Source organism: Bifidobacterium sp. LH_512, from assembly GCF_056356435.1.
Genome location: NZ_JBKEUE010000001.1, coordinates 57672 through 173014, shown reverse-complemented (window position 1 = coordinate 173014; position 115343 = coordinate 57672). Strand labels below are relative to the sequence as shown.

General features: G+C 58.6%; 85 protein-coding genes, 4 tRNA genes and 5 pseudogenes (2 of these 94 cut by a window edge). 28 read left to right on the top strand and 66 right to left on the bottom strand.

Going from position 1 to position 115343, the window contains the following annotated elements; translation table 11 throughout:
• From AC1AWD_RS00690 to AC1AWD_RS00590, 21 genes are all read right to left on the bottom strand, one after another.
• Window positions 1-2918, bottom strand: the 5' portion of a protein-coding gene (locus AC1AWD_RS00690) for a fibronectin type III domain-containing protein (protein ID WP_476563173.1). 2251 nt of this gene lie to the left of the window's left edge; 2918 of the gene's 5169 nt are visible here — the first part of the coding sequence; its start codon is at window positions 2916-2918; its stop codon lies off the left edge, out of view.
• A 432-nt stretch (window positions 2919-3350) separates the two neighbouring features.
• Window positions 3351-4733 carry an NCS2 family permease gene (locus AC1AWD_RS00685; protein WP_476563172.1) on the bottom strand — a complete coding sequence of 461 codons (1383 nt, stop codon included), beginning with the start codon at window positions 4731-4733 and terminating at the stop codon, window positions 3351-3353.
• 261 nt (window positions 4734-4994) lie between these two features.
• Window positions 4995-5774, bottom strand: coding sequence for a phosphate ABC transporter ATP-binding protein PstB (gene pstB / locus AC1AWD_RS00680; protein WP_476563171.1), 780 nt, complete (start codon window positions 5772-5774; stop codon window positions 4995-4997).
• Window positions 5775-5815: 41 nt separating this feature from the next.
• Entirely contained in the window at window positions 5816-6808 is a 993-nt protein-coding gene (gene pstA / locus AC1AWD_RS00675; protein ID WP_476563170.1) for a phosphate ABC transporter permease PstA, read from the bottom strand.
• Window positions 6805-7758 carry a phosphate ABC transporter permease subunit PstC gene (gene pstC / locus AC1AWD_RS00670; RefSeq protein WP_476563169.1) on the bottom strand — a complete coding sequence of 318 codons (954 nt, stop codon included), beginning with the start codon at window positions 7756-7758 and terminating at the stop codon, window positions 6805-6807. Before pstC ends, pstA begins: the two co-directional genes overlap by 4 nt.
• 160 nt (window positions 7759-7918) lie before the next feature.
• A complete protein-coding gene (gene pstS, locus AC1AWD_RS00665) occupies window positions 7919-9037 on the bottom strand; it encodes a phosphate ABC transporter substrate-binding protein PstS (RefSeq protein ID WP_476563168.1) in 1119 nt (372 codons plus the stop codon).
• A gap of 429 nt (window positions 9038-9466) precedes the next feature.
• On the bottom strand, window positions 9467-10174 hold the full coding sequence (locus AC1AWD_RS00660) for a response regulator transcription factor (protein ID WP_476563167.1): 708 nt from the start codon (window positions 10172-10174) through the stop codon (window positions 9467-9469).
• Window positions 10175-10365: 191 nt separating this feature from the next.
• A complete protein-coding gene (locus AC1AWD_RS00655) occupies window positions 10366-11766 on the bottom strand; it encodes a sensor histidine kinase (protein ID WP_476563166.1) in 1401 nt (466 codons plus the stop codon).
• Window positions 11767-12037: 271 nt separating this feature from the next.
• Entirely contained in the window at window positions 12038-12730 is a 693-nt protein-coding gene (mtnN, locus tag AC1AWD_RS00650) for a 5'-methylthioadenosine/S-adenosylhomocysteine nucleosidase (RefSeq protein WP_476563165.1), read from the bottom strand.
• Between the two features lie 239 nt (window positions 12731-12969).
• A complete protein-coding gene (locus AC1AWD_RS00645) occupies window positions 12970-14325 on the bottom strand; it encodes an MFS transporter (protein WP_476563164.1) in 1356 nt (451 codons plus the stop codon).
• A 12-nt stretch (window positions 14326-14337) separates the two neighbouring features.
• On the bottom strand, window positions 14338-15102 hold the full coding sequence (locus AC1AWD_RS00640; protein WP_476563163.1) for a PadR family transcriptional regulator: 765 nt from the start codon (window positions 15100-15102) through the stop codon (window positions 14338-14340).
• Window positions 15099-16160, bottom strand: coding sequence for a DUF4097 family beta strand repeat-containing protein (locus AC1AWD_RS00635; RefSeq protein ID WP_476563162.1), 1062 nt, complete (start codon window positions 16158-16160; stop codon window positions 15099-15101). The genes AC1AWD_RS00640 and AC1AWD_RS00635 overlap by 4 nt, the downstream gene beginning before the upstream one ends.
• Window positions 16161-16374: 214 nt before the next feature.
• On the bottom strand, window positions 16375-17592 hold the full coding sequence (locus AC1AWD_RS00630; RefSeq protein WP_476563161.1) for a 3-deoxy-7-phosphoheptulonate synthase: 1218 nt from the start codon (window positions 17590-17592) through the stop codon (window positions 16375-16377).
• Window positions 17593-17723: 131 nt separating this feature from the next.
• Window positions 17724-18854 (bottom strand): 3-deoxy-7-phosphoheptulonate synthase, encoded by a 1131-nt coding sequence (locus tag AC1AWD_RS00625; protein ID WP_476563160.1) that lies wholly within the window; start codon window positions 18852-18854, stop codon window positions 17724-17726.
• Window positions 18855-19086: 232 nt separating this feature from the next.
• Window positions 19087-20424, bottom strand: coding sequence for a C1 family peptidase (locus AC1AWD_RS00620; RefSeq protein ID WP_476563159.1), 1338 nt, complete (start codon window positions 20422-20424; stop codon window positions 19087-19089).
• A 141-nt stretch (window positions 20425-20565) separates the two neighbouring features.
• Window positions 20566-22248: a DivIVA domain-containing protein gene (locus tag AC1AWD_RS00615; RefSeq protein WP_476563158.1), complete on the bottom strand. Its 1683-nt coding sequence runs from the start codon at window positions 22246-22248 to the stop codon at window positions 20566-20568.
• A gap of 316 nt (window positions 22249-22564) precedes the next feature.
• Window positions 22565-23257, bottom strand: a complete 693-nt coding sequence (locus tag AC1AWD_RS00610) for a pyroglutamyl-peptidase I (RefSeq protein WP_476563157.1) — start codon at window positions 23255-23257, stop codon at window positions 22565-22567.
• 184 nt (window positions 23258-23441) lie between these two features.
• Window positions 23442-24314: an IspD/TarI family cytidylyltransferase gene (locus AC1AWD_RS00605; protein WP_476563156.1), complete on the bottom strand. Its 873-nt coding sequence runs from the start codon at window positions 24312-24314 to the stop codon at window positions 23442-23444.
• Between the two features lie 216 nt (window positions 24315-24530).
• Window positions 24531-25562, bottom strand: a complete 1032-nt coding sequence (locus AC1AWD_RS00600; RefSeq protein WP_476563155.1) for a purine nucleoside phosphorylase YfiH/LACC1 family protein — start codon at window positions 25560-25562, stop codon at window positions 24531-24533.
• A gap of 142 nt (window positions 25563-25704) precedes the next feature.
• Complete coding sequence (locus AC1AWD_RS00595) at window positions 25705-27327, bottom strand: peptidase U32 family protein (RefSeq protein WP_476564502.1); 1623 nt, start codon at window positions 27325-27327, stop codon at window positions 25705-25707.
• A gap of 207 nt (window positions 27328-27534) precedes the next feature.
• Window positions 27535-28188: a LysE/ArgO family amino acid transporter gene (locus AC1AWD_RS00590; RefSeq protein WP_476563154.1), complete on the bottom strand. Its 654-nt coding sequence runs from the start codon at window positions 28186-28188 to the stop codon at window positions 27535-27537.
• A 618-nt stretch (window positions 28189-28806) separates the two neighbouring features.
• Here AC1AWD_RS00590 and AC1AWD_RS00585 point away from each other — a divergent pair.
• Window positions 28807-30519 (top strand): aminotransferase-like domain-containing protein, encoded by a 1713-nt coding sequence (locus AC1AWD_RS00585; RefSeq protein WP_476563153.1) that lies wholly within the window; start codon window positions 28807-28809, stop codon window positions 30517-30519.
• 218 nt (window positions 30520-30737) lie between these two features.
• On the opposite strand, the gene AC1AWD_RS00580 is transcribed toward AC1AWD_RS00585, so the two are convergent.
• The 10 genes and pseudogenes from AC1AWD_RS00580 to AC1AWD_RS00535 form a co-directional block, all read right to left on the bottom strand.
• A complete protein-coding gene (locus AC1AWD_RS00580; protein ID WP_476563152.1) occupies window positions 30738-31601 on the bottom strand; it encodes an aldo/keto reductase in 864 nt (287 codons plus the stop codon).
• Window positions 31602-32015: 414 nt separating this feature from the next.
• Window positions 32016-34721 carry a polyribonucleotide nucleotidyltransferase gene (locus AC1AWD_RS00575; protein WP_476563151.1) on the bottom strand — a complete coding sequence of 902 codons (2706 nt, stop codon included), beginning with the start codon at window positions 34719-34721 and terminating at the stop codon, window positions 32016-32018.
• Window positions 34722-34956: 235 nt separating this feature from the next.
• Window positions 34957-35226 carry a 30S ribosomal protein S15 gene (gene rpsO / locus AC1AWD_RS00570; RefSeq protein WP_476563150.1) on the bottom strand — a complete coding sequence of 90 codons (270 nt, stop codon included), beginning with the start codon at window positions 35224-35226 and terminating at the stop codon, window positions 34957-34959.
• 112 nt (window positions 35227-35338) lie between these two features.
• Entirely contained in the window at window positions 35339-36040 is a 702-nt protein-coding gene (locus tag AC1AWD_RS00565; RefSeq protein ID WP_476563149.1) for a teichoic acid transporter, read from the bottom strand.
• A gap of 217 nt (window positions 36041-36257) precedes the next feature.
• Window positions 36258-36331, bottom strand: a tRNA-Gly gene (locus AC1AWD_RS00560).
• A 133-nt stretch (window positions 36332-36464) separates the two neighbouring features.
• Window positions 36465-37004, bottom strand: coding sequence for a holo-ACP synthase (locus AC1AWD_RS00555; RefSeq protein ID WP_476563148.1), 540 nt, complete (start codon window positions 37002-37004; stop codon window positions 36465-36467).
• Window positions 37005-37369: 365 nt separating this feature from the next.
• Window positions 37370-41365, bottom strand: a pseudogene (locus AC1AWD_RS00550) (beta-ketoacyl synthase N-terminal-like domain-containing protein); the annotation flags it as partial.
• 20 nt (window positions 41366-41385) lie between these two features.
• Window positions 41386-46702 (bottom strand): annotated as a pseudogene (locus AC1AWD_RS00545) (fatty acid synthase subunit beta domain-containing protein); the annotation flags it as partial.
• Window positions 46703-46751: 49 nt separating this feature from the next.
• Window positions 46752-48365, bottom strand: coding sequence for an acyl-CoA carboxylase subunit beta (locus tag AC1AWD_RS00540; RefSeq protein WP_476563146.1), 1614 nt, complete (start codon window positions 48363-48365; stop codon window positions 46752-46754).
• A gap of 2 nt (window positions 48366-48367) precedes the next feature.
• On the bottom strand, window positions 48368-50212 hold the full coding sequence (locus tag AC1AWD_RS00535; protein ID WP_476563145.1) for an acetyl/propionyl/methylcrotonyl-CoA carboxylase subunit alpha: 1845 nt from the start codon (window positions 50210-50212) through the stop codon (window positions 48368-48370).
• A 163-nt stretch (window positions 50213-50375) separates the two neighbouring features.
• On the opposite strand from AC1AWD_RS00535, the gene AC1AWD_RS00530 reads away from it, so the two are divergent.
• Window positions 50376-50990: a biotin transporter BioY gene (locus tag AC1AWD_RS00530; RefSeq protein ID WP_476563143.1), complete on the top strand. Its 615-nt coding sequence runs from the start codon at window positions 50376-50378 to the stop codon at window positions 50988-50990.
• A gap of 148 nt (window positions 50991-51138) precedes the next feature.
• On the opposite strand, the gene AC1AWD_RS00525 is transcribed toward AC1AWD_RS00530, so the two are convergent.
• Window positions 51139-52017, bottom strand: a complete 879-nt coding sequence (locus tag AC1AWD_RS00525; RefSeq protein ID WP_476563141.1) for a biotin--[acetyl-CoA-carboxylase] ligase — start codon at window positions 52015-52017, stop codon at window positions 51139-51141.
• 217 nt (window positions 52018-52234) lie between these two features.
• Entirely contained in the window at window positions 52235-53122 is an 888-nt protein-coding gene (locus AC1AWD_RS00520; protein WP_476563140.1) for a biotin--[acetyl-CoA-carboxylase] ligase, read from the bottom strand.
• Between the two features lie 112 nt (window positions 53123-53234).
• Here AC1AWD_RS00520 and AC1AWD_RS00515 point away from each other — a divergent pair, with 112 nt between their 5' ends.
• Window positions 53235-55265, top strand: a complete 2031-nt coding sequence (locus AC1AWD_RS00515; protein ID WP_476563139.1) for a DUF6020 family protein — start codon at window positions 53235-53237, stop codon at window positions 55263-55265.
• Window positions 55266-55304: 39 nt separating this feature from the next.
• Window positions 55305-56099 carry a PucR family transcriptional regulator gene (locus tag AC1AWD_RS00510; RefSeq protein WP_476563138.1) on the top strand — a complete coding sequence of 265 codons (795 nt, stop codon included), beginning with the start codon at window positions 55305-55307 and terminating at the stop codon, window positions 56097-56099.
• 160 nt (window positions 56100-56259) lie between these two features.
• Here the strand turns inward: AC1AWD_RS00510 and rplA are convergent, their stop codons facing one another.
• The 12 genes from rplA to dapE all read right to left on the bottom strand — a co-directional run bounded on the left by rplA (window position 56260) and on the right by dapE (window position 68854).
• Window positions 56260-56952: a 50S ribosomal protein L1 gene (gene rplA / locus AC1AWD_RS00505; RefSeq protein ID WP_476563137.1), complete on the bottom strand. Its 693-nt coding sequence runs from the start codon at window positions 56950-56952 to the stop codon at window positions 56260-56262.
• A gap of 16 nt (window positions 56953-56968) precedes the next feature.
• Window positions 56969-57400 carry a 50S ribosomal protein L11 gene (gene rplK, locus AC1AWD_RS00500; RefSeq protein WP_476508744.1) on the bottom strand — a complete coding sequence of 144 codons (432 nt, stop codon included), beginning with the start codon at window positions 57398-57400 and terminating at the stop codon, window positions 56969-56971.
• A 404-nt stretch (window positions 57401-57804) separates the two neighbouring features.
• The gene (gene nusG / locus AC1AWD_RS00495; RefSeq protein WP_476563136.1) at window positions 57805-58641 is read right to left on the bottom strand and encodes a transcription termination/antitermination protein NusG; all 837 of its coding nucleotides are present in this window, start codon (window positions 58639-58641) and stop codon (window positions 57805-57807) included.
• Between the two features lie 24 nt (window positions 58642-58665).
• Window positions 58666-58893, bottom strand: coding sequence for a preprotein translocase subunit SecE (gene secE, locus AC1AWD_RS00490; protein ID WP_476563135.1), 228 nt, complete (start codon window positions 58891-58893; stop codon window positions 58666-58668).
• A 37-nt stretch (window positions 58894-58930) separates the two neighbouring features.
• Window positions 58931-59006 (bottom strand) — tRNA-Trp (locus tag AC1AWD_RS00485).
• Between the two features lie 261 nt (window positions 59007-59267).
• Window positions 59268-60473 carry a pyridoxal phosphate-dependent aminotransferase gene (locus AC1AWD_RS00480; RefSeq protein ID WP_476564500.1) on the bottom strand — a complete coding sequence of 402 codons (1206 nt, stop codon included), beginning with the start codon at window positions 60471-60473 and terminating at the stop codon, window positions 59268-59270.
• 285 nt (window positions 60474-60758) lie between these two features.
• Window positions 60759-61892, bottom strand: coding sequence for a glutamate 5-kinase (gene proB / locus AC1AWD_RS00475; protein WP_476563134.1), 1134 nt, complete (start codon window positions 61890-61892; stop codon window positions 60759-60761).
• 163 nt (window positions 61893-62055) lie between these two features.
• Window positions 62056-63717 carry a GTPase ObgE gene (gene obgE, locus AC1AWD_RS00470; protein ID WP_476563132.1) on the bottom strand — a complete coding sequence of 554 codons (1662 nt, stop codon included), beginning with the start codon at window positions 63715-63717 and terminating at the stop codon, window positions 62056-62058.
• A 106-nt stretch (window positions 63718-63823) separates the two neighbouring features.
• Window positions 63824-64075: a 50S ribosomal protein L27 gene (rpmA, locus tag AC1AWD_RS00465; RefSeq protein WP_476563131.1), complete on the bottom strand. Its 252-nt coding sequence runs from the start codon at window positions 64073-64075 to the stop codon at window positions 63824-63826.
• A gap of 39 nt (window positions 64076-64114) precedes the next feature.
• On the bottom strand, window positions 64115-64423 hold the full coding sequence (gene rplU, locus AC1AWD_RS00460; RefSeq protein ID WP_476563130.1) for a 50S ribosomal protein L21: 309 nt from the start codon (window positions 64421-64423) through the stop codon (window positions 64115-64117).
• Window positions 64424-64575: 152 nt separating this feature from the next.
• Window positions 64576-67272 (bottom strand): Rne/Rng family ribonuclease, encoded by a 2697-nt coding sequence (locus AC1AWD_RS00455; protein ID WP_476563129.1) that lies wholly within the window; start codon window positions 67270-67272, stop codon window positions 64576-64578.
• A 424-nt stretch (window positions 67273-67696) separates the two neighbouring features.
• Entirely contained in the window at window positions 67697-68854 is a 1158-nt protein-coding gene (gene dapE, locus AC1AWD_RS00450; protein WP_476564498.1) for a succinyl-diaminopimelate desuccinylase, read from the bottom strand.
• A 293-nt stretch (window positions 68855-69147) separates the two neighbouring features.
• Here dapE and AC1AWD_RS00445 point away from each other — a divergent pair, with 293 nt between their 5' ends.
• On the top strand, window positions 69148-70092 hold the full coding sequence (locus tag AC1AWD_RS00445) for an AEC family transporter (RefSeq protein ID WP_476563128.1): 945 nt from the start codon (window positions 69148-69150) through the stop codon (window positions 70090-70092).
• Between the two features lie 117 nt (window positions 70093-70209).
• Here AC1AWD_RS00445 and AC1AWD_RS00440 read toward each other — a convergent pair whose 3' ends face one another.
• The 9 genes from AC1AWD_RS00440 to AC1AWD_RS00400 all read right to left on the bottom strand — a co-directional run bounded on the left by AC1AWD_RS00440 (window position 70210) and on the right by AC1AWD_RS00400 (window position 78929).
• Window positions 70210-71661, bottom strand: coding sequence for an FtsX-like permease family protein (locus AC1AWD_RS00440; RefSeq protein ID WP_476563127.1), 1452 nt, complete (start codon window positions 71659-71661; stop codon window positions 70210-70212).
• Entirely contained in the window at window positions 71658-72503 is an 846-nt protein-coding gene (locus tag AC1AWD_RS00435) for an ABC transporter ATP-binding protein (protein WP_476563126.1), read from the bottom strand. The genes AC1AWD_RS00440 and AC1AWD_RS00435 overlap by 4 nt, the downstream gene beginning before the upstream one ends.
• Window positions 72504-72681: 178 nt before the next feature.
• Complete coding sequence (locus AC1AWD_RS00430) at window positions 72682-73383, bottom strand: ribonuclease HII (RefSeq protein ID WP_476563125.1); 702 nt, start codon at window positions 73381-73383, stop codon at window positions 72682-72684.
• Between the two features lie 58 nt (window positions 73384-73441).
• Window positions 73442-74206: a signal peptidase I gene (gene lepB / locus AC1AWD_RS00425; protein WP_476563123.1), complete on the bottom strand. Its 765-nt coding sequence runs from the start codon at window positions 74204-74206 to the stop codon at window positions 73442-73444.
• 136 nt (window positions 74207-74342) lie between these two features.
• The gene (rplS, locus tag AC1AWD_RS00420) at window positions 74343-74708 is read right to left on the bottom strand and encodes a 50S ribosomal protein L19 (RefSeq protein WP_476563122.1); all 366 of its coding nucleotides are present in this window, start codon (window positions 74706-74708) and stop codon (window positions 74343-74345) included.
• 12 nt (window positions 74709-74720) lie between these two features.
• The gene (locus tag AC1AWD_RS00415) at window positions 74721-74888 is read right to left on the bottom strand and encodes a hypothetical protein (protein ID WP_476563121.1); all 168 of its coding nucleotides are present in this window, start codon (window positions 74886-74888) and stop codon (window positions 74721-74723) included.
• A 177-nt stretch (window positions 74889-75065) separates the two neighbouring features.
• Window positions 75066-75518, bottom strand: a complete 453-nt coding sequence (locus AC1AWD_RS00410; RefSeq protein ID WP_476563120.1) for a DUF1893 domain-containing protein — start codon at window positions 75516-75518, stop codon at window positions 75066-75068.
• Window positions 75519-75593: 75 nt separating this feature from the next.
• Window positions 75594-77291: a glucose-6-phosphate isomerase gene (gene pgi / locus AC1AWD_RS00405; protein WP_476563119.1), complete on the bottom strand. Its 1698-nt coding sequence runs from the start codon at window positions 77289-77291 to the stop codon at window positions 75594-75596.
• 201 nt (window positions 77292-77492) lie between these two features.
• Window positions 77493-78929, bottom strand: a complete 1437-nt coding sequence (locus tag AC1AWD_RS00400) for an acyltransferase family protein (protein ID WP_476563118.1) — start codon at window positions 78927-78929, stop codon at window positions 77493-77495.
• A gap of 146 nt (window positions 78930-79075) precedes the next feature.
• Between AC1AWD_RS00400 and AC1AWD_RS00395 the strand changes: the two genes are divergently transcribed.
• From AC1AWD_RS00395 to AC1AWD_RS00385, 3 genes are all read left to right on the top strand, one after another.
• Window positions 79076-79148 (top strand) — tRNA-Thr (locus AC1AWD_RS00395).
• 106 nt (window positions 79149-79254) lie between these two features.
• Window positions 79255-79335, top strand: a tRNA-Leu gene (locus AC1AWD_RS00390).
• A gap of 148 nt (window positions 79336-79483) precedes the next feature.
• Complete coding sequence (locus AC1AWD_RS00385) at window positions 79484-80482, top strand: AEC family transporter (RefSeq protein ID WP_476563117.1); 999 nt, start codon at window positions 79484-79486, stop codon at window positions 80480-80482.
• On the opposite strand, the gene AC1AWD_RS00380 is transcribed toward AC1AWD_RS00385, so the two are convergent.
• The 4 genes from AC1AWD_RS00380 to rph form a co-directional block, all read right to left on the bottom strand.
• Entirely contained in the window at window positions 80479-81747 is a 1269-nt protein-coding gene (locus tag AC1AWD_RS00380) for an aminoacyltransferase (RefSeq protein ID WP_476563116.1), read from the bottom strand. The genes AC1AWD_RS00385 and AC1AWD_RS00380 overlap by 4 nt on opposite strands.
• Before the next feature lie 81 nt (window positions 81748-81828).
• Complete coding sequence (locus AC1AWD_RS00375; RefSeq protein WP_476563115.1) at window positions 81829-83094, bottom strand: aminoacyltransferase; 1266 nt, start codon at window positions 83092-83094, stop codon at window positions 81829-81831.
• A gap of 60 nt (window positions 83095-83154) precedes the next feature.
• Window positions 83155-83877 carry a non-canonical purine NTP pyrophosphatase gene (locus AC1AWD_RS00370; RefSeq protein ID WP_476563114.1) on the bottom strand — a complete coding sequence of 241 codons (723 nt, stop codon included), beginning with the start codon at window positions 83875-83877 and terminating at the stop codon, window positions 83155-83157.
• Between the two features lie 29 nt (window positions 83878-83906).
• The gene (rph, locus tag AC1AWD_RS00365; RefSeq protein WP_476563113.1) at window positions 83907-84671 is read right to left on the bottom strand and encodes a ribonuclease PH; all 765 of its coding nucleotides are present in this window, start codon (window positions 84669-84671) and stop codon (window positions 83907-83909) included.
• Between the two features lie 272 nt (window positions 84672-84943).
• Between rph and AC1AWD_RS00360 the strand changes: the two genes are divergently transcribed.
• A complete protein-coding gene (locus AC1AWD_RS00360) occupies window positions 84944-86266 on the top strand; it encodes a nicotinate phosphoribosyltransferase (RefSeq protein ID WP_476564496.1) in 1323 nt (440 codons plus the stop codon).
• A 249-nt stretch (window positions 86267-86515) separates the two neighbouring features.
• Here the strand turns inward: AC1AWD_RS00360 and AC1AWD_RS00355 are convergent, their stop codons facing one another.
• Window positions 86516-87526, bottom strand: a complete 1011-nt coding sequence (locus AC1AWD_RS00355; RefSeq protein WP_476563112.1) for an aldo/keto reductase — start codon at window positions 87524-87526, stop codon at window positions 86516-86518.
• A 134-nt stretch (window positions 87527-87660) separates the two neighbouring features.
• Between AC1AWD_RS00355 and AC1AWD_RS00350 the strand changes: the two genes are divergently transcribed.
• Complete coding sequence (locus AC1AWD_RS00350; RefSeq protein ID WP_476563111.1) at window positions 87661-88116, top strand: MerR family transcriptional regulator; 456 nt, start codon at window positions 87661-87663, stop codon at window positions 88114-88116.
• 215 nt (window positions 88117-88331) lie between these two features.
• Here AC1AWD_RS00350 and AC1AWD_RS00345 read toward each other — a convergent pair whose 3' ends face one another.
• The gene (locus AC1AWD_RS00345) at window positions 88332-88589 is read right to left on the bottom strand and encodes a DUF3039 domain-containing protein (protein WP_476564494.1); all 258 of its coding nucleotides are present in this window, start codon (window positions 88587-88589) and stop codon (window positions 88332-88334) included.
• Between the two features lie 378 nt (window positions 88590-88967).
• On the opposite strand from AC1AWD_RS00345, the gene coaD reads away from it, so the two are divergent.
• From coaD to ilvN, 7 genes are all read left to right on the top strand, one after another.
• Window positions 88968-89498: a pantetheine-phosphate adenylyltransferase gene (coaD, locus tag AC1AWD_RS00340; protein WP_476564492.1), complete on the top strand. Its 531-nt coding sequence runs from the start codon at window positions 88968-88970 to the stop codon at window positions 89496-89498.
• Complete coding sequence (locus AC1AWD_RS00335) at window positions 89498-90247, top strand: ATP synthase subunit B family protein (RefSeq protein WP_476563110.1); 750 nt, start codon at window positions 89498-89500, stop codon at window positions 90245-90247. The genes coaD and AC1AWD_RS00335 overlap by 1 nt, the downstream gene beginning before the upstream one ends.
• Before the next feature lie 4 nt (window positions 90248-90251).
• The gene (locus tag AC1AWD_RS00330) at window positions 90252-90848 is read left to right on the top strand and encodes a YceD family protein (RefSeq protein ID WP_476563109.1); all 597 of its coding nucleotides are present in this window, start codon (window positions 90252-90254) and stop codon (window positions 90846-90848) included.
• Window positions 90849-91025: 177 nt separating this feature from the next.
• Window positions 91026-91220, top strand: coding sequence for a 50S ribosomal protein L32 (gene rpmF / locus AC1AWD_RS00325; protein WP_476563107.1), 195 nt, complete (start codon window positions 91026-91028; stop codon window positions 91218-91220).
• Between the two features lie 91 nt (window positions 91221-91311).
• The gene (gene rnc, locus AC1AWD_RS00320) at window positions 91312-92055 is read left to right on the top strand and encodes a ribonuclease III (protein ID WP_476563106.1); all 744 of its coding nucleotides are present in this window, start codon (window positions 91312-91314) and stop codon (window positions 92053-92055) included.
• Between the two features lie 209 nt (window positions 92056-92264).
• Window positions 92265-94142, top strand: a complete 1878-nt coding sequence (locus AC1AWD_RS00315; RefSeq protein ID WP_476563105.1) for an acetolactate synthase large subunit — start codon at window positions 92265-92267, stop codon at window positions 94140-94142.
• A 24-nt stretch (window positions 94143-94166) separates the two neighbouring features.
• Window positions 94167-94721: an acetolactate synthase small subunit gene (gene ilvN / locus AC1AWD_RS00310; RefSeq protein WP_476563103.1), complete on the top strand. Its 555-nt coding sequence runs from the start codon at window positions 94167-94169 to the stop codon at window positions 94719-94721.
• 139 nt (window positions 94722-94860) lie between these two features.
• On the opposite strand, the pseudogene AC1AWD_RS00305 reads toward ilvN, so the two are convergent.
• From AC1AWD_RS00305 to AC1AWD_RS00295, 3 genes and pseudogenes are all read right to left on the bottom strand, one after another.
• Window positions 94861-95970 (bottom strand): annotated as a pseudogene (locus AC1AWD_RS00305) (ATP-binding cassette domain-containing protein); the annotation flags it as partial.
• Between the two features lie 56 nt (window positions 95971-96026).
• Window positions 96027-97086: pseudogene (locus AC1AWD_RS00300) on the bottom strand (ABC-F family ATP-binding cassette domain-containing protein); the annotation flags it as partial.
• A gap of 80 nt (window positions 97087-97166) precedes the next feature.
• Complete coding sequence (locus AC1AWD_RS00295; protein ID WP_476563101.1) at window positions 97167-97895, bottom strand: type 1 glutamine amidotransferase; 729 nt, start codon at window positions 97893-97895, stop codon at window positions 97167-97169.
• A 213-nt stretch (window positions 97896-98108) separates the two neighbouring features.
• Between AC1AWD_RS00295 and cysS the strand changes: the two genes are divergently transcribed.
• A complete protein-coding gene (cysS, locus tag AC1AWD_RS00290; RefSeq protein WP_476563100.1) occupies window positions 98109-99746 on the top strand; it encodes a cysteine--tRNA ligase in 1638 nt (545 codons plus the stop codon).
• A gap of 108 nt (window positions 99747-99854) precedes the next feature.
• On the opposite strand, the gene AC1AWD_RS00285 is transcribed toward cysS, so the two are convergent.
• Window positions 99855-100760: a cation efflux transmembrane domain-containing protein gene (locus AC1AWD_RS00285; RefSeq protein ID WP_476563098.1), complete on the bottom strand. Its 906-nt coding sequence runs from the start codon at window positions 100758-100760 to the stop codon at window positions 99855-99857.
• Window positions 100761-101111: 351 nt separating this feature from the next.
• On the opposite strand from AC1AWD_RS00285, the gene ffh reads away from it, so the two are divergent.
• The 3 genes from ffh (at window position 101112) to AC1AWD_RS00270 (ending at window position 105673) form a co-directional block, all read left to right on the top strand.
• Window positions 101112-102764 (top strand): signal recognition particle protein, encoded by a 1653-nt coding sequence (gene ffh / locus AC1AWD_RS00280; protein WP_476563096.1) that lies wholly within the window; start codon window positions 101112-101114, stop codon window positions 102762-102764.
• A gap of 242 nt (window positions 102765-103006) precedes the next feature.
• Window positions 103007-104599, top strand: a complete 1593-nt coding sequence (locus tag AC1AWD_RS00275) for a right-handed parallel beta-helix repeat-containing protein (RefSeq protein ID WP_476563095.1) — start codon at window positions 103007-103009, stop codon at window positions 104597-104599.
• A gap of 123 nt (window positions 104600-104722) precedes the next feature.
• Window positions 104723-105673 carry an endonuclease/exonuclease/phosphatase family protein gene (locus AC1AWD_RS00270; protein WP_476563094.1) on the top strand — a complete coding sequence of 317 codons (951 nt, stop codon included), beginning with the start codon at window positions 104723-104725 and terminating at the stop codon, window positions 105671-105673.
• Between the two features lie 246 nt (window positions 105674-105919).
• Here AC1AWD_RS00270 and AC1AWD_RS00265 read toward each other — a convergent pair whose 3' ends face one another.
• Entirely contained in the window at window positions 105920-109312 is a 3393-nt protein-coding gene (locus AC1AWD_RS00265) for a glycoside hydrolase family 2 TIM barrel-domain containing protein (protein WP_476563093.1), read from the bottom strand.
• A 317-nt stretch (window positions 109313-109629) separates the two neighbouring features.
• Between AC1AWD_RS00265 and rpsP the strand changes: the two genes are divergently transcribed.
• The 4 genes from rpsP to trmD all read left to right on the top strand — a co-directional run bounded on the left by rpsP (window position 109630) and on the right by trmD (window position 112076).
• Window positions 109630-110088: a 30S ribosomal protein S16 gene (gene rpsP, locus AC1AWD_RS00260; protein ID WP_476563092.1), complete on the top strand. Its 459-nt coding sequence runs from the start codon at window positions 109630-109632 to the stop codon at window positions 110086-110088.
• Between the two features lie 2 nt (window positions 110089-110090).
• Entirely contained in the window at window positions 110091-110324 is a 234-nt protein-coding gene (locus AC1AWD_RS00255; protein WP_476564490.1) for an RNA-binding protein, read from the top strand.
• Between the two features lie 21 nt (window positions 110325-110345).
• Window positions 110346-110933, top strand: a complete 588-nt coding sequence (gene rimM, locus AC1AWD_RS00250; RefSeq protein WP_476564488.1) for a ribosome maturation factor RimM — start codon at window positions 110346-110348, stop codon at window positions 110931-110933.
• Between the two features lie 177 nt (window positions 110934-111110).
• Window positions 111111-112076 carry a tRNA (guanosine(37)-N1)-methyltransferase TrmD gene (gene trmD, locus AC1AWD_RS00245; RefSeq protein WP_476563091.1) on the top strand — a complete coding sequence of 322 codons (966 nt, stop codon included), beginning with the start codon at window positions 111111-111113 and terminating at the stop codon, window positions 112074-112076.
• 153 nt (window positions 112077-112229) lie between these two features.
• On the opposite strand, the gene rsmD is transcribed toward trmD, so the two are convergent.
• Window positions 112230-112805, bottom strand: a complete 576-nt coding sequence (rsmD, locus tag AC1AWD_RS00240) for a 16S rRNA (guanine(966)-N(2))-methyltransferase RsmD (RefSeq protein WP_476563090.1) — start codon at window positions 112803-112805, stop codon at window positions 112230-112232.
• Between the two features lie 405 nt (window positions 112806-113210).
• Between rsmD and AC1AWD_RS00235 the strand changes: the two genes are divergently transcribed.
• The 3 genes and pseudogenes from AC1AWD_RS00235 to AC1AWD_RS00225 form a co-directional block, all read left to right on the top strand.
• Window positions 113211-113510, top strand: a complete 300-nt coding sequence (locus AC1AWD_RS00235; protein ID WP_476563089.1) for a hypothetical protein — start codon at window positions 113211-113213, stop codon at window positions 113508-113510.
• A gap of 424 nt (window positions 113511-113934) precedes the next feature.
• Window positions 113935-114492, top strand: a pseudogene (locus AC1AWD_RS00230) (hypothetical protein); the annotation flags it as partial.
• Window positions 114493-114595: 103 nt separating this feature from the next.
• Window positions 114596-115343, top strand: partial view of an MFS transporter gene (locus tag AC1AWD_RS00225; RefSeq protein ID WP_476563088.1) — the 5' portion only. The gene runs 41 nt beyond the window's last position; the window shows 748 of its 789 coding nt (coding positions 1-748); it begins with the start codon at window positions 114596-114598; the stop codon falls past the right edge of the window.

The window sequence follows — 115343 nt, the reverse complement described above, 5'->3', positions numbered from 1 at the left end:
TCGGCATCATCAGCGGCGTCGTGCAGATCAAGCACAGGCACGTCGGTGCCGCCAACCACGCGGACCGCGTACTGCTGATTGGCGTTGCCGCCCTTGTATTCCACATACAGCGCGCCGCCGCGCTCGACGTCAAGCGAGGTCAGCTGCGGAATCGTCACTTCGTTCGCGCCGACCTTGAGCGTCTCCACCACGGTCTTGCTCCACGACGAGGATTCGGCATGATACTGCGTGGCGATCAGACGCAGGTCTGAATCGTTTCCGGCTGTTTTGCCGGAGCCACCGACATACACCTTCAGCTGTTCGCCGGCGCGGGCGACGACACCCAGCGGCTGCCAGGCGTTCAGGCCTTGCGAACCGACATGGGAATCGTAGGCGGAAGATACCGCGGTGTCGACCTCCAGCTGCGCACGCAGGCCCTGCTGGTTCAACACCTTTTCGGCATTGTCGAGTTCGGCGAGCAGCAACGAGCTTTTCGGCGTGATTTCACCCGAGATTGCTTCCGGCGTGTTCACCGCCGTACGCAAATCGTTGATATCGCTCTGCTTCACGCCGTCAGCCAGTGTGACATGCATGTCGTCAGTCCACAGCGCTTCAACGTCGTCTTCCAACGGATCATGCTCGTAGAAGGCGAGTTCGGAAATGCTGACGGTGTCGGAGTAGTAGCGGGCGAAGGTGACCTTGATCTTCTTGACCTTGGTCGCTTCGAATGTGGCCTTGAACGTATTGGTTGCTCCGGAAACGTTGGCAACGTTGGCTGTGCCGGCACGTGAATCGAAGAAGCGTTCGGCGCCTTCAGCATCCCATGTGGTGATCTGCACGCCGGACCGGCTGGACCAGCCGTCGCCCAAATACGTGGTGATGGCTACGCCGTCCATCAGATATTCCTGATCGAATTCCACGGCGGCTCCGCGGAACTGGGCCTGCGATGCGGAACGCCACACCGTGTTGTAGTCACCGTCCACAACCCACCACGGATCCATAACGCCATCCGGGTATGCACTGGTCTGCCAATTATCAACGGAAACGTTGACGATATGGGATTCAAAATTCTTGGATTGCGCCTTGGCCTGCACCGTACGGTTGATCAGCTTGTACCACGGCACTTTCACGTCCTTCGTAACGGTAGTGCCCTGATACACCACAGAATTCGGCGAAGTGCCGACTTCGTTGGTGCCGGTCAGGTAGACGTCGTACGTGACGGCATCCTGCAGATCTTCCAGAGTGTACGATGTGCCGGTGATCTTCGCGTCAACTTTTTGGAATTCCTTTTCACCCTGCATGCGATAGTGCAGCGTGTAGAAATCGGTGTCTTCCATCTTCTTCCAGCTGATGGCCAGCGCACGATACTTACCGGAAACGGTCACATTTTCCGGTGCCGCCGGAGCCTTAGTGGCCTTCGGGGTTACCGTGATTGTTTCGCTGTACGGACTGGACCATTCGCCATTGACAGAACGCACCGACACGGTGTAATCAGTGCCATTCACCAACTTCTTGTCATTGAATGTGGAGACAGCAAGTGTCGGCAACAAGGAAGCGACCACCTGTTCAGAGGAGCCGCTGGCAATGCGCACCTCATATCCGGTGACATTCGTCTGAGCTTTCCACTTCACCGTGAATTCCTTATCGCCCGCAACAGCGGAAAGATTCTCCGGCACATTGAGTTCAGGCTCCGGAATACGGTCGCCCATATTATTCAGGAACTTCACCGAAGCGATATCGGCAAGCTTATTGGATTCCGTGCCTGTCACACGAATCACAATCTTCTTTACTGCAATCTGGCCGCCGAAATCGACCTTCACCGTACCGTCGGCTTTAATCGTGGCATATGCGTTATTCAATGTGCGCGCTTTACGGGATTCCTTATTCGAAAATGGAATCGTCTGCATACTTCCGTCGGACAATTCAATTTCGATTTCGCCGGAAGTCAGCTTATTTGGGGAGTTGGCAGGCACCGCGATCACCATGTCGCTGAGTTCCACGGCGGCACCGTCCGCACTGGTATCGATGCTGATTTCCACAGGCGTCTCTTCGGAGATCGTATCCGACGACAACGGCTTCAAGGTGACGATCTCGCCGTTCTCCAGCATGCCTTCGACAGATCCACCGTCAAGGCCGGTGCCGTCCGACAACGAAGCCAGCATATCGGAAGTCGCCACCGGCAACACGACATCCACCTTCGCTTTCACACGTTCGGCAGCAGCCGTCGTCGCAAACAGCTGCACATCGTACGCGTCAACGACACCATCAGAATGCATGTCATATAGAGCACGCCCATCATCAGCAACGCCCTCTTCAGACAGAGCCCTCGCCAGCTCCGCCGCGTCATCGTCATCCATCACCTTGTTGCCGTTGAAATCGCCATACGGCATCAAACCATTGACGCCGCCCGCCGGAGCGCCGGAAGCGGCGTCAGCCAAGCGAATTGTCGCCGACGAAGACGCCGGCAGGCTCAACGACTGCGTATACGTTTCATAATGCTTGCCTGACACGGTGATCGTACGACGGTCACGGTCAGCCACATACTGCGATGTGACAACGGCCTGCCACGTGCGGCCGTCATCTTCCGACGTCATAGCCACCGGCTCCTCACCGTCCAGCAAGACGGACAAGTCGGCGTTGTTCGACCGCGCGGCGGTCGTCGTCAGTTTCACAGTGACGCTGATATCGCCGGAATCGACAGTGTCCTTGGCGTCGTCGTCGGCATCGCCTTCATCCGCATCGCCTTCATCCGCAGCATCACCGCCGTCAGCGGTTTCATCTTCACTGCCGGAAAGGTCATCGGACGACTCTCCGCCCTGCCCTGTTTCCGGTGTATCGATAGGGTCATCCGATTCCGAAGCGGATTGGTCCGACGTCACATCGTCCTCCGCATTGTTCATGTTCGAATCGGTCTGGCTCTCCTGTACTTGTTCCGTCATGTATTTGACGGTCCGATCATCGACGGTCAACGCCGTTGCCGTCGTACACGGTGCCACAAGGAAGGCGAGAGCGACGCACCACATAATGGCCCGCGTCAGTCGTCCTCGGTGTTGCACTGGTATCTCTCCTTCGTTTCGCTGCAAGGCATATGCCCGCAGTGCTGGAATGTCGACATCGAGTGCACGGCATCGCCGCGCGATGTCGTCATAGGTCAACGCGTAGTTTACTGAAACGAAGGCTTTTCGGATAGGGTTTGCGCCGACAGTGCATTTTTCTTAACAATTTCACCCAAAACCGTCTCAATCTTTTCTTAAAAAACGGAATCGCCATACGCAAGTCACGAAAAAGGCCGTCCGATGATCTCATCGGACGGCCTTCGGGGGAATCGGTGATGCCGGCCTCACAGCATGGCTGAGGGCGCGGCGCATGCGTCACAGCACTGCGTTGAGGATGAAGTCCAGAATGAACAGGACGGCCACAACCCAGATGACCGGATGCACTTCCTTGGCCTTGCCCTTGCAGGTCTTCACCACGCAGTACATGATGAAGCCGCCGGCGATGCCGTAGGAAATGGAGTAGGAGAACGCCATGAAAACGGCGGCGAAGAACGCCGGGATGGCGTCTTCGATGCTGCTCCAGTCGATTTCCTTCAGGGAGGCGACCATCATGCAGCCGACGATCACCAGCACGCCAGCGGTCGCGGCGGACGGCACGGCGGAGATGATCGGAGACAGGAATGCGGACAGCGCGAAACAGACCGCCACGACGACGGAAGTCAGGCCGGTGCGACCACCGGCTGCGATACCGGCGGAAGATTCAACGTACGTGGTGGTGTTCGAAGTGCCGCAGATGGCGCCGATGGAAGTGGCGACGGAGTCGGCGAACAGAGCGCGGTCCATCTTCGAGCTGAAGCCGGAGCCGCTTTCGAGGCTCTTCTCATCCTCTTCGGAGAAGATGCCAGTACGACGACCGGTACCAATGAACGTGCCGATGGTGTCGAAGGTATCGGACATCGAGAAAGCGAAGATGGTCACCAGAACCAGCGGGATGCGGGTCGCGTCGGAGAACAGCGACGGGAAGCCTTCGGCGGTGAAGATGGCGCCGAAGGTCTGCGGGAGCTGGGCAAAGGTTTCGGAAATGGAAACCGAGTTGGCCATAGTGGTCTGGCCCATGGGAATGCCGATTACGGTGGTGATGGCAATGGCCAGCAGCATGCCGCCCTTGACCTTCAGCACGGTGAAGACGATGGCGAGCACCAGGCCGATCAGGAACAGCCACAGGGTCGGGGTGTTCAGCGTGGCCAGGCCTGGGGTGGCGCCGACGGCGGCGGTTGTCTCCTTGTCCGGGGTGAAGGTGATCAGGTCGACGTTCAGCATGCCGACGTAGGCGACGAACAGGCCGATGCCGCCACCGATGGCGTGCTGCAGCATTTCCGGAATCGCCTTGATAATCATCTTGCGGATCTTGGTGACGGTGATGAGGATGTTGATCAGACCGCACAGGAACACCATGCACAGCGTTTCCTGCCATGTGAATCCCAGACCGAAGCACACCGTGTAGGTGAAGAACGCGTTCAGGCCCATGCCGGCGGCCTGAGCGTACGGCACGTTGGCGAACAGGCCCATGATCAGGGTGCCGATAACCGCTGCGATGATGGTGGCAAGGAAGACGCCGCCCCACGGCATGCCGGTGGAAGACAGAATCTGCGGGTTGACGATGATGATGTAGGACATCGCGAAGAACGTCGTCAAACCGGCGAGGATTTCAGTGGAGACGGTGGTACCGTTCTCCTTCAAGTGGAAAAACTTCTCCATGCTCTTCTTTCCTTGGGTTTTGTGAAATCGCGCGCATGGTATTCACGCGCAGATTCCAGCGAGAATTGCGACTCGCTGCCGAAACTGCTTGTTCGGACGATTGACACCATATCATTCGTACGTCACATTGCCGGAAGGCCTGTCTTTTGACGCCTCTGTCTTTGGCTGATTCAATCGTCGCTGATCCAATCATGATTGCACTTGTATTATGGCAGTCTCTATAACAAAAAGCCCCGCCGTAGGGCGGGGCTTTCGCGTCGATCAGCCGAAGCGGCCAGAGATGTAGCGTTCGGCTTCTTCGTTCTGCGGATTGTTGAACATGGTCGTCGTGTCTGCGAAGTATTCGAGGTGGCCGGGCTGTCCAACGGCCTTCAGGTTGAAGAAGGCGGTGTAGTCGGCGATACGGGCCGCCTGCTGCATGTTGTGGGTCACGATGACGATCGTGTACTCGTTCTTCAGCTCGTTGATCAGATCTTCGACGGCCAGCGTGGAGATCGGGTCGAGGGCGGAGCACGGTTCGTCCATCAGCAGCACCTGCGGGTGCACGGCGACGGCGCGAGCGATGCACAGACGCTGCTGCTGGCCGCCGGACAGGCCGATGCCCGGGTTATCAAGACGATCCTTGACTTCGTTCCACAGGTTGGCGCCGCGCAGGGCCCATTCGACCAGGTCATCGGCGTCGGACTTGCTGATCCTGCGGTTGTTCAGACGCACGCCGGCGAGCACGTTCTCACGAATGGACATCGTCGGGAACGGGTTCGGACGCTGGAACACCATGCCGACGTCACGACGCACGGCCACGGGGTCGATGTCTTTGGCATACAGGTTACGACCTTCAAGCAGCACTTCGCCTTCACAGTGGGCGCCGGGGATGATCTCGTGCATGCGGTCGAGCGTGCGCAGCACGGTGGACTTGCCGCAGCCGGACGGGCCGATGAAGGCGGTGACCTTGTTGGCCTCGATGTTGATGTTCACATCTTCCACGGCAAGGAAATCGCCGTAGTAGATGTTCAGATGGTTGACGTCAATACGCTGTCCCATTTGTTTTCCTTACAGTTTTCGGATGATCGTCTTGTGTCTTGTCAGCGTTCCGTCTTAACGGCGAAGACCTTCGCCACAAGACGTCCGATGAGGTTGAGGATAAGCACGATGAGGATAAGCATCAAAGCGGCGGCCCAGGAGCGTTCCATCGGAATGGTGGTCACGCAGGTGGCGTCGGCGTTCGTCGGGCAGTTGGCGCGCAGCTTTGAGTATTCCTGATACACGTACACCGGCAAGGTGGTCATGCGTCCGGAGAACAGATTGAAGTTCGTCGACGCGATGTAGCCGGCGGTCATCAGCAGCGGCGCGGTTTCGCCGATAACGCGGGCGATGGCCAGGATGCAGCCGGAAACGATGCCCGGCAGGGCCGTGCGCAGCACGATTTTGGTGATGGTGCGCTGCTTGGTGACGCCAAGGGCGTAGGAGGCTTCGCGCAGATCGTGAGGCACGATCTTGAGCATTTCCTCGGAGGATTTGACCACGGTCGGCAGCATCAGCAGGGACAATGCCACGGAGCCTTCGATGCCGCTGATGGTGCCGGGACCGAACGCGATGGTGAACATCGAATATGCGAACAGGCCTGCGACGATGGACGGGATGCCGCTCATCACGTCGACTAGCAGGGTGATGCTTCGTGCCAGTTTGCCGCGGTTGGAATATTCCACCAGATAGACGGCGCACATCAGGCCGATCGGGATGGAGATAACCATGGCGCCGAACGTGATTTCCAGCGTGCCGATGATGGCGTGCAGAATACCGCCATAGCCGCCGGATGGGGTCTGGCTGCCGCCGACGACACCGGTCATGTTGTAGCTCAGGAAGTTGAGATTCAAACGCTTGATGCCGTTGGAGATAACGGTCCACAGCACGGAAATCAGCGGAATCAAGGCTACGATGAAAGCGGCGCCGACGAGGACGCGCATCGTCAGATCCTTGCGCTTACGCGCGGCGATGAATGAACGTGTCGGCTTGAACTTGTCGAAATCGATGACAGGGGCCTGATCCATGGGGCTTTGTTCTGTACTAGTCATCATGCGGCCACTTTCTCGGTGATCTTACGTGCAATGAAGTTCACCACGAAGGTGATGAGGAACAGCACCAGACCGGTGGCGATCAGCACGCTTACGCCAAGGTCGTTGGCTTCCGGATACTGTGCGGCGATATTGGCCGCAATCGTCTGGTTCTGCGAGGCTTGCAGCAGCTTGATGGAGTAGTTCAGGCCCGGAGACAGGATCATCAACACGGCCATCGTCTCGCCGAGTGCGCGGCCCAGGCCCAGCATGGAGGCGGAGACCACACCGGAACGACCGAACGGCAGCACGGCCAGCTTGATCATTTCCCACTTGGTGGCACCCAATGCCAAGGCGGCTTCCTCCTGCAGACGCGGGGTCTGCATGAAGATATCGCGCGACATGGAGGTGATAATCGGCAGAATCATGACGGCCAGCACCACTGCGACAGTGGCGACAGTACGAGACGGGTTGGCGGCGGGGCCGGCAAACAGCGGAATCCAACCGAGATAGGTGGACACCCAATTCCAGAACGGGTAGATGGCCGGAACCAGAATCAGACCGCCCCACAGGCCGTAGACCACGGACGGGATGGCGGCGAGCAAATCGATGACGTAGCTCAAAGCGGTGGAAAGCTTCTTCGGCGCGTAGTGCGAAATGAACAGTGCGATGCCGACGGATACGAAGAAGGAAATCAGCAGCGCGAGTGCGGCGACCAGAATGGTGCCGAACAGCATCGGGCCGACATAACCCCAGAACGTATCGGTCTTGCCGCCGGTGAAGCTGGAGATGGTTTCAGCGTTTGCGGCCTGATCCCCACCAATCAGCGGCCATGCGCGGAACAGCAGGAAGAGCGTGACCGCGGCAAGCACGACAAGGATCAGGATGCCGCAGCCGTAGGCTATGCCCTTGAACACCTTGTCGGCGCTTTTGCCGCCGACCGGCTGAGCAGCCGTTTTTTCTTGCGAACTCACAGGTTCTCCTTGGAAGTTGCGTGTGGTTGACATACCGATCATTCAACGGTAGCAGGTTCAGACCCGATTCAAGCCGCAGACCACGTTGAAGCGAAATCTGCGGCTTGCAATCATGACTTATTCATCAACTCGGGGTCACATCCGTAACCGCATCGATCGGTCACTCGGCCTTGATGGCGTCGATGGAAGCGGTGACCTTCTCGACCAGGCTGCTCGGCAGCGGAGCGGTGCCGGCTGCGGACTGGGCGACCTGCTGGCCGGCGTCGCTGGTGACGTAGGTCAGCCAGGACTTGACGAATTTGGCGGTATCGGCGTCCTTGTAGGCCGGGCAGGCGATGTCGTAGGAAACCAGAACGATCGGGTAGGCGCCTTCGGCTTCAGAGTTGTGGTTGATGGTGACATTCACGCGGTTGCCGTCGGTGGTGACCTCGGAATCGTCGATGACTTCAGAACCGGCTTCTGCGGAGATCTCGTTATAGGAATCACCGACCTTGATGGCCACGGTGCCCAAATCGCCGGCCTGGGAGAAATCGGCGTAGCCGATGGTGCCGTTGGCCTGCTGCACAGTGGAGACCACGCCGGAGGTGCCCTTGGCGCCCTGTCCGACTTCGTTCGGCCAGTTCTCGGACAGATCGTAGGTCCAGTCTTCCGGGGCGGCATCCTTGAAGTAGCTCACGAAGTTCTGGGTAGTGCCGGACTTATCGGAACGGTGCACCACGGTGATGGCGAGATCCGGCAGTTCGAGGTCCGGGTTCTGATCCTGGATGGCCGGATCGTTCCACTTGGTGATCTTGCCGTCGAAGATCTTGGCCAAGGTGGAAGCGTCCATATTCACATGCTTGCCGGCATCGGAGATGCCTTCGAGGTTGAAGATGACGGCGATCGGGGAAATGTAGACCGGGATGTCGAAGGCGGTGCCGGAGGCGCAGACGCTTTCGGACTGGGACACTTCGTCATCGCTCAGGATCTTATCGGAGCCAGCCCAAGCGGTGGCACCGGTCAGGAAGGTGCTCACGCCAGCGCCGGAGCCAGACGGATCGTAGGAAATGTCGGCGTCCGGATTGCTCTCCTGGAAGCCCGCGATCCAAGCCTCGACGGCAGCCTGCTGAGAGGACGCGCCGGCACCGGCGAAATCGCCGGAGATGGCGGCGGCGGTATCGGTGGAAGCGTCGGAAGTAGTATCGGTGGTAGCGGTGTTATCGCCACAAGCAGCGACGGAAGCCAGCATCACAATGCCGGAAGCGGCAGCCAGCGAGCGAACGAAAATGCTCTTATTCATGATTGATTCTTTTCCCTCTTATCAACCCGACGGCGTGGAATGTGTAACCGTCGTTTTTCATGACATCTCCAAGCGTATTGGCATTTGCGCATGGTATTCGCCAAATATGGTGAACAGAAGATGAACAGTTGCTAATCAATCCGACTACATAAAACACACGCCATCCCACCAATCCAAAAACCATCGCGAGCGCAAGGTTTTGGCGAAATCCCAGCCTTCCCCGCAACAACAAAGACCGTTAAAACCACGTGGTTATAACGAAATCACCACCCCCGCAACTCCGAAACCGTAAAAACCACGTGGTTGTAACGGTCTTGGGCGCAAAAAACACATGAAACCGTTAAAACCACGTGGTTGTAACGGTTTCAAAAGGACATGGGTGAGGCGCAACGATGATAAGGTACACGCCTCAAGCGAGGGCGGTGAAAATTATTCGGCTACGGGAACGTCGATTTTGTAGCCGAGGCCGCGCACGGTGGTCAGGTACTTCGGGTGAGCCGGGTCCTCTTCGATCTTGGAACGCACGCGCTTGACATGCACGTCCAGCGTCTTCGTGTCACCGACATAATCCGAGCCCCAAATGCGATCGATCAGCTGATGACGCGTCATCACACGTCCCTTGTTCTGCATCAGGTATTCCAGCAGTTCGAATTCCTTCAGCGGGAAGAACACATCCTCACCACGTACAACAACCTGATGCTGACCGACCTTCATCGAAATATCGCCGCACACCAGCGGAACATCATCATCGGATCCGGCAACGGCATCGCCCATCCCCTGATTGCGGCGCAGCACCGCACGAATACGCGCCAGCAATTCGCGGAAGGAATACGGCTTCGTCACATAATCGTCAGCGCCAATCTCCAAACCGACAACCTTATCGATTTCAGCGCTTTTCGCCGTCAACATGATAATCGGCACGCGGCTCTGCTCACGAATGCGCCGGCACAAGGCTATGCCGTCAATGCCCGGCAGCATCAAATCCAATAGCACCAAATCAATACCGCCCTTGGTGAACAGCTCCAAACCGTCCTCACCCGTGGCGGCAGCGGACACGTCGTATCCTTCACGCGTCAACTGGTACACCAGCGGCTCGCGATACGATTCTTCATCCTCCACAATCAGAATGCGTGTCATTTCAGCCTTCCTTGCATCAAGCCAGCGACTTCATGCGTCTCTACTTTCGAATAACCAATCATAATCGTCTGCCATTTGCCATCGCACTACGGAAATCACGCCGCGACAGTGATAGCGTCACACCGTGGAAGTGGTAGCGTCATGCCACAGCACCCTCGTCATCAGCGGTGCCATCACCAACGGTGACATCATCAGCGGCCATCGTCGGATACGTCATCGTCGGATACGTCATCGTCGGCATCCGCATGCGCAGCGACATTCTCCGCAGCACCAATGGCAGCGTTCGCGTTATCGTCACTCTGCATTTGGACATCATGATATGCCGGAAGCTCAATCGTAAACGTCGACCCTTCCCCTTCACGCGACCACACGGAAATAGTGCCACCGCAATCCTGCACGCAATGCTTCGTAATGGCCAGGCCCAAGCCCGTGCCGCCCGTCGCGCGCGAGCGCGCCGGATCGACACGATAAAAACGTTCGAAAATGCGGTCGAGCGACGCCGCAGGAATGCCGATACCCTGGTCGACGACGCGAATGATTACGTTATCGTCGGATGCAACAACGCCGACCACAACCGTCGTATGTTTCGGCGAATAATGAATGGCATTTTCGACCAGATTCTTGACAGCGGTTTTCAGGGCGTCTTCATCAGCCATAATCGCCGCATCCTTGCCAGCAGCATCACTGATTTCGACGGCATCATCCGACGCGATTTCCAACGGCACACCCGCCCCGTTGAACGACAATTTAATCATGATATCGCTATCCTTCGCCTGCACCGTGTTTTCGGCGATCGCCTCACGTACAACGCTCATCACCGACAATTTGCGTGCATTCAAGGTTGCGATTGTGCTCTGCGCCTTCTGCAAATCAATCAGACGATGCAGCAATTCAGTCAGGCGCGAACTTTCCTTAACGATACGACCCGAAAAATAGCGCACTGCATCAGGATCATCAGCAGCATCGCCAATGGTTTCGGCCAGCAGCGAGATAGCACCGGCCGGCGTTTTCAACTCATGTGACACATTCGTGACGAAATCGCGACGCACCACTTCGAAACGACGCTGTTCGCTCATGTCCTTGATGAAAATCGCATACAAGTCGTCCGCGATCTGGCCGACGCGCACACGCAGATACAGCGTCGACGAGGGGGCCTGCTGCCCTGCTTCCACGCCTTTTCCATTGCTGTGCACGGCGGGAACACGCTTGCTGCGGTCGACAGGCATCGTAATTTCACGTTCACGGGCGACACTGTCGGCGGCAACCAGCGTCAACGTGTCAGTCAGATCACGCAATGTTACCGTGCCGCCATTAGCCAGGCCAAGATGCATGGCGCCCGGGCTGATATAACTGACCTCGCCATTGGCGTCGCAAACAATCAGCGAATCCGGCATAACGGCCACCAATTGACGCTCCACCATGCGCACCGGCACATCATCGCCGAAAATGGAACGACATTCCTCCGGCAGCGGCTGGTCGGAGGCCACGCCGCGCCGCGCCGCGTTCAGGCCACGACGATATGAGATGGCCAGCAATGCGATAATCACTGCAATCGCCGCAATCGTCAGCAACACGGTCTGCCACCAAGTCATATGTTCACCTTCCGATAATCCGCCGATCACATACCAACATAACCGATGGCGAGCGCACAAATGGCCGTATATCACGGTTGGTCACCGCATATTCGTTCGTCGTTTACCGTGCGTACAACATGCAAGACGAGCGCGGGAGCCGTACAGGGACCATACAGGATTATGCCTTTCGCGGGGCGGGCGAAGTCTCGCAGCCCTGCGGCCCTACAGCCTCACATACGAGCGACGATCAGTTCCAGCCTGTGCACCCCACCGGAAATTACTCACGGCCTCACATACGTGCGACGATGCCGACGGTGATCTTCGCGGCGGTGTCGGCGTATTCGGAAATGTCGAAATCCTTGAATTCCTCATAATCGGTGTCGGCGTTGTCGCTCATCGCACGAATCACCAGCGCGGGCACATCGTTGCGTGCGGCGACGTGCGCGACGGCGGCGCCTTCCATCTCGACGGCATCCGCCTGCGTTTCCGCAATGACCTGCGCCACCTTTTCGGCACCGTCGACGAAATAATTGCCGGATGCGATGACGCCGGTGATATGCGTAATGCCCATCTCGTTCAGTGTTTCGTCAGCGAACGCAATCAGGCGCGGGTCGGAATGGAATTCCTCGGTGCACGGCTTCCACTGGCCGACCAGTCGCATATCGGTGTCGAGATAGCGCAGGGTGCCGCCAAGTACGACGTCGTTGATGTGCAGGTTTTTATTTAGGTTGCCGGCGATGCCGGAGAAGATGACGGCATCGGGCTGGTACGTGTCGATGAGGTGCTGCGTTGTTGCGGCGGCATTGACCAGGCCCATGCCGCCGACGGTGGCGACGACGGTGATGGCGTCGCCGTTTTGTGTAGTCAGCGTGCCGCGGCTGACGGTGAGGCTGGCCGCTTTGCTGACGGTGACGTCGTCGAGTGCGGTGACGATGTGGGCGATTTCCTCATCGAGTGCGCCGATGATTGCGATTGTTGACATGACTGGTGTTCCTTTCGATGGCTGATGATGCTGCCATTGTACGAAAGGCGCCCCATTTCAGGTAAAGCGACGACGGCAGACGGCATGGCTGACGACGACGGTGTTGCGGTTGTTTTCCCGACGACTGATTCGAGGTTGCGACCTTTTGTGGAGCAAAATACGGATTCGTGCTCCACAGCGTACCGCAAAAAGGGTGATCTGCGGCACTTTGCGGAGCAAAACGGATTGCCTGCAGACACCTACATCCAGCAATCGATTGAACGGTCGTCAATATACGACTGCCATCGGTCAGGCTTGGGCAAGTCACGCAGCGTGGACGTCTGAATGAGCAGAATCGTCGCGATCGCCAGAATCGCAGCGAACACCAGCCCGGCTCGCACAAAGCCCATCATTTCCATCAGCGGACCTGCAATGGCGGACATCGCCGCATAGGATCCGAGATTGCACAGCGTTCCTACCGCCGAAACGCGGCCTTGATTGCGTTTCCCGATCAGCAGCGTCTGGAATCCACCAAGAATGGCATTGCCAACAGGCACGAACAGCAATCCGGAGAACAATGCGAATCCTTGTTCAACAATTCCCGGCAATACAACCATGCCGAAGGATCCGCAAGCCATCAAAGCAAAAGCGGCACAAATCAGCATGCCACCGTCAAAGCGTTTCATCAGCAGGCCAGACAATGCCGCGCCCAACAACATACCGACAGATCCGACTGTAATAACAGCCGCCGCCGTCACAGGACTGCCGGTACGTCGCATGATGTCAAGCTGCATCAACAAAAGCAGCGCATTCACCGCACCGTTGAACAAAATGGAAATTGTCAGCAGGCGACGCTGCATATCATGCGACAGCATCCAAGCGAATCCGGCGAAAGCGTCACGGCATAGCGCGCGGCATGTCATCGCATGCTGCGCCGTCTGCTGCGTCGTCTCATCATCCGTATTACAGGCATCATCATGATGCCAATAATGGCGGATTCGCAACGTAAAAATCACGCCGATCACATTCATCACAGCGGATGCCGCAAACGGTATCGCATTGCCGGCGCGCATCAGAAAACCGGACAGCGGCGAGCCCAAAATATTCACGACGGCATCGCGGCCATTGTTGGCGGCCAACGCTTTAGGCAAATCCGAATCGGAGACGATGCCTCGCAACATCGCATTCGACGTGTTCGCCAACAGGCCGGCGCGCACTCCAAGCGACGCCGCAAGAACAATCAGCAATCCGACCGTCAATGTTCCGACCATTCCAGCCAACGCCGCAATGCCAGTCAACAGGAGGCCACTGGCACCGTATATCAGCAGCAAGCGTCTGCGATCGAAGCGATCTTGCAGGAGGCCGCCCGGAATGCTGGTCAATGCCTGCATCACGACATATAAGGACTCGACCATTGTGGCTTCGGCGGCCGATCCCGTTATGTCGAAAACAATCAGCGATAGCGCGAAACTGGTGATGCCTGCAGCCAACGCGTCGGCAGTATCGGCGCCGAACCAGCAGGGATAGTCCGTACTACGCCAAATGTTGGCACTCTCGCCGACTGCAGCGCTTTTTTGATGCAGGCGTACTGCTGATTGCCGAATTGATTCAGTCATTTTCGCCTTCTTCTAAGCGTTGGTCTGATTTGCGTCAGACTGCACTGCCGGTACGGCAATCTCGGCAGGCGCATCAGTCACATCATGTGTATCAACTGCATCATGCATGTCGGTCGCATCATGCGCGTCAGACGCATCAAGAATGCGACGCGCATGTCGGACGGTGGACGCCAACAAAGTTTCCAACGCGCGCACGGCATCAGTATTCAACATGCCGGACGCATCGGCGGTCAATATGGCGGCGTGAATATCATCGCGGCAACGCTGCAGACTACGCTCGGCAGCGGCCGCCAATGCAATCTCACCGTTTTTCGTTTCCTTGCGACTGAAAATATGCTGCGTATTATCATGTGCCGATATATTTCGCGATGATTCAGCGCGCATCGACGCTTTCAAATTGCGACGCATGCCGCGCATGGAGGATTGCAATTCCGCGCGTAAATCGTCGGCGGCGGAATGCACTGCGGAGCCGACCGCGGATTCGATATCCTGTTCAAGCTGTGCCATATCGGAAGAACGGGCCTGCAATTCCGCGCGTCCTGCTGGTGTGATCGCATATATCGTTTTGCGACCTTCCGTACGCTTAACGACGAGGCCTTCTTCCGTCAATTTTGCAAGGCGCGGGTATATGGTTCCCGCACTTGGCACATACGATCCTTGGAAGCGCTGCTCAATCGCCTGCATCAACTCGTAGCCGTGCTTAGGCGATTCACCCAGCAGCGCCAACAAATAGAGGCGCATCTGCCCGTGGGCGAATTTCGGAGTGTTCATGATCATGCCGTTTCTCCGGAAAACGCGTCCGCATGGGACTTACTGCGAGCCCCGCCGCAGGCCGTATCGTAAGACGCACCGCAAGACGCGTCGCCGCGAGCCTCGTCACAGGCATCGCCGCACGCCTCGTCGTTGCGACGAATGACCTCCAGGCGAGCCCGCACTGCGTCAACGCGAATTTTCGTCACGGGCTCCCCTTGCGGGCCATCATGATATGTGCTTCCGCTGCGATTCATTTTCACGCGGCGACCATTGATCAACGCCGTATCAGACACCGCATCCAACCTGTATTCGGCATTCACTTCGGATCCAAGACGAAGTTTCAGCGAACCGTTCACCGCATTCAATGTGACCGATTCCGGATTGCCGTACAAATCGAGGAACATGGCCGCGTTCACCGACGACATTTTCACTTTCGCACAGTCGCCGTCAAGAGTCACATGGCCGTCTACAGTGTCCACTTTGACATCGCCATGCTGATTGCGGGCGATGACATCGCCGCTGACGGTGTCCACTTTCAGATTGCCGTACACGCCGTCCGCCAACAGTGAGCCGGAAACCGTATCAAGCGAAGTTTTGCCTTCAACACCACTGACCAGCGTGTCGCCGTAAATGCACTCGACTTTCACCCGCGTTCCGCGCGGCACCAGAATGCTGACATCCGCGCTGTATTCTTCAAACGGCTTCTTCTTTGTGCGCCCGCAGAACAGCATGGAGAACAACGAAGTCGGCCCGACCATATGGGTGCGGCCATCGGTCTGCGGATGGCCGACATACAATGTGCCGCCTTCCAACATTGCACGAACCTTTTCGCCACGAACGTTTGCCACTTCCAGACGCGCTTCATTGCCATCATGGGCGATCACATCCACGCGGCCGGCCAGCAATTTTACGGACAGGCCATTCAGCGAATCAATATCAACGGTTTTTCGTTCCCCCGGGAGGATCAGCCACCTGTTTTCGTTTTCACCGAGAAAAGCATCGTCGTCACGAGCCCACATATTCGCGAAATGCGAACCTTTGTCCGAAAAACTGACCTTGATGTTGCGACGCATGCCAAACATGTTCACTCCGCCTTTCCGACACATCGTGCCGCCCCAACCGCGGCAATTTCGCGATATATCGCGTTATGGTCGAGTGTAACACGATATATCGCGAAATGAAATATGGCGTCGCATCGGCGTTTTATATGGAATTGAGGTGGATTGCGACGCTTCGAAGAGAATCCAGAAAGCATATTCTCCACGAAACGCCGCAAAAGGATGAAGATCAGCCAGCCTAGTTACGGAGGCGACGACGAGCGGCGACGGAGGCAGCGAGTTCGCGCAGCAGGACGGCGGTGTCGTTCCAGCCGATGCAACGATCAGTGATGGACTGACCGTAGGTCAGCTCTGCCAGCGGCCCTTCGGGCTGATTGCCGCTTTCGATAAAGCTTTCCATCATGATGCCCGTAATGCCCTGCTCCCCCGCGGCGATACGTCGCGCAATATCGCGCACGACTTCAATCTGACGGCGTTCATCCTTGCCGGAATTACCATGCGAACAGTCGACGATCAGACCGTGCGCCGCTGCGGAATCGGAAGGCATGGCAGCATTGACGTCACTCATCGCCGCATGCACGGAGGCCGCATCATAGTTGGGCCCGTGCGAGGATCCGCGCAACACGACATGGCAGTCGGGATTGCCTAAAGTTTCGACAGCACAGGCACGCCCCAAATGGTCGATGCCGAAGAAGGTGTGACGTTGTGCGGCCGCAACACAACTGTTGACCGCGGCTTTGACTGAACCATCAGTCGCGTTTTTGAATCCGATCGGCATGGACATGCCGGACGCCAGCTGCCTGTGGACTTGGCTTTCGGTATTGCGTGCGCCAATCGCCCCCCAGCTGACGGCGTCAGAAATGAATTGCGGACTGGTCGGTTCCAGGAATTCGGTGGCCGCGGGCAGCCCCTGCTCCAAAACGCCTAGCAATGTGCGGCGTGCCATCAACAGGCCTTTTCGAATATTGTGGCTTCCGTCGATGTCTGGATCATTGATAAGACCTTTCCAACCGACAGTAGTGCGCGGTTTTTCGAAATAGACGCGCATGACGATAAGCAGTTCGTCGACGGTTTCCTTTGCGATTGCCGCAAGGCGATGCGCATAGTCGAGCGCCGCGTCGGGATCATGCACGGAACAGGGACCGACGATAACAAGCAGGCGGTCATTCTGACCGTACAAGCATGCGCGAATGGAGTCACGCGAACCGGCGACGAGATCCTGCATGGCCGGTGTGAGGGGCTGCTGCTGCAACACCTGTGCCGGCGTGGGCAGCGGCTCCAATTCAACGATTCGGCGGTTGATGATACGGTCGACGCCGACCTGGTCCTCCCAACGTGGCACATCAGTGGCCAGCAGCGGATTGAGGCCTTCGCTCATCGCCTTGCGAATCGTCGCAAGATCTTCCGGCGTATTCAGCGGCTTCGGTTCAGCGCAACGTACATCCTGCTCGTTCATGTCCCTCTCCTTGGCTTTACTTTCCCAAGAATACCCAGAAGGCATGGAGAGGCAAGGATATCTTTTGCCGATACCCGACGCTTTCCTCTGCTCACACACAATGTGCCAACGCCACAGTTTGCCACAGCCCACTACAGCGCACGGCGGGCGGCGACGGCGTCGGCAAGCGTGCGCAGCAGCTGTTCGGTGCGCTCCCACGGCACGCAGGCATCCGTAATCGACTTGCCGTATTCGAGCTGCTCCAGTGGAGCCGGCTTCTGATGACCGCCCTTGAGGAAGCTTTCCATCATCACGCCGAGAATGCCAGGTTCGCCGCCGGCAATACGTGCGGCGATCTCCTCAACGACTTCAGCTTCGCGCACTTCATCCTTACCGCAATTGCCATGCGCGGCATCAATCACCAAACCATGCTCGCTCGGGCCGGAGGCCTTCGACGCCTTCAGATCACGCAATGCCGCGGCCACGGATTCAGCATCATAATTCGGGCCCGCGCTGGAGCCGCGCAGCACCAAATGGCAATCCGGATTGCCTTTGGTCTCCGCAGAGATCACGCGGCCGTCCAAATTAATCGACAGGAAATGATGTTCGAAAGCGGCGGCAAAACAGGAATCGGCAGCCGGCTTTACCGAGCCGTCAGTCGCATTTTTAAATCCGACCGGCATCGACAGGCCGGAGGCCAGCTCACGATGCACCTGGCTTTCCGTATTGCGAGCGCCGATCGCGCCCCAGCTGATCAAATCGCAAATATACTGCGGCGTAATCGGATCAAGCCATTCCGTCGCCGTCGGCAGACCGCAAGACAGCACGTCCGTCAACACTTTTCTGGCCAGCCACATGCCTTTTCGAATATTGAAGCGACCGTCCAAATCAGGATCATTAATCAGACCCTTCCAACCAATCGTCGTGCGCGGCTTTTCAAAATAGACGCGCATCACAATCATCAGACGGTCTTCCAGCTCACGCTTCACCGCGGCCAAACGTTCGGCATATTCGTGCGCCGCCTTCGGATCATGAATCGAACAAGGGCCGACGATGGCCAACAGACGGTCGTCGCGACCGTGCAGAATATCGCGGATCTCCTGGCGCGAGCGCAGCACGAGGTCGCTCATCTCGTCGGTGAGAGGCAGTTCCTTGAGGAAATATCGAGGGGCCGGAATCGGATCGAGCTGCCGAATGTTCACGTCGACGGTTTCCGGAAACACGGCGCGCTCATCCAAAAGACGTGCGTCATTCGAGCTGTCCGGACCGCGCAGACCTGCCATGATATTCCTCTTCCTCTCACGTATCGTCGGCTATGCCGCCGCTTTCGGCGGACTTTCCGACTATATGCGATTCCACTGTACCGTGGAGCGCGTTGTTTCACACAATGAAAAAAGGAGAACGCCCCGCCGCGCGCAGCCGTTCCATTCCCCATATCCGGAAAATGGAACGGCGCGGCGGCGGACCGTTCTCCCCCGTCGACACGTCACCGACGCATTGTGCGCGGCGTGACGATCAGGCGAGAGCGCCCATCGGGTCCCAAGCCGGCAGCATGATGGCCGGCTCATCCAGAGCGGCCTGATATTCGGCCGGCAGCATCGTCTTCGGCACGGCGACCTCGTACACGTACTCGGTGAACCAGTCGTCGCTCATGGTGAAATAGCCCTTGTCGGCAATCTGGTCACCCCAAGAGTTTTCGACACGCCAACGGCGGGTGGTGGTGCCGTCTTCGACGGTATCCACGCCAACGAAAGCCATGGCATGGTTCATAGCGGAATCAGCGAAACGAACACGCTGCTCCTTGTCCAGATCGAAGTCGACGTCGTAGACCTTGCCGTATTCGAACAGATCGGTCGCCCAAGCACCGTTCACGCGATCCATCATCGGATGGCAGTCGGCACCGAACCAAACCGGGATGCCCTGCTCTTCGAGAATCCGGCGCACGCAATCCTTCATGAACTGGTTCGGCACATTCAGGTACTCGGTCGGGTCGCCGCCGGCAACGTTGCCCAGATGCTCGATGCCGATCTTCTTGCCCTTGGCATGCTCGGTACGCGGATCGTCGACCAGGCAGACGTAGCTCTCCAGATCGGCGGAGCCAACGTACTTGTTCCAGAATTCAACCGGCGTGATTTCACCATCGCGGTGGAATACGCCGTCCTTGCCGGTCCACTCCCAATCGAAGCTCTTCGGCGGCTCGCCCAAGTGAATGGTCAGGATGCGGTGGCCGGCTGCAGTGGCATCGGCGATGATTTCGCCGATCTTGGACGGATCGGCATACATGTGAGCCACGGCGGTGTGTAGCATACGACGCAGCTGCACGTTCATTTCACCAGTGTTCTTGGAGGATTCGGTTTCCGGGAACAGGTCCTTCGGAACGGCACCATACTTCTTATAGACGTTCATAGCCATGGTCCACTGGCCGCCGTCGCCCATCACATCGTTCAGCAGGTGCTGTACAAGGCGAGAATCGGACGGCTCACCGGCTTCGATCAGGGAAGCCATATCCTTCAGGAAGTAGTTGACGCGTTCCAGCTTGTCGAAGTACATCGCATAGTTCTGTGAGAACTCGAATTCCTTCAAACCCATGTTCTTCTTGGCCACGAAACGAGCCACGTTCAGGGAGCTGAACAGCCAGCAGCGGCCGGAACGATTCTGATTGGTCACTTCGCCGTTGTCCACGGTGGTGGAGAATCGACGCTGCAGCAGGCGAGCGCGATCGTAGTTGCGGGCGACCTTGTCAATGCCGGCGGCGGTGACGGCGTTCATCGCCATGCGGTTGGTGTCGCTGGCATCGAAATCAGCGCACAGCTTTTCCAGATCCTGCGCGCCCAGCGGCGTGATTTCAGTCATGGTGCTCCTTTGATTGCAATCAATCTGTTGGTCGGGCGTTGTGCGCCGGCCATAATGACGGCGCCCCGCCAATGACGGGGCGCCGTGCATCGTTCAAACAGATACGAGTCTAGTCAGTGTGCAGACTTAGCGCGTTCCGACTTATTGATTGTCTCGATCATCATCGGAGAGCTCATCGGAAGACTCGGAATCAGCGCTCTGTTCCGTTTCGTTGCCTTCAGTCTGCTCGCTCACCTCAGCGAAGTCGCCGGTCGTATCATCGGCAGTATCAGCAGCGACATCATCGGCTGCATCACTGTCGGAGGCGTCTTCAACAACGACATCAGTGCTGTCGGCGGAATCAGCATTATCAGCGGAATCGGCGACATCATTCTGCGCGTCATCAGGTGCCGCGAATTCCGCGTTTTCCGGCGCGGCGACACCAGAAGAGGCATCATCGGCAGCCACGCCAACAGCAGGCGCATCGTCGGCGGCGGCAAACAAATCAGCAGCGACATCAGACTCCGGCAGCAACGCTTCGACCGGAGCGGCAACCGACTGATGCGACTCATCAACGGCATTCATCACCGGCAGGCCAGCGGGCGCGCCAAAACCGGCGAATGCACGTGAGAACATCTCACGCAACTCCGCAACACGCTGTGTAATCTGCGCTTCACGCGTCTGCAATTCAGCGATACGCGCCTCCAGGCCGTCCAATTCACTTTTCGCTGCAGCGCGGCGCTTCTCCACCTGCGCATCAGCCTCTTCTGTAGCTTTACGCAACACTTCAGAGGCCTGATCATCCGCCTCAGCACGCTTCGCCTCAGCGTACGCATCCGCCTCGGCACGAACCTGATTCGCTTCGGCAATCAGCTCATCATATTCATGCTTCGCGTTTTCACGGCTGGCCGCCAACTGAGCAAGCAGCTCGTTCACCTTCTTCGTGGCCTCGTCCTGCTGCTCGGCGATATCGGCACGAATCTGCTCGACTTCGGCGTTCACCTGGCTCGTCGTCTTCGTGCGATACACGTCGGCCTCATCGGTGATCTCCTGTGCCTTTGACCTCGCGGCATCCGTGATTTCACCGGCCTGACGCTGCGCGTCGGTCATCATCTTGGACACCTGCTCGCGCACGTCGGCCAGTTTGCGGTTAGCATCCTCCAACGCCTTTTCGATCTGATCGGCGGATTCGCTCTTCAGACGGGAGAGCTCCTCATTCGTGGCCTTGCGCTGCTGCGCGATCTGCTCCGTGGCCTCGGCACGCCACTGCGAAATCTCACGCTCCTGCGTGGCTTTTTCAGAGGCCAGACGCTTGCTCTGCTCCTCGCGTGCATTCGTCAGCTCCAGTTCAACGCTCTGACGTTGCGCGGCGACGTCACGGGAAGCCTTTTCTCGCAGCTGACGCGCATCGTCCTCCGCATGCTGCGTCACCGAAGCGGCCTGAGCGTTCGCGTCACGCAAAATCACATCGCCCTTGCCCTTGGCGTCATCAACGATGTGCTCGGCGTCCAACTTCGCATTATTCAGCAGCGTTTCAGCCTGCAGGCGAGCGTCATCCAATACAGCTTGCGCATCCTTCTTCGCGCGGTCGAGCAATTCTGTGCTCGTCTGCTCGGCGGAAACCAGCATCTGCTGCGCGTTCGCGCCCAACGTGGCAAACGGTGTCTTTTCTTCGATCTTGCGCGCCTTCTCCTCACGCAATTCAGCCTGCAGCTGCAGAATATTCGCGTCCCCCTTCGCCACCTGATCACGCAGACGCTCAAGCGTTTCCTGCGCGGCGGCAAACGCCTCATCCACCTTGTCCTTGTCGTATCCACGCAGCACGACCGGGAACTGATCCACCATGGCTTTTCCTTTCAACACCCCTATGTCTTACGACAACATCTCACCGACAACACTGCCCGACGGCAACGCCCCGCCAATACTGCCCCGCCGACAAAGTATTGTCGGCATTCATCGGCATGGCCCCACCGCTTTGCGGCCTAGCGCAACTTTAGCGCATCAACGCGGCAAAACCGCGAGGGAAACAGGCATTCACACACAGCTCACAACAGTGTGGGTTGGCGGAAGATTGGGACCAAGCTGGATGGAAGACTGACGGAAAACTGGCAGAAGACTGGTGAAAGACCGATAGAAGGCTAGCGGAAAAGGCGGCGGCGCCTCAGCCCAGCAGAATATCGCCCGACGACGGCTGCACATAATAGCGAACCGCCTCTCGCACCACGTCACGTCCGGCGATGATCTGCTGTTCCAACGGCAGGCCGTGCTGCGCATGCGATTGCGCATGCGGCGTCTCATTGACCTTGGGGAAACTGACGAAGCCGGCCAGCACATGTTCCTGCGTCGATGCCCAATTAAGCAGGCTGTAAAACAGTGAATTGCACACAAAGGTGCCGGCGTCGGAACTTAACGTTGCCGGCACGCCGTGCGCAGCGAAATCGCGCAGAATGGAACGCAACGGCAGACGCGTCCAATATGCGGCCGGGCCGTTGACGTCGATGGGCTCGCGACGAGGCAGCGCGTTGTCTGCATCTGGTTTGGAGGCATCCATGACATTGGTGGCGCAACGCTCCAACAGGATGCCACGGGCGGCGCGCTTCAATCCTGTGGCGATAACGATATCAGGATGATGCTGTTCAACAGCTTTCCGCAAGGTCGGCCAGGCGTTGGCAAAACTGATTGGCAGCGTTACCACATTGATTGACAGCTCCACATTGTGCAGAGGATCGTCAAAATCAACGTCGTCGCTCAGCAGACCTCTCTCTGACAGAGCTTTAGGCACTTCCACGGCAGGATTGACGTCCACTCCGTCGTATGGGGCGAAGCCGGAAATGACGATGTTCACATGCTGCATGATTCCAAGTGTATTGCAGCGTCACGGCAGGTGCAGGATTGGCAGTCGATTGATTCGATGTTTGACGTTGCCCGATGCCGCCCGATGCCGCTTGACGACAGCAGCTGATGGCATCACCGGACTCCCCCCCCCCCAGTGTTTTGCGATGCTGTTGGCGATGCCATGGACAACGCCAACCGCGGCCTTAATTGTTAGCAATGCCGTTGGAAGCCTCGCCGAACATGGCATGGACGCGGTTGCGGGCATCCTTTTGGATGCGTTCACGCTGGATGGCTTCAGCGATGCGTTCCGCAGTCGGCATATCGGATTGCGTGGTGACTTTCAGATTGGTTTCTGAGCCTTGCACGATTGCAACCGGTTCGTTTGGCAGGTAGTCGACGACGACGCGGGTATCGTCAGTGGGATGAAAATCAGGATCGGCCGAAGCCAATTCGTAGGCGTGTCGGATGGTGTCAAAACGGAAGGCCTGCGGTGTTTGCGCGCGATAGGTGTCGGCTCGCTCCGGTACGCGACGCACCACCTTGCGCACGGCGCTGTCGACGACGGCGTTGGCGTTATTGGCAACGCCGACATTGCTGACATCATCATTATTGACAGCACCAACATAATCCTCAGTCAACAGAATCGTATCGGTTGACGCGTAGGCCACCGTCGCAGCGGTGAAATCATCAAGCGCATCAATGCAGCCATCGATGGAATGACGCTCAACGAATGGACGCACCGCATCATGAATCAGGATTTTCGCATCTCCTGGAATGCCCGATTCAGCCAACATATGCAGCGCCGCCATCGTACTGTCGACACGCTCGACGCCGCCGTCGATGATGGCACGCACTTTCGGATACCCATGCTCATTGGCCAGACGATCCACCTCGTCGCGCACCAGCGGGTTGACGACAACAACGATATCGGTGACGCGCGGATTGGATTCAAACGCCTCGATGCTCCAGCATACGATGGGTTTGCCGCCCACCGACACCAGTTGTTTGGGATTCTTCGGATCGAAACGTGTGCCGAATCCGGCCGCCAACACCACTGCCACAACTGGCACGCTCATCTGATTCCCTCGTCTCTTATCTCTCGCCGCTCGCTGCTGTTTTGCAGCAATCATCAGCACAATGTCAATGCAATCGTCAATGCTCATGTGTTTGCGCAGCCCTGCAATACCGCATAGGCCGCACAAACGTACGCTTACGAGTACCGTATGCGTACGGTACTCGCTTGCGTTATCTAATTGCTTAACTTGTCTGCGTTACCCGCAACGCTACTCGTCTTATTCGCGCACAATCAGCGCAAGCATACGACCTTCACGTTCTTTGCCCGCAAGCGCGGCACGACGATGCGAGAACCACAGCGGATTCTCCAGCGTGCACATGCTGCGTCGAATCTTGCTGAGACGTTCGGACAGCTTGGCTTCACCTTCGCCGTCTTCCTGGCATAGCTGCGCCAATTCCTCATCTTGAGACAAGTACTGGGTTGCGGCGTTGACTCGCGGACGGGAGGAAATCACGTTATCCTGCGGAATTCCGGCCTTGGCGAGCTCCTGCAGGGCAGCCTGTGCGATATCGATGCCGGGCTGGCCGAAGCGGCTCAGTGTGAAGGTTCCGGGGAATTGCGCGTCGAATTCGTCGGCCATGTCGCCGCCGACTTCATAGCAGTCGCCGCAGATGCAGGGGCCGAGCGTGGCGACGATGCGTTCGCGGGTGGCGCCTTTGCTGACCATCAGATCAACAGTGGATCCGATGACGCCTGATTGCAGGCCTTTGCGGCCGCAGTGCGCCGCGCCGATGACACCGGATTCCGGGTCGGCCATAAGCACCGGCAGGCAGTCGGCGGCAAACATACCCAATGCGATGCCCGAGCGAGAGGTGACCTGGCCGTCGGCTGCGATAACGATGCGGGTCTCGGCCTCTACTGCTGCCGCGACCGCTTCATCGGACGGCTCGCTTTCCGTATGCGTGCCGGATGCGTCGAAACCGAAATCGGCATTGTCAGCGTAAACGTCGTCGATATCAATGGCGTCGCCGGAATGCACTTGGCTGATCAGAGACAGGCGTGCACCGATTTCGTTGGCGAGCGCCGTGCGGTTGGCGGCGACGTGCGCCGGTCGATCACCCATTTTGCCGCCCAGATTGAAATGCGCGAATTCGCCTTCGCTGGTGCCGCCGAGCCGCGTGGTATAGACGACTTTGATACCCGGCGCGAGCGCGATCGGAATGGTGACGGGAATCGGGTTGCCGGCTTTGTCGGTGGGGTCGATGGCGGTACTGTCGAGAATGGCGTCGTCGTATTGCGGATTGCTCATTGCTTGTCTTTCTTAATTTACGATTGCTGGAATCACCGTGACTGTTGAAACCGCTGAACATTCCTGCGGTATTCGACAATCCCAGCGGTATTCAGCGATGTTCGCAAGGGATCTTGTGAAATGTTGCGCGAAGAATCTTCGATCAGGCCGCTTTCAAGGTCGGCTTTTTCGTGCGCGACCTGATGGCGGCGTTGGCGGGCACATTGTGCGGGCACGGGAAGGAGAAGACGTGGGCCGGATTGTTGATCAATTCAACCGATTCGCCGTTCTCATCGCGGAAGCCGCCCGCCGGCACAGTATAGGCCAGCGGAGCCTGGCCGGGCAACAGGAATTCGATTTCCTGACCGGCTTCGATTTTGTTGCGGCTCATAATGGTCAGGCGGCCGCCGTCTTCCTCGCTCCAGCCCAATGCTTCGCCGACGACCAGCCACTCGCGGAAGTATGCGGAACGGTCAGTGTTCTGCTTGACCTTCTGCTCCGGATAGTAGAAGCCCGTGCTGTAATCGCGGTGTGCGACCTTATATGGCTCCTCATGCAGCCATTCGGGGAATCGGACCTTCGGCGCGGGCGCGATGCGGGCATGCCGCCAGGAGGCGACATCATTCTGACCATCAGACTGGCATTTGCCGCAGCATTCGGCCTTATCACCAGCCTTGTCAGCAGCGGAAGCTGTGTCGTGCTTACAGCTGCCGTCACACTGGCAATCATCATCCGTATTAATCGCGGTATCGAAATCAGGCACGCCAGCGAAAGCGTCATCGGCGTGAATCGTGATCGAATCAGGGCCTGCATTTGCGGCGCTCAAATCCGCATATTCCGCCAGTAAAACAGCATCCGAATCGTCACCGCGCAGCACGCGGTCGCGGAACGGTTTCAACACGTTGCCGTCCGCGTCTTCAAAACCGCGCTGCACCATATATTCGTTCACAGCCGTCTTGTAGGCATTCGTCATCGCTGCGATGTAATAGGCGCTCTTCGACCGGCCTTCGATCTTCAGGCTCGTCGAACCCGAATCAATCAAATCGTCGATGTGCTCCATCATGCACATATCCTGCGAGTTGAAGATGTACGTGCCCTCCTGCGTCTCCTCCAACGGAAAGACCTGGCCGGGACGTTTCTCTTCGACCAGCGAATACTTCCAGCGGCATGGCTGTGCGCATTCACCGTGATTGCCGTCGCGGCCAGTCAGATAATTCGAAATCAGGCAGCGGCCGGAAAACGCCATACACATCGAACCATGCACGAAGGTTTCGATATCCATGTCGGCGGGGATATTCGCGCGAATATCGCGGACGGCCTGCAAATCCATTTCACGCGCCAGCACCACGCGACGGGCACCCAACTCGTACAGAGCGTTCGCGGCCATGTAATTCGTGACTCCGGCCTGCGTGGAAACATGCAATTCCAATTCGGGCGCGATACGGCGGGCTGCCATGAGCACGCCAATATCGGTGACGATCAGCGCGTCGATGCCGGTGTCTTTCAGCTGGCCGATGTATTCACGAATCGGCTCGACCTCATTATTACGCGGCAGAATATTGCAGGTCACGTACACGCGGGCGCCGTGCTCATGCGCGTAACGGGCGCCCTCTTCGAAATCCTCAAGGCTTAAGTTTTTCGGCGCGCTACGCATGCCGAAGGCCTTGCCGCCGCAATACACGGCGTCCGCACCGTAGTCGACGGCGGTTTTCAGGCCTCTTAAATTGCCGGCGGGGGCCAACACTTCCGGCTTACGACGCATATGGGTTTCGATCTTCGCATTCATCACCCCACCAGTGTAAAAGAGGGGGTGGTTCGGCGTTCTGAACTGCGCCAACTGTTACAACCACGTGGTTTTGACGAAACAAGGTCCTGACAGACACCCAAAACGTTAAAACCACGTGGTTCTGACGAAACAAGGTCCCGACAAACACCCAAAACGTTAAAACCACGTGGTTCTGACGAAATGAGGAGCTCACCTGCGCGAAAACAACTAAAAAATGGTGGCGGCGAAGTCGAAGAGAAGCTTCGCGCCGTAGGCGATGATGACAACGCCGCACACCTTGTTCAGTATTTCCAGAATCTTCGGGCTGAACTTGTGACGGAAGGCGGAGGCCAGCAGTGTGATGCCAAAGAACCACAGCAGCGACGCGGTTTCCACACCTGTGATGAACGGGGTGGACTGGGACGCGCTCAGTGTGGCGCTGAACGCGCCGAGCATCAGCGTGCCGTCGACGATGGCCTGCGGATTGAACCATGTGACCACGCAGGCCGTGCCGATGGTGCGCAGCACGCCTTGGTGACCGGACGGCTGATTGTGATCGGCGTTGGCGATTGCGGCATCGTCGGGCTGCCGCTCGGAGGCTTTGCGCTTCGGCAGCAGCAGACCCAATCCGATACGGATAACGACGGCGCCACCGATTGCGAGCACCGCCAAACGCAGCCATTCATTGTTCTGCATCAACGTACCGATGCCGAAGAAACAAGCCAACGACAGAATCACATCAAAAACGCTGACTGCGAGCGCAGTCAGCAGCGCACGACGACGCGTTTTCGTCAAAGCGGAATTGATCACGAACAGATTCTGCATGCCAATCGGGGCGACATATGCCAATCCCATGGTCAGCCCTTGCAAGTAAAAGCCCATGCTCCACGTCCTTCACTCAACCAAATGCAATTTGGCTGGCTCATAATCACCCAGCCAAACCAGCCAAAACACATCTACACACACAACAAAAAGTCGCGTCATTCCGCGCGACTTCTTTACCTATAATCCAATTGTAGAGATTCAGATATAATGGACAACCAGCCAAAGTCACATTTCCCACCCAACCAATCAACCAAGCTAAAAGCCAACCAAACAGCAAACCAGCAAGTCAGCCGACCGGCTGCCCCACCAACCAATCAGCCAGCAATCAATCAACCATCCAAAATGTCACGCATCATTCCACACGCACAATGTGTAGGTAACACATACACAATGTGTGGGTAGCACTAACACAATGTGCATCGCACACCCAACCAACGCACAATATGCATCAAAGCCACGCACAATGTGCGCCCAAACAGCACACAATGTGTGCAGCGGAGCCACCCGCCACACAATGTGCCAGTGGCACACGCACAATGTGTAAGTAGCACTAGCACAATGTGCGTTTGAACAGGACACATTGTGCACGTGGCCTGCGGCCAGGTCATGCAATCCCAGCAACCTACAGCCCGCCCCAACCAACGACCCTCAACCAATCCACGGAAACGAGTGAATATGGCACGCATAGCAGCATTGGACATCGACTGGAAGCCGGACCGCGAATCCGGCGTTCCCGTCACCGAACAAATCGTCGACTACATGTGCCGGCAAGTCTCCGACGGCGCCTGGCCCATCGGATCACGTCTGCCATCGCAACGCGCGCTGGCCGACGCATTCGACGTCAACCGCTCCACCATCATCGCCGCAATCAACGAGCTCACCGACTACGGCATCGTTGAAGGCCGCCACGGCGCCGGCACCACCATCGTCAGCAATACATGGTCGCTCATGCTGCCCGGCGCGCCGCAATGGGCAGACTACGTGTCATCCGGCTTCTTCAAAGCCAACAATGCAACCATTCAATCCATCAATCATCTCGAATTCGCGCCCAACATCACACGCATCGGCACCGGCGAACTCGACCCGCGCCTCTTCCCAAAAGCGATGTGGCATCGCGTGCTCACGGAGGCGGCCAACGAAATCGACGCGCTCGGCTACCCGCCGCCCGAAGGCGAGCCCGCATTGCGCGAAGCAATCGCCGCGCACATGTGCGCAACCGGCATCCAATGCACGCCGGCTCAAGTGCTGATCACCAGCGGCGCGTTGCAGGCATTGCAAATGATCTCCGTCAGCCTGCTGCCGGACGGCTCCACCGTATATGCGGAAGCACCAAGCTATATCAAATCGTTGCAAGTGTTTCAGTCGGCAGGCATGAAACTGCAAGGCGTGCCGATGGATCATGAAGGCATCAGCGTTGCCGCGTTGCATCGGATGCTGAGCGGCGATGCGACGCTACTGAATGAAATGCCGTTGAATGGCACGCTGCACAATGGCGCGCCATTCAACGACATGCCGTCAAACAGCGCACCACTAGGCAGCACATCACTAGGCGGAGCGTCATTAGACGGCATAACACCAGGCGGCGCACCATCGAATAACGCACCGCACAGCGGTGCAACACAGAACGGCACACCGTCAAACGAAACGGCCGCATCCACTGCAATACTGCCGCGTGGCGGACTGCGCCAATCAGCAGGCGGCGCAATCCTGTACACGATTCCCACCAATCACAATCCCACCGGCATCACCATGACCGCCGAAAGACGACGTGACCTTATCGACTGCTGCGTCGCCAACCGATTGCCCATCATCGAAGACTGCGCTTACCGCGATCTGTGCTTCGACGGCGAAGCGCCGTTGCCGTTGAAGACATTGGACGAAACCGGCATGGTGATCACGCTGGGCAGCGCGTCGAAAGCGCTTGCACCAGGTCTGCGTATCGGCTGGATCGTTGCAAGCGAGCCAATCGTGCAGCGTCTCGCCGATGTGAAAATGCAAATGGATTACGGCGCGAGCGTCTTAAGCCAGTGGGCGTTCACGCGATTCCTCACATCCGGTTTGTATGACGAATATCTGGCGTCGCTGAAGCTGGAATTGCGACGCCGCCGCGACTGCGCGCTGACGACCCTGCAGGATACGCTGGCCGACCGTGCGCAATGGACGAAGCCGATCGGAGGCTTCTACATTTGGCTGACGTTCAAGCACCAGATGCGCATGTCGCGCGTGTTCCAATTGGCTGCCGAGCGCGGTGTGCTGCTGAATCCGGGCGACATTTACGATTTTGAGGCCAACAATTCGCTGCGATTGAGCTATTCGTATACGACGCCGGAAGAATTCCGCCGCGCTGTTGAGACATTGGCGGGCGTGGTGCGCGAATTGGAGGATTGAACGCAGGATTAAGCGGCCCAACTGACTATGTGAAGGCGCCCAAACGGATTGAATGCCGTTCGGGCGCCTTGTTATGTCTTGTTATGCGATATGGCCGCGATGCGACTGCAATACGACGATGCGATTACGACGCAGTCATCTTGCAGTCACGCTACGAACACTGTATGCACCAATGCGATCAATCGAAATCGGATGCGACCATGCCGAAACCACGCGCATCAGCCGAGCTTCGCCAATTCCTCCGGGCTCAGCTCCAGCTGGTCGGCCTTGAGGCTGTCAAGAATCGTCTCCGGACGATGCGCCCCCGGAATCACGAACATGTGATCACCCTTCGCCAGCTCCCATGCCAGGACGACCTGCTGGTAGCTGACGCCGTGAGCAGCGGCGACCTCACGGAAAGGATCGAACTTCGACTCGTCGTACGGGTGACGGTAGCCGCCCAACGGACTCCAGCAGACGAATGCCAGACCGAGCTCACGGCAGTAGTCCAACGTATCCTGAGTGTCCAAATGAATCGGCGAATACTGATTCTGCACGGCGACCAGCTTGTCGCCAAGAACGCCGCGCGCAATATCAAGCTGCTCAATCGTCACATTGGACACGCCAGCCCACTTGGCAACGCCCTGATCCAGCAGTGCCTTGATGCCTTCGCAGGACTCGTTGTACGGCACTTCGGGATCATGGCGATGCAGGTACAGCAGGTCAATCGCGTCAACGCCGAGTGCCATCGCCGACTGCTTGCCGTATTCGATCAGGTGCTCCGGTTTGCCGTCGCGAGGCCACACCGGCTTGTCGCCTTCCCAGGCACGACGCAGGCCGACCTTCGTGGCGACCGTCACTTCATCGCGCGGACCGTCCCACGTTTCCAGCGCCTCGCGCACCAACTTTTCGCCGGTCTGTTCCTCCTCGCCCGGCGTGTAATACGCCCATGCGGTGTCGATGTGACGGCAGCCTGCGTCCAGCGACGCGTGCAGCGTTTCGATGCCCTTATCGTGGCCGAAATTATTTTCGATGGTCAACGGCATTTCGCCGTGACCGATGGCGGTTGTGCTATACGGGCCGAGATTGCGGAACAGTGCCATTATGTCTCCTTTATATTCCTTGCGGAATTGATTGGTTTTGCTGCTTCCAGCGTAAGTTTGACGCTTGACCGCACGCGCATCATCTCAGCTTTCCAACAACGATCCCCTCAGACTAGCGACTGTTTGAGGAGGACAAAACGAGGATGTCCTCCGCATTCCGTCACGAAACCGGCTCTTTGCGACTGTTTGGGAAGGACACAGGCAAGATAGCCTCCGTAAACAGTCATAGACAGGCCGATAAACGGGCTTGGGAAAAAGATCGCCCCCTCACCGGAGGATTCCGATGAGGGGGCGATTCGTTCAGATGCCGACTGGCTCAGCCTTCGATGCTGAGCCGCTCAAAGGAAAGCCCCGTGGGCTTTCCTTGGGTGAAATGAACAGCTTGCGGCAAAGGAACCGTGAGAAAACCGAGAATCAGTCCTCGAACGGATCAAAGTCACGACGCACGCGGCGGCGAGGACGCTCGGAACGCTCTTCGCGTTCGGAACGGTACTCGTCATAGTTTTCGTCAGCGACATAACGCGGGTTACGGTCGAAACGACGACCGCCACGGCCACCGCGGCGATCATCACGGTCATCACGGGCCGGACGGCGATCATCACGATCGAAATCGCGATCGTCACGGTCAATGCGGCGACGACGCGGACGATCATCATAATCACGATCATCACGATCATCGCGGACCGGACGGCGATCATCACGATCATCATAGTCGCGCTCGGCACGGCGACGACGCGGACGATCGTCATAATCACGATCATCACGATCGTCGCGATCCATACGGCGACGACGCGGACGATCATCATAATCACGATCATCACGATCGGAACGACGGTCATCACGACGACCACGGCCACCACGACGGTCGTCACGGTCGGAACGACGATCATCACGACGCGTCGGAGCGGCGGATTCTTCGTTTTCGAAGCCCGGAATGGCGAGGCTGATCTTGCCGCGATCGTCGACGCCCTGGACGACGACCTCGACATTGTCGCCTTCCTTCAGCACGTCTTCGACAGCGTCGATACGCTCACCATTGGCCAGGTTGCGGATCTGCGAAATATGCAGCAGGCCGTCAGTGCCCGGGGTCAGGTTCACGAAGGCGCCGAAGCTGGTGGTCTTGACGACCTTGCCGTTGTAGGTTTCGCCGGCTTCCGGCACATGCGGGTTGGCGATCTGGTCGATGATGGACCTCGCCTTTTCGGCGGCTTCGCCACCTTCGGAAGAGATGTAGACGGTACCGTCATCTTCGATGGCGATTTCGGCGCCGGTCTCTTCCTGGATTTGGTTGATCATCTTGCCCTTCGGGCCGATGACTTCGCCGATCTTATCAACCGGGATGACGGTGGTGATGATACGCGGAGCATACTCGCTCATCTCAGCCGGACCGTCGATGCATTCGTTGATGACTTCGAGGATCGTGGTGCGAGCCTCGTGAGCCTGCTGCAGGGCGGAAGCCAGGATGTCAGCCGGAATGCCGTCCAGCTTGGTGTCGAGCTGCAGGGCGGTGATGAATTCGGAGGTGCCGGCAACCTTGAAGTCCATGTCGCCGAAAGCGTCTTCGGCGCCGAGGATGTCGGTCAGGGTCTTGAAGATGTGCTTACCGTCGACGTCACCGGAGACAAGTCCCATGGCGATGCCGGCGACAGGGGCCTTCAACGGAACGCCTGCTGCCAGCAGGGACAGCGTGGAGGCACACACGGAGCCCATGGAAGTGGAACCGTTGGAGCCGATGGCTTCGGAGACTTGGCGGATGGCGTACGGGAACTCTTCGCGGCTCGGCAGCACCGGCACCAGAGCCTTCTCGGCGAGAGCACCGTGGCCGATTTCGCGGCGCTTCGGAGAACCGACGCGGCCGGTTTCACCGGTGGAGTACGGCGGCATCTCGTAGTTGTGCATGTAGCGCTTGGTCTGAGGACCGCTCAGCGCGTCGATCTGCTGCTCCATCTTGAGCATGTTCAGCGTGGTAACGCCCAGAATCTGGGTTTCGCCGCGCTGGAACAGGGCGGAGCCATGCACGCGAGGAACGATGTCGACTTCGGCGCTCAGTGTACGGATATCACGCAAGCCACGGCCGTCGATGCGGTAGTCCTCGGTCAGGATGCGGCGACGGACAATCTGACGCTGCAGTTCCTTGAAGGCGTTGCCGATCTCCTTTTCCTTTTCGGCTTCGTCCATGTCTTCGAACTCGTTGGCAAGGGTTTCCTTGACAACCGTCTTGATCTGGGCGATGCGATCCTGACGCGGCAGCTTCTCCGCGATGGACAGGGCTTCGTTCAGGTCGGCGTGGGCGATTTCGTCGATGCGAGCGTACAGTTCGTCGGTGTACTCCGGGAACAACTGGAATTCCTTGGTTTCCTTAGCGGCCAAGGTCTTCAGCTCGTTCTGGGCTTCGCAAATCACCTTGATGAACGGCTTCGCGGCTTCCAGACCACCGGCGACGACTTCCTCGTCCGGCTTGATCTGGCCCTCATCGTAGATCAGCGTCCAGGCGTTCTTGCCGGCGCCGGCTTCGATCATTGCGATGGCGACGTCGCCGTTTTCGACCACACGGCCGGCGACCACGATTTCAAACACGGCGCGTTCACGTTCGCTCCAACGCGGGAAAGCGACCCACTGGCCATCGATCAGGGCCAGGCGTACGCCGGAAACCGGGCCGGAGAACGGCAGGCCGGAGATCATGGTGGAAGCGGAAGCGGCGTTCAACGCGATAACGTCATAAGCGTCATCCGGGTTGACGGCGAGCACTGTTTCCACAACCTGCACTTCGTTGCGCAGCGTGTGCGGAAACAGCGGACGCAGCGGACGGTCGATAATGCGGCAGGCCAGAATAGCTTCAGAGCTCGGACGGCCTTCACGACGGAAGAACGAGCCCGGAATCTTGCCTGCGGCGTACATCTTCTCTTCAACATCAACGGTCAGCGGGAAGAAGTCGTAGTTTTCCTTCGGGCTAGAACCGGCGGTAGTGGTCGAAAGGACCATCGAATCATCATCAAGATAGGCGGCTACTGCACCATCCGCCTGCTGGGCGAGACGACCCGTCTCAAAGCGCAGCGTGCGCTTACCAAATGAACCATTGTCAATAACGGCCTCAACGGCCTTGATTTCGGGACCCTCCATAGGGTTCCTCCTTTTATCTGCTATTTCCTTGCTATCAATCCACATTCCAAAATGCCGAACCGGCGTCCGGCAGCTGCTCTTGCCTGCCAGCTGTGCGGCGTACCTGGCCGCGTGCTCCTCGTAGTTCCAGATTCCAGACTTCTCACGCCCATTCCTCGGGCGCTTGCATTTCATCCCTCGTCAGAAAGCTGACAACCAAAAGCGCCCGGACACAGAAGTGTCCGGGCGGAAAGTCTTATCGGCGCAGACCCAGGCGCTCGATCAGGGAGCGATAACGGTTAATGTCAACGCGCTTGAGGTAATCAAGCAGACGACGACGGTCACCGACCATCAGCAGCAGACCACGACGGGAGTGGTGATCGTGCTTGTGCTCCTTGAGGTGCTCGGTCAGATCAGCGATACGCTTGCTCAGCAGAGCAACCTGAACCTCCGGAGAGCCGGTGTCACCTTCATGGGTCGCGTAGGTAGCGATGATTTCCTGCTTTTCTTCAGCCGTCAGTGCCACGGCATCCTCCTTGTGTTGCTGCGCGGTGCTACCGGCCCGATGCCGGCGCGCTCTCTATCCGCGGGCGAAATACGCCAAAGGTCAATTATACAGGAACACCCGACACCACGAATCAGACCATCGTCAACAGGCCGCCGAACATCACAATCAGCAAAGCAATGGTCTCAATCACAAAAAACAGAATGAACGACGCCCAACTGCGCGTCAACACATTCAACGGAGACTCTTTTTTAATCGTCACCAATAACCCCACCCACAGCACTGCAAAAACGGCAACGCCAACACCGACTGAAATAATGCCTAAATTTGCGGCATTCGCCAATGCCGACGAATCGCCGTACACCACATATGTCGCATACCAAAAATCAATTTTCAAAATGCACAGGCCGGCTATAAACTGCTCCGCCGCCAGGCCAATCACAAAAACCGCGCCCCACAGGCGCCGATGGGCGTCCACAACCAGCAGACCAAGGCCGGAAACGGCAATCAGCGTCACCGTCCACGCAACAAACGCGGCGCCGCGCGGCTCAAGCGCACTCAAATTATCAAGCAGCCACTGCGTATCGTTCACCGCGATTGTGCGCCCCCACCAATACGGCACGACGATGGCCGCAATCACCAACACCGCATACGCCAGCCACAAAACCGGATGCGATCGGCTGCGTTCAATATCAGCCAGCGACAGCGTCGATTCGGGAATGGACGCCACCGGATGCCTAGAGACTTCGTTGGCGGCCTTCACGCTTTTATCCATTCGACTCACACCATCTTGCTGATCGGCCGGACGCTCCTTCACTCCAGGCTCCTCCGCCATCTGCTGCACCTCCACCGCACCTCACGATCACACTGTTCACGATTCACACACGGCCGCCCACATTGCAAACCGCCTCTGTCTACCAAGGTATTCTACAAGCCTTGCGCGGATTTGCCGACGCCACGGAAATGCTCGATGTTGAAATTGGAAACGTCACAATCAATCCGCACCGAAACAAAAACGTCGAAAGTCACGAATGGCTTTCGACGTTTTCGCATGGAGCGGATGACGGGAATCGAACCCGCGTAATCAGTTTGGAAGACTGAGGCTCTACCATTGAGCTACATCCGCGTATCGCCTTGCAAGCAAGACGACTTGTGCAATTATACACATGGCCGCTACAAATGCAAGCGGCGATCGCGTTTGATGGCGTCCCGCCAGCACGGGGACGCATTTTTATACCACCTCTGCGACTATTTTGCAATCATTCCAAGAAGACGACGGCTGATGCAATGCCTGCGTCATGGCTGATGGAGATATGAAAATCGGATGGCGACGCTTGCGTGGAGGCAAACAGCCGCTGCGCGACGTCAGCGGCGAGTATGACGTGGGGGCATCCATGGACGTCGTCGATGATTTCAATGCGATTCCATGGAGTGTCGTCCAAAGAATACGGATAGGTGATTGATTCGGTTGCCACGTGATGCGATGCTGCTGCATTTGTGGTGATGCTGCAGCCTTGCACGCTATGACCTTGTGCATTACCGCCTTGCACATTGCAATCTTGCACGCTATGACCCTGCACATGGCGACTGATTGCTTCACACCATGCTTTTATGACAGCTTCTTTTCCTGCCCATCGCGCCGCCAAATGCACGGTTTCACCGTCGCTTTTGATTTGGCCACGCATTGCAGCCTGCCGAAGTTCTCGCGGCGAAAACAGGTTTCTCATGCGGGTTCCCGACTCACCCAACTGCGCCGCAAACGACTCAATGTCGACGACGTCATGTCCCAAACCACGCATCACATACCTCCACTAGCAAATGTGACCGAAAATTGGGCGTAAAACGGTCACATCTGCTGATGAAAACGAAGTCCATCAACAATTGTGACCGAAAAAGTCCACCAAAACGGTCACAATTGCTGAACCTAACGGTTTATTTCAGCAAAAGTGACCGAAAGTCTCCGGCAAAACGGTCACAATTGCTGAATGGATTCGCTCCCGTCAGCAATTGTGACCGTACTGGCTGCAGATAACAACCATCGGACGCCGAAAAGACGAGGGCCGGCCTCGCGATTGCACGTTCACGCTAATGCGAGGCCGGCCTTAGACGACCTAGTGTCGACCACATGAACGTTATGTCCACACGGTCAACATCGGTATGACGCTCAGGCTTCGAAGTAGCCGGAGGCGGCCAGGCGAGCCTGCGGGTCGAGCAGCATGGCCTTTTCGACCTCATGCGCGTTGTAGCCGCGACCGTCTTCATGGAAGCGACGGTTGTCGATCGGGTCGTACAGCGCGGCGTGACCCATCATGCCTTCTTCGAAGTGACGACGACCTGCAGCCAGACGCTCGTTAGCGCGGTCGCGCCATGCTTCGAGCGCTTCCGTACCAGCGGTGTTCGCCACGGCCGCTTCGAAAGCGCCCGGGTTGACGATTGCCGCGAATCCGGAGACGTGGCCAAAGCCCAGCGACGTGGCCAGACCAGCCTTGATGGTGCGGCCGGTGGCGCCGATGTTCAGCGGCTGGCGCAGCCAGACCATGTGGTCGTCGCGTTCCAGCTTCGGGTCGACGCAGTCGAGTGCCGCGTTGGCCGGAATGATGCCGGACTTGAACAGCTGCGTCAGACCGTTGACCTGGAAGATGCAGGCACCGCCCTTGGCGTGGCCGGTGAGCGTCTTCTGGGAGATCACGAACAGCGGGTTGCCGTCGGTGCGGCCGATGGCGTGAGCCAGCGTGTTATGCAGTTCGGATTCGTTCGGGTCGTTCGCGTTGGTGGACGTGTCGTGCTTGGAGACGACGGCGATTTCGTCCGGTGCGACACCGAGCGCGGCCAGATCGTGCACCAGCCTCGATTCGCGTCCGCCACGGCCTGCGGCGAGCGCGCCCAGGCCCGGAGCCGGGATGGAGGTGTGTGCGCCGTCCGCGTAGGAGTGGACGAAACCGACGACACCGGCGACCGGCAGGCCGAGCTTCAACGCGATATCGCCGCGCGTCAGCAGGATCGTGCCGCCGCCCTGCGATTCGACGAAACCGCCACGGCGACGGTCGTTCGCGCGGGAGAAGAAGCGCGCGTCGATGCCCTTGGCGTACATTTCCTCGGAATTGGCGGTGGCGTTCATGTTGCCGAAGCCAATCACCGATTCCACGCCGATGTCGTCGATTGCACCGGTGACCACGAAGTCGGCCTTGCCGAGTGCGATCTTGTCGGCGCCTTCTTCGAGGGAGACCGCGGCGGTGGCGCAGGCGGAGACGGGCTGGATCATGTTGCCGTAGCCGCCGATGTAGGACTGCATCACGTGTGCGGCGACGACGTTCGGCAGCGCCTCCTGCAGGATGTCGGTCGGGATCTCATGGTTGAGGAATCGATCGAGATACAGCTTGCGCATGGAGGACATGCCGCCGAATCCGGTGCCCTGCGTGGAGGCGACCATCGAAGGATGGATTGCCTGCAGGATTTCCGCCGGGGTAAAGCCTGCGGACAGGTAGGCGTCCACGGTGGTGACGATGTTCCACAGCGCGATCTTGTCGACGTCGCCGACCATCGATGCCGGAATGCCCCACTTGACCGGGTCGAAGCCCTTCGGGAACTGGCCGCCGACGGTGCGGGTCATGGTGGCGCGGCGCGGAACGCGGACCATGGAGCCAGCATGGCGCGTGACCGCCCATTCGCCGGTTTCGGCGTCTTCCGCGATGGTGGTGTGCGCTTCGTCCAGCTTGACGTATTCTTCGGCGATTCCACGGGTGGGCACACCGAAGGTGACGTCGTGGTCGAGGTAGATTTCGGCTTCCTCTTCGTCGGCGCCGTCCTTGTAATCGTTGCCCATGCCTTCTTCGAAGGGGCGTACACCGGAGCGTGCCACGACTTCGTCGTGATAGCGCTCGGCGATGTCTTCCTCCGGCACAAGGTTGCCGTCGACGTCATACCAACCCGGCTTCGGGCTGTCCGCCCAAGTGAGCAGGCCCATGTTCCAGGCGAGTTCGAGCACTGCGCCTGCGGACAGGTCGACGGTGCCGTCGGAGTGGATGCCGAGTTCGGCTTCGAAACGGGTACGACCGGAACCCCATGGGCCGAGTTCGCCAACGGAGACAATGACGATCTGATCTTCCGGGCGTGCGGTGACGCCCTTCCAATCGGCGAGGTTCACAGAAGCCTGACGCGGCACCTGCGGGCTGGGCAGCGCCTTGAGGCTTGCACCCTTGGCGGCTCCAACGCCGCAGCCGTCAACGCCAGCCCCCTCAGCTTCGGCGGCTGCGGCGGCATCGGCCATGGCTTCGGCGCGCAACGCCTTGATGTCGATCGGCTCGGAGCCCAGACCGCCGGTCAGGTCGACGTCGAGCGGATGGCTCTTGGCTTCCTCGCGAGCTTCACGGGTGGCCAATTCGAGCAGCTTGACGGAGATCTGTTCGGTGGAGTAGGTCTTCAGGCCGTGACGTTCCACGACCTCGACCAGCGGGTCGTTGCCGCCCATCAGTCCGGTGCCGCGCACCCAACCAATCTTCGGATGGGCGAAGGTGACGCGACCGGACCACACCTTTTCGGCGCGGGCGCGGTTGACGATGGCGTCGAATGCGCTCTTGACTTCGCCGTAGGCGCCGTCGCCGCCGAAGATGCCGCGGTTCGGGGAGCCCGGCAAGATGACGTGCAGCTTGTGCTGCACGTCGGTTTCGGCGCCGATGGCGGCCAGTCCTGCGATGGCGCGTTCCACGCCCCACAGCATCAGGCGAGCCTGGGATTCGAACAGTTCGCCCGAATCGGCCAGCGTACCGCGCACCGGCGGCGCCGCGAACGGGAAGAACAGGCTCGGCTCGTACGCTTCCTTCAGAATCGTGGTGGTCGCGCCGGAGGTCTTCTTCTGCACGTTGCCGACCCACTCGACGAGCGCGTCGACGTCACGGTAGCTGGAGAGGTTCGCCGGAACGAGCCACAGCTTCGCGTTGCCGGTCGCATGCTCGCGGTAGGTCTGCTTGGCCCATGCTTTGACGGACGGGCGGAAGCTGTGCGAGGTAGCGATAACGGTTGCGCCGCCTGCGAGCAGGCCGTTGACGACCTGCGCCGCGATGGAGTTCGGGGCGACGCCGGTGACGACGGCGATATCGCCGGCGAAGCGGGACGCGTCCACGTTCGAAGAGGCCGGGGCGAGCGCCTGCTCGGCGACGGTCTTGAATGCGGCGGCGAGTTCGGCGTCATCGGTGTGTTCTGCATACCAGGAGGCTTCGTCGGCGACGGCCTTGCCCAAGCCGATGAAGTTGCCGTTCAGGGCGGCGACACCGGCGCCGTAGAAGGCGCGGGCAAGGTCTTCGCGCGCAGAAGCCCAGCGGTCGTCGAAGAGAATGGCCTTGTTGGCGTCGAAGCGAGGCTCGACCTGCTTGGGCCAGTCGGATCCGAGTTCGGCTTCGACGGCTGCCACGACAGCGGCGTTGTCGTCGGCTTCGCCGTCGGCGGCCGGAGCGGTGACGCCCAACTGGTTGAGCACGAAGCGCGCGGTGGATGCGAGCACGCCGTCAGCACCAGTGACCTTGGCTGCGAATGCGTCGAGGGCTGCGGAGTCGACGACCGCGCCGCCGGCGGCGCCGCCCGCGCTCGGCAGTGCGACGGATACGTCGTTGTCGGCTGCGACCTTCTGCACGGCTGCGTCGATGATGGCGTTGGCCGCTGCGGCATTGGATGCCGCGTCGGTGGTCAGCGACGCAAGGTCGCCGCCGCGGGAGCTTGCACCTTCGCGGGTTTCCAGCACGATGGCGGCCACGACATGGCTGGCCCAGCCTTCGCCGAGCTGCCAGGTTTCGGTGACGCGCTTTTCGATCTGCGGCAGTTTCACGCCGACGGCGCCGAACATGCCACGCACGCGGTCACGCACGATGTCGGACAACACCGGACCGAAGGCCTTGTAATTCGGCGCGACCTTGTTGACGAGTGCGCTCAAGGCGCTGATCGTCGCTTCGGCGGCGCCGTCGACGCTGGCCACACCCAATTCGGAGCTGATGTCCATCAGCAACTGATTACGGCGAGAGGAGACGCCGTTGGTCAGGGTGTCGGTGGTGTCGTTGTCGCCGATCTGGTCGGGGCGCACCTTGGCGGAGTAGGCCAGGAGCATTGCGATTGCGTCGGATGCCTTGAATGCGATGTCTGCGACGGACGAGCCGGAAACAGCGCCGGCGACCGAAGCGGCGGGCGCGGCCGGAGCGGCGGCGACAGGCGCAGCAGCAGGCACGGCCGGAGCGGCAGCCGGAGCAGCGGCTGCGGTCTCGGCAGCGACCGGCTCGTCGTCTTCGATTTCAGGCACGAGCGAATCGGAGTCGGTCATGTACACGCGGCCTTCATCGCGGCCTACGTTGTAGACGGTCACGTCGCGGCCGGAGAAATCGGGCAGACGCAACGTCTTGGAACCGAGGTTGGCCAGCGTCGGGGAATTGCCCAAGCCGACTTCCACGTATTCCTCCACGCCGAGGCCGCCCTGTTCGGCGGAACCGAACAGCAGGGCCTGCGTTTCGATCCAACGCACCGGGGACGCGAACTGCCAGGAGAGCAGTTCGGTCAACAGCAGGCGGCCGAGCTTCTGATCGTCTTCTGCGTAGGAATCCCACACGGACGGATCGTCCAAAGCGGCCTTGATGCGTTCGGACGGCACGACTTCGAGGATTTTCGCGGCGAATTCCTTCGTCATTTCGAACGGGCAGGCCACCAGGTTCGGAATATAGCGGCCGACCAGGCGTCCGCGATAGTCGATGTATGCCGGCAGCAACGCGTCGAGCTTGTCGCGGAATTCCGGAACGCCCTTGCGCAGTAGCGTGGAGTGGAACGGCACGTCGATGCCCGGAATGAGCATGAACGCACGCTTGCCACCATATTCGGCCACGCGCTTGGCGGAGTCGGCGGCCAGAGCCTTCAAACCTGCAATGGTGCCGGCGATGGCGTACTGCTGGCCAGCCAGGTTGTAGTTGACGATTTCCAGGAATTCGCCGGAAGCCTGGGCCACGGATTCCACATAATCACGCACGTGAGCATCGTCCACGCCGAACTGGTTCGGACGCAGCGCACCCATACGGTAGTTGGAGCGGCCCTGAGCGTCGCGATCGATCAGGTGATGCATGGTGGAACCGCGGTGGAACACAAGTTCGAGCACGGTTTCCAGCGGGATCACGTCCGCGAAGGAGCTCAGCGCATTGTATTCGCCCAACGAGTGGCCGGCGAAGTAGGACGGCCAGATGTCGGCGCCGGCTTCGCGCATACGAGCGGTCTGAGCGAACGCCACGGTGGCCAGCGCCACCTGCGTGAACTGGGTGAGGTTGAGCAGGCCGTCCGGATGACGGTAGATAACGCCGTTGGCGGTCAGTTCCTTCGGATTATCACGCACGACGGCGAGGATGGAGAAGCCCAGACGTTCACGGGTGAGATTGTCCGCACGCTCCCACACGTCGCGGGCCGCCGGGGACTTGGCACGCTCGTCGAGCACCATGCCCTGGGCCTGGATGCCCTGGCCCGGGTAGACGAATGCGGACTTCGGAGCGCGCACGATGGCGGTGGCGCGGGAAACGATCTGGCCGTCGATACGGCTGGTCACTTCGAGCACCATGCCGGCGTGGCGCACGCGGCCGACGCGTTCGACGGAGATTTCCACTTCGTCGTCAAGCTGCACCATGCCGTACATGTTGTAGGTCCAACCGGCGATTTCATAGTGGGCACCCTTATCGTCCAGAGCCTGCACGGCATGCTGGGCGGTTGCGGACAGCCACATGCCGTGAACCAGCGGGGCCTTCAGGCCGCTGACTGCGGCGCCGCGATGCGACGTGTGGATCGGGTTGAAGTCGCCCGAAGTGCGCGCGAAGGCGGTCATTTCGTGAGGCGCGGTGACGGTGACGCGGCGCAGCATGCGGCGCGGCGTGCTTGCGATGTCGGCTTCGATTCCACCATAGTCAGGCGCTTCCGGCGGCAATGCGTCGGAATACGCGCGACCGCGGATAGCGAAGCGTTCGGTTTCGCGGGCGAGCAGCGTGCCGTCGGAGGCGGCATGCTCGACATGGATGGTGACGACGCGGCCGGATGCGGATTCGAAATAGTCTTCGGCCCAGCTGGTCAGCGTGATTGCCTCGCCGATGTGGGAGAGCAGTTCGTCTTCCGTGACTTCCAGCTCGATCAGGTGGTCGAGGTGGACGGCGTTGAGCAGACCTTCGATCACCGGGAAGCCATGCACGTACACGGAACCGAGTGCGGCATAGATCGCCGGCCATGCCGGTCCGACCAAGGCGTCCGGCGCGATGCGGGACGGTACGAGGTCGTGCGGCAGCGCGCCACCGGTTGCGGCTTCATGGTCGAAGCCGAGGTTGGCGGACAGCGTGTACGAAGCGTGGGCAAGGCCGAACGGATGGGCGGCCTTGTCGTCGTCCTCTTCGATCTGAGGCATTGCGGTCAGCTTGTCGCCGGTGATGGCGGTGTTGCCGATGCCAGCGGTGTCGGCCAGCATGCGATAGACGTGCTTCGGCAGGCGTTCACGGTCGACTACCGGGAACAGGCCCGGTTCGGTGCCGTCGACGTTCAGCGGGATGACGATGCTGCGCACGGCGTGCTTGGATGCACCGCAGTCCGGATCATTGTCCCAGAAGGTGTCGAGGTGAATGTTGAGATCGTACTGTTCAACATTGCCGTGTTCACCGACCTTGGTGATTTCGTATGCGGCGTCGCCGTTGGCGGTACCGTAGGCCGGGTTGGCCATCAGATGACCGACCCAGGAGATGTTCGGGCAGGAGCGGATGAACGCTTCCGCGTCGACGGCGGCGTTGAGCTGGGCGAAGGCCGAAGTCGTTTCAGCATTGTCGGCTGCGGTGCGCTCGATCATCGCCTGTTCGAAACGGCCGAGAATATCGGCGACCGGCTCATCCATCGTGGTGATACCGGCCACGGAAATCGGGCCGGGGATGATGCGCACGGAATCAGCGGAATAACGCGGGTCTTCGGACTGCCACAGCTGATCCTGGCCCCACCAACGCAGCAGATCGTTGTCGATGACCGGAACGAACGGCATCGGCTTGGGGTATTCGCGCACGAGGGTCGGGAACCAGGCTTCATCCATCGGCACGACATGCAGTTCGGAGGCCTGCGGATATGTTTCGCGCAACTTGGCGATCGCGGCGAACGGATCGGATTCGACGTCGGCGCGGGATGCGAACAGCGAAGTGAATTCGCCGCTTTCCTGCTCGACGACACGGGCTTCGATGCGCTGCAGCAAGTGCAGGAAACGGTCGGCATAGGTTTCGTCGACCCACGGGAAGGCAAGCGTGGCGAAGCGTTCGGCCCACTCGATATAGGTCATCGCCTTCAAATCGCCGAAATACGGCTTGGCGGTGGAGTTCAAAGCCTCGATGATTTCCTCGCGACGGCTTTCCAGCTCTTCCGGATGCTTCATCACTCGAACCAGCAGACGGCCGCAACGTGCGGAAGAGTTTTCCAGCTCGTAGATATCGGCATGCAGATGGCTCAGGCCGGAGGTCACGCCGCCGAGGGCCTTGCCGCTCGGCACCCACTGCTCACCCAGAGGCGCGAACGGGTCGGCATTGCCCGGCTTGGCTTCGATGCCGGGGGTCTCGACCAGCATGCGCTTGACGTCCGGGCTGGTGTGGGCTTCCTTGGCGGTCATCACGGCGGTGCCGACGAGCACGCCGTCGACCGGCATCAGCGGACGGCCGTATTCGCATGCCCATTCGCCGGTAATGTAGTCGGCCGCACGTTCCGGAGTGCCGATGCCGCCGCCGGCGACGAGCACAAGGTTATCCTGCTCGCGCACTTCGGCATAGGTGGTCAGCAGCAAATCGTCGAGGGATTCCCAGGAGTGGTGGCCGCCTGCGGAACCGCCTTCGACTTCGATCAGCACCTTCGTCGGAGCGACGGCCTTGGCGATGCGCACGACCTGGCGAATCTGGTCGACGGTGCCCGGCTTGAAGCTCACATACGGGAAGCCGTCCGCGTTCAGGGTCCTGATCAGTTCAACGGCTTCATCCAATTCCGGAATGCCGGCGGAAACGACGACGCCGTCGATCGGGGTGCCGCTGGCGCGCTTCTTCGGTACGATACGCTGGGAGCCGAACTGCAGATTCCACAGATAACGGTCCATGAACATCGCGTTGAATTCGATGGTGCGGCCTTCTTCGAGCTCTTCTTCCAGCGTGGCCACATGACGGTCGAACACGTCGGCGGTCACCTGTCCGCCGCCTGCAAGTTCGGCCCAGTAGCCGGCGTTGGCTGCCGCGGCCACGATTTCAGGGTCGACGGTGGTCGGGGTCATGCCCGCCAGCAGAACCGGCGGCTTGCCGGTCAGCTCACTGAAGGCGGTGCGCATCTTGCGACCAGCCGGAGTGTCGATGACGCGCGGCGCGAAACGCTTCCAATTCTGCATGCGCTCCGGCTCGCCGTCCATGGTGGCGAGCGCGGCGCGATCGGCTGCGGTGGAGGCTTCCACCACGCCGACGCCAGTGCCTTGGGCGACGGTGGAGAACAGTTTGCCGACCGTGCTGCCGGGACCGAAGTCCAACACCCACAAGGAGGCGGTATCAACGGATTCCATCATCGCCTTGACGCGTGCGGACCAGTCGACATGGTTGAACAGCACTTCAGCGGCGAGTTCGCGGGCGTGCTCGCCGTCAATGCCACAGACTTCAGCCCAAGAAACAGCCTGTGAAACAGCGTCTTCCATCAGCGGGCTGTGGAACGGCAGAGTCACGTCGAGGTATTCGAGCGTCGGATCGAATACGCGGCCACCGCGCACCTTTTCTTCGCGCAGCTTGGCCTGATGCTTGTGTTCCTTGGCGACTTCAACGCCGAATGCGGCAAGGTCTTCCGGGTATCCGGACAGCACGTAATGTGTGGCCGAATTGGCGACGGCCACTGCGATCGGACCGCGAGCGCCGGACATGCGTTCGATCAGCGCGTCGACCTGCGCGCGGGTGATGTCTTTGACGGACAGCATCGGGGTGGCTTCGCCGTGACGTGCGGCCAGGCCGAGCTGGCGGGCCTGTCGGGTGCCGGCGACGCCGATCAGCGTCGCGATGGCGAGAATCTCGTCGATTGCACCGGCTGCGGCTTCAATGGAGCCTGCCTTTTCAATAGCCTGGACCATATGCACGGCGAGCACGCCCTGGGAGTGGCCGAGCACTGCGACGGGCTTAGCCACGGCCGGATTATAGCCGAGCTGGGCTGCGTCAAGCAGTGCGGCCAGCTGGGCGAGAGCGATGCCGGGAACGCTGGCTGCCGCTTCGGCGGCGGCTCCCAGGCGTGCCGGATTCGGCTCGTAGCCGTACAGGTCGACTGGGCGTCCGGTGGTGGCGAGCAGTTCGGCGGATACCGGATACAGCATGTTCTGTGCGACGTCGGTGTGCTTGCGCAGCGCGTCGGCGAGTGCGGGGTCGTTAAGCGCGTCGGCGAGCGCGACCGGCCACGGGGTGGACTGGCCGGCGAAGGCGAGCGCATGAGGCTCGTTGGCCAGTCGGTTCAGGAAGAATTCGTTCATGTTGGTCCTTCGTTCTTTGTTTGAAATCTTTGATTGCTGCAGGCGATGTTTACAGCGGCTGGTTGCCGTGATGCCTGCTGGTTGCGCGGACGCGGCGTTTGCTGGCGAGCAGCGACAAACCTTGGATGATGGTCTCGCGAGTTTGTTCGGGGTCGATCATCGCGTCGATTTCGCCGGTTTCGAGCGAGAGATTCGCGTTGACGGTGGTCTGCTCGTATTCGGCGATGAGTTTGGCGCGCAATGCGTCGACGTCTTTGCCCATGTCTTTGGCTTTGGCGAGGTCTTTGCGGTGGATGATGTTGACCGCACCGGCCGCGCCGAGCACTGCGATCTGGCTGCTGGGCCAGGCGTAGTTGAGGTCTGCGCCGATGGATTTGGATCCCATGACGATGTAGGCGCCGCCGAACGCCTTGCGCAGGATCACGGTGATGAGCGGGACTTGCGCGTTGGAGTAGGCGTAGATGACTTTGGCGCCGCGTCGGATGATGCCGGCGTGCTCCTGTTCGGAACCGGGCTTGTAGCCTGGGGTGTCCACCAGCGTGATGACGGGCAGGTTGAATGCGTCGCATAGGCGCACGAATCGTGCGACTTTTTCAGAGGAGTCGACGTCGAGGATGCCAGCGTTGACATTTGGCTGGTTTGCGACGATGCCGACCGGATGTCCGTCGATGCAGGCGAATCCGACGACCGCGGAGCAGGCGAACAGTTCGTGCACTTGCACGAATTCGCCGTAGTCGACGATGCAGCGGATCACGTCGAGCACGTCGTACGGCTGGCGGTCGTTGTCGGGGACGATGCTGGCCAGTCGTCGCGCCACATCGTGGTCGGCGCGGGTTGCGGCATACGCATAGGTCGGCGGATTGCTTTCGCAGTTCGACGGCAGGTATGCCAGTACGGTGCGCGCGTAGTCGATGGCGTCGGATTCGTCTTCGCCCAGGTAATGCGCGACGCCGGATACGGCGTTGTGCACATAGCCGCCGCCCAGATCCGCCATGCTGATGGTCTCTCCGGTTGCCGCTTTGACGACGTCCGGACCGGTGACGAACATGTTGGAATTTTCACGCGTCATGATGATCAGATCGGTCAACGCCGGGCAGTAGACGGCGCCGCCTGCGCAGGGGCCGAGAATCAGTGAGATTTGCGGGACGAAGCCGCTGGCGTCGCAGGTTTTGGTGAAGATGCGACCGTATTGCGTCAATGCGGCGACACCTTCCTGAATACGCGCTCCGCCGGAGTCGATGACGGCGATGATCGGCACTTTCAGGCTGATGGCCTGGTCCATGAGCCGGCAGATCTTCTGGCCTTCGGCCACGCCCAATGTGCCGCCTTTGACGGAGAAGTCCTGCGCATAGACGGCGACCTTGCGACCGTGGATTTCACCGAAGCCGGTAATGACGGCGGAGCCGGCGACGCCTGCGTTGATGTCGCCGCCGCGGAATCGGCCGACTTCTTCGAAGGAGCCGGTGTCGAGCAGCAGGTCGAGGCGTTCGCGAGCAGTGAGCTTGCCTTTGACGTGCTGACGGTCGCGTGCATGCGCTTCGGCGTCACGCGCCAGTTCGGCGGCACGCAGTACGGATGCGCGAATCGGCTGACGCTCGCCGTCTGCGGCATTGCCCTGTCCGGATGCGGCCATGACGGCCGGCGATTGCATGATATCCGTCATCCTCATCCCTTCTTTGCCTGGGTCACGTCAATGGTCATCAGCGTTTCGCCGGCTTCGACGCCGACTGCCGGAGAGACGAAGATCTTGGTGACGATGCCGCCGGCCGGAGCATACACGTAGTTTTCCATCTTCATGGATTCGAGTACGACCAGCAGGTCGCCCTTGGCGACGTCCTGTCCTTCGGCGACGTTGATGCGGGTGATGACGGCCTGCATCGGCGAGGCGATGACGCCCGGCTGGCCTTCGGTTTCCGTATTGTCTTTCTGCACATGATGCAGACCTTGGCCACGCAGCGGCTGTGTCGGGCGCTTGGCGCCGCGGGCGCGGGCCGAACCGGTGAGATTCTCGACGATGTCAACAGGAACGGTCAGTTCGACGCGCTTGCCGTTGACTTCGATGAAGAAGCTTTCGCTGGATGGGCGTTCGGCCACAGCAGCTTCGGCATTGCCACCACTCAGGGAGGCCGGCTGGCCGCCGCTTGTGGCCTGAGGATCACGGTTAAGATACTTGCGTTCCAGCCATTTGGTGCTTACGTCGAAATCATGGCCGTGTTCTGCAGTGAACTCATCATCGTTGAAAATCTGCTCGAACAGGCTGGCCGGGGTCGGCACGCCTTCGATATGCAGCTCGCCCAATGCGCGGCGTACGCGCGCGATGGCGGTTTCGCGATCCTGCGCGGTGACGATGAGCTTGCCCATCATCGAATCGAATTTCGGAGACACGGTGTCTCCGGCGACGACACCGGAATCAACACGGATGCCGGGACCGGCGGGCCAACGCACTTCGGTCAGCGTACCGGAGCTCGGTGCCAGATTCGTTGCCGGATCTTCGCAGGTGATGCGCAATTCAAAGCTGTGTCCACGGACGGGGGCGTCGGCGATCAGTTCGCCGCCGGATGCGATGGCGAGCTGTTCACGCACCAGGTCGATGCCGCTGACCTCTTCGCTGACGGTGTGTTCGACTTGCAAGCGCGGATTGACTTCGAGGAAGTAGACCTTGCCCAAGTCGGTGACCATGAATTCGCAGGTGCCGAGACCCACATAGTCGACCGCTTCAAAAAGATTGCGCGAGTAGCGATACAGCTGTTCGGCGACTTCGTCGGTGAGGAACGGGGCCGGAGCCTCTTCGATAAGCTTCTGATTGCGGCGCTGCACGGAGCAATCACGCGTCGAATACACGGTGAAATTGCCGTGGCTGTCACGGCCGCACTGTGTTTCGACGTGACGGCCCTTGTCGATGAATCGTTCGACGAAGTATGCGTTCAGATCGCCGCCCTGCAACGCATCATGGTTCATGTAGAAACCGCGAAGCTCATCATCGTCATGTACCAGGGTGATGCCGCGGCCGCCACCGCCATCGGTGCGCTTGAACATCAGCGGATAGCCGTGCGTATGGGCGAAATCCAACAGCGGGCGAATGTCATCAATGGACTGCGAGATGCCGGGAACCGGCGGCACCTTGGCGCGCGTGGCCACACGACGGGCGGTGATCTTATCGCCCAAATCGGTCAACGCCTGCGGGGAAGGGCCGACCCAAATCGCACCGGCGTCGAGCACGCGCTGCGCGAAGGAAGAAACTTCAGACAGGAATCCATATCCGGGATGCACCGCGTTCGCGCCGCTTCGCTCGAGGATGTCGAGCATCAGATCCTCGTTGAGATACGTGTCCTTGTAGGTGTCGCCGGACAGCAGGTACGCTTCGTCCGCCATGCTCACATACTGCGCATGGCGGTCCTGTTCGGCATAGACGACAACCGTGGGGATGCCCATCTCTTGTGCGGCACGAACGACGCGAAGCGCGATTTCGCCTCGATTCGCCACCAGCAATTTCTTGACATTAAAAGACATGCCGTCAAGCATGTCACATGTTCCACACACGTATGAACTCGTTTTCCAACAAAACTGGAATCAAGTTTTTGTACAAGCGCACAAACGCAACCCAAGCCCCGGTGCGGCTAGCATAAAGAACACTTCGTGAAACATCGTCAATCTCATACAAGGAGCTTTCACCATGGCCAACGCCATCGCGCTGCTGTGCTCTGCCATCGACCGCCGCGCCATCATCACCATCGGCAAGCCCATCGTTTTCGCCCTGCTGCTGTGGGCCGCCTCCGCCGCCGGCGCCGTTCCGATTCCGGGCACCCCTGTGCCGATTACGTTGCAGACTTTCGTTGTTATGGTCGCCGCTCTGGCCATGAGCTGGCGTCAGACCGCCGCCGCCATCGCACTGTATCTGGCCGCCGGCGCAGTCGGACTGCCGGTATTCGCAGGTGGCACTTCCACCGCCGCATTCTTCGGCCCGAGCGCCGGCTTCCTCATCGGCTTCCTGCCGGCCGCCATCGTCACCGCTTGGCTGAAGGGTGACGCTCGCCGCATCGCCGAAGAAAACGCCAAGTCCGACAAGGGCTTCGCCGTGCGTGCAGCCCTGCGCTTCGCCCGCTACTTCGCCGCCTGCATCGCCGGATGCATCGTCCTTGACTATGTCCTCGGCATCGGCGTGCAAAGCATCATCACCGGCGTCGATCCGTTCACCGTGACCCTCGCCTCCACCGGCTTCATCGCAGGCGATCTCGTCAAGGCCGTCATCGCCTCCCTCACCATCGCCGGCGCCCGCTCCCTGCGCTGACCCCGCCTTCAAAATCTGTCATAACAGTACTGCTGTGACAGATTCAAGAGTCGAAGAGCCCGCAAAACGTCATAACAGTGCCAGTATGACTGGAAAATAATGAAAAAGCCCGCAGCCAGCGGGCTTTTTTCGTATCGCAACAGCGGCATCACAGCACGCCGACATCAGCGGTGCGCACAATCCGCGTGCTGCCATCACCCAGCGTCAGCGTCAGCGACGCATCCTCGTTCAACGTCGTCGCCTCACCTTCCAACGTACCGCCATCAACGAAATGCGCCTGCGCACGACGCCCCAGCGTCCAACAGCAATGCAGCATTTCGTCGCGCAGGCCCGACGCCGCCCCACCGGGATCATCAGCAAACGCTACGATGCGTGTGCGCAGTGAAGGAATCAAATACGCCGCAATCAAATCGCGCATTTTTCCAGCGGACGGCAGCTCCTCGGCAATCAGCTCCAACGACGTGGCATTATCGGGCAAATCATCGGCAGGCACAGCCAAATTCAATCCCACACCAAAAATCACCGCATACCGCTCATCCTCGCCGGCTTTCTGCTGATCGGCAGGAAGCGGCAGCATCTGCGCCAAAATGCCGCCCAATTTACGGCCGCCATAATAAATGTCATTCGGCCACTTCAAGCTCGGAGCGGTTTTCAAATCGATCCAACGCCCTTCCGCATCTCGAACGGCGTCATTGATCGCATCCAACGCGCTCAGACCGGCAATCATCTGCAGCCAGCCGTTCACCGACTCGTCGACGACAAGGCTTTTCGGCACCGCCACCACAAACGAAATCGTGAACGACGCCCCCGGAACACTCACCCACGTGTGATCCAAACGGCCACGCCCAGCCGTCTGATCGTCAGCGGCGACAGCGGCGACGGCATCCTTGCGATTACCCAGCACCGGCAGACGCCCGGAGGCGACCAGCTCAGCGGCCAGCGTATTCGTCGACTCGGTTTCCTTCACCGTCACCAACGCATCGGCAATAGCCTCGGTACGGAAAAAAGAAGTGTCCGATAACAGCATCGTGGCTCTCCCCTCCATCGGGCACACTACGTTCTAACGGCAGGCCCGAAATGATCTAATTCATTTACGTTCATCCCACGCTATGTCAAACCAGCGTCAGACCAATTGTCGCAATAGTCACAACGCGCACCCACGGCATGCGACGCACGACGCAACGCCGCGCAGCGTCACACGTCAACACGCCATGCGCCGCTACACGTCACACGCCGCGTAACGCCTAAACCAACAGGCCGACGTCACTGACATGCAACACACGCACCTCGCCGCTGGGAGAGCGCACCGTCACCGACGCATCGTCATTCAACGACACAACCTCGCCATTGCAAACCGTGCTGTCAGTCAGCCTCTCCGAAATCGTCCGGCCCATCATCCAGCACACATGACGGGTTTCGGAACGCAGCCGGCTGCTTTGCTTCGCCGGATCGGCAATGAACGCCCTCAACCGTTCACGCAGCGACACCACCAGGCGGGCGGCAATCATGTCACGCAGCACCGACCCCATCGGCAGTGACTTGACATGCATGCTCAGCGATGTGGATTGCGGTGTCGGCAGACGATCCGCCGGCACCGTAAGATTCACGCCGACACTGAAAATCACCGCGGCTTTGTCCGCATTCCGTGCGCCCTCCGGCAACGGAGCGATCTCCGAATACGTACTGCCCAGCTTCAAACCGTGGCAGTAGATGTCATTCGGCCACTTGAGCATAAAGCCGTAATCAAAATCCAACGGACGAGCACCGCAATCGTCCAACGAGCCTTCAATGGCGTCCAGCGTGGCAAGGCCGGCGATCATCGACAGCCAGCCATTCATCGTCGAATCCCTCACCACGGCATTCGGCATCGTCGCAATAAACGACACCGTAAACGAACCGCCCGGCACGCTCATCCAACTACGGCCAAAACGCATATGGGCATCGGTTTGCACATCAGCGGCAACCACGGTGACGGCAACATCATCGTTGCCATTCCAAGCAATCAATCCTGCGTCGACCAGACGATGCGCCTGCTCATGGGTGGAGTCCATCTGCGCTCGTGCGACTACTTTATCGGCCACCTGCTCCGTCCTAGCCAACCGCGGCGGTGCGGCCTTTAGCGACAACATCATGTTTCCACCTTAGACATGAAGGCATTAAATCGTCAAACCGTATTGCGAAGCACGGATGACGAGAAGCACCGAAACCCAGCTGAGGTTTGCGCGGCACGATACAATCACTGCCATGATTGGCATTTCTCCATCCCCCACCATCGCAACAACCAGAGCAAAGCACATACGCGTCCTCAACGTCTTCGGATGGACGTTGGGCGCGCTGGCATGTCTGTGGATCGCATGGTGCATCGCCATCGGCCCGCTGTATTGGCAGGACATCGGCTTGGCCGGCTTCGGATGGGCGAACGCCGCATATCTCATCATCGCATTCCTGATCTGTTTCGCTCTGCTTGTAACACTGGTACGATTCGGCCGCAGCCAACGCGTGCTTCCGACAATCATGCGCATGCCGAAAGCATGGAAACAGCGTTGCGCACGCATTGCCGCCTCACGTCCGGGTCGCGCGATCGCCGCCGCCGCGGCATGGCTTGGGCGAGGTCTCGTCAGCATCACCGATCGCTGGTGGAAGCTGTTCCTTGTATTCATCGTCGGTTGGCTATGGATCCCCACCACACTGCTCGCCGCATTCGGCGCCGACATCCGCTCGCAAATCCGCGAATTCGCATGGGCGCTCAACCAATGGACGGGACTTGAACAGGCCTATATCGGCTTCTTCTCTTTTGTTCCGATGGACATCTACCCCACCGCGCATTATCTGTGGCCCGACAATCCCACATATTTAACCGACCAGCACAATATCGTGCTCACCATCGTCTACGGCGCGGTCGCGGCAATCTCCCGCTATTTCACGCAATCCAACGATCCGGGTATTGTCGTGCTTGCCGCCTGCCAATGGCTGTTCGCCGCATTCTGCTGCGCGGCAACCGCCAATCGTTTTTTCAATCTGCCATGGCGCCGTCTTGGCGAAGGCGCTTTCGATTTTTCACATCCAGAATGTCATGACTGCTGGCTACAGCGCGATCTGCAGCATCCTGAATGCGGAGTTGTCGCACGCCCTTCGCGTCATCGTGCAGGCCCTGTTTCACGCCTGCTGATTTTAATGTTTTTCATGTTCTGCCCGCTGGCGATTTTTTCGACGATTTCGCTGACCAAATCGCCGCTGTTCGCGTTCGCCTTCGTCTGGTGGTTCGGCATTTTCTACGAGCTTCATGCGACGCATATCGCGGTGGAGCCCACCATCAACGGCAAGCCGCACCGTTTGCGCAAACGCTCGTGGATGGCGTTCGTCGTTTCCGTCTGCGTCATGCTGATTTCGGCGAAATACGCGTGGTACGTCATTCTGTTCGCATTCGTGTTGATGCTGCTTTCCGATCGAAAACGTTGGTGCGTGTACGTGTCGGCGCTGCTGCTGCCGGCGCTGCTGATTCATGGCGGCACGATGCTGGCAATCAATACGGGCATCATTATTTCGGGCGATCCGATCGAAAGCAAGTCCATTCAATTACAGCAGATCGCGCGCGTCGCCAAATATGATCCCGACAGCATTCCGCAAAGCGCCAAAGACAAGCTGGCGCCAATATTCAATCTTGATCAGATGGCGGCCGCGTATTCCCGGCAGGACGCCGATCCGGTGAAGTCCTCCGGCATTCAATCGAAAAAAGTCAGTTACAAGTGGCGCTCAGTCACTGAAAAAGATCTCAAAAATTTCAATTCGGCATGGCTTGAAATCGTAGAAGCCAGCCCGCTGGTTGCCGCCGACGCGCTGTTTGCGGAATATTTCGGTTACTTCAATGTGACGGATTTGCCATATGTGTCGATGGACTATTACGTCAACAGCGATTATGTGCAGAAAAACAGCGACATGATCCAGTATTACAGCCACGATTGGCGTGACGCCGTTGCTAAATTCGCGAAGGCTTGGGGCGCCGTTCCTGTGCTCGGCTGGGTGACACACGGCAACCTGTATGTGACGTTGACGCTGCTGATTGGCGCCGCCGAAGTGATTCTGCGCCGCTGGCGCGCCCTCGCCTGGCATTTGCCACTGCTGTTGCTGATGGGCGTGATGATAACCGCTCCGGCCAATAATTTCGAACGCCACATGCTGCCAGTGGCATTCGTGTTCGGATTCCTGTGTCTGCAGTTCACGCGCGAATCGTGGACGACCCGCAGGAAGCGCGTTGCGGAATCCCGCGAGGAATAGCGCGCGTCACACATGGGCTGCGCGGCTACACTGAACAGTATGAACAGCACATCCGATTCCAGTGACATTCTTGACCTTTTGGCAGGCCGCACCGACGATACCACCATCGAGCGGCTCGCATTCGAATGTCTGATCACCGGCTTGACCGATGAACGTGTGACGTCGCTGATGAATGTGCTGGGCTGGCGCGGTGTTTTCGGCTGCTTCGCGATTGGAGGCGTGCCGATTGACAATCCGATGGCCACATCGCTGGCTGTGCGCAAAGTCGTACGTGATTTGGGCGGCGACAGCATTATCGTCGGCACATACGGTGATTTTCTGATTATGTTGGCACGCCCTTCGGGGGCGGCGACGCCCGCGGTGACGTGCACGAATGTGGATGGCGCGTTTGATGGCACTTCTCCGCTGTACGTGAGCCCTGTAAGGCAAGGTGTCGCGGGCGCTTCGCATGTGATCCTTGAAACGCTGTTTTCACTGCAGGCGGCGCCTTCTCTGGCCAATTTCCCGCGCCCGCTTCGCGCTGACGAACTACTGCCGGAGCGCGCTTTGCTGGGTGATGATTATGCGCGCGATGAGCTGTATGCGAATGTGTATCAAGTGCTGCACGGCGACAATCCCGATGATCCCACATATATTACGGTGACCACTTTTCTTGGATTCGGCGGTTCGCTTGAAAATACGGCGAAAGAATTAAACGTACATCCTAATACGGTGAGGTATCGTTTGAAGCGCGCCGCTGAGACGACGGGATGGGATGCGACGGATCCGCGTGATGCGTATGTGTTGAACACGGCGATTGCGATTGGACGTATGCGCGATGCCGGGAAACGGTGATGGCGACGATCAGTGAATTGCGATTGGTGCGATAGCGCAGCGCGCAATATGACAAATTCAATAGTGTGAATTTGGAATATGACATATGAAGAGTCCCCGATACCATTGGTATCGGGGACTCTTGAAGCTTTATAGCTACATGCCTTGGTCAGGCATCAACTCACATGAGGGTGGCGGTGTCAACCGGCACGCCCGGGTTCATGGTGGAGGTGATGGTGGCCTTGGTGATGTAACGGCCCTTGACGGTGGACGGCTTCAGACGCTTGACTTCGTCGGCGACAGCCTTGAAGTTTTCGTCCAGAGCAACCTCGTCGAAGGACAGCTTGCCGATCATGAAGCTCAGGTTGCCGTTCTTGTCGACACGGAACTCGATCTTACCGCCCTTGATTTCGGTGACAGCCTTGGCGACATCCATGGTCACGGTGCCGACCTTCGGGTTCGGCATCAGGCCACGCGGACCGAGCACGCGGCCCAGACGGCCGACCTTGCCCATCATGTCCGGGGTGGCAACGACGGCGTCGAAATCGAGGAAGCCGCCAGCGACCTTCTCGACGAGCTCGTCATCACCGACGATGTCAGCGCCAGCCTCGGTGGCTTCGGTGGCCTTCGGGCCACGAGCGAAGACGAGGACCTTGGCGGTCTTACCAGTGCCGTGAGGCAGGTTCACGGTGCCGCGGACCAGCTGGTCGGCCTTGCGCGGGTCGACGTTCAGACGCAGCACAGCTTCGACGGACTGGTCGAAGTTGTAGGACGGCATGCTCTTGAGAAGAGCGATGGCTTCGTTGGCGGTGTAAAGGTTGTTGCGATCGACCTTCTCAGCCGCTTCGAGATACTTCTTGGAATGCTTAGCCATGTTTCCTTCTCCCCTCTCAGTCGGTAACCGTGATGCCCATGGAGCGAGCGGTGCCCGCGATGATCTTCATGCCGGCTTCGACGTCACGTGCGGAAAGGTCAGGCATCTTGATTTCGGCGATTTCGCGAACCTGAGCCTTGGTGACGGAGCCGACCTTGTGGGTCAGCGGGTTTTCGGTACCCTTCTGGATGCCAGCGGCCTTCTTCAGCAGAGCTGCTGCCGGCGGGGTCTTCAGGATGAAGGTGAAGGAACGATCCTCGTAGACGGTGATCTCGACCGGAACGACCTGGCCCATCTTGTCCTGCGTGGCCGCGTTGTAGGCCTTGCAGAAGTCCATGATGTTCACGCCGTGGGAACCCAGAGCCGGGCCCAGCGGCGGGGCCGGGTTGGCCTTGCCAGCTTCGATCTGGAGCTTGATCAGCGCCGAGACTTTCTTCTTAGGAGCCATGTTATGGTTCTTCTTTCTATGAAGCGGTGATGGCGGCGCGCACTTTGGTTCCCCGCGGCGCGCTCCTCCCGCAACGTATATTGCTGTGCTGTGCTAGCGGGTTTACCCTCCAGACACAAGCTTTCTCATTATGCCGACACGCCGCGACATCACCACAACATGTCACCCAACCCTTTCGCCCCACTCCTCACCAGAAGGTGTGACCGTTTTGATGGCCTAAAACGATCACTCCTGCAGAAGAAAAGCGCCCCCATCAGCAAGTCTGACCGTTTTCAGGCCTCAAAACGGTCACATCTGCTGATGAGAAGACGGTGGGAAGACAAGAGGAGGGGAGGAGGGAGGAAAGATACGAAAAAGGCGACTCCATCGGAGGATGGAATCGCCTTGACGATTTATAAGTTGGGCTACTGCAACTTCTCAACCTGGTTGAAGCCCAGTTCGACCGGCGTATCACGGCCGAAGATGGACACCAGAACGGTGAGCTTCTGCGTGGTCGGCTCCACATCGGAGACGACGGCAGCCATCGTTGCGAACGGGCCATCGGTGACGGTAACCTGATCGCCAACAGCGTAGGAAACCTCAACAGTGCGCTTCTTGGCCGCGGCAGGCTTGTCACCGGCCTTCTTCAGCGCTTCAGAAGCAATCATCGGGGCCATCATGGCGACGACTTCCTTGCGGCTGAGCGGAGCCGGATCCTTGGTCGGACCAACGAAACCGGTAACGCCTTCGGTTTCACGCACAATACGGCGGGCATTCTCGTCCGGATACATACGAATCAGCACATAGCCCGGAACGCGGACGCGGGTGATGACCTTCTTGCCCTTGTCGGTGTGCTTTTCCACTTCTTCCATCGGAACTTCAATCTGGAAAATCTTGTCTTCAAGACCGAAGCTGGCAACACGGGACTCGACGTTGGTCTTCACGCGCTTCTCATAGCCGGAGTAGGTATGCAGCACGTACCACTTGCCTTCCAGCGTGCGCAAGCTCTTGGAGAATTCGGCAACAGCCTTCGCGCCGGCGTCAAGATTATCGTCATCATCGTCGGAATCAGGTTCAGCGGTTTCCTCGGATGCTTCAGCATCTTCGTTTTCTTCGCTGACTTCAGAAGATTCGGATTCAACGTTTTCCGCAGATTCCACCGCGGAATCGATATCGACAGCCTGAACGTCCCGCTCTTCGACGTCATCAGTTTCAACGTCCGGCAAAGCGTCGAGGTTTTCGAAATTCACTTCGTCAGTCATTCACAATCACCTTATATGTCTGTATCAGCCGAACATGAACAGCGTGGCCTTGCCCAGGCCGAAATCCATGACGGTAACGAGAACCATCAAGAACATCACGAAAATAAGAACAGCCAGAGACCAGAAGAACAATTCCTTGCCGGTCGGAGTAACAACCTTGCGCAGTTCGTCGATAATCTGCTTGATGAACAGGCCAATTCGCACGAAGATATTCGGCTTAACGACCTTTTCCTTAGCGCTTGTCTTCGCCATCATACCCTCCGCTGGCTTTTTTGAAGATAAAAAAACTTGGCAGGGACGGCGGGACTCGAACCCACAACCTACGGTTTTGGAGACCGTTGCGCTACCAATTGCGCCACATCCCTAGGTGAACTTTGCCCATGCTACATGGAGGCGTGGAACTTTGCAAGCCACGGCTCGAACATGCGGCAAAACTGCCAAGTGGAAATAATAGCGACATTTTTTCATTCCGTCCAATCACTTTGTCATAAAAATTGCAAAAATGCCGGAATTCCAACAAAAAATGGCGATGCTTCTCGGCATGTCACCGAGTCGCATCGCCATATCGTATCGTCATATCACATCGCGAGAATCACATCGGAACAATCACCATGTGAATATCATTTTTATTCCGCCCATTCAGCGAAGCGGCGCATTCCTTCCTCGATCTGATCATCGGCGACCGCATATGAGAAGCGCAAATATCCGGGCGCACCGAACGCTTCGCCCGGCACAGCGGCAACATGCGCTTCATCCAGCAAAGCCGCGGCCAATTCAGACGACGACGCGCACACTGTGCCCTTGTCGCCCAGCGGACGATTAAGCAGACCAGTCACATCAGCAAATGCGTAGAAAGCGCCTGTCGGGGTCGGGCAGTGCACACCTTCGATCGCATTCAACGCAGCGACAATGGCCTTGCGGCGAACGTCAAACGCTTCACGCATTTCATACACGGCATCCAACGAGCCGGAAACGGCCTGCAAAGCGGCGCGCTGCGACACATTCGCGACATTCGACGTCATGTGGCCCTGCAGCTTGGATGCGGCCTTCGCCACTTCCACCGGAGCGACCATCCAGCCAACACGCCAGCCGGGCATCGCATACGTTTTCGCAACGCCGTTCAACACCAGCAGCTGGTCGCGCACTTGAGGCACGACAGCGCCAATATACGTGGTCTTCGCGCCGTCATAGTTGAGATGCTCGTAGATTTCATCGGAAATAACCCAAATATGATGTTCGACGGCCCATTCACCGATGGCCTTGATGGTTTCTTCGCTCCACACGGCACCGGTCGGATTATTCGGAGAAGTCACGATAATGACCTTCGTGCGCTCGGTGCGAGCGGCTTCGATGGCGTTGATATCCGGTTCGAATGCACGATCCGCACCGGCGAACACGGTGACGGGAACACCTCCGGCCAGCTTCACGGCTTCCGGGTAGCTCGTCCAATACGGCGTCGGAATAATGACTTCATCGCCATCGTTGAGCAGCAGCTGGAAAGCCTCGTATACGGCCTGTTTGCCGCCATTGGTGACGACGACCTGGTCGGCAGCGGCGTCATAGCCGGAATCGCGCTTCACTTTTTGTGCGATGGCTTCACGAAGTTCCGGCAGACCGGGAGTCGGCGTGTAACGATAGTTCTTCGGATCCTGCACTGCTTCGGCGGCAGCTGCGACAATCGGAGCCGGAGTCGGGAAATTCGGCTCGCCTGCGCCGAATCCGACGACGTCGATGCCGGCGGCCTTCATCGCCTTTGCCTTGGAATCGACAGCCAACGTTGCGCTGGGAGCCACTTGCTGAACACGATCGGAAAGAGTTTGCCATTGTGCCATAGTCATGGCTCTCATGCTATCCCCAGGCAGTCCCAACACATTCCGCTTTCAACCAACCGCCCCGAATCGTGATTTCCCTAGGAAAATTACGGTTCGGGGTCTGAAAGGGCGCAAAACCGTTAAAACCACGTGGTTTTAACGGTTTAGGGAGCCGAAACCTGCCCATTTCGTTAAAACCACGTGGTTTTAACGATTTTCGCGGCTGGGAAGAATGGGGGTGGAGGCGGGATGAAGGCTGGGAAGAGTGGGATGAGGCGAGGTGAGATGCACTAGACCAAGACGAGGCTAGACGAGGACGAGATTATCACGGTGAACCACAGGGTGGGCGTATTCTTCGCCGAGAAGGCTCTTGAGCTGTGCCGAAGTAAGGCCTGTCATTTGCGGGATTTCCTCGGAATCGAAGCCGGCGAGGCCACGCGCGATATGCGTGCCGTTTTCATCGTCGATCCACACCGGATCGCCTGCAGAGAACTCGCCGCATGTTTCCAGCACGCCGGCTGCCAGCAGGCTCGCCAATCCGCCGCGCACGGCTTCGGCCGCACCGGCATCCACAACAAGAGTGCCGCGCGGATTAGCAGCGAATCCAATCCACAAACGACGCGACGAATCTCGCCCATTCACCGGCGCGAATGCGGTGCCGACGGGGTCTCCCATCAACGCCGGACCGGCATTCGACGCGCACGTCAGCACAGTCGGGATGCCGGAAATCGCCGCCACGCGCGCCGCCTCCAGTTTGGTGACCATGCCGCCTGTGCCCACGCCGGATGTGCTGCCGCCCACTTCGACGCTGTCCATCGCGTCCACAACATTCGCCACAAATTCGATGCGTTTCGAACCAGGCTGCGACGGCGGCGCCGTATACAGCGCTTCCACATCGGTAAGCAGCACCAGCGCGTCCGCGCGCACCAAATTTGCCACGAGTGCGCTTAATCGGTCATTGTCCCCGAAACGAATTTCGTTGCTAGCCAGCGCATCGTTTTCGTTGACGATTGGTACCACGCCCAAATCCAGCAGGCGCAGCAGCGTGCGTTGCGCGTTGCGGTATTGCGTGGCACGAATCGTGTCTTCTGCTGTGATCAGAATCTGGCCGACGCGCACGCCGTATCGGGAAAACGCCGACTCATATTGCGCCATCAGCAGCCCCTGCCCAACCGACGCGGTGGCCTGCTGCGTAACGACGTCGCGGGGACGAGCGTCGAATCCAAGCGGCCCGAATCCTGCTGCGATCGCGCCGGAAGAGACGAGTACGACGCGCCCGCCCATCAGTCGCACTTGTGATAATGCTGCGACCAATGCATTCAGTTTGCCGACATCAAGACGCCCGGATGGTTGGGTGAGCGAGCTGGAGCCGACTTTGACGACGACGGTATGCGCCTGTGCAATGGCAGCGCGCACTTCCGTTTGTGACGGTGTGCTCATGTTGACGTCTCCTGATATGTGATGCGACGTGCGGTATGCGTGTGATAACCACGAATGCTTGATATCGCGATGATACAGCGTGATCTTGCAATGATTATTGCGATTGATGATTGGCGGGGCGACTTTTTTTAAAAGCGCCCCGCCTGATGCACCATAACGAGTTTTACTCGTTCATGTCTTCGCCGCGACCGAACAGGCTGGTTTCGTCGTGACGATCGTCGTCGATGCTCGGGTCGGCCCAGTGGCCGGCCTTGCGTTCGGCGGACATCGCTTCGCGAACGGCCTGTCGGGCGTCCATCATTTCGTGGTACTGACGGCGACGTTCCGCATTGGTACGACGCTGCGAACGTCCGGATTGCCCTTCCAGGCGCAGATCGACGCCTCGGGCGCCCAGCTGCGTGCCGTCCAGCATTTCCGCGCCTGCGGCAATGGTCGGATCCCAATCGAATTCGACTGCACGGTTTCCTCGGCCAATACGCACTTCGTCTCCCGGGCGTGCCCCTTTTCGGCGCAGTTCATCTTCGACGCCCAGCTTGGCGAGACGATCGGCCAGATAGCCGACGGCTTCGTCATTGTCGAAGTTGGTTTGCATAACCCAACGTTCGGGCTTGGCGCCGGTGACTTCGTACCAGAAGTCGCCGTTGCCGTCTTCCTTGCGTTCAACGGTGAAATTAGGAACGTTGCTGCGACGACGAGACTGCGGCTGTTCCAAAGGCTTGATCAGCACGCGTTCTTCGTCTTCGGCCTGCTCACGCTTGGTGACTTCCTTGCGCATGTCGGCGACCAGGGAAGCCAGCGCGAAGGTCAGTTCCCTCAGGCCTTCGTGAGAAGCGGTGGAAACGATGAACACTTTGAAACCCATCGCTTCGAATTCCGGCTTCACGAATTCGGCCAGTTCCTTCGCCTCCGGCACATCAACCTTGTTGAGGATGATGATGCGCGGGCGTTCCGGAATCGGGATGGCGCCCAGCGGCAGTTCCAGTTTGGCGGCGTATTCGCCCAGCTCGTGTTCCAGCGCATGGTAGTCACTGATGGGATCACGGTCCGGTTCAAGCGTGGCGCAATCGATGACATGCGCGATGATTTCGGTGCGTTCGATGTGACGCAGGAATTCAAGACCAAGGCCTTTGCCTTCGGAGGCGCCAGGAATCAGACCCGGCACGTCAGCAATGGTGTAACGGCTATCGCCGGCCATCACAACGCCCAAGTTCGGCACCAGTGTGGTGAACGGGTAGTCCGCGATCTTCGGTTTGGCGGCGCTCATCGCAGCGATAAGGCTTGACTTGCCGGCCGAAGGGAAACCGACCAGTGCGACGTCGGCGATGGACTTCAACTCCAAAATCACATCGCGTTCTTCACCCGGCTCGCCGAGCAGCGCGAAGCCCGGGGCACGACGGGTACGGTTCGCCAATGCAGCGTTGCCCAAACCGCCGGCGCCACCGGCTGCGACAACATAACGGTCACCGGCATGACGCAGATCGGCAAGCTGCTCGCCAGGATGCTTCTGTTTGCCCTGCTCGCCCTTGGCTTCGAAAATGATGGTGCCGACCGGAACCGGCAGAATCAAATCGTCGCCTTTGGAACCGTCTTTGGTGTCGCCCAAACCCATGGTTCCGCTGCCGGCTGTGCGATGCGGCATAAAACGATAATCAAGAAGACTATTGGCGTTGACGTCGGCGACGAAAATCACCGAACCGCCATCACCTCCGTTGCCACCATTCGGACCAGCCAACGGCTTGTACTTTTCACGACGGACACCGGCAGAGCCATTGCCGCCATCACCGCCCTTGACGTGGACGGTTACTCTATCCACAAAATCACTCATGTATTCACCTTACGAGGGGGAATCGATATACAGCTTTGGGAAAATGCATGATACAAGAAAAGCCGCGTCCCAGTGGGGGCGCGGCTTAAAGCTATGATGCGTGTGCTCAGGCGGCAATCACGTCGACGACCTTGCGGTCACGACGAACACCGAACTTCACGCTGCCGTCCGTCAGAGCGAACAGGGTGTGGTCCTTGCCCATGCCGACGTTCTGGCCTGGGTGGAACTTGGTTCCACGCTGGCGAACGATGATGTTACCGGCCACAACGGCTTCGCCACCGAACTTCTTCACACCGAGGTATTGCGCGTTTGAATCGCGACCGTTGCGCGAGCTGGAAGCGCCCTTCTTATGTGCCATGTCTGTTCCTTTCGGTACTTGACTTCGCTACCGCTACGATCAGGCAATAGCCGTGATCTTAACAGCGGTGAGCTGCTGGCGATGGCCCTTGCGACGAGCAACGCCGGTCTTGTTCTTATACTTCATGATGTTGATCTTCGGACCCTTGGCCTCATCGTTGACAACTTCAGCCTTCACGCTGATGCTGGCAAGATCCTTGGCGCCCAAGGTAACCTTGGAACCGTCGACAACGAGAGCGACCGGGAATTCCACGGTTTCGCCCTGCTTGGCTGCGAGACGGTTGACGTAGATCACGTCACCGACCTCGACCTTTTCCTGATGGCCGCCGGCCTTCACAATAGCGTACATATCTATTCCTTTATTAACTTGGAAAGCTTACTGCCCGGCACGTTCGAGCCTCGCGGCCAGACACCGACAATCTAATCTACACTGCCCTGCGTACAAACGCAAGTCCGACGGCAGCGTGTCAAGTTCGACACGCTGCCGTCCCAATCGTTCTTTTATTCTTCGCCCGAATCAGCGTTGTTCGCAGCTACTGCAGCTGCCGCGATTTGCGCGAGTTTGGCCTTCACGTCCGGCGAGGAGCCTTGCGGCGCCTGCACGTCAGTGCCATGACCATGCTTATTGGTTTTGACGAACGGATCGCCGCCCTTGAGAGCGTACGGATCGTCAAAATCCGCGGACACAGTCGGTTCGTCATGGAGAATGAAGCCGCGGCCCTTGCAGGTCGGGCATTCTTCGGAGAACGCTTCGACCAGACCCTGACCGATGCGCTTGCGCGTCATCTGGACCAGGCCCAGGCTGGTGACTTCAGCCACCTGATGCTTCGTGCGGTCTCGCGCTAGGCATTCCACCAAACGACGCAACACCAAATCACGATTGGCGGGCATTACCATGTCGACGAAGTCGATCATGACCATGCCGCCGATGTCACGCAGACGCAGCTGGCGTGCGATTTCCTCACTCGCCTCAAGGTTGCATCGCGTCACTGTCTCTTCAAGGCTCTTGCCCTTGCCGATGAAGCGGCCGGTGTTTACATCGATCGTCGTCATCGCTTCGGTACGGTCGATAACGATCGAGCCACCGGACGGCAGGTAGACCTGACGTTCCATGCCCTTGCGCAGCTGAGCATCAATCTGCCACTTGTCGAACACGTCCTTGCCTTCGTGTTCAGCAGGATCCCACTTCTCCAGCTTTTCCTTCAAATCCGGTGCCATCGTATCGAGGTATTCCTCGATACGGCTGTACACACGGTCGCCTTCAACAATCATCTTGCTGAAGTCGTCGTTGAAGATGTCTCGCACGACGCGAATCGCAACATCCGGCTCACCCTGCAGCAGCTTCGGACGCTTACCATGCCAGAATTCCTCACGTTTGGCGTTGATATGCTCCCACTGGCGCACAAGGCTTTCCAGATCTTTGACGATTGCGTCTTCGGAAGCGCCTTCGGCGGCCGTGCGAATAATCACGCCCATATCCTTCGGCGCGATCTTCGACACGATCGACTTCAGCCTGCTACGTTCGCGCTCCGACAGTTTACGACTGACACCGGTCATTCCGCCGGACGGCACCAACACGAGGAAACGTCCTGCAAGGGTGACCTGCGAGGTCAGTCGCGCGCCCTTGTGACCGATCGGATCCTTGGTCACCTGCACCAACACCGGATCGCCTGATTTGAAAGCCAGTTCGATACGTCGTGGCTGACCTTCCAGTCGTGCGGCATCCCAATTGACTTCGCCGGCATACAGCACGCCGTTACGGGCCTGACCGATGTCGACGAAAGCGGCCTCCATGCTCGGAAGCACGTTCTGCACGCGGCCCAAATACACGTTGCCGACCGTGGCGACTTCCTGAATATCGGAAACGTAATGCTCAACCAGCACGTTGTCTTCGATCACGGAAATCTGCGTATGGCGTTCGCGTTCGCGCACCACCATAAGACGTTCGACGTTTTCACGACGTGCCAGGAAATCCTGTTCCATCAACTGATTCTGGCGGCTGCGTTCGCGGCGATTGTCGCGACGACGCTGCTTCTTGGCTTCCAGTCGGGTGGAGCCTTCAACGTCGGTGATTTCATCGATGTACTGCTGCTTGCGCGAACGACGCACCAGCGACTGCTCTTCTTCTTCGACGCTCTTCGTCGCGCCGCGGCGGCGACGACGCCGACGGGTTACCGTGGTTTCTTCGTCGTCTTCATCATCACGAACGCGACGACGCGAGCTCTCTTCCTCTTCGGAAGCTGCGGCGGATTCATCGCGGCTCACGCGGGAGCGACGGCGGCGACGGGTGCGCGTCGGCTGTTCATCGTCGGAATTTTGATCGTCGTTGGTGTGGGTTTCGTCGTCGATCGGAGCATAGGTGATGTCGTCAAGGACAAGATCCTCTTCAATCTGCTCCACTTCGGCGGCGGCACGACGCTCTTGCGCATTCAGACGGCGAGAACGACGGGAGCGCGCGGTGTCGTCCAGTTCGTCGACGATTTCTTCGATATCGCGGGTGATGTCGCGAGTATCGTCAGATTCACTGCGATTCTTGCGATTCTTGCGATTATCGCGTTCGTCACGAGAAGAACGCTCGCGGCTTTCGGTAGTTTCGGCATTGTCGCGGGAACGACGACGAGTACGCGTACGGCGAGACGAACGCTCGGACGCGGTATTCTCGTCGTCGCGAGGTTCCGATTCGTCCTCGTCACGCGCGTCTTCCACACGCGGACGAGACACCGGCAACACCGGTTCCTGGAACAACAGCGACGTCATCGGACGCGGAGCGGCGCTACGCGGCAGATCATGCGCTTCAGGCAGCGTATCGACGTCATCCGCCACGCGCTCGACGCCAGACTCATTCTCCTGCGACGCGGAAACGGTACGACGGCGGGCGCGGGTTTGACGGGCGCGAATTTCGGTTTCGTTATCTTCGGCGGCACCAGTGGAAGCGGTACGCGAGGAACGGACACGGGACGGGCGCGCCTGCTCTTCGGATTCCGTTTTCTTCGACGGCAATACCGGCTCTTCGAACAGCGGCATGGAATGGTCTTCGACCTTCAATGCGAGCGCGGCTCCGGCAGCGCCGGAATCACGCACAACGCGACGTCCGCCGCGACGGCGGCGAGGCGTAGCCTGCGCAGCATCGGATGCCGCGGCCGAATTAGACACAGCTTCAACGGTGGCTTCAGCTTCGCTGAGCACCTCAGTAGTCATTCTGGGCACAATGCTCCTTGGCGATGCGCTGCAATCGCATAGCCTTATATCTCAACACCCCATACGTTTGTCACATCACGCTCTCACCGTGACCGCGCTTCATGGCGCCCGTAGGAGGCAATTCCGTCAAAAGTCCTAGCTCCTGCGACGGCGGACACCGACGCTCGCGGAAAAACTCACGCGAGGGGATCAACGCCATCGACTGCTGTGGTGATTTGCAGAATCACCACCCTTAAGTATGGCACACTTTTCCGACGGTTTGCTCTCTGTTCAGACAAACCCTTGCAATATAACGCACAATGCGCCATAGGGCGTGCCATCACGCACAAATCAGCCCCAAGCCGTCATATCCGTACTGATATGACGATTTGCGGCGTTCGGGAGTGGAGTGGGGACGGGGTGCACCTCGGTAATCCGCCCTTGATCAGCCCAGCCAGTCGATCAGAATTCCCGCCATCAGCGTCAGATCGCTTTCCGGCAGCTGCTCGTCCTGCTTGTGCGCCAACAGCGGACTGCCCGCACCGAGATTCACGGCTGGAATGCCGAGCTGAGCGAAACGCGCCACATCCGTCCACCCGAGCTTTGGCTTGGGATCGTACCCCGTGCGTTCCTTCACCAGGCCGGCCAGCGATTGCGCCAACGGCGCAGACAGACCGGGGCGCGCACACGGTGATTCATCCTTCATCTCAATGCCGAATCCTTCGAACACGCCGCCGGTGGCCACATGCTCGCCATTGCCCATTTCGGCGCCGGCATCGGCGCCCATCATCAGGGCCTTCGCTTCAGGCAGCGTCTTATCGGGCGCAAAACGATAATTCACATGCACGCGGCACTCGTCAGGAATCACATTCGTGCCTTTGCCGCCTGAGATCATCGTCGCGTTCAGGCCTTCGCGATAAGCGAGTCCGTCCACTTCGATCGTGCGATTTTCGTACGCGTTCAAGCGTGAAAGGATTTCCCCCGCCTTATGAATGGCGTTCTCCCCCATCCAGGCACGTGCCGAATGCGCGGCGACGCCGTGCGCGATCACATCGAAGCGCATCGTACCGTTACACCCGCCTTCAATGCCGCAATCGGTAGGTTCTCCGATAATGGCGAAATCGCCGGCGATCCAGTCGGGATGAGCCTGTACGACCTTGCGCAGACCGTTCTTTTCCGCAACGACTTCTTCATGATCGTAAAACACGTAGGTCAAGTCATAGCGAGGCTCGGTCAATGCAGCCGCCAGATACAGCATCACCGCATCGGAGCCCTTCATATCGGTGGCGCCACGCCCCCACATCACGCGTTCGCCAGGATGCGCGGAGGCGATCTCCTCACGAATCGCGGGGTCTCCTGCTTCCAGCCAGCGAGGCGGGAAATTATCAATCACCGGCACTGTGTCAAGATGACCGCACAAAATCACACGCCGCTCACGTCTCAACGATGTCGACGCCACCAACGTGTCGCCATGTCGGCGCACCGTCAAATGCGACTGTTTCTTCAGAAAGCGCTCAACCAAATCCGTCAGCGGCCCTTCGTCGTCGCTGACCGAATAGACGCCCATAATCTGTTCCATCAGATCGTTCAACGCCTGCTGCATGCCGGCAGGGCCGGAGGCAACATCACATTCGATTTCTTTCAAATCACCAAAATCCTGTTCGTTCATGCGTCCCATTATCAGGCATAGGCGCGCCAACACTGCGGCCGCAGCATCATCACGTGAGACACATCGTGCTGTAACGACAACGATGACGGACACTAGAATGCGGCTGTTTTCGACGGCATCGCAATACGACGACGCTACACACAGTGGAACCGCACCATGCCAACGCGACGACAACGCGGCAACATGACCATGCCGCGCCCATCACGGACATCACGAAAGGACATCGCATGCTGGGTCTGATCAACGCCTTGCAGGGATTCTGCGTTATCGGCATCGTCATTGCGGCCGGCTATGTCGCCGCGCGTATGCGCATCGGCGGCCCTAGCGCGCAGATGGTGCTCAATCGTTTCAGCTTCTTCGTATCCAGTCCCTGCCTGATGTTCGCGATTCTTGCGAAGGAGCCGATTTTCGACATCTTCCATTCGTCGATCATCGTCGCATTTCTTTCGGCGATGCTGGTGGGCGTCGCCTTTCTGATCCTGAATCGCCTGTTCTTCCATATGAAGGCCGCCGACGCCGCGATCGGCGCGCTGGGATCGCTGTATCTGAATTCGAATAACATCGGTCTGCCGATCGCCACCTATATTCTCGGCAACGGCGCGCTGGTGGCGCCGATTCTAGTGATGCAGCAGGCGCTGTTCACGCCGATCGGCCTGACCGTACTGGATGTGACCACCAAAGGTAAGGTGTCGGCAAAGGAGATTCTGAAGCAGCCCCTGCACCAGCCACTGCTGATCGGATCGCTGCTCGGCATCGTCGTTTCCGCAATCGACGCGTCGACCGGCGTGTTCATCGTGCCGAATTTCATTTTCGACCCGATCGACATGATCGGCGATTCCGCGGTACCGATGATTCTGATGGCGTTCGGCATGTCGCTGCACGGCACGAAGCCGCTGCAGAATGCGTCAGACAGGCCCGCGATCTTCACGGTCGCGACATTGAAGAATATCGTGATGCCGATTTTCGCGTTCCTGCTGGCATATTTCGTGATGGGATTCCGCGGCGCGACCTTGTATGCCTGCGTGGTGTTGGCGGCGCTGCCGACCGGACAGAACGTCTACAATTATGCGGCCCGATACGAGGTCGGCATGACGTTCGCGCGCGACAGCATTCTGATGAGCACGATGACATCGCCGATTTTCATCGCTTTGATTGCCGTGCTGCTGGGCTGAGGCGAGGCGTACGGCATGCCTCAGCCCGCCTCAGCACGTCTCCTTGGGCGCGGCCCAGGCGTGAGACGGCGTCCATGTCATGCCATGCCGCGTACGCCATGCCGCGCCGCCGTGCCGTCAGTCGTCGGCGCGCCAATCGGTCAGGTTCAACGAGGCGGCCACACGATTGGATGCGAAGGCGCCGACTGCGACCAGCGCGTAGCATGACGCCACGCCGCCGGCGAAGCTCAGTAATGTCGCGGGCTTGGACATCATCATGGCGAACAGCGGCAGCATCAGCAACATCGAGCAGCCGCCCGCCACCACGACGACCGTGTTGAGCGGCGTCATCACCTCCACGAATCGCGCCCGATTCAACGTGCGCAGGTCGGTGCCTTCGAGCACGAGCATGCGGTATTCGTCGACCTGGTCATACACGCTGCCGGCCTGCATGACGCCCGAGCTGACTGCGGCGAGGACGGCGGCGAAACCCAGCGTCAGCAGGCCCCCGGTGCCGATGTCGCGCATCATCACCAGGGCGGGATCGTCCGGCGAAGTCCCCGAGGCCGACGCGCCGCTCGCCAGATAGCCGCATACCGAAGTGATGCCTGCGATAAACACCGCCAGCGCGATGCCCGACACATTGCGCCATGCGCGCTTGGGATTGTCAAGAATGCGGCGCATGGCGATCATGGTGGCCGCGTCCTTCGGGTGGCGCGCCTTCGTTTTGGCCCGTACGGTCACGATCCATGAGCCGATGAGGTTGACGAGGGCGAAGCAGATGAAGAAGAAACCGAAGATCACCGCGTAGACGACCATATCGCTGAAGTCGGTGAGCATGTCGGGATTCTTGAATACGATGACCGCGGCCGCCATGACGATGATGAAGACGGCGATGCGCCATCGCGCCGGCAGCGGCTCGCCGGTACGGGCGCTGACGCCCAGCGGGGTGATGGCCACGCGGCGCAATGTGATCAGCGATGAGACGAGCGCCAGCACGGCGACGCAAACAAGTACGGCGAGCAGCGCCCATGGGCCGACCCACAGCTGTTCGAAGGTGAAACGCTGGTTTTGGAAGTTGAGCAGCATGATGGCCGGCATCAGCGCAAAGTAGCCTGCGATACCGATGACCGCGCCGGTCAGGGCCTGGCCTGCCGCGTCCAATGCGGTGAGCTTGGTGACTTGCATGGTCGTCGCGCCGGCCAGTCGCAGGGCCGCGAGCCGGCTGTCGCGGCGTGCCGCGGCCAGTCGCGCAGCGGAGCCTGCGAGCGCGACGAAGGGCACGATGAGCAGCAGACATGCGAATACCGCGAAAATCACGTAGGTGCCGGCGAAGATCGCTGGGGCGTTGGGGTCGCCGATTCGCGCCGCCCATTCGTCCAGTGTGCCCGGAGCGCAGCGCCGCGTGCCGAGCATGCACTTGAGAGTGTGGTCGGGTGAGGCCCGCCAGAGGAAGCCGTGCAGTCCGCCCAATACGGTGAGGAAGATCGCGGTGGCCGAGGCGAAGGCGATGACGGCGAGTATGGACGTGTGCCCGCTGCCATGCATTCCGGGCCTGTGGAACAGCCTCCAGAGGGAGAAGGTGTTCATTGGACGGCCTCGTTTCCGAAACTGACGATCCGGCCGTCGCGCAACAGTATGGCGCGGTCGCAGAACGCGGCGACGTTCGGATCGTGGGTGACGACGACGACCGAGGCACCGTTGGCCCGTGACGCCTCCATAAGGATGGCCATGACGTCGCGGCCCGTGTTTTGGTCGAGTGCGCCGGTCGGTTCGTCGGCGAAGACGATGGCGGGGCGGATGGCGAGCGCGCGTGCGATGGCGACGCGCTGCATCTGTCCGCCGCTCATTTCGCCTGGACGCTGTGCTGCGAGTTGGCGTAGGCCCAGCCGTTCCAGCCAGAGCATCGCGGTGTCGGTGGCCTGTCGGTATCCGATTCCTGCCAGCATCATCGGCAATGCGATGTTTTCGATGGCCGGTAGTTCGGGCAGGAGCTGTCCGGATTGGAAGACGAATCCGAATGCGGTGCGGCGCAGCGCGGTTCGTGCCGCGTCCGGCATGGCGCTCAGGTCCGCTCCGTGGAAGATGACGCTTCCCGACGTGGGGCGGATGATGCCTGCGATGGCGTGTAGAAGCGTCGATTTTCCTGAACCGGACGGGCCCATGACGGCGACGCTTTCGCCTTTGTGCAGGATGAAGTCGACGTGGTTGAGCGCCGGCGCGTATCCGGTGGCCGAGATGATGCCGGTGACCGCGTGGGCGTCCGCCGTGCGGGCGGTTACCGTGTAGTCCACGACCAGGTCCCGTGCAGTGAGGATCAACGGGATGCCGGTATTGGTTCGACTGGTCTGGCCGGTCTGCCGTTCGGGGGCAGTCGTGTCCGGGGGCTGCGCGTTTGCGCCGCCGAATACGGGATTCACTGTTGTTGTCATGGTTTCGACGTTACCGAGGCTCCGACGATGGGACCATCGGGCAGCGGGATGAATCATGCGCATGACGTGGAAGCGACGTCATCCGTTTGGATGACGTCCTGCGGGACGGCGCACGAGACGAGAAAGGCGCGAGAGGGTAAGTGTGACCTAGGCCATAGATGGGATATGCCTGGCGCGTTCAACACAGGTGCCAACTAAGACGATGCAGCGTGCTGGGACCGTACTCGGCGATGGCTGCGCGGTGTGCGGCCGATCCATAGCCTTTGTTGCGCTCCCATTCGTAGACGGCGTATTCGGGCTTGCTGCGTGCCAAATGCATCATCAGATGATCTCGCGCGACTTTGGCGATGACGGCCGCCGCGGCGACTGATGCGCAATGCTGGTCGCCTTTGACTTTGGTGACGACATGCGCTGGGATTGGTACGGCTGGCGCGTCGAAAGTGTCCATGGCTTTGCTGATGTAATCATTGGGACCGTCGAGGATTACACCAACGCGAATTGGGGACTCGCTGGCGCCATCCAATTTCAGTTGGCGTTCCGCTTGGTCGAGGGCACGCAATGCGGCGATGCCGAGCGCGTGACTGATACCCCATTCGTCGATTTCGGTATTGGTGGCCGACCCCACAGCCCAGAGCGCACACCATTGTTTGAGCTCGTCGACTATGGCCTCACGGCGGTGCTCGGTGAGCATTTTCGAATCGGCAACGCCTTGCGGTACGGCCAAGGCCGGCAAATCACGCGTCCAGATCGCGGCGGCGCCCACCATAACCGGTCCGGCAAGCGAACCGCGGCCGACTTCGTCGAATCCCACGATCAGGTCATACCCTTGACTCGCCAGTTCACGCTCCATATCCAATGTTGGCGTGACGGATACAGCCATGTCAGACTCCTTTGCCGCGTGCGCATGGGCGCGTCGTGAATTGCACGATTCGAGTGGCTTATTGCGCGCTTTGCGCATCGGGGATCTTCTCGAAGACTTCGCGATGCGAGTCAAGCAACCCCATGTGGTCGGCCGGCCAATATGTGGCGACCGCCACGCTGGCCACATTGTCAATCGGCACCATGCCATGTGTGGATTCGTCCAGATGATACCGTGAATCGGCGGAATTCGAACGGTTGTCTCCCATAACGAAAATATGCCCCTCCTCGACGGTGGCGCTAAATGCGAAATCGCTGGGATTGACGCCTTCACGCAGATACGCGCTTTCATCAATGGCTTCGCCGTTGACGGTCACCGGCTGGCCTGGCCCCTTGCAGGCGACGGTGTCGCCGGGAAGCCCGATGAGGCGTTTGATGAGATATTCCTCGCCGCCGGAAGACGTCTGGTTTTCCGCCAGCCAATTATCGGGATCCCGGAACACGACGATGTCGCCGCGTTCAAGATCGAATACCGACGGGGTGAGTTTCGTACCGATAACACGATCGCCGATCTGGATCGTATCCATCATTGAGCCGGATGGGATGACATAGAAACCGAGCAGGAAGATACGGATCAGCAGCATCACGATGACCGGGATGCCGCACCAGATAAGAAAATCACGAATGCCGAAGCTTTCGCTCCCGCGTTTGCGCGTCTCATGCGCCGGACGTTCCGTCTGCTTGGGCATTTCAGGGACAGGCGCCGGATTGACTCCGTGATCGGCGATCATGACGGTGTGCAGGTCTCGTCGCGCCTGAAGGTTCTCATCTGTTTCCGCCGGCATCGCTCCCCCCTTGCCCATGTGTTCTCTGGCTGGCATACGCCATGAGGCCCAATCATAGCGAGGCCTCATGCAAAAACCCGGCAGCCTGCGATGGACTGCCGGGTTGTTATTCCACACTAATCGTGCCGGATACAGCTCACTTGGCGCTGTTGTCGCGACGCTCGGCGATACGAGCGGCCTTACCGCGCAGAGCGCGCAGGTAGTACAGCTTGGCGCGACGCACACGGCCCTTGCGGACCAGCTTGATGGAGTCGATGGACGGGGAGTGCAGCGGGAAGCGGCGCTCCACACCGGTGCCGAAGCTAATCTTACGAACGACGAAGGTTTCACGGACGCCGCCGCCCTGACGGGCGATGACCACGCCGGTGAAGGTCTGGATACGGGAGTTGTTGCCTTCCTTGATCTTCACGTTCACGTCGACGGTGTCGCCCGGACGGAAGGCCGGAATTTCCTCGGCCGGTTTCATGTGCTTGGCGTCGAAAGCGTCAATAGCGTTAACCATTGCTATCTCCTGTCACTGCCGCATATCAGTGCGCGTGTCGGGGCGTTCCTTGAAAAACACGGAAACGCCTAACTCGTATTCCTTCAGGTTTGCCTTCAGGAAGCCTGTCAATCCGCCGAAAACCAGTCCGGCTGGACCCTTCGGAGAGACCCGCTTATGCGGCGGCCGATCCCTCGACACAGCAACCAAGAATTGTACACGAGATCAGTGACGAATCATCATCCCCACACTAAATCGTTAAAACCACGCGGTTTTAACGATTTCACAGGCCCGCCAAGACCCCAAACCGTTAGAACCACGTGGTTTTAACGGTTTTTTTTTGGGGGGGGTACGAGTCCGCGCTGATTATTACGCCGATTACTGCGCCGATCGCGCGGCCATTAACTTGGCGACGGCGGTACGAATGGCTTGTTCCGCTTCGTCGACATCGCTGACGTTCAGCACGGAGGATTCGATCGGGCACATGCCGGATTTGGTGCGATTGAGAATCATCGGCACCAGTTCGCCGTATGCGGACTCGATGCCGTGGGCCCGCAACGTCGCAAGCCCGCCTTCGCTCATCGTCTGCGCGTACACCGCGCAGACGCCGAGTTTGGTGTACAGCAGTGCCGCGGCCTTGCCGACCACTCGATCGGCGGCGCTGTAGCCTTGTAGCGATATGCCTTGGGCCAACCAGCTCAATAACGGCTTGACGCCGCGGCCTGCCCCGGTCAGCATACTGCTGCCGGAACATGCCACGGCGCCAAGCGTATCGTCGGAAAACAGCTGTTCCTTCGCCTTGTTCCAATCAGTCATATCATGTTCGATCATGTTTCACATGATGTCACACGCTTTGACGAATCGGAGGCAAACAGGCGACGGACCAGGCTGCTGTCCTAAACCGAATCAGAACTCGCGATGTGCGCGGTAGAACCTGATCAGGCTCTGGGTGGAAGCGTCCTGAGCGGCCAGGGCTTCGTCATCCTGGGAGATGGCCGGGGTGATTTCCTTGGCCAGCTGCTTGCCCAGTTCGACGCCCCACTGATCGTAGGAGTCCAGGCCCCACACGGTGCCTTCAACGAAGGTGATGTGCTCGTAGAGGGCGATGAGTTCGCCGACTGCGAACGGGGTCAGGGCCACGCCGAGGATGGATGTGGTCGGACGGTTGCCGGTGAACACGCGGGCCGGAACGATTTCTTCCGGAGTGCCCTCAGCGCGTACTTCGTCAGCGGTCTTGCCGAAGGCCAGGGCCTTGGTCTGAGCCAGGTAGTTGCCCAGGAACAGCTCGTGCACGTCCTGGCCGGAATCCTTGGCCGGGTTGGCGGTGTTCACGAAGGCGATGAAGTCGGCCGGGATCAGCTGGGTGCCCTGGTGGATCAGCTGGTAGAAGGCGTGTTGGCCGTTGGTGCCCGGCTCGCCCCAGAAGATTTCGCCGGTCTCGGAGGTGACCGGAGTGCCGTCCCAACGCACGGACTTGCCGTTGGATTCCATGGTCAGCTGCTGCAGGTAGGCCGGGAAGCGGTGCAGGTACTGGTTGTACGGCAGCACGGCGTGGGAAGCGGCCTTGAAGAAGTTGCGGTACCACACGTTCAGCATGCCCATGAGCACGACGGCGTTCTTCTCGAACGGCACGGTGGCGAAATATTCGTCGATGGCGTGGAAGCCCTTGAGGAACTCTTCGAAGCGTTCCGGACCGAACACGACGGCCAGGGAGGTGCCGACGGCGGAATCGACGGAGTAACGGCCGCCGACCCAGTTCCAGAAGCCGAAGGCGTTCTCCGGGTCGATGCCGAACTCGGCGACCTTCTCCAGGTTGGTGGAGACTGCGACGAAGTGCTTGCGGATGGCGTCGGCGTTCTGAGCGTCGGAGCCGTCGATGGCACCAGCGGCCTTCAGGGTTTCGAGCAGCCAGGTGCGGGCTTCACGAGCGTTAGTCAGGGTTTCCAGGGTGGTGAAGGTCTTGGAAACAACGATGAACAGAGTGGTTTCCGGATCGAGGCCCTTGGTCTTCTCAGCGATGTCGTTCGGGTCGATGTTGGAGACGTAGCGGGCGGAGATGCCGGCGTCAGCGTACGGCTTCAGTGCTTCGTACACCATGACGGGGCCGAGGTCGGAGCCGCCGATGCCGATATTGACCACGGTTTCAATCTTCTTGCCGGAGACGCCGGTCCATTCGCCGGAACGAACCTTCTCGGCGAAGGCGTAGATGCGATTCAGAACCTCATGGACATCCTTGACGGTGTCCTGACCATCGACGATGAACTTGCCTTCATCCTCGGCCGGACGACGCAGCGCGGTGTGCAGCACGGCGCGGTCTTCGGTGTTGTTGATGTGCTCGCCGGAGTACATGGCCTTGGTGCGCTCTTCCAACTTGACGGCCTTGGCAAGGTCGGCGAACAGCTGCAGGGTTTCCGGCTTGATCAGGTTCTTGGAGAAATCGAAGTGCAGATCGCCGGCATCGAAGCTCAGCTTCTCGACACGGTTCTCGTCTTCGGCGAACCATTCCTTGAGGCTGATGCCTTCGGCCTGCATTTCATCGTAATGCTTCTGCAGCGCAGCCCACTCCGGGGTCTTAGTGGCGTCAACAGGAGGATTGATGGCCATAGTGATTAGGTCCTTTCATCATCACACGAAGCGACGCAATTCGCTGAAAACCAACGTTTCACGCCGTATTCCTTCACCTCACAAGATACCCACAAAAGCCGACAGAACAACACAAAACCTGCATACAGTCGAACGTTATCGCTCACAAAGGCACGATTCAGCCGAAATTCTCCCGACAACATCAATCAATCAAACAAACAATTATTTCGACATATGCACAGCGCGCAGAACAGGACGCCGTACCACACGATCAGCCACGCACACCACCAGTACAAAACAACACGAAAAAGCGATACCGGCGGCAAACCAACCCAGCATCCATCCAACATATGCGGCGCCCTGCGCTGAAGCCGCATACCGCAGCAACGGCGTCATCAGAAACTGCCGCGCCGCCGACCACAGCGGATACATCAGCGACTGCACAATATAAAATCCCAAAATCCCCGATGCCAACGCCACAACCAGGCGACGAGCGCAACGCTTGGTGTGTGAAGAGGCGGCGTCATCCGAATTTTTCGAAGCGGCGTCGCCGCACACCGCCGCCATCACCATGGCAACGGCAAGCGCAAACGACAGCACCGACGTCGATTTGAACGACAGCATGCGCGCCATCGCATATGTCGGGCCGCTTACGGCGATGACGCAGCACACGACCATCGCCAGTTCGATGGCGACGACAACACGCAGCCAGAACGCGCGCGACCGCAACGCCGCGCGCCAATGAGTCTTCGGCAGCGAATCATCCTGCGCACGACGCAAAGTCATACCAAGCGCGCCAGCCAGCGCGAACGACACCGCGTATGTCACCGCACTCATCAATTTTCGCCAATCCGAAAGCTCGAAGCTCACGCCGGAAACGCCCACACCCGATGCGATCGACATATTCAACGCATACACCGCGATCAAAGCCAACGCCGCAAGCGCAACCGTTATGCGAGGCCGCAGACGCGCCAAAATCCATGCCACGAGCGGCGAGACAACAACGAACGCCACATACAGCCAAATGAATTCCAAGCCGACCGTCAGCGACGAAACCGAACCGACGCCCGGAATCGGAACGATCCAACGATTCACCGCAAGCGCGACCAGCAGATAAAACGCCACCGTCGCCGCGGCATACATGCAGCGGCGCAGCGTCGATTTGCCTTCAGAGCGCCAATATGCAGGCTCATAGGAGTGCTGCGCCATGCGGGGAATCAGGAAAAAGCCGGAAATCATGAAAAACACATGATTGCCCCACGAGCCCAAAAACATCATCATCGACAGCGCCCACATCGCGATGCGCGATGATGCGATTGCAGCGATCAAACCGGATTGCGACACCGCTTCCGCCCCCTGCAGCGGCCCCAACATCACGGATTGGTCGAAGAACGGCGAAAACGTGTGGAATATGGCGATGCTGCAGATTGCGGCCAGACGCAGTATTTCGACTGACAGCATGCGTCTGGCGGGAGCGCGATCGGCTTTGGCTGATGCGCAATCGTCGGATGCGCAATTTCGATCTGCGTGATTCTGCATTGCGCAATTGTCGACGGCATGATTGTCGCCAGTAATGCTGCAGGCGACACTGATGCCGGCATTATTGCTGACATGATTGCCGATGCTGCCGCGCGCGGGCGTTTTCGTGGGCGTAGTCATGTGCACAGAATAACGCGTCGTAACATGACTTACGCGTATAAACGACACGCCGGAACACTGTCTACACCGCTTGAATTGGACAAGTCGAAATATCCAGTTATACTAAATATCTTGTGCGCGGCTGGCGAATGCCTCCCGGGCATCATGCCACTTTAGCTCAGTCGGTAGAGCGGCTCACTCGTAATGAGCAGGTCGACAGTTCGATTCTGTCAAGTGGCTCTGTCGCCCTAGATTGGATTTGTTCCGTCTAGGGTTTTGCATATCGGCAGGATTTAGGCAATATCAACGATTATGATGCTGCCGCCGAATACCGTCGGCATGCTCCGCGCGAGTGGCGTAATTGGTAGCCGCGCAGGATTTAGGTTCCTGTGTCTTTGACGTGTGGGTTCGAGTCCCATCTCGCGCACCCAATCTTCACCTCATGACAATGGCTTTATATCGCCGTTTTCTACACGTTGCCAGCATTGCAATGCAGCATACGAGGCATCATGATGGCGAAAAATGATAACTTTTACTTAGTCAAATCAGCGAAGCAATAATCTGAAGAAGGCATCATGTCAGCAATCATCCAACCAATCACACTGCTGCTTATCGTCATCGTCGGATACCTGTTCAAACGCCTCGGCCTTTTCGGGCAACGCGACTATCGCATCATCCAAGTCGCATTATTCAATTTGGCGCTGCCCGGCGCAATCATTCACTCGTTCGCGACCAATCCACATGACATCAGTCTGCTGTGGATTTCCGTATTCGGATTCTGTGTCGCCGCGCTTCCTCCAGTGCTGATCTACTTTGCGACGTCGAAACGACCGGTCACACAGCGTGCTTTTCTTATGCTCAACGGCGCAGGCTTCAATATCGGCTGCTTCTGTTTTCCCGTCGTACAAGCGTTCCTCGGCACTTCAGCCATCGTGCCGGCCGCCATGTTCGACGTCGGCAACTGCGTTATGGTCGCCGCCGGCACGAATGTAATGACACAGACACTACTGCACATCGAACCAGGCAAAACCCTCGCCGAACAAGGCGCTGGCTCCGCACCGACGCTGCCCTACACCAAGCCGACCGACAAAGACGCAAAACGGCTGGCGCACCACGCCTTACTGCGCAACGTGATGAAGGGATTCTTCGGCTCAGTGTCATTCGACACATATCTGCTGATGATCATTCTGATGTTGGCCAACGTACAGTTTCCACAATGGGTGGTCACCGTATCGGAACCGTTCTCAAACGCCAACGCCTTCTGCGCAATGCTGATGGTCGGCATGCTGACGGACCTGCCATCATCGAAGAACGATCTGAAATCCATGGCGGAAGTGCTTGCATGGCGGCTGCCGTTCGGCATTCTTTTCGCCGCCGCCGCATGGTTCCTGCTACCGTTTGACGCTTTGACGCGCGAAACGATCATGATGTGTACGCTCGCACCGGTCGCCGTGTTCTCCACGCTGTTCACGGACAAGGTGTTGGGCAATGCGAAACTGGCAGGATTCAACCTGTCGATCACCGCCATCATCGGCATGTTGATGATGACGGGATTGCACCTGATTGTCGGCTAACGCTTCAGCAGCTTCGCAGCGGTTTCTTTCAAAAAGAACAGCAGCTTATTCACCGGCAAGGTGAATTCGCCGGCCAACTCCTCAATATAACCGTTGAAGCCCTGCTTGAACTCCAAAACGCCACGGCCGGCCGAATTCGGATCATCGAACACGCCATCGATGCCATAGAAGTTGTAACGAGTGATGCCACGTTCCAGACAGCGAGACATCATCTCATGCTGAATGGCCGTCGGCGCATAGAACTTCGCATAGCGCTCGTCGGAACCGCTGGAGAAATACACCAGTTCACGCTTATGCCACATGAACAGGCCGGCCGCAACCGGAACCACTCGGCCATCGCGGGCGATGCGCTCATTCGCATCGACGACGCGTTTACGGGAAGCCTCCAGATTCTTATTCGCCGTATCCAACTTCTTACGAACATCATCCGGATACTTCGTCGTTTGCAACGACTTGGTCAGACGCGCCACATCCTTCTCCCCTTTGGCGACCTTGTCTTGCCACGACGCCAAATAACGATCCAAATGCACTTCGGCAATAATGAATTCGGCGTCGTCGCCGAACATATCGAATACACGCTGGAAATACTCCAACGAACGATTCGCAAAATGCTGCTTCACACTGCTCATTTCACAAATATCATGGAACGTTCCCAACTCATCACGCGTCATCTTGCGCACTTCCACACCACTATTGCGTGCGATTTTCACATTGCGACGCGTGTTCTTGGAATATGAGGCCAACAATGCGTCAGCATCGGCGAAACCGGTCAAATCCTTCACATACACCCAACGATTAATCACAGAATCATAACCGCGCGTAAAACCTCCATGCTTCCAACCGGCAGCGGCATAGGAGGTCATCATCGCGTCGTCCGCGGCGGCAGACGGCCCACCATCGGAATCATGCAAACGATACACATCATCCGGCCAACAGGACACGCTGATGGCGTGACGGCTACGCGCATCATCGGCAATCGCCTTCGTCATCGCCTGCAGCATCGCCGTATTATGCGGATCACACAGCGGACCCAGCCAGATCGATCCTTCAAAGCCGAGACGACTCGGCGTATACGCAATCATCGCACCGGCAACAGGCTTGCCGGATTCATCCGTCAAACCAATCAGCGCAGACTGCAAACCGCGGACGGCGACCATGCGACGCATCGCCGACGTCTGCTGGAATCCGCCATCCACATGAGACGCAGACAATGCGTCAAACTCGTCATCGCTCAATTCGCGTGCACACCAAGAATCATTGCTCATCTATCATCATCCATTCGTATTCGTCGCCGTCGCAGCATGGTAGCCGATACGCCTTGGTCTGATCGACCGAAGCGAAGAAGTTCACCTGTTCAACACACGATGCACGAAACGCTTCGCCACATAGGAAAGAGGGCGGCACACCATGGTGAATTCACCCATCAGCTCTTCAACATAGCCGTTGAACCCCTGCTTGAACTCGAGCACGCCGCGACCTTGCGAATTCGGATCGTCGAACACACCGTCAATGCCATAGAAATTATAACGTTTCACGCCACGTTCCACGCATAAATGCAACATCGTATCATGCTGGATCAGCGCCGACGCATAGAACGGCTTGTATTCTTCAACGCTACCCGAAAACAGGTAAATCACCTCGCGAGGATGCTCAACGAACAGCGACGCCGCAGCCGGAAGCACATCGCCGCGCCGAGCCAAACGCTGCGCCTCGTCCAAACGTTTGCGTGCAGCTTCAAGATTGCGCTGCTCCTCGCCAAGCTGACGCTGCAATTTCGTAGTGGCGCGCTGCTCATAGCGGGCTTGCAATTGGGACACCTTATCGACGAGCGCCGCACATTTGCGTTCCATATCGGCCGTGTATTCGCCGACATGGATTTCAGCGACCATAAAATGCGCTTTGTTTCCGTACGTCTGTTTGAAACGACGGAAATATTCGGCGCCGCGATATTCGAAACTGCGACGTTCCGCAGTCGCCTGTTCGATGTCCGCGAATGTTTGCAGCTCGGATTCCTCAAGTTCGCGCACGTGCACGCCCATGGAGGCGGCGCGCTTCACGCTCCACTGCGTGCGCTTATCGTAAGTTTTCAGCAGCTCGGATTCATTGCTGACGCCGGCAAGATCCTTGACATAGCGCCAACGCGGCACTGCCGTGTAGCCAACGGTGAGGCCGGCATGTTCCATGCCGCAGGCCTGCAAGGTGGCGATTTCGGCGTTGTGCGGCGCGCCTTCCTTTCCCGGCAGCGGCTCGCCGAATGAGTCACGCAGACGGTATGGGGCTTCCGGCGTGATCTCCAGCTGGGAAGCCTTCAGCTTTTTGGCGCGAGCGCGCAACCGTTCAAGGAAATATCGCGTCAATTCCGTATCGGTGAAATCGCATAGCGGACCATCATGTACGACGGCGAAAGTCGACAAGCGGCTGTGATGCACTTCCAGCAACGCAGCGGCCTTGATGACGTCGTGCTCTTTTACCGCCACATATTCGACGTGAACGCCTTGCATGGCGCGCAGGCGGCCAGCGGCAGAGGTTTGCTGGAAATTGCCGTTCGGATGTTTGGCGGAGAATTCGTCGAATTCCTGTTCCGTCAGATTGACCACAGTAAACGATCGCATATTGTCTCTTGTCACAGTTGGTAGAAAAAGGCGGTTTTGGAGCGGTCTTTCGGCCAGCTTTTAATGCAGCAGCTCTTCGACGGCGGGGGCGATTGCGCGCAAGGCCTTGCCGCGGTGGGAGATGGCGTTCTTTTCTTCCGGCGTCATTTCAGCGGAAGTCAATCCTTCGCTGCCGTCTACAGCGTTGGCGGCACGGGTGGGCTGGTCGTCCGGGACAAACAGCGGATCGTAGCCGAAACCGTTTTCGCCGCGGGCTTCGCGCAGCATACGGCCTGGCATTTCGCCTAACTGCACGGTTTCGCTGACGATTTCGTAAGGAGCGCCTTCGACTTCACCGGTCTCCGCAGACACTTCGGCTGCCGTGATGTCACGATTCCAATCAGCCTTCGGCACGACAAGGGCCGCAGCGCAGCGGAATCGGGCCGAGCGCTTGGCATCCGGAATATCGGCGATCTGCGCGAGCAGCAGCGCATTGTTGGCGGCGTCATCACCGTGACGGCCGGCCCAGCGTGCGGACAGAATTCCAGGCGCATTGCCCATAACGTCCACGATCAGGCCGGAATCATCGGCGATTGCGGGAAAACCGGTGCGCCTTGCGACGTCGCGGGCTTTCAAAAGCGCATTCTCTTCGAAAGTGACGCCGTCTTCCACCGGATCAGGCAGATTCAGCGAGCCGGCGGAGATAAGATTCACACCGGCGGCGGCCTTACCGAGGCGTTCTTCCAGAATGCGGCGGATTTCCACCAGTTTGCCTTCGTTATGCGTGGCAACGATGATGTTCATGGCTTATATCCTTTCCAAGTGGGCTTGCCTCAGGCCTGATCGAGGGCAGCACGTTGGGCGGCCTGCAGTTCCTTATTGCCCTTCTGCGCCAAGTCGAGCAGCGCGTTGAGCTCCTCACGACTGAACGGGCGGTGTTCGGCGGTGCCCTGAATTTCAATGAATTCGCCGGAGCCGGTCATGGCCACATTCATATCGGTCATGGCCTGGCTGTCTTCGATATACGGCAGATCCAGCATCGGCGTACCGTTGATAACGCCGACGGACACGGCGGACACACTGTCTTTCAGCACATGGTCGGCACGCTTGATGAGCTTCTTCTTTTCAGCCCAACGCAGCGCATCCGCAAGCGCCACGTATGCACCGGTGATGGATGCAGTACGCGTACCGCCGTCGGCCTGCAGCACGTCGCAATCGATTTGGATCTGATTTTCGCCCAGCGCCTTCATATCGACGACGCCGCGCAGACAGCGGCCGATCAGACGGCTGATCTCATGCGTGCGGCCGCCGATTTTGCCGCGCACGGACTCACGATCGGTACGCTCTGCCGTGGCGCGCGGCAGCATCGCATATTCCGCGGTAACCCAGCCAAGGCCGGAATCCTTACGCCAGCGCGGCACGCCCGCAGTGAAGGTCGCCGTGCACATCACACGCGTATTACCGCATTCGATCAGCACAGAGCCTTCCGGAACGTCAGTGAAATTGCGGGTGATCTTTACCGGACGCAACTCGTCCACAGCGCGGCCATCCGCGCGCAATACCACATGTCCTGCCAACAAATCCTTGATCTCAGCCATGAATATCCTTCTGCCGTTTTCTTCAATCATTTTTCGCCTCTGCCGAGCGTAGCACTCGCCCATCATCCGCCAATCATGAAGAACATCATTCCTCACATCTTCTGACGAATCAGCGATCACACAAGGCCGGCAGTGTTCGAGCAGCGGACACACCGACGGCGGGCAAGCGAAAATCGTCGCAAATCATACATATAGTTATCATGACTATTGGCTTGATCAGTACTGTTTCGTGCATACCACGCGAATATGTAAAAGCGAGGCCGCTGGGAGGAATCATGGACTTTTCACCGACAATGATGACCGATATGTATGAATACACCATGCTCGACGCCTGCCTGAGGGACGGCACCGCCAATCGCAAATGTGTTTTCGAGATTTTCACGCGCCATCTACCGGAAGGCCGCCGTTACGGCGTGGTCGCCGGAACGGGGCGCATTCTGGATGCGCTGGAAAACTTCCACCTACGCGACGAAGACCTGCGCTTCCTCGCCGACCGCCATATCGTGAGCAAGGAAACGCTGCAGTGGCTGGAAAACTTCCATTTCTCCGGATCGATCAAAGGCTACCGCGAAGGCGAAATGTTCTTCCCGAATTCGCCGATTCTGCAAGTTGAAGGCACGTTCGGCGAATGCACGCTGCTGGAAACGCTGCTGCTGAGCATTCTGAATTATGATTCCGCCGTCGCGTCGGCCGCCTCCCGCATGGTTTCGGCCGCGAAGGATCGCCCGTGCATGGATATGGGTGGCCGCCGCACGAACGAGTGGGCTGCCGTGGCCGCCTCCCGCGCCGCGGTGATCGGCGGCTTCAAGGGAACGGCGAACCTGCTGGCGGCGCAAATGTACGGTTTGAAGGCGATCGGCACGGCGGCGCACTGCTTCACGCTGGTGCATGACGATGAGCGTTCCGCGTTTGAATCGCAGATCGCCGCGCTGGGCCGCAATACGACGCTGCTTGTTGACACGTACAACATTGAAGAGGCCGTGAAAACCGCGATTGAAGTGGCTGGCCCCGAATTGGGCGGTGTTCGAATCGATTCGGGTGACTTGGCGTCGTTGGCGCAGCGTGTACGCAATCAGTTGGATGCGTTGGGCGCGACGAATACGAAGATCACGGTGACCAATGATTTGGACGAGTATGCGCTGGCTGCCTTGCAGACCGCGCCTGTTGATTCGTATGGTGTCGGCACGATGCTGGTGACCGGTTCGGGCGCGCCGACCTGCGCGATGGTGTACAAGCTGGCCGAGCGCGAGAATTCAGATGGCGTGATGCAGCCGGTCGCGAAGAAGTCGAAAGATAAGGCCACTGTGCCGGGACGAAAGTTGGCCTATCGCTCATACGAATACAACCTGGCTGATTGCGAGCATGTGATTTCCGGCTCGGAGGCCGCGCTGGATGCGTTCCAGCCGGCTGATGGCTGGAAGGGTCTGCTGGTCGACTACGTGGTCGACGGGCAGATTGATGCGCAGTATCAGGGTCACGATGCGATTGTGAGAGCACATGAATATCGTGCGAAGGCGCTGGCCGAGTTGCCGGTTACCGCACAGTCGCTAATGAAGGGCGACCCGGCGATTCCGACGGAAGTCACCGTGCTGTAAGACTGTGGTGCGCTGTGACGCAATCAGACCTATGAAATGCTTTGGGCCGATGTTTTCGAACATTGGCCCAAAGCATTTCATTACCTCACAAAAAGGCGCGTCAGGGGCGCCTATCAGCCGCAATTATCTTCCGCGACAATCGTTGCGCACCACCCGAAAATGCATGCCGCCCGAAAAGGCCGAAGAAGCGATGCAACTCAACCGACGGCGGCGGCATGATCCACGAACATCGGTCACATCGAAAGCGATTTATCGCAGTGAAATCTCATCAATGCGACGCAACTCTTCATCAGCAAATGTCGTATTTTTCAGCGCGCCGATATTATCGAGAATCTGCTGCGGCTTGGAAGCGCCGATCAGCACCGACGTGACGACGCCGTCATGCAGCAGCCAGGCCAGCGCCATCTCAGCCAAAGTCTGGCCTCGTTCGGCGGCCAAATCATTCAGCTCGCGAATCTGCTGCAGGCGTTCCGGCGTCAGCGCGCTTTCCTGCAGGAAACGACCGTCGGCAGCGATGCGGCTGTCTGCGGGCACGCCATGCAAATAACGGTTCGTCAGCAGGCCCTGATCGAGCGGCGAGAAGGTGATAATGCCTTTGCCCAAGTGCTTCGACGTTTCTTTCAGGCCATTGCTTTCAACCGTTCGGTCGAAAATGTTGTAACGATTCTGGTTGATGATGAACGGCACATGCAGCTCATAAAGAATCGCCGTGGCCTTCTCCAGCGTCGGGCCGTCATAATTTGAAAGACCCACATACAGCGCCTTGCCGCTAGAAACCGCCTGCGCCAACGCGCCCATCGTCTCCTCCAGCGGAGTGTTCGGATCCATGCGGTGATGGTAGAAAATGTCCACATATTCCAAGCCGAGACGTTCAAGGCTTCGATCAAGCGAGGCCAGCAGATATTTGCGGCTGCCCAAATCGCCGTACGGGCCAGGCCACATTTCATAGCCTGCCTTTGTGCTGATGATCAGCTCATCGCGATGATGGCTGAAATATTCGCGCAGCAGGCGGCCGCAATTCTTTTCGGCGCTGCCCGGCTCCGGGCCGTAATTATTGGCCAGGTCGAAATGCGTGATGCCGTTGTCGAAAGCGGTGAACACCAGCTGCTTCATCGTCTCGTACGGCGTGTGCTCGCCGAAATTATGCCAGAATCCGAGCGAGACTGCCGGCAATTTCAGACCGCTCGCACCGCAGCGGTTGTAGGCCATGGAATCGTAGCGGCTTGGAGCCGGTGTGTAGACGGCGGTTGCTTCGAACAAAGATGCTCCTTCGAATATGTTCGTTTATGAAATATCGTTACCATCGTCTCACTTCAAGTAAACTTAAAGGCAAATGGCGCGAAGCGCATCGGCGGCGACGCGAAAAGCATGCAGGCTGCAAAAAGGGGCTGATTATGGGCAAAACATATACGATTCGAGATTTGGCGAATCGATTTGCAATGCAGCCGTCAACGCTGCGATATTACGAAGAATGCGGACTGCTGCCTGAAGTCGCACGCACCGAAGCCGGACAACGTATATATGACGAGTCGCATGTTGCGCGACTAGAAGCGATTCAATGCTTTAAGCATGCCGGCATGAGCATTGATGAATTGAAACGATTCTTTGAATATGAAAGCGATGAAAACGCCCACATTTCGCAGATGGTCGAATTATTGGAAGCACGCCGCGATGCGATTGTCGAGCAGCGACGCGCATTGGAGGAGGCCTATTTGCATGTGCTGCGAAAACTGCGTTTTTACGGCGACATCAAACGCAGCATAGAAGACGGTACGCCGCATCCCGATTGGGCCGACTACGATGGCAAGGATTTTTCCGGGCAAGACACCCCCGACGCCCGGCATGCATGACCCAAGCCGACTTCGAACAACCACAAAACGGTCACATGTGCTGACGCGAACAAACCTCATCAGCAAGCGTGACCGAAAAAGAGGGTTAAAACGGTCACACCTGCTGAAGGAATACGTTCTACATCAGCAAGTGTGACCGGAAACCGGACCAAAAACGGTCACATCTGCTGAGGGGCGTCGTCAGCATCAGCACATGTGACCGGGCGAAGCAACGGTCAGCGCATCATCTCTTCGTAGATGCGCTTGCAGTCGGGGCAGACCGGAAACTGCGAAGGGTCATGCTTTGGCACCCACACTTTGCCGCACAGCGCCACAACCGGACGGCCGGTCAAACGCGACTCGGCGATACGATCGCGCGACACGTAATGCGCAAAACGGTCGGCATCGCCGTTATCCGACATTTCCGTGCGCTCTTCAACCTCTGGGCGTTCCAATACGGCGGTGCCGGAAGAGGAATCCGGCTCGGCCTCCATGCGAACGTCACCAGCATAAGAGCCACTGGCACAAACGCCACCTACAATGCGGGCGCCGCCGACGCGGACGCCGTGAAGTTCCATCACCGCGGCATCATCCTGCAAATTCTGCATCACAGACTCTCCTATAGTTCATGTATTCATTTCATTCGCCGCATCGACGGCGACGCGACCATCCGCATACATCATAGCCACAGCAATCATAAGAACGATTTTCCCCGGCACCGTGTTCAATGCTGCAACCTGTCACCTCGCCTTCACACCGCATCGCGTTCAACGTTGCAAGCCGTCGTGCCAGCCCCACTGCATCATGGTCGCGCCGCCTATTACCGTGTGCGCTGCCGTGTCAACGCCATAATGCGCGGTAGTCTTATGGCTATGACCATTGCTGTATGCCCTGGATCCTATGACCCGGTCACCTCCGGGCATTTGGACGTTATCGAACGCTGCGCGCGCTTCTTCGACAAAGTGCACGTGGTAGTCGCTGTAAATTCCGCGAAAACACCGATGTTTTCCGAACAAACTCGCGTCAACATCATTCGTCAGGCGCTTGATAAGGACGGATGCCGTAACGTGCAGGTCGCGTCCACGGACGGACTGATTACCGACTACTGCAAAAAGATAGGCGCGACGGTTATCGTCAAAGGCCTGCGCCAGAACGGCGATTATGAAGCCGAATTGGGTATGGCACTGGTCAATCGCAAGCTGTCGGGCGTGGAGACGCTGTTTCTTCCCGCCGACCCGATACGCGAACACATTTCCAGCTCCATCGTCAAGGATGTCGCGCGCCACGGCGGCGATGTAACAGGCATGGTGCCTGACTGCGTCATTCCGTTGCTCGCCGAAACGCTGAAAAAGGAACCGAATAAAGAACCGGATATCACGCCGACTACGGGGAAGGAAGCATGATGACCGACGAGACTTCCACGACTACACCGAATCCGGCGGCAACCGAGACCACGGCGACTTCGCCTGCCCCGACAGCACCCGCCCCTGAAACTCCGGCTACGCCCAAACCCGCTTCTACGCATGCCGTCCCCAAGCACACCATCCCAAGCCTGCCGGATTTGCGCGAAACACTTGACCCCGATGGCGAAGTCGACAAAAGCCGTGAGGAATTCACCACAGTGTACGACATCATCGACGACTTGGAAGACACGTTGAATGAAGCGAAGGCAACGCTATTCTCGCCGAATATGGTACGCGTGGATCGTGAGGATTTCATCGACCGCCTGGAGCAGCTGAAGAAAATGCTGCCTGTACAGTTGGAGCGCGCGTCCGCTTTGATGCGCGAGGCCGAACGCCGCTTGGAAAGCGCGCAGACACAGTCCAATGCGATTGTGGCCGCGGCACAAAGCCGCTCCGCCGACATGATTCGAGAAGCCAACGAACAGGCGCAGTTCCTTGCCGGACAGGAAAACGTCACCTCGATCGCGCGTCAGAAGGCGCGTGCTATTCTCGATCAGGCGCAAACGAAGGCGGACCATTTGACGCAGGGCGCTGACCGCTATTGCACCACCGTTATGGAAAGTCTGCAGCAGCAGCTGGGCAAGCTTGAGCATGACGTGCAGGCCGGTTTGAATGTGCTGAGCGAACGTCAGCGCGCCGCCGGCGACAATATGCCGCATCTCGATTCCAACGATTATCCGGAGGACTGATTTCATGGCACGTACCGAAGATTCCCCGTGGGCTGTTTCCGTGGCACAGGTCGCGGCACGCCCCGGTCAGAGCAAAGAGATTGACACGACGTTCCCCGCACCCAGTGGCATTGGCGACGAGATCATCGGCGTTGGGGAAGGCGCCGACGTCCAGGTGACGGGTTCGTTCGATTCCATCGTTGACGGCCTGATTTTCACCGGCCACATCAATGCGCCCGTTCATGCCGAATGCACACGATGCCTGAAACCGATTCGCCGCGATTGGGGCATTGCGGTCACCGCGTTCTTCCCTTATGAGGCGCAGGATTCGAAGAATACCGGTAATGATGACGTTGACATTATCGCCGGCGAGGACGAGTCGGAAGACATCTACCCGCTGCTTGACAACGGCGCTTTCGCTGATTTGGAAGCGTTGCTGCGCGACACTTTGGTTGAGGAGTTGCCGATGCAGCCGCTGTGCAAGGATGATTGTCTGGGACTGTGTTCGCAGTGCGGTGTTGATTTGAATGAGAATCCTGATCATCATCATGATGTTGCCGATATTCGTTTTGCGGCGTTGGAAGGATTGAAGGCCCAGCTGGAACGTGAGCAGGGACAGTAAACAGTAAGCAGCGAAAGTCGGCAGTAATCGCGTAATTGCAGGGGATTACACGCAGTTGCCAAGGAATTACACGCTGACAGCGCATCTTTGGCACGTCCAAAATGGACTTTGTACGACGTATGTGCTAGGATACCGAACGCTTAAGCTCAATCGTTCGAACGAAATAGAGGAACAACAATGGCACTGCCTAAGTACAAGACCTCGCGCGCGAATACCCATTCCCGCCGCGCGAACTGGAAGGCCAAGGCTTCCCAGACCGTAACTTGCCCGAACTGCGGCGCTCCCGCTCTGCCTCACATGGCTTGCCCGAGCTGCGGCGCTTTCCGTGGCCGCATTTACCGCGAAGCCATCCGCTCCGCTCACACCAAGTGAGCAGCCGGAAGCAATCAAGGCATTATGAATAAGAACCCTGCCATCGACGGGTGGCAGGGTTCTTGCATGTGAACGACCGAAAGACCTCCCCATGACTTCCAAAAAACACTCGCACACTTCCCTTGTCTCCGAACGCAGCATGAATCCCAGCAATGTACTGCTTGACGCGCTCGGCACGACGCTTAGTCCTGAAATCCTGGTCGAAGCGCTCACCCACCGCTCGTTTTCACATGAGCATCCCGGTGCCCGCAATTATGAGCGTCTCGAATTCCTCGGCGACGCCGTACTCGAACTGGTGTCGACCGAAACCCTGTTCGCAGCGCACCCTGACATGACCGAAGGCCAGCTTGCGAAAATGCGTGCCAAGGCCGTTTCGGAAGAGTCGTTGAGCCGCATTGCACGCGACAAGCTGCATGTCGGCCCGTATATTCTGCTTGGCAACGGCGAAAAAGACCAGCATGGCGCTGAAAAAAGCTCGATTCTATGCGATATCGTCGAAGCGCTGATCGGAGCCACTTTCCTGGAACATGGCATTGATGGCGCACGTGAAGTCGTACATCATCTTATTGACGACACGTTGGCTGAAGTCGCCACCGAAGGGCCCGCGCTTGATTGGAAAACATCGCTTACCGTCAAGGCACACGGCATGGGATTGAGCGAACCTCGCTATCGCATGTCGGTGAGTGGCCCGGAATATGCGCAGATTTTCACCGCTGAGGCGATTTTGGAAGATTCAAACGAAGTGATCGGCATCGGCAAAGGTTCCAGCAAGCGCAAGGCGCAGCTGGCGGCCGCGGAGAACGCTTGGCATACGTTGGATACGCGCGAAGCGTGATGTGAGGCCTCCCACGCCTCGCCTTCAAAAAACACGCACTAACTCAAAATGTGGCCCGCTCCCCTCTCATTCGTTACATGGTCGTTACGATAGGCGGTAATCGAGAGGGATGAGATTATGCCCACAACGCATGCCGTTTCCCCTTTCGATACGCCGGAACGCAGCAAAACCTGCGCCGGACCACAGCGAACGACCTTGAAAAACGTATCTTGAGGGGGATTACGGTGTTACCTACTCCTTTGCAGGCATTCAGCAGCGTGCCGCGGGCCACTGCGACCACGGAAAAACAGACCGTTGCCGACGGCGAACAGCTGACCGGCGCCGAAGCGCTGGTTCGTTCGCTGGAAGATCTGGGTGTTGAAGAGGTTTTCGGCATTCCAGGCGGCGCGATCCTGCCCGTATACGACGCGATCAAAGACGATACGAAATTCCGCTTTGTTCTGATGCGTCATGAGCAGGCCGCCGGCCACGCCGCCGAAGGCTACGCGGTATCCACTGGCAAGGTGGGCGTGTGCATCGTCACTTCCGGCCCGGGCGCCACGAATATGATTACGGCGATCGCCGATGCGAATATGGATTCCGTGCCGATGGTGGTTATCACCGGTCAGGTCGGTGTTGATTCCATCGGCACCGACGCATTTCAGGAAGCCGACATCGTCGGCGCCACCTACCCGGTAGTCAAGCATTCATATCTGGTCACACGTGCTCAGGATATTCCGCGCGTGCTGACCGAAGCCATGTATATCGCGCGTTCCGGCCGCCCCGGCCCGGTGCTGGTCGACGTGACGAAGACCGCGCAGGTTGGCACCATGCAGTATTCGTGGCCGCAGCGCATGATTTTGCCCGGGTATAACCCGACGACGAAGGCGCATGGCCGTGTACTGTCTGACGCGGCAAAACTGTTCGGCCAGTCGTACCGTCCGGTACTGTATGTGGGTGGCGGTGCAATGCGCTCCGACGCCGGCGATCTGGTGAAGAAGCTTGCCGATGTGACCGGCGCTCCGATTGTGATGACGCTGCCGGCTCGCGGTATTGTTCCTGATTCCGATCCGAAGGTGCTGGGCATGTTGGGCATGCATGGTACCATCGCGGCGACCGGTGCCGTACAGCGCTGCGATCTGCTGGTCGCCATCGGCGCGCGCTTCGACGATCGCGTTACCGGCAAGCTGGACGCTTTCGCACCGACCGCGAACGTTGTCCATATTGATATCGATCCGGCGGAAATCAGCAAGAATCGTGTGGCGGATGTGCCGATTGTCGGCGACGTTGCCACCGTACTCGCCGATTTGATTCCGGAAATCGAACGCCATCAGGCCGAGCATGGCCGCCCGGATCTGCAGCCTTGGTGGGATACGATCGAGGAATGGCGCACCAAGTACCCGACCACGTATGCTGAGCCGACCGACGGCACGTTGGCCCCACAGTGGGTTGTCGAGCAACTGTCAAAGGCGGCGACGCCGGATACCGTGTGGGTTTCCGGCGTCGGGCAGCATCAGATGTGGGCGACTCAGCTGATCGACTTCGAAAAGCCACATTCCTGGATTTCTTCCGGCGGCCTGGGAACGATGGGATTCGGCCTGCCGGCCTCCATCGGTGCGGTGATTGGTTCAAAGCGCCCAGTGTGGCTGATTGACGGCGATGGTTCATTCCAGATGCTCTCCGAAGAGCTGGCGGCCGCATTCCACGAGCATGCTCCGGTGAAAATCGCACTGCTGAACAATTCCGTATACGGCATGGTTCGCCAGTGGCAGACGCTGTTCTATAAGCAGCATTACTCAGCCACGAATCTGAAGGACGGCGACAGCAAGGCCGCCGAGGAATTCTTCGACGTGCCTGATTTCGTCAAACTTGCCGAAGCATACGGCTGCGTCGGCATGCGCGCATTCACCAAGGAAGAGGCGCTGGATGCGATTGCCAAGGCAAACGAAATCAACGACCGTCCGGTGCTGATTGATTTCCGCGTATGGAAGGATGCCATGGTCTTCCCGATGGTTCCGGCTGGCGCATCCAATGATGAAGTCATGTACAAGCCAGGTGTCTACCCGTTGAAGCGTGCAGCGAATAACGACACCGCAGGCAACGAGTGAAACGAGTGAGGAAGGCGCAATATCATGGCTAACTATCCTGCATCCAAGCCGGGTTCGCAGCGTCACACGCTGTCCGTGCTCGTAGAGAATCGTCCGGGCGTGCTGGCGCGTGTCGCCGGCCTGTTCGCCCGCCGTGCGTTCAACATCAACTCGTTGTCCGTCTCCCCTACCGAGCGTCCGGATATTTCGCGTATCACCGTGACCGCCGACGTGGAGGAGCTGCCGCTTGAGCAGATCATCAAGCAGCTGAACAAGCTGCTGCATGTGCTGAAGATCGTCGACTTGGATCCGGCCACTACGGTGGAGCGCGAATTGGTGATGATCAAGGTCGCCGCCACGCAGTCGAATCGTTCCGACGTGTTGGAGATCGTGCGACTGTTCCGCGTGCGCGTGGTTGATGTGAACACGGAGTCCATGACGATTGAGGCCACCGGCGCTGAAGGCAAGATTGACGCGCTGCTTGGCCTGCTGGAGCATTACGGCATTATCGAACTGGTGCGTTCCGGCGCAGTCGCCGTCACGCGCGGCCCAAAGGCCTTGAGCGAAAAGGTACTCGGTTCCGAAGTCACTGGACGCTGACCGCTGCTTTAGGGGGATGAGGCAATTACCTGGCAACATCCTCCCCGTTTTCGTTAAAACCACGTGGTTTTTACGTTTCCAGGCGCTCCCCAAGCCCGGTTCCGTAAGAACCACGTGGTTTTAACGAATCTGAGGGCTCCTATTCGAGTTGTTCGGAAAGCTCCATCCACTCCATTTCGAGTTCCTCGGATTCGCTGGTGATGGTCTGCAGCTTCTGATTCAATTCGTTAAGACCTGCGTAGTCGCTGGGATCATGCGCCGCCATTTGCGCTTCCACATCAGACTTCTGCTCTTCCAATTTGGCGAGCTTGCGTTCGATTGCAGACACGCGCTTCGACGCATCATGGAAGGCCTTGCCGGTAAGTTTCGGCGCGGTCGGTTGGGATACAGCAGGTTGCACGGAGGATTCAGATGATTCGCCCACGGCAGCTTTTGCACCGGCCGCGTCATCATTAGCAGCATTATCGACAGTGTCGGCGGATGCTTTGCCGCCACTGTTGCCGCGCTGATTTGCTGATTCGTCACCGAACGGATTACGGCCGGCTTTGATGGCCTCGGTCATATCCAGATAATCCTGCACGCCGCCAGGCAGATGACGAATTTTGCCGCCAATCAGAGCGAACTGTTGATCGGTGACACGTTCCAACAGATAACGATCATGGCTGACCACAATCAGCGTGCCCGGCCACGTATCAAGCAAATCTTCCATGACGGCCAGCATGTCGGTATCCAAATCGTTACCGGGCTCATCCATAATCAGCACATTCGGCTCGTCAAGAAGAATCAGCAACAATTGCATACGACGCTTCTGACCGCCGGAAAGGTCACGAATAGGCGTCATCAACTGCGCTGGTTCAAAGCCGAGACGCTCCATCAGCTGACCCGGCGTCACCTCTTTGCCTTCAACGATATAGCTCGGCTTATAACGGCTCAGCACTTCCTTGATCTTGTATTTTCCAAGCTTTTCCAGCTCGTCAAGACGCTGCGACAGCACCGCGAATTTCACGGTCTTGCCGATATTCACATGGCCCACTGTCGGGGTAATCGTGCCGTCAAGAATTTTCAATAATGTGGATTTGCCGGCACCGTTTGCGCCAACAATACCAAAGCGGTCACCTGGGCCTATCAGCCAGGTCACATCATCCAAAATTTTACGGCCGCTCACCGTGATTTTCTGCGCGGCGGACGTTATTTCCTCTGCATTGCCACCATCGGCGTCGCTTTCTGCTGCGGCGTCGCCAGCAACGGTATCGCCGGCGTTTGAGACAGCATCAGACGTCTTGCCAGACGTTATATCAGCAGAAGTCACGGCAGCATCCAGCAGGCGCGGATCGGTCATGTCATCGACTGCGATTTCAACCGAACCATGCACCTGCGGCTCCGCATACATCGCCGGCACCACGTCAACGCGAGACGCGGAAGTTTCCAGCGCGGCAACATCCGGATCGATATCGGCCTCGCCCTGCACATGCGAGAAAATCTGCGTCACATCAATCAAATCGACGACCTGCTTGCCCAAACGGGAGGTCGCCATCTGCTTCAACTCCAACGTGTTACGCAGTGGCGGCACGTCGGCGATCAGCTCACGCGCAGCCTTCACATGGAATTTCTGCTTCGTGGAACGCGCACGCGCGCCGCGGCTCAGCCAAGCAAGCTCCTTGCGGGCTAGATTACGACGCTTCGTCTCACGAACGTCGGCCTGACGGTCACGTTCCACACGTTGCAGCATGTAAGCGGAATAGCCGCCTTCGAACGGGTCGATCACACCGTCGTGCACCTCCCACATCGACTCGCATACCTCGTCGAGGAACCAGCGGTCGTGCGTGACAAGCAGCAATGCGCCCTGTCCCTTTGACCAACGGTTCTTCAAATGTTCGGCCAGCCAGTGGATTGTCACCACGTCCAAATGATTGGTCGGCTCGTCAAGGGCGAGAATATCCCAATCCTTGAGCAGCAGGCGCGCCAGATCAGCGCGGCGGCGCTGGCCGCCGGAAAGCGAACCGATTTTCGCATCCAGACTGATGCCGCCCAGCAGCGCTTCAACGATTTCACGAGACTTGGTTTCCGCGGCCCATTCGTAATCCTCTCGACCTTCCAATGCGGCTTCGCGCACGGTGGCGTTGTCGTCGAGCGGATCACGCTGGTCAAGCATGCCGAAAGTCAGACCGCCACGCTTGGTGACGCGACCGGAATCCGGCGTCTGCGTACCGTTGAACAGGTGCAGCAGCGTGGATTTGCCGTCGCCGTTGCGGCCGACGATGCCGATGCGGTCGCCTTCAAAAACACCTTGTGTCACATCGGTGAAGATGGTCTTCGTGGCAAAGACGAGCGATACATGTTCAAGTCCCAAGTCATAAGTCGGCATAAGGCACCAATGTAGCGCCCGGCGTAGGCATTTATGGCACGATGCCGTGCTGTCGTCACTGACTTTTTCAGCATCGCGCTTTACTGCCGCAAAGTCTGCGCATAGCTGTTGCAGCGGGCGGCGAAGCCGGAGAAGGTCTGTTCGGCAAGCGCCTGAATCTGCGCGTTATGCTCGGCGAAAGACTCACGCAGCTGCGATTTGGATCCGCCGGCGGCCTTCAACGCTTTCACCATGCTCGGTTCGGCAAGCCATTCTTCGAGCAGTGTGGGGGTGACTTCCAAATGGAACTGCAGTCCGAGCGCAGACCCGAAACGGAATGCCTGTACTTTGGTAGACGGTGACTTGGCAAGCAATTGCGCACCTTCCGGCAAGGTGACGATGTCGCCATGCCAATGCAGCACGTCCATCTGCTTTTCATACATGGAGAAGCAGTCGTGACGGTCCACGCGCTTGATTGGCCCGATGCCGATTTCCGGAGTATCCGACGAGCTGAGTTTGCCGCCCAATGCGGTGGCGAGAATCTGATGGCCCAAGCAGATTCCCAGCACGGGCTTGCCGACGCTGGTCGCAGCTTTGGCGAGTTTCGCTTCGGCTTTCAATCCTGGATATTTGTTGTAGTCGAGCGCGCCCATTGGACCGCCCATAATGACGACTCCGGAAATTTCATCAAAATTCGGCAGGTCCGGCTTTTTTGTTTCGGCAACATTCAGCGTCAACGTTTCAAGACCTAGGTCTTCCAAGTTCGCCAAAATACGTCCCGGTTTCTCCCACGGGACATGCTGCAGAATAAGCACTTGTGATTGGGGCATGGCCCCCATTGTGTCACCACGCACGTAAAAATTAGCCAGATAACGTTTTATCAACGTGTTGCCGTTGTCACGTCAAATCATATCGACACTTTGTCGACATAATATTTGCGACGTTACAGCCCCTCTGCAGCATCTCATCAACACACTGTCGACAACACTGTCAATGCATCATCACCAACATGTTTTGTCGCAGAATACGAATACGCTCGAACTATGAGCATGACCCAGGAACCGCAGAATTCCAACATTTCCGAAGCATCGCAGCTTGCCGAAGCGGCGGCCGGACTTCACTTGTACGACACCGCATCACACGCGGCAGTCCCCTTCCGCCCGATCAAGCCGGGGCAGGTCGGCATGTATGTGTGCGGTGCCACCGTGCAGAGCTCGCCGCATATCGGCCATATTCGTGCCGCCGTCGCTTTTGATGTGGTACGCCGTTGGATGCTGCGCCTAGGCTACAAGGTTACATTCGTGCGCAATGTCACCGATATTGACGACAAGATTCTTGACAAGGCCGCTGCCGCAGGGCAGCATTGGTGGGAGCGCGCGTACATCTACGAGCGTGAATTCACGAAGGCGTACGACGAGCTTGGCGTGCTGCCGCCGACATATGAACCCCGAGCGACCGGCCACATGATGGATATGGTCGCGATGATTCAGCGCATCATCGACAACGGTCACGCATATGTGGTGCGTGACGAGAGCGGCAAGCCGACCGGCAACGTGTATTTTGATGTGGCGTCGTGGCCGCATTACGGCGAGCTGACGCATCAGAAGCAGACGGCCGCTGGCGCTGGCGAGGCCACTGATGAGGCCGCGGAAATCGCCAATCGCATGGGCCCGAGCGTCGATGCCGCCGGAGACGACAAATACAATCCGGTTGACCCGGCAGACATGTCCCCCGACAAGCATGACGTGCGCGATTTCGCCCTGTGGAAGGCGCCGAAAGACACCGATCCACTGGACGCACGCTGGAATACGCCATTCGGCGCCGGACGCCCCGGATGGCATATCGAATGCTCGGCAATGAGCAACCGCTATCTGGACGGCATGTTCGACATTCATGGCGGCGGCTTGGACCTGCGCTTCCCGCATCACGAGAACGAGATGGCGCAGACGCGCGCAGCCGGCTTCGATTCGGCCGCAGTGTGGATGCATTCCGCTTGGGTGACCGCCAAGGGCGAAAAGATGAGCAAATCGCTGGGCAATGGCCTGTCCGTGCCGGCGGTGCTGGCTGAACATTCCGCTTGGGTTGTGCGCTATGCGTTGGGTGGCGTGCAGTATCGTTCGATGCTGGAATGGTCGGATCAGACGCTGGCTGAAGCGCAGGCCGCGTATGATCGCGTGTCCAATTTCATTGAGCGCGCAGGCGCCGCGTTGGGCGGGCAGCCTTCTCGCGATGAGATCATTGCGATTTCGGCGGATGCGCTGCCCGCTGATTTTGTTGCCGCGATGAATGATGATGTGAATGTTTCCGGCGCGACTGCCGCGATTTTCACGGCGATCCGTTCCGGCAATACGCTGCTTGCCGCGTTTGCGGATGGTTCCGCCACTGCGGACGCCGCCGTTCAGCTGCGTTCCACATTGGTGGCGGTGCGCGCGATGTTGGATACGCTGGGATTGGATCCGCTGGCCGAACCGTGGGCGTCCGCCGCCTCCGACACCGCAGGCGCCGGCGATTCCGCGGAGCACACGGCGTTGGATGCGCTGATTTCCGGCCAGCTTGAGGAACGTCAAGCGGCACGCAAGGCAAAGGATTTCGCCAAGGCGGATGCGATTCGCGACGCGCTGAACGCCGCCGGCATCGTCATTGAGGACGGTCCGCAAGGCTCCACTTGGTCCATCAGATGATTCCTTGCCCATGATCCGTATGGCATGACGATATGAAGGAGGCCCGCCGGAAAACGTTTCCGGCGGGCCTCCTTCATGTGCCGCTATCGGGCATCCGGCAATGTCGCTTTAGTCGAACGCAAAATCGACGTCCACGATATGCAGGCGATGCTTCAGGTCGGCTTCCAGTTCCCGACGGCTACGCTTCAGATCGGCGACGCTGACGGTGGATCCGGTTCCCGAGACATACACTTCCACCCGGTAACTCATACCCGTTTTGAAAATGCGCGTCTGCTCGTACTGCGTGCCGTCCGGCAGATGACGCTGCGCACGCTCCTCCACAAACGTATTGATTTCGTCGTCGTCATGCACGCCGCCCACCAATTCGACGAACGCGTCACGGAGCACACCGACCGGTTCCTTCACCGCAATCAGCACGATCGCCGCCGTAATGAAGAAATCTCCGGTGTAATGCAGGAAGTCGAACGGTGTGCCGTCCGGCAGGAAAAACAGACCTACCGCAACCGCGCCGATACCGGCGGAGATCAAGCCGTCGATCAGCGTGCCGTTCGATTCGGCACGCAGCATCATGCTGGCATTGCCGATCGCATGGTTGCGTCGACGGTAATAGGCCACCAGACCGAAGCACATCAGCACCATGGCCGCTTCATAGAAGATCACCGGCCCGACCACGACGCGCTCCCCCACGCCGAATGCGAAATACTCGTAGGCGACGCGTGCCACATCGAGGAATGAGTACAGCAGCAGCGTCAACGTGAAGATCGATTTGCAGATCGCATACATCGGCTCCAATGCGAACATGCCTTTGGGAAAGCGTTCGGTCGTACGTACCGTTTTCGACGACAGGTACACTGCGACCATGCCGGAGACCACGGAAATCAGCGTAAACGCCGCATCCAGGAACATGGCTCGCATGCCGGTCATGAAAAACACGATGAAACCGGCCAGTACCATCAACGCATTGATGACGATGCCGACCGTCAGAGCCTTGCGCTCCGTTTTCTTCTGCTGCATGAAATGGTCCTTCCATATTGCGGGGCGATGCCTACGTCAGCGATGGCGCATGTCAAGGCTCGCGATAGGGGTGTCCAGGGATATATATCGGATCTCGAATCCTTCGAATCGATTGAATCACGCAAATCATCGGATGCGGCACAGGTGTGACAGCCTCCGACGCTCACATATCACTGCTTACCCGACCATGGTAAATGACGGGTTGGAGGTTTCATCCCGGGGCAGAACGCCGAACAGGCATGGCCGCAAATCATCGCGTCGGTAGGAGGTGAGACGAGATCAGCAGGAAGCCCCGGCCGTCACCGACCGGGATGCTGGTTTTCCCGCGTGGCAGCTAGACTGGTGGGCATTATGGCAGCATTTAGTTCTTTGACAGATAGGCTCTCCGGCGCGTTCAAGCATCTGAAGAGCAAGGGCAAGCTTTCCGAAGCGGATATCGACGGCACGATCCGCGAAATCCGCCGCGCACTGCTCGACGCCGATGTGGCACTCGAAGTGGTGCGTTCCTTCACCGCCCGCGTGCGCGAGCGTGCGCTGGGCGAAGAGGTGTCGCAATCGCTTAATCCGGCCCAGCAGGTTGTGAAAATCGTCAATGACGAGCTCACCGACATCCTGGGTCAGGGCGTCGATCGTCCGCTGAATTTCGCGAAGAATCCGCCGACGATTATCATGCTGGCAGGTCTTCAGGGTGCTGGTAAGACCACGCTTGCGGGCAAGCTGGGCTACTGGCTGAAGGAATCCGGCCATACGCCGCTGCTGGTCGCAGCCGACCTGCAGCGTCCGAACGCCGTGACACAGCTGCAGGTGGTTGGCGAGCGCGCCGGTGTTCCCGTGTATGCGCCGGAAAAGGGCGTGCAGTCCGATGGTGGCGACGCCGTCACCGTTCCGGGCCTGACCACTGGAGACCCGGTGAAGGTTGCCCGCGATTCCGTTGCGTTGGCGAAGCAGAAGCTGTACGACACGGTGATCATCGATACCGCCGGCCGTCTGGGCGTTGACGAAGAACTGATGCTGCAGGCGCGTAACATTCGCGACGCCGTGCAGCCGGATGAGATTCTTTTCGTTATTGATGCGATGATCGGCCAGGACGCCGTGAAAACGGCGAAGGCTTTCGATGAGGGCGTTGATTTTACTGGTGTTGTGCTCTCGAAGCTTGATGGCGATGCGCGTGGCGGCGCCGCGCTGTCGGTTGCTTCGGTGACCGGCAAGCCGATTCTGTTCGCTTCCAATGGTGAAGGTCTGAAGGATTTCGAGGTTTTCCACCCGGATCGTATGGCTTCCCGCATTCTCGACATGGGCGATATCCTCACCCTGATCGAGCAGGCGCAGAAGCAGTTCGATGAGGAGGAGGCTCGTAAGGCCGCGCAGAAGATGGCCGAAGGCGAATTCGGCCTGGATGATTTCCTGGACCAGTTGCAGCAGGTACGCAAGCTGGGGTCGATGAAGAGTCTGCTCGGCATGATTCCGGGTATGGCGCAGCACCGTCAGGCGTTGGAGCAGTTCGATGAGCGTGAAATCGACCGCACCGAGGCGATCATCCGTTCGATGACGCCGGCGGAACGCCGCAATCCGAAGATCATCGACGGTTCTCGTCGCGCGCGTATCGCTTATGGTTCCGGCGTTACCGTTTCGCAGGTGAATGCGCTGCTGCAGCGTTTCGAGCAGGCTGCGAAGATGATGAAGCGCATGAGCAACAGGGCTGGCCTGGGTGGCGGCATTCCGGGCTTCGGTGGCCCTGGCGCGAAGAAGAACGCCAAGAAGGGCAAGAAGAAGGGTGGCTCCAAGTCGGGCAATCCGATGAAGCGCGAGGCCGAGGAGAAGGCATTGCGCGACAAGCTTGCCGGCAAGACGTCCGGTGGCAACGGCGGCAAGGGCAGCGGTTCCGCGTTTGCCAAGAAGCCGCAGAATCCTGCGCTGCCTGCCGGCCTGCAGGAGCTGATGGACGGCAATAATGGCGAGTTGCCACCGAATTTCGGCGGCGGATTGGCTGGATTGCTGGGCTGACGCAATCTCACTGATTGTCGGCTGACGTAATCAGCATGCTGTCATCATAAGTAATGCGACATGGGTTTGTTGTTGTGAATATTCGCAACAACAAACCCATTTTTTAATCAGCGAATATCATACTGCAATCATCCCAGCTTTCATGGCAACTCACGACATTTCAAGGCGTCCCGCGTCACTTTGCTGACGCCTGCTTCTTCTACACTGGTCGTAGTCACATTCCATATCGAAGGAGATACGCGATGTCCGCATATTATGTGTCCACCACCCACGGCGACGATGCCAACGCCGGCACTTCGCCGCTGCAACCGTTCGCAACGCTTGCAGCAATCAACGCCATCGAATTGCAGCCAGGCGACGCGGTCTATCTTGAACGCGGCGCAGTGTTCCAAGGGCAAGCGCTGCATCTTCATGGCGCAGGCGCTGGAGGAAATCCCATCATCGTCGGCGCTTACGGCGATCCAACGCAGCCGCCGCCGGCCATTCATGCGGATGGCACCGGCATTTGGCATCAGGATTATCGCGCGCCCATCGGCGGTTCGCCGCATCGCAACAAAGGCGACGTGTCCACTGCGCTGCTCATTCGCGACGTGCCGTACATTGAAGTGCGTGACTTGGAAATCACCAATCGTCGCATCGACGACGCCGACGGTAAAGAGTACAACGATCTTGACGTGATGGATCGCACGGGTGTCGCTGTTATCGCGGAAAATCGCGGCACGATTACGCATACCGTGTTGGAGCGTCTCAACGTGCACGACGTGGACGGCAACGTGTACGACAAGCATATGGCCAATGGCGGCATTTATGTTATGGCGCACTTCCCTGAAGACGCCGCGCGCGTGGAAAGCGATATCGCACGTTTCGACGATGTGCAGATTCACGACGTCACTGTGCGTCGCACCAGTCGATGGGGCATCGCCGTCGGATACACCGCCTATTTGAATTACATTGATCGCGGCGGCCGCGATGAGGCCGGCAATTGGAACAACACGTTTGATTACGGCGATGGCACGATCGATGATGACGTGATCGCCAAATACGGCGCGACGAATGTGATTGTCGAGCATTGCACGGTTGAGGAAGTGGGTGGCGATGCGATTACCGTCATGTATTGCGACAGGCCGATTGTGCGCCGCAATATTTCGCGCCGCGCCGCAACACAGATTTCGTACGACGTGTATACGGCCACCGATGATGGCCGCGTAGCCGCTGCGATTTGGCCGTGGCGCTGCAAGAACGCGCTGTTCGAATACAACGAGGCCTACGACACGTTGAATGCCGACAACGGCAATGGCGATGGACAGGCGTGGGACGCTGATTTCGGCGACGGCACGGAATACCGTTACAACTATTCGTCGGGCAACAGCGGCGGCACAATCATGGTATGCAATGAGATGGCGGTGAACACGAATTTCCATAACAATACGGCCGTTCATGATTTGATGGGCTGCATTGATATTCCGCGTAATCCTGACGCATACATTCACGACAATGTTTTCGTGATGGATGAGCGTTGCGATCCGTTGCGGCTTGACCGCGCCGACGGCATTGCGCGCGTGGAACGCAATACGTTCGTTAATGACACGGCATTGGTGAAGTGCACGGATTGGCATCCGTCGGGGTCTTCGGTAACGTGGACTGGCAATATGTATGTCGGATTTGCCGATGCGCCGCAGGAGGATCGCGCGGGTATCGGAGCCGGTGCGATTGTTGGTGATGCCGGGGCCAAGACTGACTGCGGTTGCGGCGATGTTGCGGCTGCAGGCGGCACTTATACGGGCGCCGACACTGGCGCAGGTATCCGCACAGACACCGGCACAGACAAAATCTGAAGGTTTCCTGTGGATTGGACGAATCACGGTCGTGTCATTTCGTTCGCGCAATACACTTAGGTGTTTAGTTGTTCCGACGGCTGACGCGTTGCCGGCGCGCTGTGCAGTGACACAGGAGGATTCGTGATCGCATTACTGTGGGTCATTTTGGTCGTTGGCGTGCTCTGGCTGGCCTTGTCGCTGCTGCCAGCAGGCGCCGACGGCCATGGGCCGCTGCCATATTTGATTGCGCTGACTTCTTTTTTGTGGATTCCTTTTACCGCAATCGCTATTGGCGGTGCGTTGCTTCACAATTGGACGCTCGCATTGTGTGCTGCACTGGCCTGCTGCCTATCGTCACTGCCGAAATTGATTTATCATCGTCGTTCGATGGCGTCATCTCAATCACAAGGTGCTTTCAATGTGATGACGTTGAATTGTCGGTATGGCCGCGCCGATGCTGCGGCCATTGTGCAGGCTGTGCGCAATCATGATATCGCCGTTCTTGCATTACAAGAATTGACCGACGAATTGGTTTCCGCTTTGAATGTTGCAGGATTGGATGATTTGTTGTCGTATCGTCAACTTGGCGAGGCGCGCACATCCGATAACGGCGGTTTCAACGGGATTTGGATTCGTGTTGAGCCTTCTGACGCGTCTCCGATTACGGCGATGATTCCCGCCGCGGATGTGCCGGGTGTATGCTTCCCGATTAATGCGACGCGCTCGATTACGTTTGTTTCCGCACACCCAAAATCGCCGATGCGCGGTTGCCGCGATTGGTCTGCCGGCATTATCGGCCTTGGTGAATTGGCTTCAACGCAAAAGGCACATGATATTACCGTGGTGATGGGCGATTTGAATTCCGGTATCGCGCATCCGAGCTTCCGTGCGCTGCTGCGTTCCGGTTTTATGGATGCTGCACTGTTTCAGACGAATGGACAGCAGGCGACATTCCCGTCGTGGCTGCACTGGCCGCGCATTATTCTCGACCATATTCTGTTTACGCACGGACTTCATGCGTCGAATGTGCGATCTTTTGTGGTGCAAGGCAGCGACCATTTGGCCTTGATGGCCACGCTTTCGTTGGAATAGCTGAGGCTTGCGACTGTTTGGGGAGGTCAGGACAAGGATGCCCTCCGCGTACCGTCGCAAAACACCCTTTTAACGACGTTTTGGGGAGGCCACCCCTGTTTTGGCCTCCGCATACCGTCGCAACGCTGGGTCCGGAATCCGCCACAGCTCTTGCATACGAGCCTGAACATACGAAAAGTGGACCGGCGCCGCCACGGGTGCCGGTCCACTTTGATATTTCAGAGCATAACCGTCAGGCTATAGTCGTCAGGCCGTCATCGGCTTGAAGGTCAGATCCAAGCCGAAATGGGCCGCATCCAGACGATACCGGTCAATCAGAGCAGGTCCGCAACTATTCGACCCGATGCCGCTTTGCAGACCGACGAATATGACATTCGATTCGCAACGCTCCAGCTCATGGTTGTGGGCCTTGGCCGTCAGTTCTTCGTCGGTATACGGCAGCGCTTGGAAGTCGAAGCCACGCACCGAATCAGCCGTGACATCGCCATCGTAGTCAAAGGAGCAGCCGGCGGTCAGCATGGTCAATGCGACGCCGTCACCGGCGACGCTCGCCCAGTCGCAATCATGATGATTGCCGTTCTCCTGCGGCTTGATATACGGCTCGAACTGGCCATCGACCGTGCCTTCGAACACGCCGTGCCAGCTGGAACGACGCTTATCGGTATAGCTTTCGTTCGGGCCGAGGCCGCAATACGTCACATTGGACATCGTCTTCGGCACGAACAGACGCAGGCCGAAGCGCGGCAGGAAGGGCATCGTCATGTCACGGCGAACATCCATATGCAGCGTCACCGCACCATCCGGGGCGATCGCCCACACCGTCGCAAGGTCGGCGATGCGTTGCACAATCGGTGCGACCAAAGCCATGGTCACTCGGATCTCGACTCCGCCTGCGACGGTCTCGTGCAATTCCACGTCATAGGCGCGCGTGTAGGCTCGATCGTACTGTGCCTGTTCCCATTCATGACGAATGTTACGGTCGTTGTCGTTCGGCGCGCGCCATGCCTCGACTTCCATCGGGCGGTCCAACAAATTGCGATTCGCATACGCCATGCGGTCGAACAGGCCGGTGCGCGTATCGAATACATAACGCCAATTCATGCCTTCGAAAATCAGCTCGGCACCACGCTCGGACACCGCGATCTTCGCAGCGACGCCATTCTGCGCAACAGCGGCGACAGCGGCTTCTGTGTCCTCCGCAGCATCCTCAGCGTCCTCCACGACATCAGTGATCTGCGCCGCTACAAACTGATTCGCACCATCCGACACCGCGATCTCGTCAAAGCCGAGCTCGAACAGTTCCGGCGCGAAGTCGGTGGCAGTGCGTGCCAGATAGCGCAGCACCAGCGTGACCTTGCCGCCGGCAGCGGACAGCTCATCCAGATCCGGCAAGCCGGGCAGCGTCACACGGCCTTCGGCATGCGGGGCGATCGCCAGCTGTGCAAGGTCCTCATCGCTTTCGCCAAACAGGCAATACGACTGCAGCGCACCGTCCGCATACAGCTCCCACATCACATTGACGGCGTCGCCCAACGTGGTGAAATCGTAGTAGTTGCGCAGCGTCACCGTCGCCGACGCGCAATCGAATGCGACGACGCGCGCCGGACGGTACACGTTCTTGAATTCCTCCAGACCGGTATGCGGCGTACGGTCCGGATAGACCATGCCGTCCATGCAGAAGTTGCCGTCATGCGGATACTCGCCGGTATCTCCGCCATACGCGTAGATACGACGACCGTCAGGCATGGTGCCGCGGTCGATGGCATGATCGCACCATTCCCAGATATAGCCGCCAACCAGACCGTCAAAACGGTCGATACGCTCGAAATAATCCTCCAGATCGCCCGGGCCGTTGCCCATGGCATGGCAGAATTCACACATCAGGTACGGCTTGACCAGACCGTCGTCCCGCGTGCCGTCCTCACCGTTTGCGCCGTCGCCCTGCGGACCTTCGTCGCTGAAATACGCCTCAAGTTCCTCTACGGTCGGATACATGCGGCTGTGCACGTCGATGTTGCTGTAATCGTGCGAGTCATGACCGTTTTCCTCCACGTAGCGAGCGCTTTCATAATGCGTCAGACGACTCGGGTCGAAGGCCTTCGTCCAAACGAGCGCCTCCTCGAAGGTGCATCCATAGGAGCATTCGTTGCCCATGGACCAGAAGATGATGCTGGCATGGTTCTTGTCGCGTTCGACGCAGCGGCGCGCACGGTCCACAGTGGCCTCGTTGAAGGCCGGATTATTGGCGATGCGCTCATTCCAATGCTGCGAGCGGTATTGCCAATCGCGTTCGCCGTCGCCGGTGCCCTTGTAGTAGAAATCGTCGGTGCCGTGGCTTTCGTTGTCGGCCTCACCGACCACATAGAATCCCATGCGGTCGTACAGGTCGTAGTATTGCGGCGCGTTCGGATAGTGGCTTGTGCGCACGCCATTGACATTGTGCAGTTTCATCAGCGTCAGATCCTTGGTGATCTGATCTTCGCTGATGGTGTAGCCGGTGACGGGATCGCTGTCATGACGATTCATCCCGTGAATCTTGATGGGTCGGCCGTTGACGGTGATGATTTGATGCTTGCCGTCCGCACCGGTTTCGATGGCGATTTCACGGATGCCGACGATGCTTTGGATGGCCTCATACTCAGTTTCGAGTACCAGGGTATAGCAATATGGATGTTCGGCGTTCCACAGTTGCGGATTGTCGATGGTCAGATGCGCATGGGCGCGCGGTGTGAATGCCGCCCCGGATCCGGTGTCGTCGTAATCCTCTTCAGCCGGAGCCGCACCGACGCCTCCGATTGGCTGGGTTCCGCCGCGGGCAATGGTGTTGCCGTCTTCGTCGGCCAGAGTGCAAGACACATCGGTGACGACGCCGCCGTAGAAATCGAAATCGATGTCGAGGTCGGCGCTTTGCTGTCCCTGTGCGATGGTGGTATGTACGAAATAGTCCCGGATGGCGGTCTGCGGACGCTTCAGCAGGTAGACGTCACGGAAAATGCCGCTCATACGGAACTTGTCCTGATCTTCCAGATAGCTGCCGTCGCACCACTTGAGCACAAGCACGGCAAGCGTGTTCTCGCCCTCTTCCAGATAGTCGGTGACGTCGAATTCGGAAGTGGAGTGCGAGACCTGGGAGTATCCAATGAAATCACCGTTCAGCCACACGTAGAAACAACTGTCAACGCCTTCGAAATTCAAATATGCGCGCGGCGCCGCCGAATCTTCCGTATATTCAAACGTGGTCAGATAGACGCCGCAGGGATTGTTTTGCGGCACGAACGGCGGGTCCAAGGGGAACGGGTAACGCGTATTCGTGTATTGATGCGCGTCAAAACCGTGATTCTGCCACACACTGGGCACCGGAATGGTGGTGTAGCCGTTGAATGGATTGGGGCTGAAGGCGACATCGAAGAAAACAGGATCATTGGCGGCCTGCGCATCGGCGACTTCGGCGTCCAAATCATGGATGCTGTCGTAATATCTGAAATCCCATTCGCCGTTGAGCAGTTGGAAACGATCTGATTGCACGCGACGGCTCACGCTGGTATCAGTCGGTTTCGATGCCGGAATGTAGTATGCACGATTCGGTTCGCAGCCTACGTGCAGTGCATTAAGATCTTCATAGTAACGAGGAATGAACATGATGTACCGCGCCCTCCTTGGCATCGTATCGTCGAACAGATGTACATTTCCTGCTTCACATTATCCATGACGGTATGTCTGATCGGTGGACCAGTGCGGTGTCGACACTGCTCCAGCCAATAATCGAAGGCATCCCGCGGGCGTGTCGAAGCAAAAATCAGCTGTCTGATAATCCACACCGCGCGCTACAATTTTTCAGTTATTCGCGAGCACGGAGCCCTCTACTGCCGTGTGATGCGAGGAACATGTGGGTTTCGGATTCCGTGCCCCACACAGAAGATGAAAACCACACCCCTAGTTATACAAGGAGAGCCATCTTGGCAACCAAGATTCGTCTGAAGCGCATGGGTAAGAAGTTCTACGCGTTCTACCGCGTGGTCATCATGGATTCGCGCACCAAGCGCGACGGCCGTGCCATCGAAGAAATCGGCATCTATAACCCGAACACCCAGCCTTCGACCATCGAAATCAATTCCGAGCGCGCTCAGTACTGGCTCGGCGTTGGCGCTCAGCCGACCGAGCAGGTGCTGAACCTGCTGAAGATCACCGGCGATTGGCAGAAGTTCAAGGGCATCGAAGGCGCTGAAGGCACCCTGAAGACCGTTCAGGCTGGCCCGGATGCCGCTGCCCGCGTGGAAGCCGCTGAAGCTCAGGCTCAGAAGCTGAAGGCCGCTAAGTCCGAAGCTGAAGCCAAGGCCAAGGCTGAAGCCGAAGCCGCCGCCGCTGCCGAAGAAGAAGCTCCGGCTGAAGAGCCGGCTGCTGAGGAAGCTGAGTGATCATGCTCGCCCAGGCTGTGGAACATCTGATCAGGAACATCGTCGATTTTCCTGATGATGTCTCTGTCAAATCCCATGAGAACGCACACGGCGAATTGATTCGCGTGCGCGTGAACCCTGAGGATATCGGCCGTGTCATCGGACGCGGCGGTCGCACGGCGAATGCGATTCGTACCGTGGTGCAGGCTTTGGCCGACCACAAGGTGCGCGTCGACATCATGGATGTGCGCAGGTGAGATCCTAGCGTGGTGCGTGAAATGCATTCCGACGACCCTCAACAGCGTGAGCTGCTGAGGGTCTGTCGTATCGGCCGCGCTCAGGGCCTCAAGGGTGAGGTGACTGTGCAGATCTTTACGGACGATCCGGATTATCGGTTCGCTCCCGGTGCTGTGTTGTACACGAAAGACGGTTCCGAAGAATATGTTGTGGAGCATTCCCGCACGTTCAAGAATCGTTGGATCATCAAGTTCGAGGGAATTGATAACAGGGATGCTTCCGAAGCCGCCAACGGCACGGTGTTGTATGGCGAAGCGGATGATCCTGAAGAGATGCTTGAGGCTGACGAATGGTATCCGAAGGACCTGATCGGTCTTGAGGCACGCCTTGCCGAAGGCAATGGCCTAGGCCTTGAGGCCGGCCGTGTGATTGGCAAGGTCGTGGACGTGATGGATGTGGCCCAGTGGCTGCTGAAGATCCGCCTTGCCGAGCCCGTTCGCGGCGAGGACGGCGAAGTGTTGGAGAACAGCGCGCTGATTCCCTTCGTCGAAGAACTGGTTCCGGACATCAACTTGGAGGAAGGTTATCTGACGATAAATCCGCCAGGCGGCCTTATCCCCGGCCTATAAATCGTAATCAACACCTATATCGGGCGCTCTTCCCGCAAGAGCGCCCTTTTTCATGCCCTTCCCCTCTCCGCCGCCAATCCCCCATCGCACACATTCGAATGGCGACGCCACCGTTAAGCCACGCAACTGTCCACGTGGGCGGATTGATTCTTGGGACGTTTGTGTAAGGTGGACCGTATGAAGATCGATATCGTCTCCGTATTCCCTGAATACTTCGAAGTGCTGAATCTGAGCCTGCTCGGCAAGGCGCAGGCCAAGGGCTTAGTGGAAGTGCATGCTCACAATCTGCGCGATTGGACGCATGACGTGCATCATTCGGTGGATGACACCCCTGTTGGCGGCGGCGCCGGCATGGTGATGAAGCCGGAAGTATGGGCGGAATGCCTTGATGATTTGCTGGGATTGCAGCCTGCGACAATGCCGGCAGACAATGCTGCGGATGATGCCGCTGCCGGTGATTCCGCTTTGCAAAGTACCGTTGCCTGTGACACACGAGATGACGCTGCCGCGTGTGATGCCGATGATGATTCGCGGGATAGCTCTGCTTCGTCGGCTGATGTCAACGCCTCGAACGCCGCTGATTTGGCGGGCCGTCCTGTGCTGATTTTCCCGAATCCTTCCGCACCGCTGTTTACCCAGCAGGATGCGACGGAGCTGAGCCACGCAGGCCATCTGCTGTTCGGCTGCGGCCGCTACGAGGGCTATGATGCGCGTATTCCGCAGTATTACCGTGCGCAAGGTGTGGAAGTTCGCGAATATTCGATTGGCGATTACGTGTTAAATGGCGGTGAAGTCGCCACCAGTGTGATGTTGGAAGCGATTACGCGTCTGATTCCGGGATTCATGGGCAATCCCGATTCGATTGTCGAGGAATCCTATACGGGCGGCAACGCGCTGCTGGAACACTATCAATACACGAAGCCTGCTGAATGGCGTGGCATTCGTGTTCCTGACATTCTGCTGTCCGGCGATCACGCGAAAGTCGACCGTTTCCGCCGCGACGAGGCTTTGGCGAAAACCGCCGGACTACGTCCCGATCTGATCGAGCGATTGGACTGTCGCGAACTCGACAAGGCCGATCGTAAAACCCTGATGGCATTGGGCTGGGAAGTTTCCGGCGAACATCCTCGCAAGCTCAAGTAATCCTCACACCATCGATTCGGTACAGCCACAAGGCTGTACCACAAATTAGCCGGACAGGCCTCAAGGTCCTCTGAATCGTCATATCAGTACTGATATGACGATTTTGAGGACGGACTGGGGCGTGGGTGGACTGAAGGTGCAGAGGATTGACGTTTAAAGGGCAGGCTCGATGTAGTAGACAGCGGTTTCGCCATAGTCGCGATGTTCAGTGATGGACCATCCGGAAGGCGCGGTAGGAGCTTCCGAGCGAATGGAGCGTTCCAGCATGATCATCGTGCGCTCATCCGTCATGTCGCCCGCCGCCAAGTCAGCAAGCAACTGATTACATGCCTCCGTTTCGAATGCGTACGGAGGATCGATGAAAATCATGCCAAACGGCGCTTCAGCGATACCGGCGGCGAACTTCTCCGCCTTCGCCTTCACTACGCGCGCCGACATGTCGACTTCCCATGCACGATGATGCTTTAACGCCGTCAATGTTTTCGCGATCAAGGCTGCAGCCGGTGCCGAAGCCTCCACCGCAACCAATTCGCGAGCGCCGCGGCTCAATGCTTCGATGCCAAGCGCTCCCGTGCCGGCGAACAGATCCAGCACCCGCGCGTCATCCAACACCCCCCACGCGTCGAGACGCGAGAAAATCGCCTCCTTGGTGCGGTCGGTCGTCGGTCTCGTGCTGGATTTCGGCGTGGTCAGTGCCACACCTTTGAATCGTCCTGAAATAACGCGCATGCCTTTACGATAGCAATCCGCATACCATTTTCGAACGCGCTACCGCTACGGCGGATGCCATGAGATTCCTGTTCTCCCGACCATCTTCGACCGCAATCGCTTATACCCCGCACCTTGCGGGTAAAAATCCCTGTGCCGGCGGGCGCAGCCGGATCCGGCGCGTCGGTTCCCCCGTGCGAATTCGGGCCGCTTAATCCTTCCTTCGGATTGGGACGACCCAGCCGACGAGGTGTACGACCATGCGTGACGTGCACGTGTTCGATGTGTGGCTGACGTAGGCCGAGTTCCCGGACCACCCCGGCGTCGGCAAGACCCGTCCGGTCGTGGTCTCCGAGGTGTCCGGCGACGGCGTGTACGGCATCGTGCTGAAGGTCACCGGCAACGTGACATGACCGGCCCGGCGACGTGCCGTTGCTGGACTGGCGCGAAGCCGGCCTGCTCAAGCCTTCCCTGGTCCGATGCTCGCAGCGCTTCGAATTCAGGCGCGAGGACCTGTACCGCCGTTTCGGCAGGCTCTCGCTCCGTGACGCCGCCAACGTGGCGATCGGCTTGGAATCGCGGACGTCGCGGATCCGGATGACGAACGGGAGTGAATCGACTCCCGTCATGCGCGATTTGGCGGGCGCCCATGTCCCGCGCAGCATTGCTTTCGCCGCAGCGCCGCGGCGATACCCGATCCGGCCGATGACGACGTCGACCGGCTAAAGGAACACCGCCGGACGCCAGCCCTGCACACCGGAGGCGCGCATGCCATAGGAGCTGATCCGAAAAGCGCGGAGCCGGAGATTTCGGCATGATCCAAAACCCATGTGGATGGCGCATGCCGCAAGGACGGACGCATCCATATAGGAGACCAGCGCCCGCCGTGCGACGGCCGCTCACGCGCAGAACGGGGAACCCGCCGGCCCGCACGAGCATTACCCGCGGCGTTTCGTCAAGGTTCACCGACCATTGCCGGATGGCCACCATCGTTCCTTCCCTTACCGCCATGGGGCGATGCACGTCTCATATACGCACATATAGGGTACGATGAGGAAAGGGCGGCGGGGATTCGACGGGTCGCGTGGACGCGACACAAGTCCGGGAGCGGAACCGCTAATCGGCCTATGAACATCCAACGACATCGGCCATGGACCGGGATGCATCCCGTCCGGCGGATCCTGATCACATTCCAAACGGATGCCGGTCCAAGGCCGATAAGAGGTACCGTTTCAATGGCGGGACGAAGATCGGAGAGGCCGTCAACCAGGCCGCAGGCGGACTGCCGGACAGGCAAAGACCGAGGACGGATACGCCGCCCGATTCCAAGAGACGGAGGACGCAAATGGACGGTTCGTTGTGGCGTATCGGCAATTACAGGAACTGGTTCGTCTCCGACACCGCGGAGGCCCTTGCGAAAAGCATGAGGGCCTTCGCGATTCCCCTGATCGCATTCGAGATATCACGGTCGGAAAGCGTCGCCGGCGTTCTTACCGCAATCGAATCCACGCTGGTCATGGCGCTCACCCCGATAGGCGGCGGCCTCGTCGATATGCTGGACAGGAAGAAGATGATGCGTCTGCTCGGCTTCGCGGGCTTCGCCCTGTCGCTGGCGACGGCCCTCATGCTTTGGCTGGGACCGGACATCGCGGCCCTCTGCGTCCTGATCGTCCTGTTCGGAGTGGTCACGGGCCTGCTCGGAGGCTCCAACGATGCCATACTCAAGTCGCTGATCCCCGAAACATTGTTTCCGGGCGCCCAGGCGGTGAGGGAAAGCCGCGAGGCGGCGCTCGACCTTTTCCGGGGGACTGGTGAGCGGTCTGCTGTACAGCCTGTCGAGCGCCGCGATCTTCGTGGCGTCCTCCCTCTCGTATCTGACAAGCGCCGTTGCCGCGACGTCCATCCGCGCCCCCTCCCCGCATCGCCCGGACGACGCATCCGACCGGAACGGACCCCGCGCAAACCCGCTGCCGGCCTTCGCGAGGCATCTGCACGAAGGCTGGCGCTGGTGCTCCCGCAGGCCGACTTTCCTGGCGGCCATGCTGGTCGGGGCGTTCGTGAACGTCTCCTTCGTCATGCTGGTGACCGGCTCCCAAATCATGCTGGCGGCGTCGGGAACCAGTTCGGTGCTGATCGGCCTGATCAGCACCGGCATGGGCGTCAGCGCGCTGATCGGCTCGCTGCTGGCCATCCGGCTGGTCAACCGGGTCCGCACGGGACTGCTGATCGTTCTTTGCCTGGCGTTCATAACGGCGTGCTTCGTCCCGCTGCTGTTCCGCGGCTCGTTCCCGTGCATATTGGCGATGACGTCGTTGGTCGGGCTGCCCGTGCCGGCGTTGAACGCCGCGCTGTACGGCTTCCTGTTCGGCAAGACCCCGGAGGACATGCAGGGAGGGGCCTCGGCGGTGTTCGAGACATCGGTCGGTCTCGCAAGCGCGGTGACCCCGGCCTTCGTCGGACCGATGCTTCAGCTGGACAACGGCTTCACGCTCGTCATCGCATCGGCCGTCGTCTTCTCGGCCCTTGGCGTTCTCACCGCCCTATGCTCCAGAATCAAGG

Bases quoted from the DNA above. Each gene is read 5' to 3' on its own strand.
- AC1AWD_RS00350 (WP_476563111.1), top strand. From the start codon at position 87,661: ATGGGCAAAACATATACGATTCGAGATTTGGCGAATCGATTTGCAATG.
- rph (WP_476563113.1), bottom strand. From the start codon at position 84,671: ATGGCTGAGATCAAGGATTTGTTGGCAGGACATGTGGTATTGCGCGCG.
- AC1AWD_RS00580 (WP_476563152.1), bottom strand. From the start codon at position 31,601: ATGGCACTGTTCCGCAATCTCGGCCCGTATAGCACAACCGCCATCGGT.
- rpmA (WP_476563131.1), bottom strand. From the start codon at position 64,075: ATGGCACATAAGAAGGGCGCTTCCAGCTCGCGCAACGGTCGCGATTCA.
- AC1AWD_RS00255 (WP_476564490.1), top strand. From the start codon at position 110,091: ATGCTCGCCCAGGCTGTGGAACATCTGATCAGGAACATCGTCGATTTT.
- AC1AWD_RS00610 (WP_476563157.1), bottom strand. From the start codon at position 23,257: ATGCAGCATGTGAACATCGTCATTTCCGGCTTCGCCCCATACGACGGA.
- AC1AWD_RS00335 (WP_476563110.1), top strand. From the start codon at position 89,498: ATGACCGACGAGACTTCCACGACTACACCGAATCCGGCGGCAACCGAG.
- pstA (WP_476563170.1), bottom strand. From the start codon at position 6,808: ATGATGACTAGTACAGAACAAAGCCCCATGGATCAGGCCCCTGTCATC.
- AC1AWD_RS00520 (WP_476563140.1), bottom strand. From the start codon at position 53,122: ATGATGTTGTCGCTAAAGGCCGCACCGCCGCGGTTGGCTAGGACGGAG.
- AC1AWD_RS00400 (WP_476563118.1), bottom strand. From the start codon at position 78,929: ATGACTACGCCCACGAAAACGCCCGCGCGCGGCAGCATCGGCAATCAT.
- AC1AWD_RS00540 (WP_476563146.1), bottom strand. From the start codon at position 48,365: ATGACGGATATCATGCAATCGCCGGCCGTCATGGCCGCATCCGGACAG.
- AC1AWD_RS00510 (WP_476563138.1), top strand. From the start codon at position 55,305: ATGAACAGCACATCCGATTCCAGTGACATTCTTGACCTTTTGGCAGGC.
- AC1AWD_RS00535 (WP_476563145.1), bottom strand. From the start codon at position 50,212: ATGTCTTTTAATGTCAAGAAATTGCTGGTGGCGAATCGAGGCGAAATC.
- AC1AWD_RS00640 (WP_476563163.1), bottom strand. From the start codon at position 15,102: ATGATCATGAACACTCCGAAATTCGCCCACGGGCAGATGCGCCTCTAT.
- secE (WP_476563135.1), bottom strand. From the start codon at position 58,893: ATGGCGAAGACAAGCGCTAAGGAAAAGGTCGTTAAGCCGAATATCTTC.
- AC1AWD_RS00625 (WP_476563160.1), bottom strand. From the start codon at position 18,854: ATGGCAGGTCTGCGCGGTCCGGACAGCTCGAATGACGCACGTCTTTTG.
- AC1AWD_RS00375 (WP_476563115.1), bottom strand. From the start codon at position 83,094: ATGCGATCGTTTACTGTGGTCAATCTGACGGAACAGGAATTCGACGAA.
- AC1AWD_RS00445 (WP_476563128.1), top strand. From the start codon at position 69,148: ATGCTGGGTCTGATCAACGCCTTGCAGGGATTCTGCGTTATCGGCATC.
- AC1AWD_RS00345 (WP_476564494.1), bottom strand. From the start codon at position 88,589: ATGGAGGCCGAGCCGGATTCCTCTTCCGGCACCGCCGTATTGGAACGC.
- AC1AWD_RS00370 (WP_476563114.1), bottom strand. From the start codon at position 83,877: ATGAACATCATCGTTGCCACGCATAACGAAGGCAAACTGGTGGAAATC.
- AC1AWD_RS00525 (WP_476563141.1), bottom strand. From the start codon at position 52,017: ATGCTGTTATCGGACACTTCTTTTTTCCGTACCGAGGCTATTGCCGAT.
- trmD (WP_476563091.1), top strand. From the start codon at position 111,111: ATGAAGATCGATATCGTCTCCGTATTCCCTGAATACTTCGAAGTGCTG.
- rplS (WP_476563122.1), bottom strand. From the start codon at position 74,708: ATGGTTAACGCTATTGACGCTTTCGACGCCAAGCACATGAAACCGGCC.
- obgE (WP_476563132.1), bottom strand. From the start codon at position 63,717: ATGAGTGATTTTGTGGATAGAGTAACCGTCCACGTCAAGGGCGGTGAT.
- ilvN (WP_476563103.1), top strand. From the start codon at position 94,167: ATGGCTAACTATCCTGCATCCAAGCCGGGTTCGCAGCGTCACACGCTG.
- AC1AWD_RS00630 (WP_476563161.1), bottom strand. From the start codon at position 17,592: ATGAACGAGCAGGATGTACGTTGCGCTGAACCGAAGCCGCTGAATACG.
- AC1AWD_RS00655 (WP_476563166.1), bottom strand. From the start codon at position 11,766: ATGACTTGGTGGCAGACCGTGTTGCTGACGATTGCGGCGATTGCAGTG.
- pstB (WP_476563171.1), bottom strand. From the start codon at position 5,774: ATGGGACAGCGTATTGACGTCAACCATCTGAACATCTACTACGGCGAT.
- AC1AWD_RS00435 (WP_476563126.1), bottom strand. From the start codon at position 72,503: ATGACAACAACAGTGAATCCCGTATTCGGCGGCGCAAACGCGCAGCCC.
- AC1AWD_RS00515 (WP_476563139.1), top strand. From the start codon at position 53,235: ATGATTGGCATTTCTCCATCCCCCACCATCGCAACAACCAGAGCAAAG.
- AC1AWD_RS00565 (WP_476563149.1), bottom strand. From the start codon at position 36,040: ATGGCGGAGGAGCCTGGAGTGAAGGAGCGTCCGGCCGATCAGCAAGAT.
- AC1AWD_RS00575 (WP_476563151.1), bottom strand. From the start codon at position 34,721: ATGGAGGGTCCCGAAATCAAGGCCGTTGAGGCCGTTATTGACAATGGT.
- AC1AWD_RS00645 (WP_476563164.1), bottom strand. From the start codon at position 14,325: ATGACTGAATCAATTCGGCAATCAGCAGTACGCCTGCATCAAAAAAGC.
- AC1AWD_RS00480 (WP_476564500.1), bottom strand. From the start codon at position 60,473: ATGGCACAATGGCAAACTCTTTCCGATCGTGTTCAGCAAGTGGCTCCC.
- pstS (WP_476563168.1), bottom strand. From the start codon at position 9,037: ATGAATAAGAGCATTTTCGTTCGCTCGCTGGCTGCCGCTTCCGGCATT.
- AC1AWD_RS00285 (WP_476563098.1), bottom strand. From the start codon at position 100,760: ATGCAGCAGAAGAAAACGGAGCGCAAGGCTCTGACGGTCGGCATCGTC.
- AC1AWD_RS00585 (WP_476563153.1), top strand. From the start codon at position 28,807: ATGGCACGCATAGCAGCATTGGACATCGACTGGAAGCCGGACCGCGAA.
- AC1AWD_RS00385 (WP_476563117.1), top strand. From the start codon at position 79,484: ATGTCAGCAATCATCCAACCAATCACACTGCTGCTTATCGTCATCGTC.
- AC1AWD_RS00660 (WP_476563167.1), bottom strand. From the start codon at position 10,174: ATGACACGCATTCTGATTGTGGAGGATGAAGAATCGTATCGCGAGCCG.
- AC1AWD_RS00410 (WP_476563120.1), bottom strand. From the start codon at position 75,518: ATGATCGAACATGATATGACTGATTGGAACAAGGCGAAGGAACAGCTG.
- AC1AWD_RS00275 (WP_476563095.1), top strand. From the start codon at position 103,007: ATGTCCGCATATTATGTGTCCACCACCCACGGCGACGATGCCAACGCC.
- AC1AWD_RS00615 (WP_476563158.1), bottom strand. From the start codon at position 22,248: ATGGTGGATCAGTTCCCGGTCGTGCTGCGTGGATACGACAAGGACAAG.
- AC1AWD_RS00330 (WP_476563109.1), top strand. From the start codon at position 90,252: ATGGCACGTACCGAAGATTCCCCGTGGGCTGTTTCCGTGGCACAGGTC.
- AC1AWD_RS00455 (WP_476563129.1), bottom strand. From the start codon at position 67,272: ATGACTACTGAGGTGCTCAGCGAAGCTGAAGCCACCGTTGAAGCTGTG.
- AC1AWD_RS00265 (WP_476563093.1), bottom strand. From the start codon at position 109,312: ATGTTCATTCCTCGTTACTATGAAGATCTTAATGCACTGCACGTAGGC.
- AC1AWD_RS00685 (WP_476563172.1), bottom strand. From the start codon at position 4,733: ATGGAGAAGTTTTTCCACTTGAAGGAGAACGGTACCACCGTCTCCACT.
- mtnN (WP_476563165.1), bottom strand. From the start codon at position 12,730: ATGTCAACAATCGCAATCATCGGCGCACTCGATGAGGAAATCGCCCAC.
- AC1AWD_RS00620 (WP_476563159.1), bottom strand. From the start codon at position 20,424: ATGACTGAAATCACGCCGCTGGGCGCGCAGGATCTGGAAAAGCTGTGC.
- AC1AWD_RS00430 (WP_476563125.1), bottom strand. From the start codon at position 73,383: ATGGCTGTATCCGTCACGCCAACATTGGATATGGAGCGTGAACTGGCG.
- rplU (WP_476563130.1), bottom strand. From the start codon at position 64,423: ATGTACGCTATTGTGAAGGCCGGCGGCCATCAGGAAAAGGTCGAGGTC.
- coaD (WP_476564492.1), top strand. From the start codon at position 88,968: ATGACCATTGCTGTATGCCCTGGATCCTATGACCCGGTCACCTCCGGG.
- pgi (WP_476563119.1), bottom strand. From the start codon at position 77,291: ATGGCCATCAATCCTCCTGTTGACGCCACTAAGACCCCGGAGTGGGCT.
- AC1AWD_RS00600 (WP_476563155.1), bottom strand. From the start codon at position 25,562: ATGAGCAATCCGCAATACGACGACGCCATTCTCGACAGTACCGCCATC.
- rplK (WP_476508744.1), bottom strand. From the start codon at position 57,400: ATGGCTCCTAAGAAGAAAGTCTCGGCGCTGATCAAGCTCCAGATCGAA.
- AC1AWD_RS00555 (WP_476563148.1), bottom strand. From the start codon at position 37,004: ATGCGTGGTTTGGGACATGACGTCGTCGACATTGAGTCGTTTGCGGCG.
- rsmD (WP_476563090.1), bottom strand. From the start codon at position 112,805: ATGCGCGTTATTTCAGGACGATTCAAAGGTGTGGCACTGACCACGCCG.
- AC1AWD_RS00295 (WP_476563101.1), bottom strand. From the start codon at position 97,895: ATGCCCCAATCACAAGTGCTTATTCTGCAGCATGTCCCGTGGGAGAAA.
- nusG (WP_476563136.1), bottom strand. From the start codon at position 58,641: ATGACTGACGAAGTGAATTTCGAAAACCTCGACGCTTTGCCGGACGTT.
- rnc (WP_476563106.1), top strand. From the start codon at position 91,312: ATGACTTCCAAAAAACACTCGCACACTTCCCTTGTCTCCGAACGCAGC.
- AC1AWD_RS00595 (WP_476564502.1), bottom strand. From the start codon at position 27,327: ATGAATGCGAAGATCGAAACCCATATGCGTCGTAAGCCGGAAGTGTTG.
- rpmF (WP_476563107.1), top strand. From the start codon at position 91,026: ATGGCACTGCCTAAGTACAAGACCTCGCGCGCGAATACCCATTCCCGC.
- AC1AWD_RS00440 (WP_476563127.1), bottom strand. From the start codon at position 71,661: ATGAACACCTTCTCCCTCTGGAGGCTGTTCCACAGGCCCGGAATGCAT.
- ffh (WP_476563096.1), top strand. From the start codon at position 101,112: ATGGCAGCATTTAGTTCTTTGACAGATAGGCTCTCCGGCGCGTTCAAG.
- cysS (WP_476563100.1), top strand. From the start codon at position 98,109: ATGAGCATGACCCAGGAACCGCAGAATTCCAACATTTCCGAAGCATCG.
- AC1AWD_RS00380 (WP_476563116.1), bottom strand. From the start codon at position 81,747: ATGAGCAATGATTCTTGGTGTGCACGCGAATTGAGCGATGACGAGTTT.
- rplA (WP_476563137.1), bottom strand. From the start codon at position 56,952: ATGGCTAAGCATTCCAAGAAGTATCTCGAAGCGGCTGAGAAGGTCGAT.
- dapE (WP_476564498.1), bottom strand. From the start codon at position 68,854: ATGCAGCAGGCGTTGAACGATCTGATGGAACAGATTATGGGCGTCTAT.
- AC1AWD_RS00530 (WP_476563143.1), top strand. From the start codon at position 50,376: ATGGCCAACGCCATCGCGCTGCTGTGCTCTGCCATCGACCGCCGCGCC.
- rimM (WP_476564488.1), top strand. From the start codon at position 110,346: ATGCATTCCGACGACCCTCAACAGCGTGAGCTGCTGAGGGTCTGTCGT.
- AC1AWD_RS00605 (WP_476563156.1), bottom strand. From the start codon at position 24,314: ATGAGCGTGCCAGTTGTGGCAGTGGTGTTGGCGGCCGGATTCGGCACA.
- AC1AWD_RS00635 (WP_476563162.1), bottom strand. From the start codon at position 16,160: ATGTTTGGCATGCGTCGCAACATCAAGGTCAGTTTTTCGGACAAAGGT.
- AC1AWD_RS00590 (WP_476563154.1), bottom strand. From the start codon at position 28,188: ATGGGCTTTTACTTGCAAGGGCTGACCATGGGATTGGCATATGTCGCC.
- proB (WP_476563134.1), bottom strand. From the start codon at position 61,892: ATGAGCACACCGTCACAAACGGAAGTGCGCGCTGCCATTGCACAGGCG.
- lepB (WP_476563123.1), bottom strand. From the start codon at position 74,206: ATGCCGGCGGAAACAGATGAGAACCTTCAGGCGCGACGAGACCTGCAC.